Annotated in this window: 117 protein-coding genes and 1 pseudogene (2 of these 118 running past the window's edge); 60 read left to right on the forward strand and 58 right to left on the reverse strand. The window is 73.4% G+C overall.

Annotated elements, in window-relative coordinates; all coding sequences use genetic code 11:
• Both HDA43_RS18860 and HDA43_RS18865 read right to left on the reverse strand, forming a co-directional pair.
• Positions 1–568 carry the beginning of a cytochrome P450 gene (locus HDA43_RS18860; RefSeq protein WP_179823535.1) on the reverse strand. Its footprint begins 572 nt before the window's first position, so the window shows 568 of its 1,140 coding nt (coding positions 1–568); its start codon is at positions 566–568; its stop codon lies off the left edge, out of view.
• 112 nt (positions 569–680) lie between these two features.
• Positions 681–1,742 carry a methyltransferase gene (locus HDA43_RS18865; RefSeq protein ID WP_179823537.1) on the reverse strand — a complete coding sequence of 354 codons (1,062 nt, stop codon included), beginning with the start codon at positions 1,740–1,742 and terminating at the stop codon, positions 681–683.
• 172 nt (positions 1,743–1,914) lie between these two features.
• Here HDA43_RS18865 and HDA43_RS18870 point away from each other — a divergent pair, with 172 nt between their 5' ends.
• From HDA43_RS18870 to HDA43_RS18885, 4 genes are all read left to right on the forward strand, one after another.
• Positions 1,915–2,370: an anthrone oxygenase family protein gene (locus HDA43_RS18870; protein WP_179823539.1), complete on the forward strand. Its 456-nt coding sequence runs from the start codon at positions 1,915–1,917 to the stop codon at positions 2,368–2,370.
• Positions 2,371–2,400: 30 nt separating this feature from the next.
• On the forward strand, positions 2,401–3,435 hold the full coding sequence (locus tag HDA43_RS18875; RefSeq protein WP_179823541.1) for a methyltransferase: 1,035 nt from the start codon (positions 2,401–2,403) through the stop codon (positions 3,433–3,435).
• A gap of 119 nt (positions 3,436–3,554) precedes the next feature.
• Positions 3,555–4,379, forward strand: coding sequence for a tyrosine-protein phosphatase (locus HDA43_RS18880; protein ID WP_179823543.1), 825 nt, complete (start codon positions 3,555–3,557; stop codon positions 4,377–4,379).
• Between the two features lie 220 nt (positions 4,380–4,599).
• Positions 4,600–6,057, forward strand: coding sequence for an acyl-CoA carboxylase subunit beta (locus HDA43_RS18885; RefSeq protein WP_246424536.1), 1,458 nt, complete (start codon positions 4,600–4,602; stop codon positions 6,055–6,057).
• Positions 6,058–6,178: 121 nt separating this feature from the next.
• On the opposite strand, the gene HDA43_RS18890 is transcribed toward HDA43_RS18885, so the two are convergent.
• Positions 6,179–6,952, reverse strand: a complete 774-nt coding sequence (locus tag HDA43_RS18890) for a hypothetical protein (RefSeq protein WP_179823547.1) — start codon at positions 6,950–6,952, stop codon at positions 6,179–6,181.
• A gap of 292 nt (positions 6,953–7,244) precedes the next feature.
• Positions 7,245–8,474, reverse strand: coding sequence for a serine hydrolase domain-containing protein (locus HDA43_RS18895; protein WP_179823549.1), 1,230 nt, complete (start codon positions 8,472–8,474; stop codon positions 7,245–7,247).
• A 380-nt stretch (positions 8,475–8,854) separates the two neighbouring features.
• Between HDA43_RS18895 and HDA43_RS18900 the strand changes: the two genes are divergently transcribed.
• Positions 8,855–9,574 carry a GbsR/MarR family transcriptional regulator gene (locus HDA43_RS18900; RefSeq protein ID WP_179823551.1) on the forward strand — a complete coding sequence of 240 codons (720 nt, stop codon included), beginning with the start codon at positions 8,855–8,857 and terminating at the stop codon, positions 9,572–9,574.
• A 425-nt stretch (positions 9,575–9,999) separates the two neighbouring features.
• Positions 10,000–10,431: an enediyne antibiotic chromoprotein gene (locus HDA43_RS18905; RefSeq protein ID WP_179823553.1), complete on the forward strand. Its 432-nt coding sequence runs from the start codon at positions 10,000–10,002 to the stop codon at positions 10,429–10,431.
• A 288-nt stretch (positions 10,432–10,719) separates the two neighbouring features.
• Here the strand turns inward: HDA43_RS18905 and HDA43_RS18910 are convergent, their stop codons facing one another.
• On the reverse strand, positions 10,720–11,793 hold the full coding sequence (locus HDA43_RS18910) for an FAD-dependent monooxygenase (protein WP_179823555.1): 1,074 nt from the start codon (positions 11,791–11,793) through the stop codon (positions 10,720–10,722).
• An 84-nt stretch (positions 11,794–11,877) separates the two neighbouring features.
• Here HDA43_RS18910 and HDA43_RS18915 point away from each other — a divergent pair, with 84 nt between their 5' ends.
• Complete coding sequence (locus tag HDA43_RS18915) at positions 11,878–12,369, forward strand: TetR/AcrR family transcriptional regulator (RefSeq protein ID WP_179823557.1); 492 nt, start codon at positions 11,878–11,880, stop codon at positions 12,367–12,369.
• Here the strand turns inward: HDA43_RS18915 and HDA43_RS18920 are convergent.
• The 4 genes from HDA43_RS18920 to HDA43_RS18935 form a co-directional block, all read right to left on the reverse strand.
• Positions 12,349–12,609 carry an alcohol dehydrogenase catalytic domain-containing protein gene (locus HDA43_RS18920; protein WP_179823559.1) on the reverse strand — a complete coding sequence of 87 codons (261 nt, stop codon included), beginning with the start codon at positions 12,607–12,609 and terminating at the stop codon, positions 12,349–12,351. The genes HDA43_RS18915 and HDA43_RS18920 overlap by 21 nt on opposite strands.
• A gap of 133 nt (positions 12,610–12,742) precedes the next feature.
• Positions 12,743–13,006, reverse strand: a complete 264-nt coding sequence (locus HDA43_RS18925; RefSeq protein WP_179823561.1) for a hypothetical protein — start codon at positions 13,004–13,006, stop codon at positions 12,743–12,745.
• A 243-nt stretch (positions 13,007–13,249) separates the two neighbouring features.
• Complete coding sequence (locus HDA43_RS35175) at positions 13,250–14,017, reverse strand: NUDIX domain-containing protein (RefSeq protein ID WP_179823563.1); 768 nt, start codon at positions 14,015–14,017, stop codon at positions 13,250–13,252.
• Positions 14,018–14,206: 189 nt separating this feature from the next.
• Positions 14,207–15,565 (reverse strand): serine hydrolase domain-containing protein, encoded by a 1,359-nt coding sequence (locus HDA43_RS18935; protein WP_179823565.1) that lies wholly within the window; start codon positions 15,563–15,565, stop codon positions 14,207–14,209.
• Between the two features lie 303 nt (positions 15,566–15,868).
• Here HDA43_RS18935 and HDA43_RS18940 point away from each other — a divergent pair, with 303 nt between their 5' ends.
• Positions 15,869–16,291: a VOC family protein gene (locus HDA43_RS18940; RefSeq protein ID WP_179823567.1), complete on the forward strand. Its 423-nt coding sequence runs from the start codon at positions 15,869–15,871 to the stop codon at positions 16,289–16,291.
• Between the two features lie 121 nt (positions 16,292–16,412).
• Here HDA43_RS18940 and HDA43_RS18945 read toward each other — a convergent pair whose 3' ends face one another.
• A complete protein-coding gene (locus HDA43_RS18945; RefSeq protein ID WP_179823569.1) occupies positions 16,413–18,710 on the reverse strand; it encodes a HelD family protein in 2,298 nt (765 codons plus the stop codon).
• A gap of 386 nt (positions 18,711–19,096) precedes the next feature.
• Here HDA43_RS18945 and HDA43_RS18950 point away from each other — a divergent pair, with 386 nt between their 5' ends.
• Positions 19,097–19,504, forward strand: coding sequence for a PPOX class F420-dependent oxidoreductase (locus HDA43_RS18950; protein WP_179823571.1), 408 nt, complete (start codon positions 19,097–19,099; stop codon positions 19,502–19,504).
• Between the two features lie 123 nt (positions 19,505–19,627).
• Here the strand turns inward: HDA43_RS18950 and HDA43_RS18955 are convergent, their stop codons facing one another.
• The 3 genes from HDA43_RS18955 to HDA43_RS18965 are packed head-to-tail and all read right to left on the reverse strand — an operon-like array spanning position 19,628 to position 21,194.
• Positions 19,628–19,978 carry a DUF3703 domain-containing protein gene (locus HDA43_RS18955; RefSeq protein ID WP_179823573.1) on the reverse strand — a complete coding sequence of 117 codons (351 nt, stop codon included), beginning with the start codon at positions 19,976–19,978 and terminating at the stop codon, positions 19,628–19,630.
• Positions 19,975–20,721, reverse strand: a complete 747-nt coding sequence (locus HDA43_RS18960; protein ID WP_179823575.1) for a cation efflux transmembrane domain-containing protein — start codon at positions 20,719–20,721, stop codon at positions 19,975–19,977. Before HDA43_RS18960 ends, HDA43_RS18955 begins: the two co-directional genes overlap by 4 nt.
• Positions 20,718–21,194: an ArsR/SmtB family transcription factor gene (locus HDA43_RS18965; RefSeq protein WP_246424455.1), complete on the reverse strand. Its 477-nt coding sequence runs from the start codon at positions 21,192–21,194 to the stop codon at positions 20,718–20,720. The genes HDA43_RS18960 and HDA43_RS18965 overlap by 4 nt, the downstream gene beginning before the upstream one ends.
• A 114-nt stretch (positions 21,195–21,308) precedes the next feature.
• On the opposite strand from HDA43_RS18965, the gene HDA43_RS18970 reads away from it, so the two are divergent.
• From HDA43_RS18970 to HDA43_RS18985, 4 genes are all read left to right on the forward strand, one after another.
• Positions 21,309–21,722: an ArsR/SmtB family transcription factor gene (locus tag HDA43_RS18970; protein WP_179823577.1), complete on the forward strand. Its 414-nt coding sequence runs from the start codon at positions 21,309–21,311 to the stop codon at positions 21,720–21,722.
• A complete protein-coding gene (locus HDA43_RS18975) occupies positions 21,722–22,633 on the forward strand; it encodes a cation diffusion facilitator family transporter (protein WP_179823580.1) in 912 nt (303 codons plus the stop codon). Before HDA43_RS18970 ends, HDA43_RS18975 begins: the two co-directional genes overlap by 1 nt.
• Before the next feature lie 263 nt (positions 22,634–22,896).
• Positions 22,897–23,742: an aldo/keto reductase gene (locus HDA43_RS18980; RefSeq protein WP_179823582.1), complete on the forward strand. Its 846-nt coding sequence runs from the start codon at positions 22,897–22,899 to the stop codon at positions 23,740–23,742.
• Positions 23,743–23,996: 254 nt separating this feature from the next.
• Positions 23,997–24,917 carry an aldo/keto reductase gene (locus HDA43_RS18985; RefSeq protein ID WP_179823584.1) on the forward strand — a complete coding sequence of 307 codons (921 nt, stop codon included), beginning with the start codon at positions 23,997–23,999 and terminating at the stop codon, positions 24,915–24,917.
• Positions 24,918–25,098: 181 nt separating this feature from the next.
• Here HDA43_RS18985 and HDA43_RS18990 read toward each other — a convergent pair whose 3' ends face one another.
• Together HDA43_RS18990 and HDA43_RS18995 are read right to left on the reverse strand one after the other, a co-directional pair.
• Positions 25,099–26,211 carry a Vgb family protein gene (locus HDA43_RS18990; protein WP_179823586.1) on the reverse strand — a complete coding sequence of 371 codons (1,113 nt, stop codon included), beginning with the start codon at positions 26,209–26,211 and terminating at the stop codon, positions 25,099–25,101.
• A gap of 326 nt (positions 26,212–26,537) precedes the next feature.
• A complete protein-coding gene (locus HDA43_RS18995; protein WP_179823588.1) occupies positions 26,538–27,119 on the reverse strand; it encodes a hypothetical protein in 582 nt (193 codons plus the stop codon).
• Positions 27,120–27,544: 425 nt separating this feature from the next.
• Between HDA43_RS18995 and HDA43_RS19000 the strand changes: the two genes are divergently transcribed.
• The 6 genes from HDA43_RS19000 (at position 27,545) to HDA43_RS19025 (ending at position 31,813) form a co-directional block, all read left to right on the forward strand.
• Positions 27,545–28,126 (forward strand): hypothetical protein, encoded by a 582-nt coding sequence (locus tag HDA43_RS19000; RefSeq protein WP_179823590.1) that lies wholly within the window; start codon positions 27,545–27,547, stop codon positions 28,124–28,126.
• Between the two features lie 13 nt (positions 28,127–28,139).
• On the forward strand, positions 28,140–29,132 hold the full coding sequence (locus tag HDA43_RS19005; RefSeq protein WP_179823591.1) for a lamin tail domain-containing protein: 993 nt from the start codon (positions 28,140–28,142) through the stop codon (positions 29,130–29,132).
• 139 nt (positions 29,133–29,271) lie between these two features.
• On the forward strand, positions 29,272–29,874 hold the full coding sequence (locus tag HDA43_RS19010; protein WP_179823594.1) for a TetR/AcrR family transcriptional regulator: 603 nt from the start codon (positions 29,272–29,274) through the stop codon (positions 29,872–29,874).
• Complete coding sequence (locus HDA43_RS19015) at positions 29,867–31,153, forward strand: glycosyltransferase (protein WP_179823596.1); 1,287 nt, start codon at positions 29,867–29,869, stop codon at positions 31,151–31,153. Before HDA43_RS19010 ends, HDA43_RS19015 begins: the two co-directional genes overlap by 8 nt.
• A 127-nt stretch (positions 31,154–31,280) precedes the next feature.
• Positions 31,281–31,577, forward strand: a complete 297-nt coding sequence (locus HDA43_RS19020) for a type II toxin-antitoxin system prevent-host-death family antitoxin (RefSeq protein WP_179823597.1) — start codon at positions 31,281–31,283, stop codon at positions 31,575–31,577.
• On the forward strand, positions 31,574–31,813 hold the full coding sequence (locus HDA43_RS19025; RefSeq protein WP_179823599.1) for a type II toxin-antitoxin system RelE family toxin: 240 nt from the start codon (positions 31,574–31,576) through the stop codon (positions 31,811–31,813). The genes HDA43_RS19020 and HDA43_RS19025 overlap by 4 nt, the downstream gene beginning before the upstream one ends.
• A 148-nt stretch (positions 31,814–31,961) precedes the next feature.
• Here HDA43_RS19025 and HDA43_RS19030 read toward each other — a convergent pair whose 3' ends face one another.
• Positions 31,962–32,747 (reverse strand): SAM-dependent methyltransferase, encoded by a 786-nt coding sequence (locus HDA43_RS19030; RefSeq protein WP_179823601.1) that lies wholly within the window; start codon positions 32,745–32,747, stop codon positions 31,962–31,964.
• Positions 32,748–32,959: 212 nt separating this feature from the next.
• Here HDA43_RS19030 and HDA43_RS19035 point away from each other — a divergent pair, with 212 nt between their 5' ends.
• Positions 32,960–33,421, forward strand: a complete 462-nt coding sequence (locus HDA43_RS19035) for a YkvA family protein (RefSeq protein WP_179823603.1) — start codon at positions 32,960–32,962, stop codon at positions 33,419–33,421.
• A gap of 219 nt (positions 33,422–33,640) precedes the next feature.
• On the opposite strand, the gene HDA43_RS19040 is transcribed toward HDA43_RS19035, so the two are convergent.
• Both HDA43_RS19040 and HDA43_RS19045 read right to left on the reverse strand, forming a co-directional pair.
• Positions 33,641–33,973, reverse strand: a complete 333-nt coding sequence (locus HDA43_RS19040; RefSeq protein WP_179823605.1) for a DMT family transporter — start codon at positions 33,971–33,973, stop codon at positions 33,641–33,643.
• 336 nt (positions 33,974–34,309) lie between these two features.
• Entirely contained in the window at positions 34,310–35,008 is a 699-nt protein-coding gene (locus tag HDA43_RS19045; protein WP_179823607.1) for an FMN-dependent NADH-azoreductase, read from the reverse strand.
• Between the two features lie 88 nt (positions 35,009–35,096).
• Here HDA43_RS19045 and HDA43_RS19050 point away from each other — a divergent pair, with 88 nt between their 5' ends.
• Complete coding sequence (locus HDA43_RS19050; RefSeq protein WP_179823610.1) at positions 35,097–35,732, forward strand: TetR/AcrR family transcriptional regulator; 636 nt, start codon at positions 35,097–35,099, stop codon at positions 35,730–35,732.
• 84 nt (positions 35,733–35,816) lie between these two features.
• Here HDA43_RS19050 and HDA43_RS19055 read toward each other — a convergent pair whose 3' ends face one another.
• Positions 35,817–37,250, reverse strand: a complete 1,434-nt coding sequence (locus tag HDA43_RS19055; protein ID WP_179823612.1) for an MFS transporter — start codon at positions 37,248–37,250, stop codon at positions 35,817–35,819.
• Positions 37,247–38,005 (reverse strand): TetR/AcrR family transcriptional regulator, encoded by a 759-nt coding sequence (locus HDA43_RS19060; RefSeq protein ID WP_179823613.1) that lies wholly within the window; start codon positions 38,003–38,005, stop codon positions 37,247–37,249. The genes HDA43_RS19055 and HDA43_RS19060 overlap by 4 nt, the downstream gene beginning before the upstream one ends.
• A 356-nt stretch (positions 38,006–38,361) precedes the next feature.
• On the opposite strand from HDA43_RS19060, the pseudogene HDA43_RS19065 reads away from it, so the two are divergent.
• Positions 38,362–39,150 (forward strand): annotated as a pseudogene (locus HDA43_RS19065) (manganese catalase); the annotation flags it as partial.
• Positions 39,151–39,301: 151 nt separating this feature from the next.
• The gene (locus HDA43_RS19070; protein ID WP_179823616.1) at positions 39,302–40,651 is read left to right on the forward strand and encodes an Nramp family divalent metal transporter; all 1,350 of its coding nucleotides are present in this window, start codon (positions 39,302–39,304) and stop codon (positions 40,649–40,651) included.
• Between the two features lie 102 nt (positions 40,652–40,753).
• On the opposite strand, the gene HDA43_RS19075 is transcribed toward HDA43_RS19070, so the two are convergent.
• A complete protein-coding gene (locus HDA43_RS19075; protein WP_179823618.1) occupies positions 40,754–41,560 on the reverse strand; it encodes an SDR family NAD(P)-dependent oxidoreductase in 807 nt (268 codons plus the stop codon).
• Positions 41,561–41,992: 432 nt separating this feature from the next.
• Between HDA43_RS19075 and HDA43_RS19080 the strand changes: the two genes are divergently transcribed.
• Positions 41,993–42,532, forward strand: coding sequence for a dihydrofolate reductase family protein (locus HDA43_RS19080; protein WP_179823619.1), 540 nt, complete (start codon positions 41,993–41,995; stop codon positions 42,530–42,532).
• Between the two features lie 22 nt (positions 42,533–42,554).
• Here HDA43_RS19080 and HDA43_RS19085 read toward each other — a convergent pair whose 3' ends face one another.
• Entirely contained in the window at positions 42,555–42,863 is a 309-nt protein-coding gene (locus HDA43_RS19085; RefSeq protein WP_179823621.1) for a branched-chain amino acid transport AzlD family protein, read from the reverse strand.
• A gap of 96 nt (positions 42,864–42,959) precedes the next feature.
• Positions 42,960–43,664: an AzlC family ABC transporter permease gene (locus HDA43_RS19090; RefSeq protein ID WP_179823623.1), complete on the reverse strand. Its 705-nt coding sequence runs from the start codon at positions 43,662–43,664 to the stop codon at positions 42,960–42,962.
• 68 nt (positions 43,665–43,732) lie between these two features.
• Between HDA43_RS19090 and HDA43_RS19095 the strand changes: the two genes are divergently transcribed.
• The 4 genes from HDA43_RS19095 to HDA43_RS19110 all read left to right on the forward strand — a co-directional run bounded on the left by HDA43_RS19095 (position 43,733) and on the right by HDA43_RS19110 (position 46,893).
• Positions 43,733–44,317, forward strand: a complete 585-nt coding sequence (locus tag HDA43_RS19095; RefSeq protein WP_179823625.1) for a helix-turn-helix domain-containing protein — start codon at positions 43,733–43,735, stop codon at positions 44,315–44,317.
• 60 nt (positions 44,318–44,377) lie between these two features.
• A complete protein-coding gene (locus HDA43_RS19100) occupies positions 44,378–44,866 on the forward strand; it encodes a hypothetical protein (protein ID WP_179823627.1) in 489 nt (162 codons plus the stop codon).
• Entirely contained in the window at positions 44,841–45,692 is an 852-nt protein-coding gene (locus HDA43_RS19105; RefSeq protein ID WP_179823629.1) for an alpha/beta fold hydrolase, read from the forward strand. The genes HDA43_RS19100 and HDA43_RS19105 overlap by 26 nt, the downstream gene beginning before the upstream one ends.
• Before the next feature lie 460 nt (positions 45,693–46,152).
• Positions 46,153–46,893 carry a hypothetical protein gene (locus HDA43_RS19110; protein ID WP_179823631.1) on the forward strand — a complete coding sequence of 247 codons (741 nt, stop codon included), beginning with the start codon at positions 46,153–46,155 and terminating at the stop codon, positions 46,891–46,893.
• Positions 46,894–46,999: 106 nt separating this feature from the next.
• Here HDA43_RS19110 and HDA43_RS19115 read toward each other — a convergent pair whose 3' ends face one another.
• Both HDA43_RS19115 and HDA43_RS19120 read right to left on the reverse strand, forming a co-directional pair.
• Complete coding sequence (locus tag HDA43_RS19115; RefSeq protein WP_179823633.1) at positions 47,000–48,304, reverse strand: erythromycin esterase family protein; 1,305 nt, start codon at positions 48,302–48,304, stop codon at positions 47,000–47,002.
• A 160-nt stretch (positions 48,305–48,464) separates the two neighbouring features.
• Entirely contained in the window at positions 48,465–48,947 is a 483-nt protein-coding gene (locus HDA43_RS19120) for a CatB-related O-acetyltransferase (RefSeq protein ID WP_312873431.1), read from the reverse strand.
• A 131-nt stretch (positions 48,948–49,078) separates the two neighbouring features.
• On the opposite strand from HDA43_RS19120, the gene HDA43_RS19125 reads away from it, so the two are divergent.
• Positions 49,079–49,636: a TetR/AcrR family transcriptional regulator gene (locus HDA43_RS19125; RefSeq protein WP_312873432.1), complete on the forward strand. Its 558-nt coding sequence runs from the start codon at positions 49,079–49,081 to the stop codon at positions 49,634–49,636.
• A 92-nt stretch (positions 49,637–49,728) separates the two neighbouring features.
• Entirely contained in the window at positions 49,729–50,907 is a 1,179-nt protein-coding gene (locus HDA43_RS19130; RefSeq protein WP_179823635.1) for a BUD32 family EKC/KEOPS complex subunit, read from the forward strand.
• Between the two features lie 93 nt (positions 50,908–51,000).
• Here the strand turns inward: HDA43_RS19130 and HDA43_RS19135 are convergent, their stop codons facing one another.
• A complete protein-coding gene (locus HDA43_RS19135) occupies positions 51,001–51,153 on the reverse strand; it encodes a hypothetical protein (RefSeq protein WP_179823636.1) in 153 nt (50 codons plus the stop codon).
• A 229-nt stretch (positions 51,154–51,382) separates the two neighbouring features.
• Here HDA43_RS19135 and recD2 point away from each other — a divergent pair, with 229 nt between their 5' ends.
• Complete coding sequence (gene recD2 / locus HDA43_RS19140) at positions 51,383–53,602, forward strand: SF1B family DNA helicase RecD2 (RefSeq protein WP_179823638.1); 2,220 nt, start codon at positions 51,383–51,385, stop codon at positions 53,600–53,602.
• A gap of 3 nt (positions 53,603–53,605) precedes the next feature.
• Here recD2 and HDA43_RS19145 read toward each other — a convergent pair whose 3' ends face one another.
• The 3 genes from HDA43_RS19145 to HDA43_RS19155 all read right to left on the reverse strand — a co-directional run bounded on the left by HDA43_RS19145 (position 53,606) and on the right by HDA43_RS19155 (position 55,879).
• The gene (locus HDA43_RS19145) at positions 53,606–53,989 is read right to left on the reverse strand and encodes a nuclear transport factor 2 family protein (protein ID WP_179823640.1); all 384 of its coding nucleotides are present in this window, start codon (positions 53,987–53,989) and stop codon (positions 53,606–53,608) included.
• 75 nt (positions 53,990–54,064) lie between these two features.
• Positions 54,065–54,943 carry a LysR family transcriptional regulator gene (locus HDA43_RS19150; protein WP_179823642.1) on the reverse strand — a complete coding sequence of 293 codons (879 nt, stop codon included), beginning with the start codon at positions 54,941–54,943 and terminating at the stop codon, positions 54,065–54,067.
• Positions 54,944–55,249: 306 nt separating this feature from the next.
• Complete coding sequence (locus tag HDA43_RS19155; protein WP_179823643.1) at positions 55,250–55,879, reverse strand: helix-turn-helix domain-containing protein; 630 nt, start codon at positions 55,877–55,879, stop codon at positions 55,250–55,252.
• 97 nt (positions 55,880–55,976) lie between these two features.
• Here HDA43_RS19155 and HDA43_RS19160 point away from each other — a divergent pair, with 97 nt between their 5' ends.
• The gene (locus HDA43_RS19160) at positions 55,977–56,984 is read left to right on the forward strand and encodes an NAD(P)/FAD-dependent oxidoreductase (protein WP_179823644.1); all 1,008 of its coding nucleotides are present in this window, start codon (positions 55,977–55,979) and stop codon (positions 56,982–56,984) included.
• Between the two features lie 110 nt (positions 56,985–57,094).
• Here HDA43_RS19160 and HDA43_RS19165 read toward each other — a convergent pair whose 3' ends face one another.
• Both HDA43_RS19165 and HDA43_RS19170 read right to left on the reverse strand, forming a co-directional pair.
• Positions 57,095–57,838 (reverse strand): ArsR/SmtB family transcription factor, encoded by a 744-nt coding sequence (locus tag HDA43_RS19165; RefSeq protein WP_218912316.1) that lies wholly within the window; start codon positions 57,836–57,838, stop codon positions 57,095–57,097.
• A 206-nt stretch (positions 57,839–58,044) separates the two neighbouring features.
• Positions 58,045–58,791 carry a GNAT family N-acetyltransferase gene (locus HDA43_RS19170; RefSeq protein WP_179823646.1) on the reverse strand — a complete coding sequence of 249 codons (747 nt, stop codon included), beginning with the start codon at positions 58,789–58,791 and terminating at the stop codon, positions 58,045–58,047.
• A 222-nt stretch (positions 58,792–59,013) separates the two neighbouring features.
• Here HDA43_RS19170 and HDA43_RS19175 point away from each other — a divergent pair, with 222 nt between their 5' ends.
• On the forward strand, positions 59,014–59,739 hold the full coding sequence (locus HDA43_RS19175) for a proline iminopeptidase-family hydrolase (RefSeq protein WP_246424546.1): 726 nt from the start codon (positions 59,014–59,016) through the stop codon (positions 59,737–59,739).
• A 303-nt stretch (positions 59,740–60,042) separates the two neighbouring features.
• Here the strand turns inward: HDA43_RS19175 and HDA43_RS19180 are convergent, their stop codons facing one another.
• On the reverse strand, positions 60,043–60,540 hold the full coding sequence (locus tag HDA43_RS19180; protein WP_179823648.1) for a DUF6194 family protein: 498 nt from the start codon (positions 60,538–60,540) through the stop codon (positions 60,043–60,045).
• An 86-nt stretch (positions 60,541–60,626) separates the two neighbouring features.
• Here HDA43_RS19180 and HDA43_RS19185 point away from each other — a divergent pair, with 86 nt between their 5' ends.
• Positions 60,627–61,400, forward strand: a complete 774-nt coding sequence (locus HDA43_RS19185; RefSeq protein ID WP_179823649.1) for a MerR family transcriptional regulator — start codon at positions 60,627–60,629, stop codon at positions 61,398–61,400.
• Between the two features lie 150 nt (positions 61,401–61,550).
• Here HDA43_RS19185 and HDA43_RS19190 read toward each other — a convergent pair whose 3' ends face one another.
• The 3 genes from HDA43_RS19190 to HDA43_RS19200 are packed head-to-tail and all read right to left on the reverse strand — an operon-like array spanning position 61,551 to position 64,675.
• Complete coding sequence (locus HDA43_RS19190) at positions 61,551–61,877, reverse strand: STAS domain-containing protein (protein WP_179823651.1); 327 nt, start codon at positions 61,875–61,877, stop codon at positions 61,551–61,553.
• A gap of 6 nt (positions 61,878–61,883) precedes the next feature.
• The gene (locus tag HDA43_RS19195) at positions 61,884–62,939 is read right to left on the reverse strand and encodes a cobalamin B12-binding domain-containing protein (protein WP_179823653.1); all 1,056 of its coding nucleotides are present in this window, start codon (positions 62,937–62,939) and stop codon (positions 61,884–61,886) included.
• Entirely contained in the window at positions 62,936–64,675 is a 1,740-nt protein-coding gene (locus tag HDA43_RS19200) for a PP2C family protein-serine/threonine phosphatase (protein ID WP_218912317.1), read from the reverse strand. The genes HDA43_RS19195 and HDA43_RS19200 overlap by 4 nt, the downstream gene beginning before the upstream one ends.
• Positions 64,676–64,980: 305 nt before the next feature.
• On the opposite strand from HDA43_RS19200, the gene HDA43_RS19205 reads away from it, so the two are divergent.
• Positions 64,981–66,153 (forward strand): L,D-transpeptidase, encoded by a 1,173-nt coding sequence (locus tag HDA43_RS19205; RefSeq protein ID WP_246424456.1) that lies wholly within the window; start codon positions 64,981–64,983, stop codon positions 66,151–66,153.
• A gap of 295 nt (positions 66,154–66,448) precedes the next feature.
• Here the strand turns inward: HDA43_RS19205 and HDA43_RS19210 are convergent, their stop codons facing one another.
• On the reverse strand, positions 66,449–67,300 hold the full coding sequence (locus HDA43_RS19210; protein WP_312873433.1) for a radical SAM protein: 852 nt from the start codon (positions 67,298–67,300) through the stop codon (positions 66,449–66,451).
• Positions 67,301–67,518: 218 nt separating this feature from the next.
• On the opposite strand from HDA43_RS19210, the gene HDA43_RS36445 reads away from it, so the two are divergent.
• The 4 genes from HDA43_RS36445 (at position 67,519) to HDA43_RS19225 (ending at position 68,837) form a co-directional block, all read left to right on the forward strand.
• The gene (locus HDA43_RS36445; RefSeq protein WP_312873434.1) at positions 67,519–67,698 is read left to right on the forward strand and encodes an MmyB family transcriptional regulator; all 180 of its coding nucleotides are present in this window, start codon (positions 67,519–67,521) and stop codon (positions 67,696–67,698) included.
• Positions 67,620–67,859 (forward strand): MmyB family transcriptional regulator, encoded by a 240-nt coding sequence (locus tag HDA43_RS34425; RefSeq protein WP_312873435.1) that lies wholly within the window; start codon positions 67,620–67,622, stop codon positions 67,857–67,859. Before HDA43_RS36445 ends, HDA43_RS34425 begins: the two co-directional genes overlap by 79 nt.
• A gap of 85 nt (positions 67,860–67,944) precedes the next feature.
• Positions 67,945–68,523: a GNAT family N-acetyltransferase gene (locus tag HDA43_RS19220; RefSeq protein WP_179823665.1), complete on the forward strand. Its 579-nt coding sequence runs from the start codon at positions 67,945–67,947 to the stop codon at positions 68,521–68,523.
• Positions 68,520–68,837: a DUF952 domain-containing protein gene (locus HDA43_RS19225; protein ID WP_179823667.1), complete on the forward strand. Its 318-nt coding sequence runs from the start codon at positions 68,520–68,522 to the stop codon at positions 68,835–68,837. Before HDA43_RS19220 ends, HDA43_RS19225 begins: the two co-directional genes overlap by 4 nt.
• Positions 68,838–68,968: 131 nt before the next feature.
• Here HDA43_RS19225 and HDA43_RS19230 read toward each other — a convergent pair whose 3' ends face one another.
• Genes HDA43_RS19230 through HDA43_RS19240 form a run of 3 tightly spaced genes read right to left on the reverse strand, consistent with a single transcriptional unit; the run spans position 68,969 to position 71,476 of the window.
• Positions 68,969–69,772: an ABC transporter permease gene (locus HDA43_RS19230; RefSeq protein WP_179823669.1), complete on the reverse strand. Its 804-nt coding sequence runs from the start codon at positions 69,770–69,772 to the stop codon at positions 68,969–68,971.
• Positions 69,773–69,793: 21 nt separating this feature from the next.
• Positions 69,794–70,549 (reverse strand): ABC transporter permease, encoded by a 756-nt coding sequence (locus HDA43_RS19235; RefSeq protein ID WP_179823670.1) that lies wholly within the window; start codon positions 70,547–70,549, stop codon positions 69,794–69,796.
• 6 nt (positions 70,550–70,555) lie between these two features.
• A complete protein-coding gene (locus HDA43_RS19240) occupies positions 70,556–71,476 on the reverse strand; it encodes an ABC transporter ATP-binding protein (protein ID WP_312873436.1) in 921 nt (306 codons plus the stop codon).
• A 133-nt stretch (positions 71,477–71,609) separates the two neighbouring features.
• Between HDA43_RS19240 and HDA43_RS19245 the strand changes: the two genes are divergently transcribed.
• A complete protein-coding gene (locus HDA43_RS19245) occupies positions 71,610–71,891 on the forward strand; it encodes a hypothetical protein (RefSeq protein WP_179823672.1) in 282 nt (93 codons plus the stop codon).
• A gap of 155 nt (positions 71,892–72,046) precedes the next feature.
• Here the strand turns inward: HDA43_RS19245 and HDA43_RS19250 are convergent, their stop codons facing one another.
• Positions 72,047–73,066 carry a tyrosine-type recombinase/integrase gene (locus HDA43_RS19250; protein WP_179823674.1) on the reverse strand — a complete coding sequence of 340 codons (1,020 nt, stop codon included), beginning with the start codon at positions 73,064–73,066 and terminating at the stop codon, positions 72,047–72,049.
• 1,241 nt (positions 73,067–74,307) lie between these two features.
• On the opposite strand from HDA43_RS19250, the gene HDA43_RS19255 reads away from it, so the two are divergent.
• The 3 genes from HDA43_RS19255 to HDA43_RS19265 are packed head-to-tail and all read left to right on the forward strand — an operon-like array spanning position 74,308 to position 76,971.
• Positions 74,308–74,982, forward strand: a complete 675-nt coding sequence (locus HDA43_RS19255; RefSeq protein WP_179823676.1) for a response regulator — start codon at positions 74,308–74,310, stop codon at positions 74,980–74,982.
• A 7-nt stretch (positions 74,983–74,989) separates the two neighbouring features.
• Entirely contained in the window at positions 74,990–76,480 is a 1,491-nt protein-coding gene (locus HDA43_RS19260) for an ATP-binding protein (RefSeq protein ID WP_179823678.1), read from the forward strand.
• Positions 76,477–76,971 carry a GerMN domain-containing protein gene (locus tag HDA43_RS19265; protein ID WP_179823680.1) on the forward strand — a complete coding sequence of 165 codons (495 nt, stop codon included), beginning with the start codon at positions 76,477–76,479 and terminating at the stop codon, positions 76,969–76,971. The genes HDA43_RS19260 and HDA43_RS19265 overlap by 4 nt, the downstream gene beginning before the upstream one ends.
• A gap of 96 nt (positions 76,972–77,067) precedes the next feature.
• Here HDA43_RS19265 and HDA43_RS19270 read toward each other — a convergent pair whose 3' ends face one another.
• From HDA43_RS19270 to HDA43_RS19280, 3 genes are all read right to left on the reverse strand, one after another.
• A complete protein-coding gene (locus HDA43_RS19270; RefSeq protein WP_179823682.1) occupies positions 77,068–77,760 on the reverse strand; it encodes an aspartate/glutamate racemase family protein in 693 nt (230 codons plus the stop codon).
• 133 nt (positions 77,761–77,893) lie between these two features.
• Complete coding sequence (locus tag HDA43_RS19275; RefSeq protein WP_179823685.1) at positions 77,894–79,273, reverse strand: UDP-N-acetylmuramoyl-tripeptide--D-alanyl-D-alanine ligase; 1,380 nt, start codon at positions 79,271–79,273, stop codon at positions 77,894–77,896.
• Positions 79,270–80,226 carry a D-alanine--D-alanine ligase family protein gene (locus HDA43_RS19280; protein WP_179823687.1) on the reverse strand — a complete coding sequence of 319 codons (957 nt, stop codon included), beginning with the start codon at positions 80,224–80,226 and terminating at the stop codon, positions 79,270–79,272. Before HDA43_RS19280 ends, HDA43_RS19275 begins: the two co-directional genes overlap by 4 nt.
• A gap of 385 nt (positions 80,227–80,611) precedes the next feature.
• On the opposite strand from HDA43_RS19280, the gene HDA43_RS19285 reads away from it, so the two are divergent.
• Positions 80,612–81,085 carry a hypothetical protein gene (locus tag HDA43_RS19285; protein WP_179823689.1) on the forward strand — a complete coding sequence of 158 codons (474 nt, stop codon included), beginning with the start codon at positions 80,612–80,614 and terminating at the stop codon, positions 81,083–81,085.
• A gap of 72 nt (positions 81,086–81,157) precedes the next feature.
• On the opposite strand, the gene HDA43_RS19290 is transcribed toward HDA43_RS19285, so the two are convergent.
• Positions 81,158–81,625 (reverse strand): hypothetical protein, encoded by a 468-nt coding sequence (locus tag HDA43_RS19290; RefSeq protein ID WP_179823691.1) that lies wholly within the window; start codon positions 81,623–81,625, stop codon positions 81,158–81,160.
• Between the two features lie 330 nt (positions 81,626–81,955).
• Between HDA43_RS19290 and HDA43_RS19295 the strand changes: the two genes are divergently transcribed.
• The gene (locus HDA43_RS19295) at positions 81,956–83,056 is read left to right on the forward strand and encodes a tyrosine-type recombinase/integrase (RefSeq protein ID WP_312873438.1); all 1,101 of its coding nucleotides are present in this window, start codon (positions 81,956–81,958) and stop codon (positions 83,054–83,056) included.
• Here the strand turns inward: HDA43_RS19295 and HDA43_RS19300 are convergent.
• The 5 genes from HDA43_RS19300 to HDA43_RS19320 all read right to left on the reverse strand — a co-directional run bounded on the left by HDA43_RS19300 (position 83,021) and on the right by HDA43_RS19320 (position 90,339).
• Positions 83,021–83,371: a hypothetical protein gene (locus HDA43_RS19300; RefSeq protein WP_179823693.1), complete on the reverse strand. Its 351-nt coding sequence runs from the start codon at positions 83,369–83,371 to the stop codon at positions 83,021–83,023. The two genes, HDA43_RS19295 and HDA43_RS19300, sit on opposite strands and share 36 nt — an antisense overlap.
• 201 nt (positions 83,372–83,572) lie before the next feature.
• A complete protein-coding gene (locus HDA43_RS19305) occupies positions 83,573–84,598 on the reverse strand; it encodes a DUF4037 domain-containing protein (RefSeq protein WP_246424458.1) in 1,026 nt (341 codons plus the stop codon).
• Between the two features lie 66 nt (positions 84,599–84,664).
• Positions 84,665–85,468 (reverse strand): GNAT family N-acetyltransferase, encoded by an 804-nt coding sequence (locus HDA43_RS36450; RefSeq protein ID WP_218912318.1) that lies wholly within the window; start codon positions 85,466–85,468, stop codon positions 84,665–84,667.
• The gene (gene purB / locus HDA43_RS19315; protein WP_179823695.1) at positions 85,465–86,895 is read right to left on the reverse strand and encodes an adenylosuccinate lyase; all 1,431 of its coding nucleotides are present in this window, start codon (positions 86,893–86,895) and stop codon (positions 85,465–85,467) included. The genes HDA43_RS36450 and purB overlap by 4 nt, the downstream gene beginning before the upstream one ends.
• Positions 86,896–87,075: 180 nt before the next feature.
• A complete protein-coding gene (locus tag HDA43_RS19320; RefSeq protein ID WP_179823696.1) occupies positions 87,076–90,339 on the reverse strand; it encodes an efflux RND transporter permease subunit in 3,264 nt (1,087 codons plus the stop codon).
• Positions 90,340–90,453: 114 nt separating this feature from the next.
• Between HDA43_RS19320 and HDA43_RS19325 the strand changes: the two genes are divergently transcribed.
• From HDA43_RS19325 to HDA43_RS19335, 3 genes are all read left to right on the forward strand, one after another.
• A complete protein-coding gene (locus tag HDA43_RS19325) occupies positions 90,454–90,912 on the forward strand; it encodes a MarR family winged helix-turn-helix transcriptional regulator (RefSeq protein WP_179823698.1) in 459 nt (152 codons plus the stop codon).
• 92 nt (positions 90,913–91,004) lie between these two features.
• On the forward strand, positions 91,005–91,778 hold the full coding sequence (locus tag HDA43_RS19330; protein ID WP_179823700.1) for an SDR family NAD(P)-dependent oxidoreductase: 774 nt from the start codon (positions 91,005–91,007) through the stop codon (positions 91,776–91,778).
• Positions 91,779–92,226: 448 nt separating this feature from the next.
• On the forward strand, positions 92,227–93,405 hold the full coding sequence (locus HDA43_RS19335) for a carboxylate-amine ligase (RefSeq protein WP_179823702.1): 1,179 nt from the start codon (positions 92,227–92,229) through the stop codon (positions 93,403–93,405).
• Between the two features lie 191 nt (positions 93,406–93,596).
• On the opposite strand, the gene HDA43_RS19340 is transcribed toward HDA43_RS19335, so the two are convergent.
• Entirely contained in the window at positions 93,597–94,112 is a 516-nt protein-coding gene (locus tag HDA43_RS19340) for a polysaccharide deacetylase family protein (protein WP_218912319.1), read from the reverse strand.
• 111 nt (positions 94,113–94,223) lie between these two features.
• On the opposite strand from HDA43_RS19340, the gene HDA43_RS19345 reads away from it, so the two are divergent.
• The 4 genes from HDA43_RS19345 (at position 94,224) to HDA43_RS19360 (ending at position 96,125) form a co-directional block, all read left to right on the forward strand.
• On the forward strand, positions 94,224–94,607 hold the full coding sequence (locus HDA43_RS19345; RefSeq protein WP_281395510.1) for a TetR-like C-terminal domain-containing protein: 384 nt from the start codon (positions 94,224–94,226) through the stop codon (positions 94,605–94,607).
• Positions 94,608–94,741: 134 nt separating this feature from the next.
• Positions 94,742–95,008 (forward strand): hypothetical protein, encoded by a 267-nt coding sequence (locus tag HDA43_RS19350; protein WP_179823706.1) that lies wholly within the window; start codon positions 94,742–94,744, stop codon positions 95,006–95,008.
• A complete protein-coding gene (locus tag HDA43_RS19355) occupies positions 95,005–95,451 on the forward strand; it encodes a hypothetical protein (RefSeq protein ID WP_179823708.1) in 447 nt (148 codons plus the stop codon). The genes HDA43_RS19350 and HDA43_RS19355 overlap by 4 nt, the downstream gene beginning before the upstream one ends.
• 200 nt (positions 95,452–95,651) lie before the next feature.
• Positions 95,652–96,125 carry a MarR family winged helix-turn-helix transcriptional regulator gene (locus tag HDA43_RS19360; protein ID WP_179823709.1) on the forward strand — a complete coding sequence of 158 codons (474 nt, stop codon included), beginning with the start codon at positions 95,652–95,654 and terminating at the stop codon, positions 96,123–96,125.
• A gap of 61 nt (positions 96,126–96,186) precedes the next feature.
• Here the strand turns inward: HDA43_RS19360 and HDA43_RS19365 are convergent, their stop codons facing one another.
• Complete coding sequence (locus tag HDA43_RS19365) at positions 96,187–96,855, reverse strand: LysE family translocator (RefSeq protein WP_179823710.1); 669 nt, start codon at positions 96,853–96,855, stop codon at positions 96,187–96,189.
• Positions 96,856–97,148: 293 nt separating this feature from the next.
• On the opposite strand from HDA43_RS19365, the gene HDA43_RS19370 reads away from it, so the two are divergent.
• Entirely contained in the window at positions 97,149–97,664 is a 516-nt protein-coding gene (locus tag HDA43_RS19370; protein ID WP_179823711.1) for a Tn3 family transposase, read from the forward strand.
• Positions 97,665–97,732: 68 nt separating this feature from the next.
• On the opposite strand, the gene HDA43_RS19375 is transcribed toward HDA43_RS19370, so the two are convergent.
• The 3 genes from HDA43_RS19375 to HDA43_RS19385 are packed head-to-tail and all read right to left on the reverse strand — an operon-like array spanning position 97,733 to position 99,758.
• Complete coding sequence (locus HDA43_RS19375; RefSeq protein WP_179823712.1) at positions 97,733–98,527, reverse strand: ABC transporter permease; 795 nt, start codon at positions 98,525–98,527, stop codon at positions 97,733–97,735.
• Entirely contained in the window at positions 98,524–99,405 is an 882-nt protein-coding gene (locus HDA43_RS19380) for an ABC transporter ATP-binding protein (RefSeq protein ID WP_179823713.1), read from the reverse strand. Before HDA43_RS19380 ends, HDA43_RS19375 begins: the two co-directional genes overlap by 4 nt.
• Entirely contained in the window at positions 99,402–99,758 is a 357-nt protein-coding gene (locus HDA43_RS19385) for a hypothetical protein (RefSeq protein ID WP_179823714.1), read from the reverse strand. The genes HDA43_RS19380 and HDA43_RS19385 overlap by 4 nt, the downstream gene beginning before the upstream one ends.
• 57 nt (positions 99,759–99,815) lie before the next feature.
• On the opposite strand from HDA43_RS19385, the gene HDA43_RS19390 reads away from it, so the two are divergent.
• The 3 genes from HDA43_RS19390 to HDA43_RS19400 all read left to right on the forward strand — a co-directional run bounded on the left by HDA43_RS19390 (position 99,816) and on the right by HDA43_RS19400 (position 102,672).
• Positions 99,816–100,205: a GntR family transcriptional regulator gene (locus HDA43_RS19390; protein ID WP_179823715.1), complete on the forward strand. Its 390-nt coding sequence runs from the start codon at positions 99,816–99,818 to the stop codon at positions 100,203–100,205.
• Positions 100,202–101,347: a DUF1648 domain-containing protein gene (locus tag HDA43_RS19395; protein WP_179823717.1), complete on the forward strand. Its 1,146-nt coding sequence runs from the start codon at positions 100,202–100,204 to the stop codon at positions 101,345–101,347. The genes HDA43_RS19390 and HDA43_RS19395 overlap by 4 nt, the downstream gene beginning before the upstream one ends.
• 155 nt (positions 101,348–101,502) lie before the next feature.
• On the forward strand, positions 101,503–102,672 hold the full coding sequence (locus HDA43_RS19400; RefSeq protein WP_246424459.1) for an NAD(P)/FAD-dependent oxidoreductase: 1,170 nt from the start codon (positions 101,503–101,505) through the stop codon (positions 102,670–102,672).
• Between the two features lie 75 nt (positions 102,673–102,747).
• On the opposite strand, the gene HDA43_RS19405 is transcribed toward HDA43_RS19400, so the two are convergent.
• From HDA43_RS19405 to HDA43_RS19415, 3 genes are all read right to left on the reverse strand, one after another.
• Positions 102,748–103,842: a winged helix DNA-binding domain-containing protein gene (locus HDA43_RS19405; protein WP_179823721.1), complete on the reverse strand. Its 1,095-nt coding sequence runs from the start codon at positions 103,840–103,842 to the stop codon at positions 102,748–102,750.
• A 71-nt stretch (positions 103,843–103,913) separates the two neighbouring features.
• On the reverse strand, positions 103,914–104,498 hold the full coding sequence (locus HDA43_RS19410) for an MOSC domain-containing protein (RefSeq protein ID WP_179823723.1): 585 nt from the start codon (positions 104,496–104,498) through the stop codon (positions 103,914–103,916).
• Positions 104,499–104,532: 34 nt separating this feature from the next.
• Positions 104,533–105,066: a GNAT family N-acetyltransferase gene (locus HDA43_RS19415; RefSeq protein WP_312873440.1), complete on the reverse strand. Its 534-nt coding sequence runs from the start codon at positions 105,064–105,066 to the stop codon at positions 104,533–104,535.
• Positions 105,067–105,589: 523 nt separating this feature from the next.
• On the opposite strand from HDA43_RS19415, the gene HDA43_RS19420 reads away from it, so the two are divergent.
• The 4 genes from HDA43_RS19420 to HDA43_RS19435 all read left to right on the forward strand — a co-directional run bounded on the left by HDA43_RS19420 (position 105,590) and on the right by HDA43_RS19435 (position 109,541).
• A complete protein-coding gene (locus HDA43_RS19420) occupies positions 105,590–106,171 on the forward strand; it encodes a hypothetical protein (protein WP_179826224.1) in 582 nt (193 codons plus the stop codon).
• Between the two features lie 114 nt (positions 106,172–106,285).
• Positions 106,286–106,810, forward strand: a complete 525-nt coding sequence (locus tag HDA43_RS19425; protein ID WP_246424460.1) for a GNAT family N-acetyltransferase — start codon at positions 106,286–106,288, stop codon at positions 106,808–106,810.
• 273 nt (positions 106,811–107,083) lie between these two features.
• On the forward strand, positions 107,084–107,731 hold the full coding sequence (locus HDA43_RS19430) for a lysophospholipid acyltransferase family protein (protein WP_179823725.1): 648 nt from the start codon (positions 107,084–107,086) through the stop codon (positions 107,729–107,731).
• Positions 107,732–107,909: 178 nt separating this feature from the next.
• Entirely contained in the window at positions 107,910–109,541 is a 1,632-nt protein-coding gene (locus HDA43_RS19435) for a penicillin-binding transpeptidase domain-containing protein (protein ID WP_179823727.1), read from the forward strand.
• A gap of 232 nt (positions 109,542–109,773) precedes the next feature.
• Here HDA43_RS19435 and HDA43_RS19440 read toward each other — a convergent pair whose 3' ends face one another.
• Positions 109,774–109,934, reverse strand: the end of a protein-coding gene (locus HDA43_RS19440) for a methyltransferase domain-containing protein (RefSeq protein ID WP_246424461.1). It continues 556 nt past the right edge of the window; the window shows 161 of its 717 coding nt (coding positions 557–717); its start codon lies beyond the right edge, outside the window — the gene reads right to left on this strand; its stop codon occupies positions 109,774–109,776.

Here is a 109,934-nt window from a genome sequence, read left to right on the forward strand (position 1 = left end):
GCGCGCTGATCAGCTCGTCGTCGGGGTTCTCGCGCTTGCGGGCGATCAGGTCGCGCATGTACCCCCACGGCGGGGAGCTGGTGTCGCCGAAGTTCGCGCGCTCCTCCTCGGGGACGCCGAGCAGCTCGCAGATGATCCGGATCGTCAGCGGGTAGGAGAAGGCGCGGTTGAGGTCCACCGGGCCGCCGGCGCGCTCCAGCTCGTCCAGCAGCTCCTCGACGATCTCGGTGATGCGCGGGCGCAGCCGTTCGACGCGGTGGGCGGTGAACGCCTTGCCGATCAGGCGGCGCATCCGGGTGTGGCCGGGCGGGTCCATGTCGACCTGCCGCTGGAAGACCTTGACCTTCTTGGCGGTCATCCGGGCCACGTCGGGCCGGTTGCGGTTCTTGCTCACCCGGGGGTCGGCGAGCACCTGGCGGATGTCGTCGTAGCGGGTGATCAGCAGCGCGGTGTCGCCGCTGGGCAGCGTGACCGGCACGATCGGCTCGGCGTGCAGGTCCGCCAGCTCCTTGGGCTGGTCGACGGGGGACGGCCAGCCGAAGGGGTAGGAGTGCGACGGCGTCGTCATGGGGCCTTCCTCGGGGACGGCGATGGTCGGGCGGCGGGCGTCCGCGGGGCGGCTGGGCGCGGTCACGGGCGCCCGGAGAGCAGAGGCCGGGAGCGGGGGAGCGGCGGGCCGGTCAGACCGGACGCGCCTCGATGATCCAGTGCGGCGGCATGGTCTTGGTGGTGCCGACCAGCTCGAAGCCGGACGCCGAAAGGAGGCCGCTCCAGTCGCGCAGGTTGCGCTCCTTGCTGCCGAGGCTGACCGCCATCGCGATGTCCATGGCCTTGCTGAAGTGCCAGTCGTTGCCGTCGGGGACGACGGCCTCGACGATGAACACCCGCCCGTCCTTCTTGTCGCCCAGCGCGGCGCGGATGTTGCGCAGGATGGCGACGCTGTCGTCGTCGTTCCAGTCGTGCAGGATCGCCTTGAGCAGGTAGGCGTCCGGGCCGGGGGTGACCGACTCGAAGAAGTCGCCGACCACGCACTCGGTGCGGTCGGCCACGCCGTACTGCTCCAGCACCTCCGCGGCGCCGGTGATCGCCGATGCCTGGTCGAACAGCAGGCCCCTGGCGTCGGGGTTCTTGCTGAGGATCGCCGCCAGCAGCCGGCCCTGGCCGCCGCCGACGTCGGCGATGTGACCGAACCGGCTGAAGTCGTAGGAGTCGGCGACCTGGGCGGCCATGTTGCTGGTGCCGGTCATGGCCCTGTGGAACACCTCGGCGTACTCCGGGTGCTCCTCCATGTACTCGAACCAGCCCTTGCCGCCGCGCACCTTCGGCCCGGTGGACTCGCCGGTGCGCAGCGTCTCCACCGCGTACCCGAAGCAGTTCCAGATGCTCTCCTCGCCGTACAGCCAGGCCAGGTAGCGCAGCGAGCCGGGCACGTCGCTGCGCAGGTACTCGCCGGTCCCGGTCAGCTCGAAACGGCCGTCGGGCAGCTCGGCGAAGATGCCGACCGAGGCGGCGGCGCGCAGGAACCGGTACAGCATGCCCGGGTCGGTCCCGGTCGCCCGGGCGAGGTGCTCGACCGTCCGCGGCCCGTCGGCCATGTGGTCGGCCACGCCGACCTGGGCCAGGACGCAGACCGTCGAAGAGATCATCTTTCCGGCCAGCACCGTCAGCAGGTGGTGCTGCGGGCCGCCCGACCCGAAGGTGGGTCCGGCCGGCTGCTGGTCGACCACGAGGCTCGACGTCATGGGTCCTCCGATTCTCAGGCCGCGGCCGACGGGCGCGTCGGCGGGGGCGGGTCACAGCGCCGACGTTCCCGCCGCCCGCTAGAGCCGCGCTCCAGCGCGCGTCGAAGGCCGGGCCGGGCCGCGCCAGCCCGCGTCGAGCGCCGCTTCAGCCCGGGGCCGGATCGTGCCTGCCATGACCGTTGTCCTGAGTGTGTTCGTCGTCGTCGGCGGCGGCCTGCTGGCGGGTGTGCTGTTCGCGGTGGCCCTCAGCGTGGTCCCGGCGTTCCTGGCGATGGCCCCGGCGGAGTACGTCCGCGTCCACCAGCTGGTGGGCCGTCACTTCGACAAGGTGATGCCGCCGCTGGTGCTCGCCTGCACCGCCGCCGACCTGGTGCTGTTCGCCGCCGCGCCGGCCTCGCCGTACCGGCCGCTGTTCGCGGCGGCGGCGGCGCTGCAGCTGGGGGTCTCGGCGGTCTCGCAGTTCGGCAACGTGCCGATCAACCGGGCGGTCAAGCGGCTGTCGCCGACGGCGATGCCCGCCGGCTGGCGGGACCCGCGGCCGCGCTGGCGCGCCTGGCACCTGACGCGCACCGCCATGGCCGTCCTGGCCGGCCTCGCCAACGTCTGTGCCGTCGTCCTGGCCGGCTAGTGCCCGGGCCCAACCGAAAAGGAGCTCCTCATGAGTCAGTCCTCCGGCGCCGTCCTGGGGCCCTCGGCGATCGACGTCAAGCGGCTCAGCAACGCGTTCTGCCATGCCAAACTGCTGCTGACCGCCGGCGAGCTCGGGGTGTTCGCCGACCTGGAGGAGCACGGCCCCTCCACCCGCGACGAGCTCGGCGCCCGCGTCGGGCTGCACCCGCGGGCCGCCCGCGACTTCCTGCACGGCCTGGTCCTGCTCGGCCTGCTGGAGCTGGACGGCGACCGCTACCGCAACAGCGCCACCGCCTCGGCCACGCTGGTGCCCGGCCGCCCCGACTACATCGGCGGTTTCCTCTACCGCGCCAACCACATGCTCTATCCGGCCTGGGGCCGGCTGACCGAGGCCCTGACCACCGGCCGGCCGCAGACCGCCGGGGCCACCGACGACGGGGCGTTCCTGCGCATGCTGTCCGACCCCGCCCAGCGCGAGCAGTACCTGCGGATGATGGACTCGGCCAACAGCCTGGTCGCGCCGTACCTGATCGAGCGGTTCGACTGGCCGGCCCACCGCCGGGTGCTGGACGTGGGCGGCTGCCGGGGCAACCTGGGCGCCCGGCTCATGCTGGCCCACCCGCACCTGACGGCCGGGGTGTTCGACCTGCCGCCGCTGGCCGGCCCGCACGCCGAGCACGCCGAACGGCTCGGCGTGGCCGACCGGGCCTGGTTCCGCGCCGGTGACTTCTTCGCCGACGAGCTGCCCTCCAGCGAGGTCGTCATCCTCGGCCACGTGCTGCACAACTGGTCGCCCGAGCAGCGCGCCTACCTGATCGACAAGGCCTACCGCGCGGTGACCCCCGGCGGCGCCCTGCTGATCTACGACGCGATGCTCCCGCAGGAGCCCGCCGACCTCGCCCGGATCCTGGTCAGCCTCAACATGCTGCTGGTCACCGAGGGCGGCTCGGAGTACACCGCCCAGGAGTGCCTGGGCTGGCTGGTCGCCGCCGGGTGCACCGACACCGAGGTCCGGCCGCTGGGCGGCACCGACACCCTCGTGATCGGCCGCAAACCGGTCTGACGCCGGGCACGCGGCACCTCGTCGCCCCGCGCCCCACTCGACCGGCCGCCCGCCGCGCGTCCCCTTCCCCGCGACACCGCGCACCCCCCCTTCTCGCACCACCTGAAAGGCACCCCCCGATGACCGCTGCCGACCTCATCACCCCGCCCGGCTCCCGGCTCGGCCGCCGCCGGTTCCTGACCGTCACCGGGACCGGCCTCGCGGGCGCGCTGCTGCTGCCGTCCGCCCCCGCCCGCGCCGCCACCACCGGCACCGAGGACCCGCGCACCCACTTCTTCGACGTGGAGGGCTCCTTCAACATCCGCGACATCGGCTGGTACTCCAACCGGCTGGGCCGTCGCGTCAAGCGCGGCGTGGTCTGGCGCGGCGCCGGGCTGGGCCGGGTGACCGACCTGGGCCTGACCCAGCTGGCCACCCTCGGCCTCACCTGGGACATCAACCTGCTCAGCAACCGCGAGCTGGCAGCCGGCCGGCCCGACCGGCTGCCCGAGGGCGTCCAGCTGTTCAGCGCCCCCGTCGGTGACGACTCCGCCAACCCCATGCCGCCGACGATCGACACCACCAAGCCGGACGCCTACGTGCTGCAGGAGTTCCGCGAGTACGTCACCAGCCCGCAGTCCCAGGCGTCCTTCGGCGCGGCCATCCGCAAGATCGCCGGAAACGGCGGCAGGCCGGTCTACATCCACTGCAACTCCGGCACCTACCGCACCGGCTGGACCGTCGCGCTGCTGATGAGCCTCCTGGGCGTCGACCGCGCGCAGATCGACACCGAGTTCCTGCTCAGCAACCTGACCTTCGGTGTGAACTACGCCTGGCCGGAGTACCTGGATGCCGGCATCGACCAGGCCAGGACCACCTTCGGCTCGCTGGCCGGCTACCTGGCCCGCGGCCTGGGCGTCGACGCCGCCACCGTCTACAACCTGCGCAGGACCCTGCTGGCCTGACCCGCCGGGTCCGCCCGCGCGGCGGACCGGGTACGGCGGGCCGCCCGTCCCATCCGGTCCGTCGCTCACCCCGCCCCGTCGCTCACTCCGTCCGGTCCGCCGCGCGGCCCGCCGTACCCGGTCCGACCCACCGACGCCGTCCGCCGCCCGCGGCGGACGGCTCCGCCCCCGCCAAAAGCAGGTGAACCCCGTGACCATCACCGCTGATCCCGGTACGGCGCTGCTCACGCCGCCCACCCCGGCCCCCGCCTCCGTCCCCGTCACCTCGGCCGTTCCCGTCACCTCGGCCGTCTCCGCCACCGACCGCCGTGATCCCCTCGTACGGCTCGGCGCCGTGGTCGACCCCGGCTCGCTGCGCGTCGTTCCGGCGGACGCCGGCTCGGGCGCGCTGTGGGGCCGCGGCACCGTCGAGGGCCGCCCGGTCGTCGTGTACGCCACCGACGCCCGGGTCATGGGCGGCGCCATGGGCGAGGACGGCTGCCGGCAGATCGTCGACGCCATCGACGCCGCGGTACGCGGCCAGGTCCCCGTGATCGGCGTCTGGCACTCCGGCGGCGCCCGCCTGGCCGAGGGCGTGGCGGCGCTGGACGCCGTCGGCCGGGTCTTCGCCGCGATGGTGCGCGCCTCGGGGAAGGTGCCGCAGATCTCGGTGGTCCTCGGCCCGGCCGCCGGCGGCGCCGCCTACGGCCCGGCGCTCACCGACATCGTCATCATGAGCGACGCCGGACGCGTCTTCGTCACCGGTCCCGACATCGTGCGCAGCGTCACCGGCGAGGACGTCGACATGGAGAGCCTCGGCGGCCCCGACGCCCACGGCCGTCGCTCCGGGGTCGCACACGTCACGGCGGGCGACGAGGAGGAGGCCGTCGCCGTCGCGCGCCGCCTGGCCGCCCTGCTGGGCGGCCAGGGGATCCCGGAGCCGGACGGCATCGGCCGCCAGCCGGAGCTGGCCGGCGTGCTGCCCGAGCGGGCCAACCGCGCCTACGACGTCAAGCCACTGGTGGGCAAGGTCCTCGACGCCGGCTCGTTCGTGGAGCTGCACGCCAGGTGGGCGCCCAACGTCGTCGTCGGCCTGGGCCGGCTCGCGGGCCGTACCGTCGGCGTCGTCGCCAACAACCCGCTGCGGCTGGCGGGCTGCCTGGACTCCGCCTCCGCCGAGAAGGCCGCCCGGTTCGTGCGCATGTGCGATGCCTTCGGGGTGCCGCTGGTGGTGCTCGTCGACGTCCCCGGCTACCTGCCCGGCGTCAGCCAGGAGTGGAACGGCGTGGTCCGCCGCGGCGCCAAGCTGCTGCACGCCTTCGCCGAGGCCAGCGTGCCCCGCGTCACGCTGGTCGTCCGCAAGTCCTACGGCGGCGCCTACATCGCGATGAACTCCCGCGCCCTGGGTGCCACCGCCGTCTACGCCTGGCCGTCGGCGGAGGTGGCGGTGATGGGCGCCGAGGCCGCGGTCAACCTGCTGCACCGGCGGGCGCTGGCCGCGGCATCCGACGACGAGCGCGACGCGCTGCGCGCCCGCCTGGTGGCCGAGCACGTCGCGCTGGCCGGCGGTGTCGGCCGGGCCCGCGACATCGGCGTGGTCGACGAGATCATCGATCCGGCCGACACCCGCCGTCGCCTGGCCGAGGCGCTGGCCGCCGCACCCGCCGCCCGGGGCCGCCACGGCAACATCCCGCTCTGAACCGTCCTTACCGGTGGTCCGCTCCTCCCGGTGGCCTGGTCCGGCGATCCGGCGGCGTCGTGCCGGGTGCCTCCCTGAGGACCGCCCGGCACGCGTCGCGCCGGGCGCGCGGCGCCCCGTTTCAGGCCGGGCCGACTCCCGGGAGGACCGCCCGCGCCGGACCGCCCATCGGGCCGTGCCCTGTCAGCCGCGCCGCGCCGGCGGCGTTCAGGCTCACCGCCCAGACCGTCAGGACGACGAGCCACTGCGCCCACATGAGCGCGCTCATCGGGCCGGAGAGCAGGTTGTGGGCGGAGGCGAAGGGGGCGAGCCACGCCTGGGCGGGACGCAGGGGGCCCACCGCGCCCAGCAGGGCCCACAGACCCAGCGGCAACACGATCGTGCCCAGGCACGCGAGGACGGGCCGCCGTACCAGCACGCCCAGCGCGGTGCCGATCAGCTGGGCGACGACCTGCACCAGAACGGCGCCCGCCGCGACGGCCCCGGCGTACCGCCAGGCGTCCGGGGCGGCGCCGGACGGGGCGGCCACCAGCGCGACGGCGCAGACGAGGTTCCCGAAGACGCCGACCGCGGCAGCGAACAGCGCCGCCGCGAGCAGGGCCGGGGCGAACCGGGCCGTCCGGGGCTTCCGCCGCAGGTCACCGGCCAGCAGGGCGCCGAGGAACGGCACCGTGACCGACATCAGGATCTGCACCGGCTCGGCGAGCACGGCGAACGTCAGATCGGCGGGCCGTACCACCGCGGTCACCGCCGCGGCGATCACCGGGCCCAGCAGCAGGGTGACCGCGATCAGCCGCCGCCGGGCCCGCGTCCCGGCCAGGCGCCGGAACGCGGCGGGAACCGTCTCACCCGGACCGGTGGGCACCCCGCCGGCCTCCACCACGCTTTGTCCCAAAACTCGCCTCCTCGCCCGCTCTTTTCGTTTGATGATCCCTTCTACGGGCCGGGGTGTCACGGGCCGGGCGTTCACGGCCTGAAACCTCACGTACGGCGGCCGGCCGGAACTCCGGCGGCCACGCCCACCGCCGGGGTCAGGCGGCGTCCGAGGGGTCCCTTCGAGGGGTCCGGGTGCGGGTGCGGGTGCGGGGATCGGGGTGGGTGGGCCGGTGTGGCCGCCCTGACGGGGTCCGCCGCCGGACGCCGGGCCGGACCTCGCCCCCGGGAGACACCCGCCCGCATCACCACGATCAGTCGTCGATGGCCTGGTAGAGCGTGGTCCAGAAGTCGTGGACGAGCCGCATCGAGTCCGGGGTGGACGCCCCGACCTGGGTGAGCAGGATTCCGGTGAGCCGGTTGGCCGGGTCGGCGTAACTCGCGGTGCCGCTTCCGCCGTCCCAGCCGAACTGGCCGATGGGCGCGTAGTCGCCGCGGTAGGTGCGCACCGCCATCCCGAAGCCCCAGCCGCCGTGCTGGCCCTGGCCGTGCGAGATGTGGACGTTCTCGGTGGCCATGGCCTTGCGGGCGGCGTTCTGCTCGGGCGTGAGACGGTCGGTGGTCATCAGCTCGACGGCGGGCCGGGACAGGATCCGCTCGCCGCCGTGCATCCCGCCGTTCAGCAGCATCCGGAAGTAGGCGTGGTAGTCGTCGGCGGTGGAGACCAGCCCGCCGCCGCCGCCCGCGAACGCCGGAGGCCGGCTCCACCGTCCCCCCTCGGCCTCGTCCCACACGAGGAACTCCCCGGTCTGCGGGTCGGGGGCGTAGAGGGTCGGCAACCGGTCGATCTGATCGGCGGGCACGTGGAAACCGGTGTCCTTCATGCCCAGCGGGTCGAAGATGCGCTCGCGCAGGAACGTCTCGAACGGCCGGCCCGTGACCCTGGCGACGAGCACGCCGAGGAGGTCGTTGCTGATGTGGTACTGCCAGCGCTCCCCGGGCTGGTGCATCAGCGGAAGCTCGCCCAGGCGGCGCATCCACTCGTCCGGCTCGGGCACCGGCACCGGCAGGTTGGGCGTGAGCCCCTGCTCGAAGACCGCGTTCATGATCGGCGTGCCCAGCGACGTCATGTCCATGCCGAGCCCGAAGGTGGAGGTCAGCAGGTCCCGGACGGTGATCGGCCGCCGCGCCGGAACGGTGTCGTCCAGCGGGCCGTCGAATCGCTTGAGCACCCGCCGGTCGGCGAGTTCCGGCAGCCACTCCTGCACCGGATCGTCCAGCCGCAGCCTGCACTCGTCCAGCAGCACCATCGCCGCCGCGACCGAGACCGGCTTGGACGTCGAGGCCATCCGGAAGATCGTGTCCCGGCTCATCGGCGCGCCACCGTCGTGACGCATCGTCCCGATCGCTTCGACGTGCGTCTCCTCGCCCCGGCTGAACAGGGCGACGAGCCCGGGGATCCTCCCCGACTCGACATGCCGGGTCAGTACGTCACGCAGCCTGCACAGCCCTGCTTCGGAGAAGCCGCCGTTGCCCTGTTCCATCATGAATCTCCTTGCGTACAGCGTTCGATCCGCCGGACCCGCCCCGGTCCGGCGCTCGTGGGTTCGACGGGCGACGCGCGGGGCGGGAGGTGAGTTCGGTCATGGGGACTCCCTCCGCGGCGTCACGGGTGCCCGCCTACGTTCGGGAATCTCTGAACGAAGGCGACATTACATTGCGTTTACGAGTCTATCAACATGATGGATGAGCCATTTTCGCCTGATAGATAGAGATCGGTGAGTCGTTCATTGCAATGGACATGAAGCCGAACGCAACGGAACGCCGAGCGCGCATTGCAATGACCTACGAGTGAATGCATACTGTGCAGCGAGCGCGGGGGCGCCGAGCCCCACGCGTGCCGGCAGATGGGAGACGACCACCGATGCCCGGAGGCAGACTCACCGATGAGGACCGCCGGCGCATCGCCGCGGGACTGGCCGAGGGACTCGGATACGCGGAGATCGGCCGGCGCCTGGGACGGCCCGCCTCGACCGTCATGCGGGAGGTCACCCGCAACGGCGGCCCCGACGGCTACGGGGCGGACCAGGCGCACGAGGCCACCCGGCACCGCGCGCGCCGCCACAGGCAGGCCCGGCCTCCGGCCCCGCCGGTCCCCGACGACGGCCACGGGCGCGACCCCCGGGAGGTGAGGGACTTCACGGAGTCCTTCACCGCCCTCCTCGTCCAGCAGGGGCTGCCCCGGATGGAGGCCAGGGTGCTGGCCTGCCTGTACATCACCGACTCCGGCGCTCTCACCGCCGCCGACCTGGTCCAGCGACTTCAGGTCAGCCCGGCGTCGGTCTCGCACGCCGTCGCCTTCCTCGAACAGCAGGGCATGCTCAGCAGGGAACGGGTTCCCGGCACACGGCGCGAACGCTACGTCATCGGCGACGAGATCTGGCTCCGGACCATGCTCGCCTCTCTGCAGATGAACGAAGCCCTGGTGGCCGCGTCGCGGCGCGGAGCCGAGATCCTCGGGGCCGCGACCCCGGCGGGTGCCCGCTTCGAGTCCTCCGCCGAGCTCCTCCTCCTCGTGAGCGAGGCGTTCCAGCAGGTCGTGGAGCGATGGCGGCAGAACCAGGCCGCCCGGAACGCCCGGTGACCGGGCACCCGGACCGGACGGGACGAACCCGCCCGCCCGGCCGGGAAGACGAACGGGTGGCCGACGGGCGACCGGCGACACGCTGACGGGCCGGCCTCGTCAGGAAGCCCGGGTCGGCCTCGCCGTGAAGCCCGGGCCCTCCTCGGCCGCCCCCGAGGAGGGCCCGGGCGGTGCCGTCCCGACGGCACACCGTCGGCGCTCGGCCGCGCTGTACGGCCCGTAACCCGGTTGCACCCCTTACTTCGCTTTCGCCCGCAACACAACTTCGACGTTGACAGGAAGTTGATATCGGCGGGCAACTTGCTGAAACGGCTTTTTCTGGAATGTACCCCGCGAATGGCGCAAAGTTGTTCTTGCAAGGGCGAGCGATCGCCGGAGAAAAACAGGGAAAAGCCAGAGAAGGCAAGAGAGAGAAGGAGCAAGGAATGCAGAAGAAGACCGGTCTTTTCGCCAAGCTGGGTGTCGCCGCCGCAGTCGCGGTCGGTGGTATGGCCCTGGTGTCGCAGCCGTCGGCCTTCGCCGCCGCCTCCGGTTTCTCGGTGACGCCGGCCACCGGCCTGTCGGACGGCGCCTCGGTCACCGCCTCGGTCACCGGCGCCGCGGCCGGGGACCAGGTCACCATCCTCCAGTGCGCCACCGTGAACGACCAGCTGGCCTGCAACCCGGCGACGGTGAAGACGGTGACCGTGGACGGTGCCGGCTCGGCGAGCGTCCCGTTCGTGGTCCGCAAGAGCTTCCAGGCCTCCACGCCCGAGGGGGCGGCGGTCGGCTCCGTGGACTGCTCGGTCACCGCCTGCTACGTCAGTGCCGGAAACCCCAAGGGCCTCCTGGGATCCACGCAGCTGTCCTTCCGCTAGTCTCCGCCCGCCCGGCGTTTCCCGCCTGAGGGGAAACGGCCCGGCGGAAAAGAACCAGCGACCGGAAGAACATTTCACTGAATAACTTCACTATTGCCGGTAAATGAGTCAGAAAGGAGTCCGGACGCGAAAACGAAGGCCGCCGGGAGTGCCCCCGGCGGCCTTCGCGCTCACGCCGCGCCTCCCCTTCCCCCGCCATGGCCGGTCCTGTCGTCACCGGCCGTTCCGACGCGGGCGGCCGGACCCGTAGGACCGGTGGTCCCAGGTACGCGCGACCACCGGAACCCCCTATGAGCCGGCCAGGTCGGCGTGGCCGCCGAACATCGTTGCGGCCTGGCGGCCCGCGGCCTGGTTCCGCGTGACGTAGGGCCGCAGCTCCTCTTCGTAGGCGGCGAAGGCGGCCATGTGGTCTCCGGCCGCCGAGGCCAGGTTTCGGGCGAGGCTCCGGGCGCCGATCAGCGCCTGTGAGGTGCCCATGCCGCTGGTCGGGGCGGCGCAGTAGCCCGCGTCGCCGACCAGGGCGATCCGGCCGCGCGACCAGTGGTCCAGGTGGATCTGGCAGGCCGAGGAGAAGTAGAAGTCGTCCGCTTCGCTCATCGCCTCCAGCAACCGGGGCGCCTCCCCGCCGAAGCCGGAGAAAGCCGTCCGCACCGCGTTCTCCTGCTCGTCTCGGCTGCGTCGGTCCAGTGCGGGAGAGACTGTGGCGAAGGAGAAGCTGACCGTAAGGCGGTTCGGCGCGCCGGAACCGAACAGATAGAGCGCCGCGCCGGGGCCCTGCTGCAGCAGGCCGCTGCGCTCCAGGCCGAGGTGGTCGGGGGTGCTGAAACCGACTCCGGAGAGGCCCAGGTGGCGCAGCGTGCCGGTGTGCGGGCCGAAGGCCAGTTGCCGCACCTTGGAATAGACGCCGTCGGCTCCGATCACCAGGTCGAACTCGCGGGCGGCGCCGCGCTCGAACTCCACTGCGATGCCCGAACCGTGCTGGGTCAGCGCGCTGATCGAATCGTCGAACACATAGGTCACGTCGTCGGCGGTGATGCGGTGAAGGGCCCGGGTCAGCTCCTGCTTCGGCACCTCCAGTTCGCCGGCGAACGCCTCGGCGGGCAGCCGTCCGGTCTCCACACCCTTGTCGTCCAGCAAGGTGGTGCCGCGCATCTTCGTGTCGTGCCCGCGCATCTCGGCGAGAACGCCCAGTTCCTCCAGCACATCGAACGCCTCGCCACGGAAGTCCACCGCGTAGCCGCTGTCGCGAGGCTCGGGCGCGCGCTCGACCACGCTCACCTCGTACCCGTCGCGGTTCAGGAAGAAGGCGAGGGCGGGTCCGGCCACGCTCGCGCCTGAGATCAGAACTTTCGCCTTGGTCATGGGCATGACGGTAAGCCGATTTGCCCAAATGGTCAAACCATATGGATAGACCGGATGGTCAAGTCATCGGCTATGCTGCACGGCATGGGAAACCGAGAGGATCTGCTGGCCGGGGCCAAGCGGTGCCTGATCGAACGCGGCTGGGCTCGAACGACCGTCCGGGACATCGCCTCGGCCGCCGGAGTGAGCCATGCCGCCATCGGCTACCACTTCGGCTCCAAAGACGCCCTGCTCACCCAGGCCCTGGTGGAGGCGGTCGACGAGCTCGGCGACGAACTCGCCCGCCGCACCCCCTCGGACGAGCCGGAGCAACGCTGGCAGGCGCTGATCGACAGCTTCACCACCCACCGCGCGTTGTGGGTGGCGCAGCTTGAGGCCGCGGTGCAGGCCGAGCGGTCACCGGAGGTGCGCGAACACCTCGCCAGAGGGCAGCGCGAGGGACGGGAGGGACTCGGCGGCTCAGTGCCGCTCGCCCTGCTGACCGGCCTGATGATGCAGTGGCTGCTCGACCCGGAGCACGCGCCCGCCGGCGCGGACGTGATCGCGGAACTCCGGTCACTCGCCACCCAGGTCTGACAAGGCCGCGGCCGGGCTAGAGACGCAGGAGGGCTTTGACGGCTCGACCACGCCGACGTACTCGTGCCCCATCGGCATGGGCTCGTCGACGGCCTCGACGCCGCGGTAGGGCCACAGGTCCGAGCCGCACACGCAGGTCGCCGTCAGCCGGATGATCGCATCGGTCGGCTCGATGGTCCTCAGGTCCTCGATGTTCTCCACCCGCACGTCCCCCGGAGCGTGCAGAACGGTAGCGCGCATGACGGTCTTTCTTCCTGTCGGACTCTCAAATCCGCCGGTCTTCCGACCGGCCGGCCGCCCGTGGGAGGGCCCGGTTCCCGGGCGCACCCGGCCACGGCCGGTCAGGACAGGAACCACCAATCGAACGCGCCGGTCAAATTGAGGGGAAGGCGATCACGATGTCCCTGCCGTTGGCGTAGCTGACCACGGGCCTTCCCAGCGTGTCGCCCACCCTGCGGGCCACACGCTGGAACAGCTCCACCATGTCCGGGGTCTCGGCGGTCACCCGGAACCGCCCGCTCGCCAGGAGGTGCTCGGTGACGAGGGGGGAGAAGGCCAGCTCGCTCCGGGCCATCTCGTCCGCGTCGAGCGGGGTGTGCCGGGTGGCGGACCGGGGGGCGGGGGAGTGGGTGGTCATCGTTTCTCTCCTCGTGATCGACGTCGCCCCAGGATGCCACCCGCGTCGCGGTCCCGGGCCGCCGCCGGAGAATCGGCGACCGCCCGGGAACCGCCGGCCGGGCCGCGATGCCCGCCGGTCGCGTCCGCCCGGACGGACACGACGCCGTCTGGTGCCGTGACCGGAAAGGTTCACCGGGTCTGCCCGGTCGGACACCGGGCTTCGAAGGCGGCGCCGACCCGGCAAGGGTTTCCGGTCACGGCACTAGGCGGGGCCGACGTCGCTCCGGGGCGCCGATCCCGCGTATCGGCGGACGATCGGCTCCAGGTAGTCCACCTGCGTCCCACCGAGCCGGGCCAGCTCGGCAGGGGAGCGGACCAGGGCGATCCGGTCCAGTTCCGGCTCCCGGCCCAGCGCCGTCTCCGACGCCACCAGGGCCGCGAACCGCTCACGCAGCAGCGGCTCCGGCCGGGGCGGCGCGAGGAACAGGACGCCGACGTCGCCCTCCTCGCCGTGGACGATGGACCGCAGGGTCATCTCGTCCGGCGCCGTGTCCAGGCCCGTCTCCTCGGCCAGTTCCCGGGCGGCGTGCCGGGCGAGCGCGGCCGTGTCGAGGGACCCGGAATCCTCGGGCGGCTCGGCCGACCCGCCCGGCGGCTGCCAGCGGCCGGGAGCGGCGGTCGACGACGACATCCGTCCCACCAGCAGCCGCCCGTCGTCCGTCGGCTGCGCGATGCTGACGAAGAGGGGCGGCAGCCGCGCGGTGGCGCCCGGGACCATGCGCAGGGCGTAGCGCCGATAGGTGATCCTCGCCCAGGTCAGGACCGCGCTGCGCGGTCCCTCCCACTCCAGTCCCGCCGAGGCGGCCACCGGCCCGTCGAAGAAGCTCGGGTTGGCCCGGACCGCCTCGTCCCACGCGCGGTCCATGGCCGCCCGCTCCCCGGGCGGCACCGGGGGCGCGGGGATCTCGACCAGACGAAGACGGTGCACGTCCAGGAGTGCGACGCCGCGCCGCGGCGATGGCTCGGTCACCCGCACAATGCTGGCACACGAGGTTCCGTCCCTCCGGCGGTTTCCCCGGAGGGCGACGACGGGCGGCGGGCGCGGTGGCCCGGCCGCGCCTCCCCGGCCCGGGTGCCCCGGCGAGGGGAGACCCGGGCAGGGCTCCGCGCCGGAAGCCCTGCCGTACGGCCCGGTCCGCGCCGTGTCCCGCGCCCCGTCTCAGGCGCGCCAGCCGCCCTCGTCCACCCCGCCCGGCACCTCGGCCGCCGGGTCGTAGGGGGTGCGGGTGAAGACGAAGGTGTTGAGATCGAGGTGGCTGACCGAGCCGTCCGCGCGGCGCACCAGCCGCAGCGTCTCCCCGGTGTAGTAGCCGTCCAGGCCGATCCAGGTGCCGTCGGCGCGGGCGGTGAACCGCGAGGCCCGGCCGGTGCCGCCGATCGGTGACAGCGACAGGTCCCGGCCGCCCAGCAGGCGCAGCGCGTAGGCGGCCGGCCCCCAGTACCACGGACCGGTCAGCTCCAGCAGGGCGGGATCGACGGCGGCCGGCTCCCACTCGGCGGGCAGGCGCGGCTCGTGCTCGTCGAGGATGGCCAGCAGGTCCGTCGTCAGGGCCCGGCTGGCCCCGGAGGTGGCGTTGGTCAGGAACAGCACGCCGGTCGCGTCGCCGGGATCGGCCCACACCGAGGCCAGGAAACCCGGCATGGAGCCGCCGTGACCGGCCAGGCGGCGGCCTCCCACGCGGGCCAGCTGCAGGCCCAGGCCGAAGCCGCTGGTCCAGGCTTCGCCGTCGTCGACGGTCGCCGGCTCGCGCATCTCGGCCAGGGTGTCGGCGCTCAGCACATCACCGGTGTCACCGGCCAGGAACGCCGCCCACCGGGCGAGGTCGGCGGGGGTGGACCACATCTGCCCGGCCGGGGCCAGGGCCCCCGCGTCGTGCTCGGGCTCGGGCAGCAGCACGTCGGCCCACGGGTGGACGGCGTAGCCGGTCGCGTGCGGGGCGCGGGGCCGGGGCGTGGTGTCGCGCATGCCCAGCGGCTCCAGGACCTCGTCCCGTACGGCCCGCGCCCAGTCCGTCCCCCGGTGCCGGGCGACCATCTCGCCCAGCAGGGCGAAGCCGAGGTTGGAGTAGTGGAAGAGGCGGCCGGGGCGGTGCCGGGCGGTCTCCGGGCCGAGCAGGGCCAGCAGCTCCTCCACCGGCATGCCGGGAGTGCGCTCCCACCACTGGCCGGGCGGCTCGGCGGTCAGCCCGGCGGTGTGCGACAGCAGCTGGGCGATGCTCACCTCGCCCACCGAGGTGCCGGGGACGTGCTTGCCGATCGGGTCGAGCAGGGCGATCCGGCCCTCGTCGCGCAGCCGCATGACGACGACGGCGACCATGCTCTTGGTGATGGAGCCGATGCGGTACTGGGTGGCCTCGGTGGGCGCGGCGCCGTCCACCCGGCCGCGGGAGCCGAACCAGACCGGGCGCCCGTCGCGCACCACGACCGCCGCCAGCGACGGCAGCCGCGAGCCGGCCTGCTCCTGCGCGATCCTGCGCAGCAGGGCGCGGGCCGTACCCTCCAGAACCGGTGCCACCATCTGCTCCTTTCCATGGCCTGATTGAGAGGTCCCAGGCTAGGCCATGCGCGCCCATCCGAGCCGCCGGGACGGCCGGGCCGGGGCTCCGGCCGCTCGGCGGCGGTGACCCGGAGGGCGTCGAGGCGGTGGCGCGGCCGCGCCGAGGTTTTCGGCATGTCATCCGTCCCGCCGGAAGAAGAGGACACGACCCGGCCGCTTCCCCTGCGACCGTCGTTCCCGGCCGCGCAGGTTCGGCGGCCGGTGGTGCGGGCCGGGCATGCCTCGTGGTGCCCGGAGACAACGAACAGAGATCAGGAGTCGAACATGTCCGTCAAGTCCGTGGCGCATCTGAACTTCCGGGGCGACGCCCGTGCGGCGCTGGAGTTCTACCGGTCCGTGTTCGGCGGCGACCTCGCCGTCGTCACGTACAAGGACTCGGGAGACGTGCGGGAGCCCGCCGAGGCTGACCAGGTGATGTGGGGCCAGGTGACCGCCGGGAACGGCTTCCACGTCATGGCGTACGACGTGCCCTCGCGGCTGCCGTGGGACCGGGGCGAGAACTCGTTCTTCCTCTCCGTGCGTGGTGAGACCGCGGAGGAGATCACCGAGTATTGGCAGAGGCTGTCCGTCGGGTCGGCCGTCATACAGCCGCTGGGGCCCGCGCAGTGGGCTCCGCTGTACGGGATGCTCAAGGACCGCTTCGGCGTCGTCTGGGTCCTGGACGTGGTGAGCCCGCACAACGGCTGATCACGGGGGCACAGGCCGCCCCCGCCCTCACCGGCGGGTTCCCTGACGGCGCCCCCGTCCAGAAGAGGACGGGGCCGGCCACCCCCGGGGAACGCGGATGTCCCGCCGCCGGAACCCGGCGTCAAAGGCGCAGACGCGACAGCATCGGCGGCGCTTCGCCGCGGCAGGTGACGGTCAGACGCCGGGTCGCCCGGGTGATCGCCACGTACAGGTCGTTGCCGCCCAGCGGGGACTGGGTGAGGATCTCGCCGGGCTCGACGACCACCACGGCGTCGAACTCCAGCCCCTTGGCGGCGGTGACGGTCAGGACCGCGACGGGGGAGTCCAGGACGTCGCCGTCGCGGGGGAAGAGCGCGGTGAGCGCCTCGTGGCGGGCGTCGGGGACGATGACGGCCAGGCGGCCCTCACCGATCGCGGCGAGCTCGTCGCGCACCAGGTCGGTCAGGGCGGCCCGGCCTCCGGGGAGGCCGGGGTCGAGGCGTACGGCGCGCGGGGGAGCGCCGCCGTCGCGCACCGACTCCGGCGGCTGCGAGCCGGGGGCGACCGCCGCGAGGACGTCGGCGGCCACCTCCATGATCTCCGCCGGGGTGCGGTAGTTGACCAGCAGGTGCTCGGTGCGCAGGCGGCCTTCGAGGTAGGGGTCGAGCATCTCGCCCCACGAGCGGGCCCCGGCCGGCGAGCCGGTCTGGGCGAGGTCGCCCACGATGGTCAGCGAGCGGGCCGGGACGCGGCGCATCACGGTGCGCCAGGCCATGGCCGACAGTTCCTGCGCCTCGTCCACGATGACGTGGCCGTAGGCCCAGCGGCGGTCGGCGGCGGCCCGCTCGGCGGTGGTGGTCTCCGGGGCCGGCGCGCGGTGGCGGTCAGCCAGCGCGGCGGCCTCCATCATGTCGTCCTCGAACAGGCCGGTGTACTCCAGCACGCCCAGCGCGTACCGCTCGTCGGCCTCGCGTTCGGCCCGCTCACGCTCGGCGCGGGAGAACGTCCCGGCGGCCTCGGCGTCGCCGATGTCCTCGCCCAGCAGCTCGGCCGCCTCGTCCAGCAGCGGGACGTCGCCCGTCGTCCACGGCGCGCCGTACGGCCGCAGCAGCGCGGCGCGCTCGGCCGGGGTCAGGCCGGGCGCGGCCGACTCCAGCGCGGCCGGGTCGGACAGCAGGCCGGCGACCAGCTCCTCGGGGGTCAGCGGCGGCCACAGCGCGTCCAGCGCCCGGCGGACCTGCTCATGGGCCCACAGCGCCCGGCGGGCGTGGCGCAGGTCCTCCTCCGTGTCCGGGGCGTCCAGTCGCCGGGCCTCGTCCAGGGTCAGCGCCCTGAGCATGTCCATCACGAACAGCTTGCGGGCGGCGTTGTGCGGCAGGCGGGCGTGGGCGGCCCGGTCGCGGGCGCGCACGCAGTCGTCGTGGCCGGCCCGCAACGTCATCCACCGCACGACCACCTCCACGCCGTCGCGCAGCGAGGTGCGCACCGGGACGTCCACCTCCAGGTCGCCGTCGGGGACGCGCCGGCGGTCGCGCAGCGCCGCGGCGAGCACCCGCACCATGTCCAGGTCGCCCTTGAGGGCGGCGGCGACAGGGGAGTCGGCGGCGACGGCGTGCACGCCCGGGTACAGCTGCCCGACCGACGACAGCACCACGTCGGTCTCGCCCAGCGACGGCAGCACCCGGCCGATGTAGCGGGAGAAGGTGGCGTTGGGGCCCACGATGAGGACGCCGCGGCGTTCCAGCACGTCGCGGTGGGTGTAGAGCAGGAAGGCCGCCCGGTGCAGGGCGGCGACGGTCTTGCCGGTGCCGGGCCCGCCCTGCACCACCAGCGCGCCCGCCAGTCCGGAGCGGATCACCCGGTCCTGCTCGCGCTGGATGGTGGCCACCACCTCGCCCATCCGCCCGGTACGGCCGCGCCGCAGGGCCGCCAGCAGCGCCGCCTCGCCGACGAGCGCGCGGCGCTCGCCCTCGGCCAGGCGTTCCAGGTCGAACACCTCGTCGTCGAGGCCGACCACGACGCGGTCGCGGGTGTGCAGGTGCCGGCGGCGCACGAGCGTGCCGGGGTCGCCGGGGGTGGCGGTGTAGAAGGGGCGGGCGGCCGGGGCCCGCCAGTCGGTCAGGACGATCTCGCCGTCGGCGTCGCGCAGTCCGGCGCGGCCGATGTAGCGGGTGTCACCGTCGGCGTCGTCGATCCGGCCGAAGCACAGGCCGTGCTCGACGGCCTCCAGGCGGGCCAGGCGGCGGGCGTACTCGCCCGCGGTGACCTCCCGCTCGTAGCGGGCCTGGTGCAGGCCGCCGGTCTCGCGCCCGTATGCCTTCTCCAGCGCGGCGCGGGTGTGCCGCCGGACGGCGTCGAGCCGCTCGTAGGTCCGGGTGACGTGGGCCTGCTCGGCGCGCAGCGCGGCGGTGAGCGCGGATTCGTGTTGACGGATCTCCATCTCTCTGATAAACTCCTAACGAGGAACTCTGAGCTTTTTGAGAGAGGGATTGAGCATAGCGCTCTCCCTTCTCTTGCGCCATCCCGGCCGACCGGCTGCCCACCCACGAGTTCGGTCCCAGCGGCGGCCTGGTCTCCACTCCCGAAGACCTCAACCGGTTCTGGCGTAAGGCCCCGCTGAGCCCGGGCGGCCGGGCGGACCGCTTCGGCGCGGCGGTTTCTCCGGAGCCGGAAGGGCCCGGCCGGAACGCGGGACCGACACCCGCTTCGTCCCTGACCTCGGCCATGGGAGTTCCGGCGCTGCTCGGCGATCTGCTCGCCGAGCAAGGCGCGTCAGGTACGCGGATACCAGGCCGTCGGAACATTCCGGGGCGTAGGCTGCCGATCATGAGCGTTACCCTCAGCGACTCCGCCCGGCAGATCCTCGACGCCCCCAACATCGGCATCCTCGCCACCCTCAACCCTGACGGCAGCCCTCAGACCTCGGTCGTCTGGGTCGGCACCGACGGTGACGACGTGGTGATCTCCTCCCAGGCCGGAAGGCGCAAGGTCCTGAATCTGGAGCGGGATCCGCGCGCCAGCCTCAGCGTGTTCGACCTTTCGGATCCCGAGAGGTACATCGAGGTCCGCGGGCTCGCGACGGTCACCGAGGACGAGGGAAGGCGACTGGCGGTGGAGCTGGCGGAGAAGTACGAGGGCGTCGGCGGCGGAGAGGAGTACCTCCGGCTTCCTCCGGAGAACGTGCGCGTGGTGATCCGGATCACGCCGCGACGCATGCTGGGCTACGCGGCGTGACGGGACCGCAGGACCGAGGTCGGACAGGGGGAAAGCGAGGCGGAACCGGTGTGGCCGCAGGGTCGCGTCCCTTTCATGGCGGCGTCGCCGGGAGCGGGCGGACACCGCCGCCGGGGAGCCGGTTCAGGCGGTTTGCAGCAGCGCGGCCAGATCGTCGGGCAGGGGCATCGGCTGGGTGAGGCTCACGGTGGCGCGGCCGGTGTTGCCCTCGGGGTAGCGGCCCAGGGCGCTGCCGGGCGCGGCGACGATGATCCGGACGACCTGGCCGAACGCCTCACGCCGGTCGCGCTGGGCGATCGCGAGGGCGAACATGGCGATGTGGTTGCGGGTGTGGGGCCAGGGCCACGGCTGGGAGATGATGTGCGCGCGCTCCAGGTGCCGCCAGCGCGCCCCGGGCTCGGTGGCGGTGCGGGCGGCGCGCATCTCGGCGCGGTAGGCGCCCCGCACCCGCTCGGACATCGGACGGCCGATCATCGCTGGTCCTCCTGCGTGTTCTTCTGGATGGGTGAGCAGCAGCCGTCCGCGCAGCCGTCCGCCCCGGACACGGTGGCGGACGCGGGGACGGACGCGGTGTCGTCGGCGGAGAGGGAGGTGGGGACGGCGCAGCAGGCGTCCCCGCGCCAGGCTTCGCGGCCTTCCTTGACCGCGACGGCGGCGATGACCAGGGCGGCGATCGGGTCGGCCCAGGACCAGCCGAACAGGCTGTTGAGCGCCAGCCCGACGAGCAGCACCGCCGACAGGTAGGTGCACAGCAGGGTCTGCTTGGAGTCGGCGACCGCGGAGGCGGAGCCGAGCTCGCGGCCGGCGCGGCGCTGGGCGTACGACAGGAACGGCATGATCACCAGGCTGAGGGCGGCCAGGATCAGCCCGGGGGTGGAGTGCTCGGCCTCGCCGACGCCCAGCAGGGCGCGCACGGCGTCGAAGGTGACGTAGGCGGCCAGCGCGAAGAACGACATCGCGATGATCCGCAGCGCGGTCTTCTCCCGCTTCTCGTGGTCGGTGGCGGAGAACTGCCAGGCCACGGCGGCGGCGGAGGCGACCTCCACGATGGAGTCCAGGCCGAAGCCGATCAGGGCGGCCGACGAGGCGACGGTGCCGGCGGTGATGGCCACCGCCGCCTCGATCACGTTGTAGGTGATGGTGGCCGCGACCAGCAGCCGGATGCGGCGCCGCAGCAAGGTGCGCCGGTCCGGGGCGGGCAGGTTGCGCGTGGTCACGACACCGTCTTCCCTTCGATCTCGCCTGCCCGCTGGTCGAGGTGTTCCAGGTCGTGGTCGAGTTCGGCCCGCAGCGCGCCGCGCGCGTCGGCTGCGCCGTGAGCGGTGCCGTGCCGGGTGCCGTGAATGGGGGAGAGCACCACGGCGTGGCCGGTGGCGGCCAGCAGATGCTCGGCCGAGGCGAGCAGATCCATCAGCTCGGGGCGGGTCAGGGAGTAGAAGGACTGGCGGCCTTCGGCGCGGTAGTCGACCAGGTCGCAGTCGCGCAGGCAGGCCAGGTGCTTGGAGACCGTGGACTGCGCCAGGCCGAGCTCGCCGACCAGGTCGACCACCCGGGCCTCGCCGCGCGCGAGCCGGGCCACGATGCGCAGCCGGTTCTCATCGGCCAGGGAGTGGAACAGGGCCGCCGCCGGAGAGATGCCGGCGGCGATGTCGGCGCTGACGCAGCGGCCGGCATCATCATCAATCGCCATATGGCGATGATAGCCCGATTCGGGAATGTCATGGCAAGGGGACGGTGAAGCGGGCGTCGAGCCCCGGAGCGTCGATCTTGACAGATATTCCCGATCTTCCCCTATATTGCTCATATGAATAAGTATTCAGATAATGGTGTCGTGGCGGTGGACGGCTGCACCGTCAAAGTGGTCGACGCCGACCGGGTCGTCGCCGTACGCGAGCGCATGCCCGCGGCCGAGGACCTGGCCGACGCCGCCGACGTCTTCGGTCTGCTGTCGGACCCGAACCGGCTGCGGCTGCTGGTCGCGCTGCTGGACGGTGAGCTGTGCGTGTGCGACCTGGCCGCGGTGACCGGCCAGAGCGAGTCGGCCGCCTCCCACGCGCTGCGGCTGCTGCGCGCGCACCGCATCGTCACCGCGCGCCGCGCCGGCCGGATGGCCTACTACCGGCTGGCCGACCCGCACGTGCGGATGCTGCTCGATGTGGCGCTGGCCCACATCGAGCACACCGAGCTCCTCCACCCCGAGCGCGACGGAACCGCCTGATGGGCACCGGACACGGACACGGGCACGGACAGGGGCACGCGGGCGGCCGGCACCGGTGGCGGCTGGCGGTCTCCTTCGTCCTGATCGGCGGCTTCTTCGTGGTCGAACTGGTCTTCGGCCTGCTGTCGGGCTCGCTGGCACTGCTGTCGGACGCCGGGCACATGGCCGCCGACGTGGTCACCCTCGGCGCGGCGCTGGTCGCCACCAGGATCGCCACCCGCCCCGACACCACCGGCCGCCGCAGTTACGGCTCCTACCGGGCCGAGATCTTCGCCTCTCTGCTGGCCGTCGTGCTGATGCTGGGCGTCGCGGTCTACGTCGTGACCGAGGCGATCGGCCGCATCGGCCAGAACGCCGAGGTCTCCACCGGGCCGATGCTGATCGTCGGCGCTCTCGGCCTGGCCGTCAACCTGGTCGCGCTGCTCCTGCTGCGTTCCGGCGCCAGCGAAAGCCTCAACGTCAAGGGCGCCTACCTGGAGGTCGTGGCCGACACGGCCGGCTCGGTCGGCGTCATCGCCGCCGGTTGGCTGGTGGCCGCGACCGGGCAGGCGTACTGGGACACCGTCATCGCCCTGGCCATCGGCGCGTTCGTCGCCGTACGGGCGATCTCGCTCGGCCGTCAGGTCTTCGCCGTGCTCGGCCAGCACGTGCCAGAGGGCATCGACGCCTCCGCCGTCGCCGCCGACCTGGCCGCCATCGACGGCGTACGCGACGTGCACGACCTGCACCTGTGGACCCTCACCTCCGGCATGAACGTGGCCACCGCCCACCTGGTCACCGCCGACCAGAAAGACCACCACGCCGTCCTCGACCAGGCCCGCGACCTGCTGCGCCTTCGTCATGGCGTGGCCCACGCCACGCTGCAGGTGGAACCGGCCGACCACCGAGGCTGCGACGAACTGAACTGGTGAGCCGCCTCCAGGCCCACGCCCGGTCACCGCGGTTCCCTGTTCCTGTGAGGACCGCGCCGGCGGCAGGCCGTCCTTCGTCGGAAGGCCTCCCGGACCTGCCGTCGGCCCCGGCCGTCAGCTCTGGCCGTCCTCACCCGGCACGCGGTGGACGCCGGCCGGGGAGGGGCTGCGGCCCTCGGCCCGCGACACGGTCTCCGGCCTCCGTGGGTGGCGGCAACACCGGCACCCCCGTTTACCTGGGGTTTCGTGGGTACGTTGAAGGCATGGTTCCCATGATCACCCTCAACGACAAGACACAGATCCCGCAGCTGGGTTTCGGCACCTATCTCATCCCGCCCGAGCAGACCGCCGACATCGTCGGCCAGGCCCTGCAGGTCGGCTACCGGCATGTCGACACCGCCCAGATGTACGGCAACGAAGAGGGCGTCGGCCGGGCCATCGCGGCCTCCGGCATCCCCCGCGAGGAGCTGTACGTCACCAGCAAGCTCGCCAACGACAAGCACCGTCCCGACGACGTGCGGCGTTCCTTCGACGAGACGATGGCCAGGCTCGGCCTGGAGCGGCTGGACCTGTTCCTGATGCACTGGCCGCTGCCGACCCTGTACGACGGTGACTACGTCTCGACCTGGAAGGCCATCACCGACCTGGTCGCCGACGGCCGGCTGCGTACCGCGGGCGTGTCGAACTTCCAGCCTGACCACCTCGACCGGATCATCGCCGAGACCGGGGTGGTGCCCGCGGTGAACCAGATCGAGGCGCACCCCTACTTCGCCAACGGCACCGCGCGCGAGGCCTCCCACCGCCACGGCGTCGCCGTCGAGGCGTGGAGCCCGCTCGGGCAGGGCGGCGCCGTCCTGGAGGACGAGAAGATCACCGAGATCGCCGCCGCCCACGGCAGGACCACCTCGCAGGTCATCCTGCGCTGGCACATCCAGCGCGGCGACGTCATCTTCCCCAAGACGACGCGGCGCGAGCGGATGACGGAGAACTTCGCCCTGTTCGACTTCTCCCTCACCCCGCAGGAGGTCGACGCGATCAGCTCGCTCGACAAGGGTGAGCGGGGGCGGGTCGGACCGAATCCGGACACCTTCGACTACCTGCCGGACTGACCTCGCCCGGCGGCCGGGGCCCGGTCACCGCCACCGCGCCGGCCGCCGCCGGGAGGGGGCGGGCCCGGGTCCGCGATATGATCTCCACTGACACCTGAGCCTCCCCGGTACGGACCCCGTCCACCGAGGAGGCTCTTTTTCATGCCCGGGGCAGCCGTTCCCGGTACGGCCGGGCCCCTCGCGCCTGAGCCGCTTCCCGGGCGGCGGGCCGGGCATCCGGCTCCCGCCGTTCACCGTTCTCACCAAGGAGATCCATGTCAGATCTGTATGTGCCCACCACCGCGGCGGCCGCGGGCACCTGGAAGCTCGGCGACCTGACGGTCAACCGCGTCGGGCTCGGCGCGATGCGCCTCACCGGCAGCGCCGCCTTCGACCTGGGCGTGCCCAGCGACCGGGAACGGTCGATCACCGTACTGCGGCGCGCGGTCGAGCTGGGGGTGAACCACATCGACACCGCCGCGTTCTACTTCTCCTCGCTGCGCTCGGCCAACGAACTGATCAACCGGGCGCTGGCCCCGTACCCGGACGACCTGGTCATCACCACCAAGGTCTGGCCGGGCCGGAACCCGTCGGGGGAGTGGTGGTGGGCCGCTCCGGAGCAGCTTCGCGGCCAGGTCGAGGAGAACCTGCGCCAGCTCGGCCGCGACCACCTGGACGTGGTGAACCTCCGCGTCCCGCCGAGCCACGGGTCGGGCTCGATCGCCGAGCACTTCGGCGCGCTGGCCGGCCTGCGCGACGCCGGGCTCATCCGCCACCTGGGCGTCTCCAACGTCACGCCCGGCCAGCTGGCCGAGGCCCAGGCCATCGCGCCGGTGGTGTGCGTGCAGAACTCCTACGGTCTCGGCGCGCCGGCCGCCGAACGGGAGTTCCTGCGGGCCTGCGGCGCCCAGGGCGTCGCGTTCGTGCCGTTCTTCGCGATCGCCGGCGCCGGGCGCGAGGCGGGCGCGCGCGGGACCGACGACGAGACGGTGCTCGCCGTGGCGCGCGCGCACGGCGCGACGCCCGCGCAGGTCCGGCTGGCGTGGACCCTCCATCAGGGACCGCACGTGCTGGCCATCCCGGGAACCGGCGACCCCGCTCACCTGGCCGCCAACGTGGCCGCCGGCGCGCTGCGCCTCTCCGGCGAGGAGATGGCGGCCCTTTCGGCCGTCGGCGGCGAGCACGGGGCCGGGTAGCGGCGGCACGGGGAACCGGACGGCCTCCGGCGGCGCGTCAACCGGGTGACGGCGGCGCAGGGAGCCCGACGGCCTCCGGCGGCACTTCAACGGGGGCGCGGACGAGAGGGCCCGCGGCACGGCCGGCCCGGCGGCCTTCCCACCGGGGGAGGGCCGCCGGGCCGGCCGGTCCGGCACGGGGTCAGGGAGTGATGACGGCGAGCTGGTCGACGTAGTCCTCGGTGGCCCAGAGGTTGTCGTCCGGCCCCAGGACGATGTCGAACGGCCCGGCCAGGTTCGTGGGCAGCGGGTATTCATTGATCGTCCCCGCCGTGGTGACGCTGGCGACGTTGCCGCCGACCTGCTCGACGAACCACAGGTTGCCGTCCGGGCCGGCGGTGATGCCCCACGGGAAACTGTTGGGATCACTCACCGGGTACTCGGTGAAGACGCCCGAGGTGGTGACGTTGCTGACCTTCCCGTTCCCGTCGGTGTACCACAGGTTGCCGTCGGGCCCGGTGGTGATACCGATGGGCATCGCCCCGGTGGACGGGATCGTGTACTCGGTGATGGTCCCCGAGGTGGTGATGCGCCCGATCTTCCCGGCGAGGGCCTCGGTGAACCAGATGGCGCCGTCCGGTCCCGTGGTGATGCGCATCGGATACGAATCGGCGGCCGGCAGGCTGTATTCGGTGATGGTCCCCGAGGTGGTGATCCGCCCGATCTTGTTGCCGTTGGACTCGGTGAACCACAGGGCGCCGTCGGGGCCGGCGGTGATGGCCCAGACGAAGGCGCCGGGGGTGGACAGGCTGTATTCGGTGATGGTCCCCGAGGTGGTGATCCGCCCGATCTTGTCGCTGTTGGACTCGGTGAACCACAGGGCGCCGTCGGAACCGGTGGTGATGTGGGCCGGTTCGGCGTCGAAGGTGGGGAGGGAGTACTCGGTGAACGCGCCGCCGGTGGTCACGCGGCCGATCTTGTTGGCGTAGTTCTCGGTGAACCAGATCGCGTCGTCCGGCCCGGTGGTGAGCCCCACCGGCGTCGACGGCCTCGTGGGGATCTGCAGTTCGTCGATCGCCGGAGCGCGCAGCGCCTCGGCCATGCGCCGGGGAGCGGGCCGCGGCGCGGGCGGGTAGTGGCAGCGGATCCCGCGATGCTCCGGCATCCGCTTGAGCGTGAGGCAGAGCTTCACCCAGGGCCGCAGCGGAGACGGCCCCGGCGGGGCGGAGACCGCCGCGGACGCGGGCGCGATCGCCGTCATGGCCAAGGCCAGGGCGACCAGCGGATACCCGAGGCGTCGAGTGCGATGACGCATGACATCCCTTTCAGCAGACGTTCGGCACGGGCGCGGGCCGGCCGCCGGGTCACGCCCAGCGGTCCGTGACACCCCGCGACACCCCGCGGCGGAGCGCCGGGACGTCGAGCGCCGTGGCGCTGTGGCGCTGTGGAACCGGGGAATGATGGGTGCCACGCCGTCGGCGCGACCTCGTCCCGGGCGGCGCTCCGGGCGCCGTCGTCGGCCCGTGTCCGGCCCGGCGAACCCAATCTGGCAGGGTCCCCGGCCGCCTTCGATCGCGCACGGTCCGTGGCCGGTCAGGAAAGCCCCAACTTATCGCGGACCCGATCTCCCGGCGGGACCGCTCAGGCGACGGAGTGGGTGACGACCCCGGTGTAGACGCCGGGGGCGGCGGTGGAGGGGACGGTGACGACGAGCGTCGGCGCCCAGCTCGTGGAGGTGGGGATCCCCACCAGCTTGCGCGAGGTGAACGCGGTCACCGGCGAGGACAGGGCGACCTGCTGGTCGGCCGTCGGCTGCCCGGCGCTCCGGGCGGCGCTGCCGGAGAAGGTGGTGACCGGGCCGGACCAGTAGGCGACGTTGCCTTTCGTGATCGTCTGCGCGGGCGTCCCGGACCCGGTGGTGAAGTTCGTGGCCGCCGCGGTCGCCGTCCACGACGGGGTTCCCCCCCGGTTGTCGGCCACGGTCACCGTGCCCATGGACGCGCTGATCGAGCCGCCGGCCGGGCCGCTGCCCAGGTCCACCGATCCGGGCACGGTGATCGTCAGGGTATCGGCGCGCAGGGCGACCGTGGCGATGCGGACGGCCGGCGAGCCCGGGACGGGGCCGGCGGCGGCCGGTGCGGCCAGGACGAGCAGCATCCCGGCCAGGCACGGCGGCACCAGCGGAGCTCTCGCGGAAAAGACGCCGGTACGGGCCTTGCTCATGCCGACTCCTCACAGATGTCTTGGCGACGTGCCCAGGCACCGGTTCGCCGTCGGCGGGAGGACCGATCGACAGCCTAGATCATCGAGGTACGGCCTCCTTCCCCTTCGCCGCCCGGGACAGGTAATCCCCTGGCAATGACCGGGTTGGAAGTCCTGCTCCGGGGCCGCGGGCAGGTGCGGCGGCGGGCGCGGAGCAGGCGGGGGCGGGCGGCGGCGCCGCCCGCCGAAGGCGCGGCCGTCCGATCGGCCGCCCTGCGGCATGGACGGGGTCTGGTGATCCCGCATGACCGCCAAGACTGTACAGGTGGTGATGAAGAGTCGGCAGACACCACATCCAACGGTTCTCCTCGTTGATCTCCCTGCTCAGGATGGGCCGCGTACACAGGTCCTGACGTGGGCCTGGACGGGATGAAAAAGGAGCGGCCATGTCCGCACGCCGTCTCGGCACAGTCTGTTGGGGAGTCACGGGCCTGGTGGCGGCCCTGACGGCCGCGCTGCCCGCCACGGCGGGCACCTGTCCCGCCTCGACCACCTGTTCCACCACGGTGACCTTCACCGTCACCGCCCCCGACGGGCTGACGATCACCGTGCCCAGCGGGCCGGTCAACATCGGCAGCGGAGCCCCGGGCGGGCAGATCAGCGGCCAGCTCGGCTCGATCACGGTGTCGGACCAGCGGGCCACGCTGGCCGCCACCTGGACCGCGTCGGTCGTCGCGGCCACCGGCGGGTTCACCACGGGCGGCGGCACCGCACCGGAGACCATCCCCAACACCGCCGTCCTGTACTGGTCGGGGGCCGCGACCGGCACCACCGGCAGCGGCACCTTCGTGCCCGGCCAGGCCAACGCCGCGGCCGCGCAGTCGCTCGACCTCTCACGCACGGCCTTCAGCAAGACGACCGGCTCCGGCGCGAACTCCGCCACCTGGAACCCGACCGTCGTGATCAACGTCCCCGCCGGCGCGGTCGCCGGCGTCTACACCGGGACGGTGAACCACTCTGTCGCCTGACATCCTCCCGCGGGTGAGCCTGCCGGCCGCGCTGCTCGCGTTCGCGGTGTCCGGCGGGCTCGGCGCGGCGGTCGCGGCCGCCGACCCGCCGCGCCCCCAGGCGAAGGGCGCCATCGGGATCGTCCTGCTGGAGGCGCCGGAGAACCGGATGGACGACCCCCGCGCGCGCATCTTCATCGTCGACCACGTCAACCCGGGAACCACCTTCAGCCGGCGCCTGCAGATCACCAACAGCTCCCCGCGGCGGCAGCACGTGAAGCTGTACGCGGCCGCCGCGGACATCAGACAGGGCAGGTTCACCTTCGCGCCGGGCCGCACCCAGAACGAGCTGACCTCGTGGATCAAGCTCAACCGTCCCGCCGTCGATGTGCCGCCGCACGGCAGCTCGCAGGTGACGGCCACCGTCCGCGTCCCGGAGCCGGCGACCAAGGGCGAGCAGTACGGCGTCATCTGGGCGCAGGTGTCCACCGGGCGGCCGAACGCCAGGCGGAACATCGCGCTGGTCAACCGCGTGGGGATCCGTGTCTATCTCGACGTCGGCCCCGAGGGCGAGCCGCCGTCGCAGTTCCGTATCGGCGAGGTGGTGCCCCATCGCCTGGACGACGGCCGGCCGTCGATCGCGGCGACCGTACGCAATACGGGCGAGCGGGCCATCGACCTGTCCGGGCAGCTCACGCTGTCGGACGGTCCCAGCGGAATACGGGCGGGCCCCTACCAGGTCCCTCCCGGCACGACCCTGGCCCCCGACCAGACGGGCAGGGTGACCATCCCGCTGGGCGACCGGCTTCCGGACGGGCCGTGGAAGTTCCAGCTCACGTTGCGAAGCGGGCGCATCACGCACACCGTCTCGGGCAGCCTGGCCTTCCCGGCCAACCGCGGCCGGGGAAGGCCGGCCGCGCTCGACTCCTCGATGACGACGCTGCTCGCCCTGACCGCGCTGATGGCGCTCGCCGGCGCGGGGACGCTCTTCGTCGTCGCCCGCCGCCAGCGCCCGGCGGCACGCTGACGGGGCGGAGCCGGAGGCGGCGAGCCGGCACGCCCGATCGTCCGGGGTCTCAGGCCGCCGTCACCGTGGACCCCGGCCTGGTCCAGGGCGAGCCGATTTTCGGTTGACCCTTCCCTCAATTGAATATAAACATGACTCCATGGAAAGTGGGGCCAGGCGCCCGTACCGCATGGGCGCCCGCGCCGCGGCCGTGGAGGCCACGCGTGCGCGCGTGCTGGAGGCGGCGGCCGCGCTGTGGACGCGGCGCTGGTACGACGACGTCACGCTGCAGCACATCGCCGACGAGGCGGGAGTGTCGGTGCAGACGATCGTCAACCACTTCGGCGGCAAGGACGGACTGGCCGACGCCGTCGCCGACCAGGTGGCGTCGCAGGCGGAGGTCGTCCGCCAGGCGCCGGTCGGCGATGTGGCGGCGATCGTGGCGACGCTCTTCGCGGACTACGAGCACCGCGGCGACGCCGGCGTGCTCTGGATCGCGCAGATGGACCGTGTCCCGGCGGCCGCCCGGGCGGCCGCCCACGCGCGCGCCCAGCATCGGGCGTGGCTGGAACGGGTCTTCGCCGACCGCCTCCCGGCCCCGGGCCCGGCCCGCGAGCACACGCTGAACCTGCACTACGCCGCCACGGACGTCTACCTGTGGAAACTGTGGCGGCGCGACCTCGGCCTGTCGCGCGAGGACGCCGAACGTGCCATGCGCGACCTGCTGACCTCCATCGACCCCCGAAAGAGACGCGATGCGTAAGGACTTCCTGTTCGCCACCTGGTCCGGTGGCGGAGCCGTGCCGCCCGTCCTGTCGATCGCCCGCGCGCTGCACGAACGCGGCCACGGCGTCCGGGTGCTGGCCGACACGTCACTGCACGAGGAGGTCGCCGCCGCCGGCGTGGAAGCGATCGCCTGGACCACGGCGCCCCAGGGCGACGCCGCCGATCCGGCCAAGGACGTCATCAAGGACTTCGAGGCCCGCACGCCGCTGGGCGCGCTCGCCCGGCTGAGAGACCGCATCGTCTGCGGCCCCGCGGCCCACTACGCCCGGGACACAATGGCCGAGCTGCGGGCCCGCCCGGCCGACGTGCTGGTCGCCGAGCACATGCTGCTCGGCGCGCTCACCGGCGGCGAGGCCACCGGGATCCCGGTGGCCTCGCTGGTGACGACCCTCTATCCGTTCCCCACCCCGGGGGCGCCACCGCCCGGTCTGGGCCTCGCCCCCGCCTCGGGCGCGCTGGGACGTCTGCGCGACCGGGCGCTGGCACGACTGGCCGTCAAACCGTGGGGGAAGGGACTGCCGGCGCTGAACGCCGCCCGTGCCGCACACGGCCTGCCGCCGGTGGCCTCGGTGGTCGAGGCGTTCGACCGCGTCGACCGGCTGCTCGTGCTGTCCCCGCGTGCGCTGGACCACCCCGGCAGGCGCTTCCCCGCGCACCTGCGGCACGTCGGCCCGCGGCTCGACGACCCGGCCTGGGCCGGGAAGCCGGAGCTGCCGGAACTGCCGGAAGGCGACGCGCCCCTGGTCCTGGTCGGCCTGAGCTCATCGTTCATGAACCAGCGCACGCAACTCCAGCGCATCGCCGAGGCCCTCGGCACGCTGCCGGTGCGCGGGCTGCTGACCACCGGCCCGGCCGTGGACCCGGCGACGATCCGCGCGCCCGGCAACGTCCTGGTCACCGCGGCCGCCCCGCACGGCGTCGCGCTGCGCCACGCCGCGGTGACGATCACCCACGCCGGCCACGGGACGGCCGTCAAGTCCCTGGCCGCCGGGGTGCCCCTGGTCTGCGTGCCGCTCGGCCGCGACCAGACGGAGGTGGCGCGGCATGTCGAGCTCGCCGGCGCCGGGATCATCGTGAGCAAGAACGCCTCACCCCGCACGATCGCCCGAGCGGTCGGCCGCGTCCTCCACGAGCCCTCCTACCGTCGCGAGGCGCGACGGCTGGCGGCCGAGATCGCCGCCGAGACGGCCACCGACCGGGCGGTCGCCGAACTGGAGGCCCTCACCGGCCGGAACGGGGGCGCCTCCGGAGGCTGACACGGCCTGACACGGTCGGACCGCCGGGGCCGTCCCGGACGTCGCCGGGCCCGCCCGTCGGCGCCCGGGGGGTGTACATCCTGGGCATCCTGCGCAGGGTGTACACCATGTGCGTATGGTGGAGGGCATGACGAACGACGCACTGGGCATCGTCGAGGCGCGCAACAACCTCGGCGTCCTGGTGGCCCGCGCCGCCCACCGCCACGAGGCCACCCGCATCCGCCGCTCCGCCGGCGAGCGCGCCGTCCTCATCTCCGAAGAGGAGTACGAGGAACTGCTGCGCCTGCGCCGGGAACGGGAGATCGCCGGCGTCACCGCGGCGATCGCCGCCCACGACCGCGGCGAGACGGACATGGCGGCCTACGACAGCGCGGCCGACCTGTACGCCGACCTCGACCTGCCCGCCCCGGGCGGGCGCTCTTGAAGCACCGCCTCCTGCTCACCCCCGCCGTACGGGAACTCCTGCGCGCGGCCGCGCCCGGCCTGCGCGCCACGATCGCCGACACCCTGCTCGACCTCACCGCCGACCCCGAGCCCATCGGGGCCCGGCCGTACGGCGGCATCCCGGACGCCTTCGAGTTCCGCGCCGAGACGTTCCGCCTGGTCTACACCCGGGGCGGCGACCACGTGTCGGTGTGGGTCCTGCAGGTCAACACCTGACCCACGCGGGTCCGTCCGTACCCGCCGTCGCCGAGACGCCGGGCGAGGTGGAACACGCCGGGAAGGCCGTTCACGGCGCCGCCCTCGGATGCGCCGAGGGCGGACCCGGTGAGAACGGCCACCCCCGCCGGGCCCGGCCGGAAGGGGGTCAGCGGCTCAGCGCGCCGACGGCCGCCAGCATCTCATGCGACCGCTCGGGGTAGGGCTCGAGTTCGGGGGCGACCGGCCGCCAGTCCGCGGGCGGGACGAGACCCGGGGGCAGGAGGTCGAACCCGTCGAACAGCGCGTTGATCTCGGCGCGGGTGCGGAGGTTGACGGGGCTGCTGGTCCGCTGGTAGATGGTCTCTCCGATCTTGATCTCCTCCTCCGACATGGTCTCGGAGCAGGCGTGGGTGACGACCAGGTGGCTGCCCGGGGCCAGGGCGTCGCGCAGGGAGGAGATGACGGCCTGGGCGTCTCCGGGAACGAAGTGCAGGACCGCGACGGCGATCAGCCCGATCGGCCGGTCGAAGTCGAGGGTGGCGCGCACCCGGGGGTGTTCCAGGATCTTCTCGGGGTCGCGCAGGTCCCCTTCGACGGTGACCACGCCGTCACCGTCGGCGGTCGCCTGGCGGTGCGACACCACGGTGGGGTCGTTGTCGACGTAGACGACGCGGGCGTCCGGGTGGAGGGCGCGGGCGACGTCGTGGACGTTGGGGTGGACCGGGAGCCCCGAACCGAGGTCGAGGAACTGCGTGACGCCGGTCGCGGCGATCTCCCGGACGGCGCGCAGGAGGAACCCGCGGTTGGCGCGGCCGGCGTCGCGGACGCTGGGGAACGCGCCGACGAGCGTGTCGGCGGCTTCGCGGTCCGCCCCGTCGATGTCCGCGCCGCCGAGCAGGTGGGCGTAGATACGGGCGGAGCTGGGCCGTGATCCATCGGTGGGGTGTGCCATCGGGGGCCTTTCGCGTGCGGGGGCCGGCGGTCGGTGCTACGAAGATCGTCGCCGATGCCCCGCCGGGATCGCAGGCTTTTCCAGGGACCGGCGCGACCCGTACAGGCCCTGCGCAGCCGCCGGTGGTACGTTCGCGTCGCCGGACAGCGGCGTCGGACAGAAGTGCCGGATCCGGGGAAGAGACGCCGTGGCGCGGCCGACGAAGGAGTGGCATGACCGGCTCGTGGGAGTGGGACCTGCTACTGGGCGTCGCCGCCGCGCTGGCGCTGACATGGGTGGCGCTGGTGGCCGTACTGATCACGGTACGGCCGCGCGGCGATCTGCTGCGCGAGGCGCTGCGGCTGCTGCCGGACGTGCTGCGCCTTGTGCGCCGGCTGGCCGCCGACCCGGAACTGCCGCGCGGCGTGCGGATCAGGCTCGCCCTGCTCCTGGCCTACCTGGCCTTCCCCCTGGACCTGGTGCCGGACTTCATCCCGGTCCTGGGCTACGCCGACGACGCCATCGTCGTCACCGCGACGCTGCGCTCGGTGGTGCGCCGAGCCGGGCTGTCCGCGGTGCGCCGCCACTGGCCCGGCACCGAGGACGGCTTCGCCGTACTGTGCCGGCTGACCGGGCTGACGGAGGGGCCCGGCCGTGTCCATGGCGACGCCGCGCGTCACGACTCGGAGACCTGAGCCCGGCGTCGTCGACCATCTCAACGCGCGCACCCCTCCGCGCCGCGCGGCCACGACCGTGGCCGGCATCTCGGGACGCCGGCCTCGTTCGCTGCGGGAGTTCCTCGGGTGGACCCGCGGCGCGACGGGAGGGTCCCGGCCTTCAGGCCCGCGCCCCCGGCCCCCGTCCCCGGTCTCCGGGCCCGGGGACGCGGACCCGAACGAGGGCCGTACCGGGTCTCATCCGGCGTCGGGGGAGGTGAGGCGGGCGAGGACGACACCGCCGATGATCAGGGACAACGCGGCCAGACGGCCGGCCGTGACCGGGTCACGGTGGACCACGATGCCGAGGACGATCGCGCCGACCGCGCCGATGCCGGTGAAGACGGCGTAGGCCGTGCCGACGGGCAGCGTCTCCATCGCCCGCGACAACAGGTAGACCGCGACGACGGCCAGCGCCAGGCACAGCAGGGTGGGCAGCGGCCTGGTGAAGTTGTCGGTCGGCTTGATGCTCTGCGACCAGGCGATCTCCACCAGCCCGGCCGCCACCAGCAGAATCCAGCTTGTGTTCATGACGGCCTGTGCTCATTGCGACGCTGCGCGTCGCGGCTCGGGGGCTCAGGCCCGATGTCTTCCCTCGTCACTCCGTCGCTCCGCTCCTGCGTTCCTCGGTCCAGACACCGGCGCCCCCTCGCGGGCTCATGGCGACGCTGCGCGTCGCGGCTCGGGGGCTGAAACCCGGTGTCTTCCCTTGTCGTTCACTCGCTCCGCCCTCGGTCCAGACACCGGCGCCCCCTCGCGGGCTCATTGCGACACTTCGTGTCGCGGCTCGGGGGCTGAAACCCGGTGTCTTCCCTTGTCGTTCACTCGCTCCGCCCTCGGTCCAGACACCGGCGCCCCCTCGCGGGCTCATTGCGACACTTCGTGTCGCGGCTCGGGGGCTGAAACCCGGTGCCTTCCCTCGCGGGTCAGTTCGCGGGCCAGGTGACGTATGGCGACCTCGGCCGCGTCGCGGGAGGCGGTGTGCTCACCGCGCAGGTGGTCCAGCGCCGGATCGACCAGCGAGTTGGTCAGTTCGGTGCTGACGAACACCGCGTCGTCGATGCCGAAGTGCCCGGCGAAGAAGTCGCGCAGGTAGCGCTCCTGGTGGTCGTACGGCTCACGCGGCGCGCCGGGCCCGTAGGCGCCGCCGCGCGCGGAGGCCACGACGAAGCGCCGCCCGGCCAGGGACATGCGGGGGAAGGTGATCTGGTCGATCCACGCCTTGAGCGCGGCGGGGATCGAGAAGTTGTACATCGGGGTGCCGATCAGCACGACGTCGGCGGCGACCACCTCCTCCAGCAGCGGCCGCAGGACGGCCCAGGCGGCGGCCTGCTCGGGGGTGCGGACCGCCTCGCCGTAGCGGCCGATGTCGGTGATGGCGTGGCGCAGGACGTGGTCGCACAGCTCGGTCCACGCCTGGCCGATCGGAGGCACGGGGTCGGCGGCCAGGTCGCGGTAGGTGACCTCACCACCCGCGGCCCGCCACTCCTCGGCGAAGGCGGCGCTCAGCGCTCGGGAGAAGGACGCGCGGCGGGCGCTGGCGTCCAGGTGCAGCAGTCGGGGCATCACGGATTCCTCTCAAACGGACATTCCGTCCGGTTGAGAGGACTGTAGCACAACCGGACATGGTGTCCACTTGGCTAGAATCGGAGGCGTGACGCCACGGACCGATCCGCCGAACGACACCGCCGCGCGACCGCGCGAGCGCACTGACCTGCTGACCGACGCCTCCACGCGACCACGCGAGCGGGCCGACGCCGCACGCAACCGGGAGAAGGTGCTCGCCGCCGCCGAGCGACTGTTCGCCGAGCGCCGCCCGGTGACCATGGAGGAGATCGCCCGGGCCGCCGGGGTGGGGCGGGGCACGCTCTACCGCCGCTACCCCGACCCGGCGTCGATCGCGCTGGCCCTGCTCGACGAGCACGAGCGCGGGCTGCAGGAAAAGCTGCTGCGCGGCGACCCTCCGCTCGGGCCGGGCGCACCGCCGGCCGAGCGGCTGGCCGCGTTCTACGACGCGATGACGGAGCTGCTGGAGCGACACGGGCATCTGGTGCTCGGCGCGGAGACCGGCGCCTCGCGCTTCGCCACCGGAGCCTACGGTTTCTGGCGCGCGCACGTGCGGTCCCTGGTCGTGGCGGCCGGGGTGCCCGGGCCGGACGTGCTCGCCGACACGCTCCTGGCCCCGTTGGGGCCGGAGGTCTACGACCTGCAGCGACGCAACGGCGTGCCGCGCGAGGAGGTCGCGTCCGCCCTGGCCGGGATCGCCCGCGCGGTCCTGGCACCGTCCTGACCGGCGCCGCCGCCCCCACCGTGGTCGCGAGACGCGCGACCGCGGCCTGTGATCGCGGGACCGGACCGGAGCCGGCCACCGCTGTCACCGAGTGGAGACCGTACGGTCACCATGATCACCGAGGTCATCGCGGGCGCCGTGCCCTGTCTTCCGGGCCGCCGGCCGCGAGGCGGGCAGCAGGGCCGCCGGGAGGACGGCGAGGGCGGTGAGCGCCGCCAGCGTGAACATGACGGGGTCCGCGGCCCGGCCGGGGGCCGCCGCGGATGTCCCGGTCGCGACGGCGGGCATGAGGCCCGCGGCCACGGCGGTGCCGAGGGCGGTGCCGATGTTGCCGGCGGTCTGCTTGAGGCCGCCGACGACCCCGGCGTACCCGGCGGGCGCGTCGCCGACGACGGTGCCGGTGGCGGTGACCATCACGGCGGCGAAGCCCGCGCCGAGGACGGCGAAGCCTGCCCCGGCCGTCCACCCGTCGAGCGGGAAGGACAGCGCCGCGATGCCCGACGCCGCCAGGAGCACGCCGGTGACGGCGGTGCGGCGCGCCCCGTGCCGGCCGAGCGCGGCGCCGGCGACGGGGGCGCCGACGACCATGAGCACGGTCAGCGGCAGGGCGCGCAGGCTGCCGGCCAGCGCGTCGAGCCCGAGCAGGTCCTGCATGCGGAACGTGGCCGAGAACAGCGCGCCGAACATGCCGGCCGCGGTGACCAGCAGCATCGCCATCGACGCGGTCACCGGCGTCGACCGGGCCACGGCGCGGGGCACGATCGGGTGGCCGGCCCGGCGTTCGTGCGCGGCGAACGCGACCATGGCCGCCGCGGCCGTGAGGAGCCCGAGCAGCGTCGGCGCGGCGCTCCAGCCGCGGCCCGGCGCCTGCGACAGTGTGCCGGTCAGCACGGCCAGGGCGAGCGCGATCAGCGCCGCGCCGCCGGCGTCCAGCCGTTCCGCCGCCGCACGCGGCGCACGCGGCGTGCGCACCGCCAGGGCGAGCGCGGCGGTGGCGAGTGCGAGGGGGATGTTGATGACGAACACCGAGCGCCAGCCCAGGTGCGCGACGAGGAACCCGCCGAGGACCGGGCCCGCCGCCGAGGCGACGCCGATGGCGGCGGTGCGCAGGGCGACCGGTCTGGCGAGCCGGTCGCCGGGGTAGGTCAGGCGCAGCAGCGCGAGCGTCGCCGGCTGTAGTAGCGCGGCGAACACGCCCTGGACGGCGCGCAGGGCGATCAGCCAGCCGGCGGTGGGTGCGAAGGCGATGGCGGCCGAGGCGGCCCCGAACCCGAGCGTGCCGATGACCAGCAGCCGGACGTGCCCGTGGCGGTCGCCGAGGCGTCCGGCCAGGACCAGCAGCGCGGCCACCGCGACCAGGTAGGCGGTGCCGGCCCACTGCGCCTGCGCCAGGTCGGCGCCCAGTTCGCGGCGCAGGCTGGGTTGCGCGGCCAGCAGCACGGTGCCGTCCAGCGCGACGATGGCCGCGCCGGCCACGCTCGCCGTCAGCGCCAGGCGGCGTCGTACGGCGCCGCTCACCGGGGGGCCGGCCCGAGGTGGGCCTCCAGGGCCGCCTCGACGAGCCGGTCGAGGCGGCCGGTGTCGGCGGGCGCGGCGTCGAGCATCAGCGGCAGGCTTCCCCAGCTCCACAGCTGGGCGAGGCCGTGCAGGTTCGCCCACAGGGCGGCGGCCGTCACCTCCGGCGGCTCGGCGTCCCCTTCCCGGTCCCCGGGGCCGGTCCCTTCGTGCCCCTTCCGCTCAGCCCGGTGCCGGGCGGCGAGTTCGACGAGCTCACGGAACAGGGGCCGCGTCGTCTCCCGCAGCCGCGGCCGCTCCGGCGCGGAACCGCCCGCCTCACCGTTCTCCCGGCCGGGCGCGCGGTCATCCGTACGGTCGCCCGGGTGCCCGCCGGCCCGGTCATCGGCCCCGCCGCCCGGCGGGACGGCGGCCGGGCCGTCGCCGTCGAGCAGGTCGTGGCGGAACATCAGCTCGAACATGCCGCGGTTCTCGACGGCGTAGGCGACGTAGGCCGTACCGATCGCCCGCAGCCGCTCGCGCGGCGTCGCCGTGCCCTCACCGGCGGCGGCGAAGCGGGCGGCGAGGTCGGCGAATCCGCGGTGGGCGATCGCCGACAGCAGCGCGTGGTGGGTGGGGAAGTACCGGCGCGGCGCGCCGTGTGACACCCCGGCCCGGCGGGCGATCTCCCGCAGGCCCACCGAGGCGCTGCCCCCGGCCGTCACGAGTTCCACACCGGCGTCGACCAGCCGCTCCCGCAGGGAGCCCTCAGAATCCATAGACAGTGTCTACCACCCTCTTGTAGACACTGTCTACAAGAGGGTGGGCCCCGGCGGAGACCCCTCGGCGGCGGGAAACCCCACGCGGCGCCGAGTCGCACGGGAGGTCCCCATCGATGGCCGCGACGGAAGGTGATCGTGCATCGCCTTCTGTGGCGCGATATCTCCGAATAAGGGTGTGGCAGGAACTTTGCCCGGCACGGAACGGCGCAGGGTGTGGCGATCCGGCCCGGGTCCGGGGGACCGTGATGGAATTCTCAGGCGCCCCCGCGAGATCCACCGGCAAAGGAGTCCTTGTCCCGGCGGGCGGCGTACGGCTCCGGGCGGCCCTCATCCGGCTGACCCGAGGAGCGAGCATGTTCTTCCACACCAAGCGCCTGCAGCTCGAGGCCAAGCCGGAAAAGCCCGACCCCGTCTACGCCCACAAGCTCCAGGAGCTGCTCGGCGGCGCCTACGGCGAGATGACCGTCACCATGCAGTACCTGATGCAGGGCTGGAACTGCCGGCTCCCCGGCAAGCACAAAGACCTGATCATGGACATCGCGACCGAGGAGATCGGCCACGTCGAGATGATCGCCACGATGATCGCCCGCCTGCTGGAGGGGGCGCCGGCCACCGCGACCACCAAGATGGCCATGGCCGACCCCGTGATCGGCGCGGTGATCGGCGGAATGGACCCCCAGCGGGCCATCGTCTCCGGCGGCGGCCCGCTGCTGGCCGACAGCAACGGCCACCCCTGGAACGGCCGCTACGTCGTAGCCGGCGGCAACCTGCTCGCCGACCTCTACGCCGACGTCGCCGCCGAGGCCCAGGGCCGCATGCAGGCGGCGCGGCTGTACGACATGACCGACGACCCCGACGTCAAGGACATGCTGAAGTTCAACCTGGCCCGCGACACCCTGCACCGGAACATGTGGCTGAAGGCCATCGAGGAGCTGCAGCCCGACGGCCTGGAGCCCCTGCCCATCGCGCCGAACGCGCTCTTCGAGGAGGAGCACGCCGAACACGCCTCGGCGATCTGGAACCTGTCGGAGGGCGACGAGGGCGCGCAGGGCGGCTGGGCGTCGGGCACGCAGCCGGACGGCAGGCACGAGTTCTCCTACTACATGGAGCCCCGCGCGCTGGGCGACGTGGCCATGCCGCCGCCACCCGATCCCAAGCTGTACGACACCTACGACGGCAGCCTGGGCGAGCCGCGCGGCCCGGCCCTGGGCACCGGGACCGGCCCGATAGGCAAGATCAAGGACGCACTGAGCCGACCCGCCCGCGGGCGGCCTCAGACGATGGGAGGCGCGCGTGCTCGATTCCCCCCGCGGCCGGGACGGGACGCCGGCCGGCGGACCGGCGCCCGCCGTCCTCGGCCCGCCGGGCCCGCGCCGGGCGGCGCGCCTCACGGCGCTGGCCCGGTTGTGCGGCCCGGCGTTCGTCGTCTCGGTCGCCTACATCGACCCGGGCAACTTCGCCACCAACATGTCCGGCGGCGCCCGCTACGGCCACATGCTGCTGTGGGTGATCGCCGGCGCCAACGTGATGGCGATGTTCGTCCAGGCCCTGTCGGCCAAGCTCGGCATCGCCACCGGCCGCAGCCTGCCGCAGGTGTGCCGTGACCGGCTGCCGCGCCCGCTGACGCTGCTGCTGTGGGCGCAGGGGGAGCTGGTGGCCGTCGCCACCGACCTGGCGGAGTTCATCGGCGGCGCGCTGGCGCTGAACCTGCTGTTCGGCCTGCCGCTGCTGCCGGCCGCGGCGCTGGTGGCGGCGGTGTCGTTCGCGCTGCTGGGGCTGGCGCCGCGCGGCCGGCACCGTTTCGAGGCGGTCATCGGCGCCATGCTCGCCGTCGTGCTGGTCTGCTTCGCCTACCAGGTGCTGGACTCCGGCTCCCTGTCCGGCGCGGCCGCCGGGCTGGTGCCCCGCCTGGCCGGGCCCGACAGCCTGCTGCTGGCCACCGGGATCATCGGCGCCACCGTCATGCCGCACGTCATCTACCTGCACTCGGCGCTGACCCGCCACCAGGCGGGCCTGCCGGGCGGCGCGTCCGGCGCATCGGGCGCGGTGGGCCCGTCCGGTGCGGTGGACCCGGCCGATCCGGCGGGCCTGGCGGGCCGCCGTACGGCGGTGCGGGCCAGCCGCGCCGACATCACACTCGCCCTGGGCGTGGCCGGTCTGGTCAACATGGCGATGCTGACGGTCGCCGCCGCCACCTTCGACGGCGGCGACCCCGGCAGCCTCACGGCCGTGCACGCCGGCATCGGGGCGGCGCTCGGGCCGGTCGCGGCGCTGGCGTTCGCCCTGGCGCTGCTGGCCTCGGGCCTGGCCTCCTCCAGCGTGGGCACCTACGCCGGTCAGATCATCATGGAGGGTTTCCTGCGCCGCCGCGTGCCGCTGACCGTGCGCCGCCTGGTGACCATCGCGCCGGCCGTGGCGATCCTGGCGGCAGGGGCCGATCCCACCGACGCGCTCGTGCTGAGCCAGGTGGCGCTGTCGTTCGGCATCCCGTTCGCGCTGGTGCCGCTGGTGGCCTTCACCGCCAGCCGCCGCGTCATGGGGCCGCTGGCCAACGGCCGGCTCACCACGGCGCTGGGCGCCGCGGTGACCTGCGCCGTCACCGTCCTGAACGGTGTGCTTCTGACGCAGGTGCTCACCGGCTGAGGCCGGGGGAGAGCCTGCCGCGGTGCTCCCGACCGTGCCCGCCCGCCGTACGGTGGGACGCACCGTACGGCGGGGCGGGCCTTTCCGCCTTCTCCGGGGGCTTCAGACGGCCTTGGAGAAACCGGCGTCCACCGCGAAGTCGGCGCCGGTGGTGCTGGCCGAGCGCGGCGAGGCCAGCAGGGCGATCACGTCGGCGACCTCCTGCGGGTCCACCAGGCGCCCGGTGGTGAGGTTCATCATCTGCGGCGCCACGGTGTCCATCACGCTGTCGCGGTCGGTGCCGGCCTGGGCGGCGATGATGTCGGCCGCGCCGCCCTCCTCGGTCCACCACGCCGTGCGCACCGGGCCCAGGGAGACGGTGTTGACCCGGATGCCCTGCGGCGCGTACTCCTCCGACAGCGTCTGGGTGAGGGTGTTCAGGCCGGCCTTGGCGGCGTTGTAGTCGACGTTCATCGGGGCAGGCTGGCGGGCGACGCCGGAGGAGACGTTGACGATCGAGCCGCCGCCGCGCGCCAGCATCAGCGGGATGGCGGCCCGGACCGCCCGGACGGCGGAGAAGAGGTTGAACTCGAACATCCGCCGCCAGTCGTCGTCGGTGGGCGCCATGAACGAGAAGCGCGGCAGGCTCACCCCCGGCGGGGGGCCGCCGGCGTTGTTGACCAGGATGTCCAGACCGCCGAACTCCGCCTCGGCGCGGGCCACGACCTGCGCGGGGGCGTCGGGGTCCATCAGGTCGGCCGGGACGTGCACGAGGTTGCTCCCGGCCAGGTCGTCGAGGCCGGGGCTGGTCTTGCGGGAGGCGGCCACCACCCGGGCCCCCTCGGCCAGCAGGGTGCGCACGACGGCCAGTCCCACGCCCTTGGAGGCGCCGGTGACGACGGCCACGCGTCCGGACAGCTGCAGATCCATCGAAAGTCTCCGTTCCTTGCGGCGGCCTTCGCCGCCGGCCGCGGTCTGCCGCGGTCTTCCGGTGTGCGGCCCGCCGCGCCTCCCGGGCCGGGCGGCGGGCCGTGATCTCGACAGTAGGCCGGTCGCGAAGAGGGCGTCCGGCGGCGGCCGGACGTGCAATTCCAGCGGTGATCGGACATGCAATCGCCGGTGCTCTCCGGCGCACCCGCACCCGCACCCGTACCCAGGGCCCCGGCGGGCCGCCTCCCGCCTCGCGGGCCCGCCGGGACGGCCCGCCTGATCCGGATCCGCCCGATCCCGGAAGCGCCGGGCGCGCCGGGACGCGGGGCGCTCCGATACGGCTCTTGGGGAGATGGCCCCCGCCCGGCGGGCACGGGAGCATCTCATCAGAGATGATCGCGCCCGGTGCGGGCGAACCACCGAGGAGATGTCATGCGAAAGATCGTCGCCGGTTTCTTCCTGTCCCTGGACGGCGTCATGGAGTCGCCGGAGAAGTGGCACTTCCCCTACTTCAACGAGGAGATGGGCCAGGCCGTGGCGGCGCAGGCGGCCGGCGCCGACGCCATGCTGCTGGGCCGGGCCACCTACCAGGAGTTCGCCGGCTACTGGCCCACCGCGGGCGACGACCCGATGGCGGCGCAGATGAACGAGACGCCCAAGTACGTCGTCTCCTCCACCCTGAAGACGCTGGAGTGGCAGAACTCGACGCTGATCAGCGGGAACGTCACCGAGGAGATCGCCAGGCTCAAGCAGGGGCCGGGCAGGGACATCTCGATCACCGGCAGCGCCACCCTCGTGCGGTCGCTGCTGCGTGAGGGGCTGCTGGACGAGCTGCGGCTGCTGGTCCACCCGATCGTCGTGGGAAGCGGCAGGCGTCTGTTCCCCGAGGGCGGCGAGCAGACGCCCCTGAAGCTGGTGGAGTCGCAGACCTTCGGCACCGGCGTGGTGCACCTGATCTACCACCCGGCCTGAAGGCGCCGGAGCCGCACCCGGCTCAGGGCACCCCGCACAGCCGCAGCGCGGCCGTGACGGCGGTGGCCGCGACGACGACCACCGGGAACGGCGCGCGGCGCAGCGCCAGGACGCCGGCGGCCAGCACGCCGGCCGGTCTGGCCCAGCCGGCGAAGCCGCCGTCCTCGGTGAGCGCGGCGGTGACCGCCAGCGCGGTCAGCAGCACGGCGGTGGCGGCCGGCAGCAGCCGCCGCAGGCGCCCGGGGACCTCCACCCGGTCACGCAGCAGCGGCCCGGCCAGCCGGAACGCGTACGTCCCGGCGGCCAGTACGGCGATGGCGAGCAGGGGCATCGGTCGCACCTCCTTCGTCGGATCCTTCGTCGGGCGGACGGCGGGAACCGCGCCCCGTCCTTGCGTGGCCCGTGCCCGCGAGGGGCGCGGGTCGCCTCACTCCGGCCGTGCGCCGGGTCCCCGCCGCCCGGCCGCCGGGCGGCTGCCGGGCACCGCCAGGCCGCCGAGGGACAGCAGCACCGGCAGGCCGGCGGGCAGGAACGGTGTGGCGGCGAGGGCGGCGGCCGTGCCGTACAGGGCCGCCCGGCGGGTGACGCGCTCGCGCAGCGCGGGCAGCGCCAGGGCCAGCAGCACGGCGGGGAAGGCCGCGTCGAGCCCGAGGGCCGCGACGTCGCCGACGGCCCCGCCGGCCAGCGCGCCGCCCGCCACGGCCAGGTTCCAGGAGGCGAACAGCGCGAGCCCGCAGGTCCAGAAGGTGACGCGGCGCGCCCGCGTTCCGTGCCGGGCCAGCACGAACGCCACCACCTCGTCGGTGATCAGATGGGCGCCCGGCAGCCTGGTGGCGAGCCGCCCGCCGAGGGCGTCGGCGACGGCGAAGCCGAAGGGCAGCAGGCGGGCGTTGAGGACCAGCCCGGAGGCGACGGCGGCGAGCGGGTCGCCGCCGGCCAGCACCACGCCGAGCGCGGCGAACTGGGCGCCGCCGGCGAAGACCAGCAGCGACATGGCGACCGGCGCCCACGGCGGCAGGCCGCCGGAGACGGCGATCGCGCCGAAGGAGGCGCCGACGAGCGCGTCGGCCAGGCAGACCAGGGCGATGTCGCGGAGAGTGCCGCGACCGATTGTTCGCCATAACGAACGCATAGTCGATATACTGAACACTCCACTGCCGGTCCGTCAAACCGAACGAAACGATCCGATGGAGTGAACACATGGCCGACGGCGCCCCGATCCCCGGCGAACCCTCACCCCTCGGCCTGATCGCGTCGATCGCGACGTCGATCCGGCGAGAGCGCGAGCGCGCCGGGCTGTCGCTGAGCGAGCTGGCCCGCCGCTCCGGCCTGGCCAAGTCCACCCTGTCGCAGCTGGAGGCCGGCACCGGCAACCCCAGCGTGGAGACGCTGTGGGCGCTCGGCGTCGCACTGGGCGTGCCGTTCAGCCACCTGGTCGATCCGCCGCGACCGGCCGTACGGGTGGTCCGCGCCGGCGAGGGGGAGGCCACCCGCTCCGAACACGCCGACTACGCCGCCACACTGCTGGCCTCCTGCCCGCCGGGTGCCCGGCGCGACATCTACCGCATCGAGGCCCAGCCGGGCGAGCCGCGCCTGTCGGACGCCCACATGCCCCACACCACCGAGCACCTGGTGATCGGTGCGGGCCGGGCACTGGCCGGCCCGGCCGGCGAGCCGGTCGAGCTCGGCCCGGGCGACTACCTGACCTACCCCGGCGACGCCCCGCACGTCTTCCAGGCCCTTGAGCCCGGCACGAGCGCGGTGATCGTCATGGAGCACCGGTGACCCGGGCGGGAGACCTCACTACTTGACATCATAGAGCAAGTACTTGCTATCGTTCGTCAAGTGAGTACGGCAGAGCACGTCGCGCTGGCCGGTGAGCTGGCCGCGCTGACCGAACGAAGGATCACCGACCCGCTGGAGATCCTGCTCGGCTCCGGCGAGCAGACCGGGCTGGTCAGGGAACGGCTGCGCATCGAGGCCGAGGTGTGGGCCGCGCAGCTGCTGGGAGCCGACGAGCGGCTCGCGGTCCACACCGCGGCGCGGCTCATCGCGGCGCTCTTCCCCGCAGACGGCCCGTTCGACCCGCCCGACGAGTGGTGGCGCACGGCCTTCGGCCGGGCGGTGGCCCGGCGCGCGGGCCACCCGGGCAGGCAGGCGGTGCCGTTCGCCACGGCCGGGGCGATGCTCGGCATCACCCGCCAGGGCGTTCACGACCTCGTCAAACGCGGCAAACTCGACCGCCACCCCGACGGCGGGGTGACCACCGACTCCATCCGCCGACGGCTCGACCAACCCCAGGAGCGCCATGCTGCACGACACGACCGTCACTGACCACGACATCCCCCTGGCCGTGCGCGACTCCGGCGGAGCCGGTGACCCCGTCCTGCTGCTGCACGGCCTCGGCGGCACCCTGGAGGCCTGGGACGCCCTCGGCCTCGAAGGCCACCGCACCGTCGCCATGGACCTGCGCGGCCACGGCCGCTCCGGCGACGGCCCGTGGGACTGGGAGGCGGCCCTGGACGACCTCGAGGCCGTGGTCAGGTGCCTCGGCCTGGGCAACCCCGCCGTCGCCGGCCACTCGCTGGGCGGCATGCTCGCCGTGCAGTGGGCCCTGCGCCACCCCGAGTGTCCCGCCGTCGTCAACCTCGACGGCCTGCGCTCGGCGGAGAGCGACCCGGGCAACTACCCGGGGATGGACCCGGCCGAGCGGGACCGGGCCCTGGCGGACCTCAAAGCCGCCTTCGACGCCCAGGCCGCGAGCATGGGCCGGCCGCTGCCGCCCGAGACCCAGGCGATGTTCCCCTCCAGGGCCCTGACGACAAGGGACGGCCGGACCTACGCCCGGCCCGGCGCCGAACTCCTCGCGGCGGTGCGCCACACCCCGCCGTTCCGCGACACGATCCCGCTGCTGCGCAACCTCACCTGCCCCGCGCTGGTGGTGATCCCGGCCCAGGACCCGCCGGCCATGCCGGGCGGGGAGCTGATGGCGGCGTTCCGCAGGGGAGTGCGCCGCGACCTCGCCGGCCTGCCGTCCAACGTCCGCCTCCGGGAGCTGGACGCCGGCCACGACATGCTCACCGAGCGGCCCGAGGAGGTCGCCGCGCTCATGGCGGCCTTCCTGGCGGCGAACCCGCCGGGCGGCGCGTCACCGGCCTGAGGCCCGGAGGGAACCCGGCCCGGTCCCGGCGCGTCGCCGGTGTGAGCCGGCCCCACCCGGACGGTTCGCCGCGCCGGCCGCCCCAGGGGAGCCACCCGGAAGGCGCGGCCCGCGCCCGGCCCGAGGGGACCGGCTCGCGCCCCCTCTCTCAGGCCGCTCCCCGGTACGCCCCCCTGAGTGCACCCGAAGACGCGGCGGAAGACGTCGATGAAGGCGCTGGCCGAACGAGCTGGGGGGCGGTGGGCGCGGGCCGGTTCCGGGCGGGCGCGGTACGGCGCGGCGACACACCGCGCCGGAAACCACCGCTACCGCCGCACGCCGCTTAACCTGCGGGAAAGGAGCCGTGCCGACCCGGCCCAGCCGCACGGTCCTCCCCGCGCCCGCGCGGGGAGGACCGGCGGGTGCGGACCCGGTGGAAAGCGACCGGACACGGTCCGGGGAAGCGGGGAGAGGAGGGGGCATGACGCGTCACCGCCGCCGCGCCGTCGCGGCCACGCTGTGCCTAGTGCCGGCCGTCGCCTGCGCGGCCTGCGCCGGCGGCCCGGCGGGCACCGCCCCGGCCCCCGTACGCGGCCCGGCCGCCCCGCCCGGAAACCCGGCGGGCACCGCGACCGGCCCGGCATCGGACGGCCCGGCCCCGGACGGCGGCGCCGGGGGAGGCGGCCTGCCGCGGGGCTTCGCGCGGGCCGGCGGGCCGGAGAACGGCCTGACCTTCGGCGTGCCGCGCTCCTGGGTCGCCCTGGACACCACCGGAGGCGGCCTGGAGCGGCGCCTGGACCGGGCGGGCCTGACAGACAAGCAGATCCACCGGGCCCGGGCCGGGCTGGAGCCCGTGGCGGCCCACGACGGGATCTGGGCGTTCGACCCCGCCTCCATGAGCCGCTCCCCGCACCGCTTCGCCACCAACCTCACCGCCCGCTGCCGGCCCGGCACGACCTCCTCCGCGCAGCTGCTCGCCGACGCCGTACGGCGGCTGGCGCCGCTGCGGGGACGCGTCCTGCGGGCCGGCACGGTGCCGGTCGCCGGCGGACGGGCGGCGCGCGTCGGATACGTCTTCACCGTCGGCGGCGTGCGGCTGCACGGCCTGCGCCTCCTGCTGCCCGCGCCCGGCGATCGGACCTGCGTGCTGACGCTGAGCACCGACGACGCCGCCCGCCGGGGGCTGCTGGAGCGGATCGGCGGGACGCTGCGGCCCCTTTGACCGGTCTCTGTGACCGGCCCCGGCGACGAGCCGGGACCGGCGGACCGGACCCGGATCCGGCGTCGGCGGTCGCGGCGTTTCAGCGCGGTGATCCGGCCGTCGCCTCTCAAGGGGCGCCGGCTCCGGCGTCACCGGCCACGGTGGAGACCGGGACGTTGAGGACGCCGTCGAACGCCTCCAGGACGGGGGTGTGCACGTAGGCGCTCCGGATCCGGATGCGGTCGGGGCCGGGGGAGTGGCCGGCGCCGCCGGGGGCCTCCGCGCGCATCCGGCGGAGGTCGGCGACGGCGAGCCCGAGACCGGCGTCGGCGAAGGCGGCTTCGACGCTGCCCGGCTCGGGCGGCTGCAGCGCGGCGTCCTCGACGGCGAAGCCGAAGCGCGCGTTCTCGTCGGGGCGCATGTCGGCGGTGTGCCCGGCGGTGCTGGTCAGGCCGAGGGCGAAGTAGTCGTCGCCGAGGGCCCTGTGCAGGTAGTGACCCATCGGGAACCCGGTTAGCCGGCCGCCGAAGGAGATCGGCTCCTTCTGGATGTGGGCGTTGTGGGCCGCCAGCACGACGCGGGTGCCGGGCGCGAGGCGTTCCAGGTGCCACAGGAGTGATCCGGCCATGTAGGCGTCGCGGGCCGAGGTGTCGGCGGTCAGGCCGTCTCCGGCGTAGAGGCCGGCCATGGCGCGGAAGCCGTAGTCGGCGTGGCAGGCGCCTTCGAGGCGGCGCAGGGCCACGTCGTAGTCGTGCCGGTCGCCGCGGGAGACGTACAGCGGCTCCAGGGAGCGGAACCGGATGAGCAGGCGCGTCAGGGCGGCGCTGAGGGCGTCCTGCTCGGCGGTGGTCAGGCGGGTCCAGGCCGGTGCGGCCGAGGCCGCGGAGGCGCCGGCGAACGATCCGGCGATCCGCATCGCCTCCTGGAGCACCGGCAGGGTCTCCGGGTCGATCCGGCGCAGGTAGTCGGCGACCGGGGCCAGGGCGGGCAGCAGGGACCCGCCGGCCGCCGGGATGTCGATCCCGGCGAAACGCACCGGTTGCGCGGCCGTGGCGTTGTGCCGGCGCATCCAGCGCAGCGGCTCCTCCACTCCCACGGGGATCGTCGCGGCGAGGTGGGCCCGCAGGTCGTCGTCGGTGCCCTGGCCTTGGGCCCAGGCGTCGAGGGGGAAGCCCTCGCTGAAGCCGTACTCGAAGGCCAGGACGGTGAAGCCGCAGCGCTCGGCCAGGAAGCGCAGGATGCGCTGCCGCAGGTGGGAGAACTCGGTGATGAAGTGGGAGTTCTCCCCGATCGCGACGACGCGGGCCGAGCCGATGATGCCGCGCAGCGGCTCCAGGTCGTCGAGCGGCGCCTCGGGGTCGAGGTGGGTGAGCGTTACGGCCCGGCGGCCGAGCCGGTGGGTGAACGGGTCGCGGTGGGCTGAGGCAGGCATGCTGATACTCGATTCGGGTTTTCCGGAAGGGCGGACGAACGGCTCGGCGGGCCGCCGCCCCGCCGCCCCGAGCGGGCGGGGGCCGGTGGACCCGGGGTGTCGTCGCCGGACACGCCGGGATCCGCCGCTCCGCACGGGCGGGGGCCGGGCGCGACCGCGTCTACGCGGGCGCCGCGTTCTCCAGGTCGTCGATGGTGCCGGACATGATCGTGCGGATGTGCCGGGTGATGTGCTCCAGCGGCCAGTCCCACCAGGCCAGGGCCAGCAGGCGATCGATGTCGGCGTCACTGTGGCGACGGCGGATGAGCCTGGCGGGGTTGCCCCCGACGACGCCGTAGTCGGGGACGTCGTCGACGACGACGGAGCCGGAGGCGATGATCGCCCCGTGGCCGATGCGGACGCCGGGCATCACCGTGGAGCGGTAGCCGAACCAGACGTCGCTGCCCACCACGGTGTCGCCCCGTCCGGGCAGGCCGGTGATGAGGTCGAAGTGCTCGGCCCAGGAGCCGCCCATGATCGGGAAGGGGAACGTCGAGGGACCGTCCATGCGGTGGTCGGCGCCGTTCATGATGAACCGCACGCCCTCGCCCAGCGCGCAGAACCTCCCGATGACCAGCTTCTCCGGCCCGTAGTGGTACAGCACGTTACGGGTCTCGAAGGCGGTCGGATCGTCGGGGTCGTCACTCCCAGGACCCGCGGGACCCGCGGGCCGCCGGGGCGGCGCCGGCGGCCCGGCGCCGCCCCGGCGGCCGTACCGCCCGCATCCGCGCGCAGGTGCTCGACGCCGTCCTCACCGAGCTCGCCGAGCACGGCTACGACGGCCTCACCATGGACGCCGTCGCCGCGCGCGCCGGCGCGCACCGCGCGACGGTGTACCGGCGCTGGGGAGACGTCGGCGGCCTGCTCGCCGACGTCCTCGACGCCGCGGGCGAGGACGACTGGCAGCCCCCCGACACCGGCTCGCTGGAAGGCGACCTGGCGGCGCTGAACCACGAGATCCAGGACGCGCTGACCGCGCAGCCGCCGATCATGGCGGCCCTGATCGCCGCCTCGTTCCGCTCGGAGAAGGCCGACCACGCCCAGCGGCGGCTGTGGGAGGACCGCTACGCCCGCTGCGAGGCCGTGGTCGGCCGGGCCGCCGAGCGCGGCGAGCTTCCGCCGCGCACCGACGCCCGGCGGCTGCTCATCGCCGCCACCGCGCCGCTGTACCACCAGCTGGTACTCCTTCGCACGCCGCCCGACCCGGACCTGCCCGGCCAGGCGGCCAGGGCCGCCTCCCTCGCCGCGGCCGCCGGCGCCTTCACCGGACCCCCGCCGGCCGGCGACGCCTGAGGAGCGGGTGCCACCGGGTGGCGGGACCGCGGCCCCGGCGGTAACGTCCTCACCGGCACGGCCAAGATCACATCGACAGGCGGGCGGGCACCATGGAAATCCCGGACCGGAACGCGGACGTCTCCCGCCGCGAGCGGCTGCGCCGCCACCGCGAGGTGACGGCCGCGCTGGAGCCGCTCGACGACCGGCGGCTCGGCGAGCTGCTGGAAGGAGCCCGCCCCCTGGGCTCCGGCGTCGGCGGCGCCTCGCTGCTGCTGGACGTCGGCGGCGCGCCGGTGTTCGTCAAACGCGTCCCCCTGACCGACGCCGAACGCCGGCCCGGTGACGTCGGATCCACCGCCAACCTCTTCGGCCTGCCCGCGTTCTGCCAGTACGGCCTCGGCGCGCCGGGCCTCCCCGGGCCGGGCTTCGGCGCCTGGCGCGAGCTGGCCGCGCACACCATGACGACGGACTGGGTGACCGCCGGCCGCACCGACGCCTTCCCCCTGCTGCACCACTGGCGGGTGCTGCCCGGCGCACCGCCGCCGATCGCCGAGCACGACGACATCGACGCCGTCGTGGCCTACTGGCACGGCTCGCAGGCCGTGCGCGAGCGGCTGGAGGCGCTGAAGCGCGCCTCGGCGAGCCTGGTGCTGTTCACCGAGTTCATCCCGCACGCCCTCGACGGCTGGCTCGCCGAGCAGGTCGCCGCCGGCCCCGAGGCCGCCGCCGCGGCGTGCGCGATGCTGGAGTCGCAGCTGCTCGGCGAGGTGGCGTCCATGAACGCCGGCGGCCTGATGCACTTCGACGCCCACTTCGGCAACATCCTCACCGACGGCCGGCGCCTGTACCTCACCGACTTCGGCCTGGCCACCAGTGCCCGGTTCGAGCTGTCGGAGCAGGAGGCGGCCTTCGTGGAACGCCACCGCACCCACGACCTCGGCTACGTCATGATGCGCCTGGTCAACTGGCTGGTCAGCGACGTGTGCGGGGTGCGGCAGGCGCCGGGCACGCCACCGGCGCGGCGCAACGCCTTCATCCGGGCCTGCGCCGAAGGCGGCGCCCTGCCCGAACTCCCCGCCGGCGCCGCCGAGACGATCCCGGACGGCGTCGCCGACACGATCCTGCGCTACGCGCCCGTCGCCGCCATCATGAACGACCTCTACTGGGAGCTGTTCGGCTCCAGCAGGCACACGCCCTACCCGGCCGAGCAGGTCGAACGCGCGCTGCGCGCCGTCCCCGTACCGGCCGCGACCGGTACGGGAACGGCCCCGGCGCCGCAGGCGGGGTAGGCCGACCGCGGCACGGCACAGGACGACGCCGGGCGCGGCCGGCCGTCGCCGTCGCCGGCGCCGTCGGCGGCGCCGTCGGCGACGGCCTGGTCGCTATGGCGCCTCGACCGAGATGCGCACGGCCGGCGGCCGGGCGAGTACCCAGGCGATGGCGACCTCGGCCACCGTACGGCCAGGGCGGTCGGCGATCGGCCGCAGAGCCTCGGCGAGCCGGAGGCCGGCGGCCAGGAGGACTGCGCCTCCCACACCGCGCTGCGGCTCCTGACCACGTGGGCCGATCAGGAGACGCCCGCCGGCTGACCCCGCCGCGACCCGCACACCTTCACGATCGCGACCGCGGGTTGCGGGCCCACCCCGGCCGCACCCCCGCGAGACGCCGCGAGGCGCCGCACGGGTCCCGCGATCACCTCGGCCGCCGCCCCCGCGGCGCCTGGCCTAAACTTGCGCCCGACGATCCAGCGCTGGAGGTGGTGGCGTGCAGCCGGAGAAGGGCGGTGCCCCCGGTACGTCGATCTCGGCGGTCCTGGAGCGCATCACCTATGCCAACGAGGAGACCGGCTACACCATCGCCCGGGTGGCCACCGAACGCTCCGGCAGCGAACTGCTCACCGTCGTCGGGCCGCTGCTGGGCGCCCAGCCCGGCGAGTCGCTGCGCCTGACCGGCCGCTGGACCTCCCACCCCCGCTACGGCAGGCAGTTCGAGGTGTGGTCGTACGCCACCGTGCTGCCGGCCACCGTCCAGGGCATCCGCCGCTACCTCGGCTCCGGTCTGATCAAGGGCATCGGCCCGAAGATGGCCGAGCGCATCGTCGACCACTTCGGCACCGAGACCCTCACCGTCATCGAGACCACCCCCGAACGCCTGGTGGAGGTCCCGGGCCTGGGCCCCAAGCGCACCAAGATGATCGGCGCCGCCTGGGAGGAACAGAAGATCATCAAAGAGGTGATGATCTTCCTGCAGGGCGTCGGGGTCTCCACCTCCATCGCGGTGCGCATCTTCAAGCAGTACGGCGATGCCTCCATCTCCGTCGTGAGGGGCGAGCCCTACCGGCTGGCCGACGACGTGTGGGGCATCGGCTTCAAGACCGCCGACACCATCGCCCAGGCCGTCGGCATCCCGCACGACAGCCCCGAACGCGTCAAGGCCGGCCTGCGCTACACCCTGTCGCAGGCCGCCGACGACGGCCACTGCTACCTGCCGGCGCCCAACCTCGTCGCCGACGCCGTCAAGATCCTCTCGGTGCCGGCCGAGCTGACCGGCGCCTGCCTGGAGGAACTCGTCGCCGAGGAGGGCGTGGTGCGTGAGGAGGTGCCCGCCGGCGACGGCGCCGTCCCGGCGGTGTACCTGCTGCCGTTCCACCGCGCCGAGCTGTCGCTGGCCTCCTCGCTGCGCTCCCTGCTGCACGCCTCCTCAGACCGGCTCGGCGTCTTCTCCGGCGTCGACTGGGACGTCGCCCTGGACTGGCTGAGGAAACGCACCGGCGCCGACCTGGCCCCCGAGCAGGCCCACGCCGTACGGCTGGCCCTGACGAACAAGGTCGCGGTCCTGACCGGCGGCCCCGGCTGCGGCAAGAGCTTCACGGTGCGCTCCATCGTCACCCTGGCCCGCGCCAAGAAGGCGAAGGTCGTCTTGGCCGCGCCCACCGGCCGGGCCGCCAAACGGCTGTCGGAGCTGACCGGGCACGAGGCCACCACCGTGCACCGGCTGCTGCAGCTGCGCCCCGGCGGGGACGCCACCTTCGACCGCGACAACCCCCTGGACGCCGACCTCGTCGTCGTCGACGAGGCCTCCATGCTGGACCTGCTGCTGGCCAACAAGCTCGTCAAGGCCGTCGCCCCCGGCACCCACCTGCTGTTCGTCGGCGACGTCGACCAGTTGCCCTCCGTCGGCGCCGGCGAGGTGCTGCGCGACCTGCTGGCCGCCGACGAGGACGTCGTGCCGCGGGTGCGGCTGACCCACATCTTCCGCCAGGCCCAGGAGTCGGGCGTGGTCACCAACGCCCACCGGGTCAACTCCGGCCTGATGCCGGCCCTTGAGGGCATGGGCGACTTCTTCCTGTTCCCCTGCGAGGAGGCCGAGGAGATCGCGGCGCTGACCGTGGACGTGGTGGCCAACCGCATCCGGCGCCGCTTCGGCCTGGACCCGCGCCGCGACGTGCAGGTCCTGGCGCCCATGCACCGCGGCGCCGCCGGCGCCGGCAACCTCAACGCCCTCCTGCAGGAGGCCCTGACCCCCTCCCGCGAGGGCCTGCCGGAGCGCCGCTACGGCGGCCGCGTCTTCCGCGTCGGCGACAAGGTCACCCAGCTGCGCAACAACTACGACAAGGGCGCCGCGGGAGTGTTCAACGGCACCGTCGGCACGGTCGTCGACATCCGCCCCGACGACCACAGGATGACCGTGCTGACGGACGAGGACGAGCACGTCGAGTACGCCTTCGACGAGCTCGACGAGCTCGCCCACGCCTACGCCGTCTCCATCCACCGCTCCCAGGGCAGCGAGTACCCGGCCGTGGTCGTCCCGCTGGCCACCAGCGCGTGGATGATGCTGCAGCGCAACCTGCTCTACACCGCCATCACCCGGGCCAAGAGGCTCGTCGTCATCGTCGGCTCGCGCCGCGCGCTGGGCCAGGCGGTGCGCACCCGCGGCGCCGGCCGGCGCCACACCAGCCTCACCCACCGGCTGCGCCCCGCCTGAGCCTCAGTCCGACGCCGCGCCGGCGGGGTCGGCGTCGCCGCCGGGATACGTCCCGTACCCTTCGACCACCAGCGGGCCGTCGAAGATCAGCACCTCGTTGACCAGGCCGCCCTTCTGATTGCGGTAGTTGATGACCAGGCAGCCGACGCCGACGTAGGAATCGATGACCTCGAAGCGCAGGCCGGGGATGCGCCGCAGCCCCTCCGCCCAGTAGGCGCGCAGCGCCGCCTTGCCCCGGATGATCCCGTCGCCGCCGAGGAGCTGCGCCGCGACCGGCGAACGGAACGTCACGTCCTCCGCGAAGTGAGCCAGCAGTGCCTCCAGGTCATGGGCGTTCCACGCCGTCACCCAGCCGTCCACGAACTTCCGTGCCACAACATGATCCATGCGCATGATCATGCCCGGTCCCCTCCGGCGCGGTGACGGCGGCCCCGGGAGGCGGCCGGCGGTCCCACCGCCCGATCAGCCCTCCTCCTCGTCCCCGGCGCCGACCAGCTCCAGGAACGCCGCGGCCGCGGGGGAGGGCCGGTCGCCCCAGATCAGGTGCTCGGCCCGGGTGGGGGCGTCACGGAGCCGGATGACGCCCAGGTCGGGAAAACGCGGCGCGTACGCGGCCGGCAGCATGCCCACCCCCAGGCCCTGCCGTACCAGGTCCACCATGAACTCCGCCGACGACACCTCGAACGGCACCTCGCGCCGCACCCCCGCGGCCGCGAACGCCTCATCCGACTGCACCCGCCCGGCGTGGCCGGCGCGGAAGTCGACGAACGGCTCATCGGCCAGGCCGCGCAGGTCCGCCTCGCCGTGCGCCAGGGGGTGGTCCGGCGCGACCACGGCCACCAGCTCGCCCGTGCCGAGCCTGCGGCTTCGCACCCCCTTCGGCCGCGCGCGGGGCGGCAGACCGAGGAACGCCACATCCAGGCCGCCCCGCCGGACCTGCTCGACGAGGTTCTCGCTGCCCGCCGAGACGAGCGTGATCCGCACCCGCGGGTGGCGCCGCCGGTAGTCCCGCAGCGCGGCCGGCAGGTCGACGGCCGCGACCGTGGGGATGGCGCCGACGGCGAGCCGCCCGCGGATCTCCCCGCTCGCGGCCGCGACGTCGGCCCGCGCCCGCTCGGCGGCCTCCAGGCACGCCCGCGCGCCGGGCAGGAACGCCTCCCCGGCCGGCGTCAGCCGCACGCGCCGGCTGGTCCGCTCGAACAGCCGGACGCCCAGCTCCCGCTCCAGGGCGGCGACCTGGTGGCTGAGCGCCGACTGCACCACATGGCAGCGCTCGGCCGCCCGGGTGAAATTGCCGATCTCGGCGACCGCGACGACATACCTCAGCTGCTGCAGCTCCACCAATCCATCATGTATCACGATCAATCATGATGAAAACCATGTGCTGGACTCATCGATGGGGGTCGGCGCACCCTCGACCCATGACGCAGACTCCGCGGAGCATCCCCGCCGCGCCCGGCGAACGCGGCCGCGTCGTGGGCACGGTCATGACGGGCCTGCCGCCCGGCGGCCTGCCGGCCCGCGCCGCGGCGGGCACGGTGTCCGAGCTCGGCGGCGCCGCCGGCCCGCCCCTGGCCTCGCTCGCCTGGACCCACGCCGGCCGGAGCGGGGCCAGCCTGCTCGGCGGCACCCTGTCGGCCGCGGCCCTCACCCTGTGGACCCTGGAACGCCTCCGGGCCGGGCGCCCGGGTCAGCGCGGCGGGCCGTCCCGGAGGCGTCACGGTCCTGGTGACCGCGGCGGGCGTCACGGTCGAAGATCCCCAGGATCTCGGCCGGGCCGCCGGCGGCGCCGATGGCATGCGGAAGCATCGTGGGGAACTCCGCGGCCTGGTCGGCCTCCACCCGGAAACGGCGCTCGCCCAGGAGCAGGATCACGGCGCCGGACAGCACCACGAACCACTCCCGGCCCGGGTGGGCGCGCAGCCGCGACAGGTCCCGCGGCGGCGGGTCCACCAGACGCTGACGCAGGACGGTGACCCCGGGATCGGCGCGCACCGTCCAGCGCATCAGCCGACGGGCCGCATCACGCACCGGGTTGCTGACGACGTCCTCGCCGGCCGTCTCCACCAGCCGGTCCAGAGAGGTGTCCAGCGCCCGGGCCAGCGTGACGAGCTGGTCCAGGGCGAGGCGCCGCCGCCCGTTCTCGATCCGGCTGATCGTGGAAGGGCTGAGCCGGGCCCGGGCGGCCAGATCGTCCAGGGACCAGCCATGCGACACCCGCAGGGCACGGATCCGTTTGCGCACCAGGCCGTCCAGCCCGTCATCGTCTTGCTCCATAGGCAAAACCCTATGCCTCAGACGCAAATCCCCCCTAGCGTCGTCACCACCGGACCCCGCCCATGAGGTCCGCCGACCACGAGAAAGGGCCACACCTATGACGTCGACGACCACCGAGCACGCAAGCGACGACCTGCCGGACGAGACCGCCGACGCCGTGGTGATCGGCGGCGGCGCCGCCGGACTGAACGGCGCGCTGATGCTCGCCCGCTCCCGCCGCTCGGTCATCGTGATCGACAGCGGCACACCCCGCAACGCGCCCGCCGAGGGCGTGCACGGCCTGCTCGGCCTGGACGGCACCCCGCCGGCGGAGCTGCTGCGCACCGGCCGGGCGGAAGTACGCCGCTACGGCGGACGCGTCGCCACCGGCGAGGTGACCTCCGCCGCCCCCGCCGCCCCCGCCGGGGGCGACCCCCGGTTCAACGTCACCCTGGCCGGCGGCCGCGTCCTGCACGCCCGCCGGCTGCTGATCGCCACCGGCCTGCGGGACCGGCTGCCCGACGTCCCCGGCCTGGCCCGGCACTGGGGCGGCGGCGTGGTGCACTGCCCCTACTGCCACGGCTGGGAGGTCCGCGATGAGCCCATCGGCGTCCTGGCCACCGGCCCGGCCTCCGCCCACCATGCACTGCTGTTCCGGCAGCTGACCGGCGACCTGGTGTACTTCACCCACGGCACCGACCTGGACGAGCAGACCAGGGCGCGCTTCGCCGCCCGCGACATCACCGTCACAGACACCCCCGTCGCGGAGGTCACCTCCACCGAGGACGGCATCACGGGCGTACGGCTCACCGACGGGCGGCTCGTGCCCCGCCGCGTGATCGCGGTGGCCACCACCCTGCTGGCCCGCACCGACGGCCTGGCCGGACTGGGGCTGGCGATGGAGGACCTGCCCCACGGCATGGGCCGCCGCATCGCCACCGGCCCCGCGGGAAGCACCTCCGTGCCGGGCGTGTGGGTGGCGGGCAACGCCACCGACCCGATGGCGCAGGTCGGCGCGTCCGCCGCGGCCGGCGCCCTGGCCGGCGCGCACATCAACGCCGACCTGGCGGCCGCCGACGCCGAAGCGGCCCTGGCCGCCGCCCGCGCCGGCGTCACCGCCGGGTGAGCGCGGCCCCGGCACGCCGTCGCCCGCGGCCGGGCCTCACCCCCCGGGGGGGGCCGGCGCGTTCGCCCTCCCCGGGGAAGTGAGGCGCTCTCCCCGGGCCGCCTCACCGCTCAGGCGCTCATCGCCCGTGCCCGGCCCGGATCCGCGTCCGCGCCCGCGTCCGCGCCCGTGTCCAGCCCCAGCAGCTCCGCCAGCGCCCGCCGCCCGCCGCCGGTGACCCGCAGCGCCCGCCCCGAGCCGATCCGCACGACCCAGCCGCGCTCCAGCAGCGCCGAGCACAACACGGCCCCGGCGGCCCCGGCCAGGTGGTGGCGCCGCTCGGTCCAGTCCAGGCACGGCCGGGCCAGCGGCCGCCGCCCGGGCGCGGGCAGCGGCACCGCCAGACGGGTCGCGAACCACTCCAGCCCCTCCTCACTGAGGGCGAACCCGGCGTCCTGGCGCAGCAGGCCCCGCGCGGTCAGCGCGTCGGTGACCGCCACCCCCAGCCGCCCGGCCAGGTGGTCATAACAGGTGCGCGCCTCGGCCATCGCCCGCGCCGCCGCCGAGGCCCGCAGCGTCACCGGCCGCGACTCACCGCCGGCGTGGGCGGCCAGGTCCTCCACCAGCTGGGCCACCCGCGCATCGGCCAGCCGCAGGTAGCGGTGACGGCCCTGGCGCTCCTCGGTCAGCAGCCCCCCGGTCACCAGCCGCGACAGGTGCTCACCGGCGGTGGAGGCGGCCACCCCGGCGCTTCGGGCCAGCTCCCCGGCGGTCCAGGCCCGCCCGTCCAGCAACGCCAGGCAGAACCTCGCCCGGGTGGGATCGGCGAGCAGAGCGGCCAGCGCGGCCAGCGGAACGGAGTCGGTGACGGTCATGGCCTCCATCATGGCCCCACGACGTTTCGGCCGCCGCCGAAGGATCCCCTCCACCGCAGCCGCGGAACACCCAGGCCCCCGTACCGGCGCCGGCGCCCCGGCCGGCGCCTAGGCCGTGAGATCACCCCGCCCTCCGCCACAGCGACCCCGGCGGCCATCAGGTCACGGCCCACCCGCCGCCCACGGCATCCGGGTGCCGAAGGCCGTCACGGAGTGCGGAACCCCCGGAAGGTCACGGGCCTGCGGGCCTCGAAGCCGAGCCGCTCGTACAGGGCGATCGCGCCGGTGTTCGCCTCGGCCACGTGCAAGAAGGGACGTTCGCCGCGCGCCAGGATCCGCGTGACGAGCGCACCGACCAGGTGGGCGGCGTGTCCTCGCCCGCGCGCCTCGGGGGCGGTGCAGACGGCACTGATCTCGGTCCATCCCGGTGGCCGCAGTCGCTCACCCGCCATCGCCACCAGAGCGCCGTTGTCGCGGACGCCGAGATAGGTGCCCAGTTCGCGGGTGCGCGGCCAGAACGGCCCCGGCCGGGTCCGCGCGACGAGGTCCAGCATCTCGGGCACACTGTCCGCGCCCAGCTCCACCACACCCACCGCCGCACCGGCCCTGGCCCTGGCCCCGGCCCCGGCCCCGGCCCCGGCCCCGGCCGGAAGGCGACCGGGCCGGCCGCCGCCGGGCCAGGTCATCTGGCGGCCTTCGAGGGCGAAGACCGGCTCCCAGTCCGGCGGCGGCGGCGCCGCGCAGCTGAACATGTCGGCGAGCCCGCCCCGGCCGAGCAGCCGGGCGAGGTCGGCCCACTCCTGCGGATCCGGATCGGCGGTCACCGCGGAGAAGGTCGCGACCTCCGGCTGGTAGGTGACGGCCTTACCGAGCCGGCGGGCAAGGTGAGCGTGGTGACCGCGCAGTGATGCGCCCACAGGGTCGTCGAGTACGGTGACGTCCCGGCTCGCCATGGTGCTGTGCCTCTCCGTGTCGTACGGGGTCGACGCCGGCCCGCCGGACGGCGGTCAGGTCCAGCCGGCCATCCTACGGGCACGGGGCTCGTCCTCGGCCAGGCGGGGAGAGCACCCATCGGGCGCCGGAGACGGGGACCGGCCGGTTCTCCGCCCCGGCGGGGTCATGGCTCGCACGGCCCGCCGGGCGAGCCGCTCTGACGCCGCCTCGAACCGCTCGCCCTGGAACGCGAAGTCATCTGGTACGACCAGCTCGGGGTGGGGCGTTCGGATCGGATCGACGACGCCTCGCTGCTGACGGTGGATCGCTTCCTCGACGAACTCGGCGCGGTCATCGGAGGCCTCGGCCTGGAACGACCTCACGTCTACGGCCACTCCTGGGGAGCCATGCTCGGGCTGCAGTACGCCGCCGAGCGCGCACCCGAATGGACGAGTCTGATCTGCGCCAATGGACTGGCCGGCGTCCCCCGGTTCGAACAGGAGGTACGAGATCTACCGGCGAAGCTGCCGGGCGATGTCCTGGACCGCACCTACGGTCGTGAGCTGCGAGGAGAGACGGATGATCCGGATTACCGGGTCGCCCAGGGCGAGTACATGCGCGCGTGCGTCGTGCGCACCTCTTCGGTGAGCCTCGACCCGGATCTCATGATCTTGATCACGTTCCGGGTGATGATCGGCCAGGCCGACTACCACGTGACGGGATCCCTCAAGGACTGGGACATCCTCGACAGGCTCGAACGGATCCGAGTTCCCACGCTGGTCCTCGGCGGAGAGTTCGACGAATGCGTTCCCTCGCATCTCGCGGACATCGCCGGCCGCATCCCGGATTCCGAGCACGTCACGCAGTCCGGTGCCGCCCACATGGGCTATCTCGAGGAGGAACCGCTTCGCCGCGAGTACGTCTCCATCATTCGGGACTACATGGAGCGGATCGAAGCGCGCTCGTAGCGGCGATGCACCGGCCGGCTGACCGCCCCGGTCAGCCGGAGCCTGCGCGAGGCCTGGCCGGTCGCGGGCGGCGCCAGCGATCCCTCATCGACATGGATCCGGTCACCGTCCCGCCGTCAATCAAGATCAACTATTTGGCGGCCGGTGCCACGGTTCCCACCGACACCCCATGTCATCCCGGAGGGCCGGTGGCCGGCCCGGGCCGGCCGTTCCCGCCCGCGGGGGCGACCGGCCTGCGGGCGATCTCGGGCACCGCCCGCGCCCCGGGCACGTCATGCCCGGGGCGCGGGCGGCCATGTCGCCTCACCCCGTCTCGGCGCGCCGCTCATACCGCGCGCGGGCCAGCCGGTGGGCAGCCGTCAGCAGCTCGCGGACCGCCTCCCCGGTACGCGGGCCCGGGTTGACCACCGCCAGCCAGCCCTGGGGGCCGTAGACGGGGTGGGCGATCACGGTGTCGTCGGCGTCGCCCCCGCCGGAGGCCGCCCCCGCCCCGTCCCCGGGCCCGGCGACGGCCGTCTCGCGGGGCGCGTGCCCGGTCCAGCGGGTGAACGCCTCCCGGCCGGCGGCGACGTTCACCCGGAAGGCGCCCGGCCGCTCCAGGCGGGAGGTCCCGTCACCGGGATAGTTCTTCGTCACGATCGTCGCGAACGGCTGGGTCGTCGTCGGCACGACACCGTCGGGGGAGTAGTAGAAGAACGCATCCCCCCAGGCGAGCTCCGGCGTGCCGTCACCGGGCGCCGGGCGCAGGGTCAGCACGCCGTCGAGGCCGCCCGCGAAACCGATGATCTCATCCATGGTCATGCCTCAAGCGTCACATTAAAGTGCTTGTGGAGACCTTCCAGCGAACGATCAGGGGATTCAGGGTGCCAGGTCGCAAATCACCGGGCATGCGCACCGTCGACGTCGCGCGGCGATCCGGCTACTCCGTCCAGCAGGTGCGCAACCTCGAACGCGACGGCGTGCTGCCGCCGGCGCAGCGCTCGGCCACCGGCCACCGCCGCTACACCGACGCCCACCTGCACTGCGCGCTGGCCTACCGGGCCCTGGCCGCGGGGGTGGGCCCCGGCGAGGCCAAAGAGATCCTCCGGGCCGCCCACCGCCTGCCCGCCTCGCACGTGCTGGCCCTGCTGGACGCCGCCCACGCCCGGCTCGACGCCGAACGCACCCGGCTGCGGCAGGCCGAGGAGGCCGCCCGGGCGATCCACGGCGAGCCGATCGGCGACGTGCGCCCCTCCGACGCGATGAGCGTCTCCGAACTGGCCGCCGCCCTCGGCGTGCGCCCCTCGACGCTGCGGCACTGGGACGCCGAAGGCCTCGTCGTGCCCGACCGCGACGGCGTCCGCGGGACCCGGCGGTACACCCCCGCCCAGGTGCGCGACGCCAGGATCGTCCACCAGCTGCGCGCCGCCGGCCACCGCGTCGCACCCCTCCGGGACCTCATGCCGCACCTGCGGCACGCCCGCCGCCGGCACGATGTCGCCGCCGCGCTGGCCGCCAGGGACGCCGCCATCACCGCCCGCTCCCGAGCCCTCCTGGACGGCGCAGCCGCCCTCGGCGCCCTGCTCCCACCGGCCGCCCCGTCCCCGCACGACCCGCACGACCCGCACGGCCCGGCCGGCACCGGCCCCGCCCAGGACCTGCTTCGCCGACCCGCGCCGTAGCCAGGCCATGGCGAGGTCACGGCGAGGCCGCAGCGAAAATCCACGGAACAGGCCTGGACCGCGGGGGCCGGGCCCCGCGGCGGCGGCCCACCGGCCGCCGCACCCACCGACCGCCCGGCCCGGGCGGAACCCCTCAGGAGAAGAGGAGTGTCAGGCGGGCAGCTCGAAGATGTGGTCCAGCGCCGTCACCTGGAACAGATGCCGCAGATACGACGTCAGCGCGACGATCCGCAGGCCCGCCTCCTGCTCGCGGGCGACGTTGTAGACGTTGATCAAAGCGGCCAGGCCGGAGGAGTCGACGAAGTCCAGCCCCGACAGATCCACATCGAGCCGGCTCACCCCGCCGCCCAGCACCTCCTGCGCCGCGGCGACCAGCTCGGCCGCGGTGTCGTAGTCCAGGTCACCGGTGAGCACCAGCAACACGGTGCCCGGTTCGCAGCTTCGCACCTCGGTACGCAGCGGGGTCTTCTCGAGCATCTGGCGTCAGTTCTCCAACTCGCTGTGGCCGCCGTCCGCGGCGGCGATACCGCACTGCAGGATGCGGCGGGCCCGGGGAAAGTCTCGCAGCTCACCATGGAAGAGCCGCAATCCGCCGCTCAGCGCCCGCTGCGGCACCCCCCGCGCCCGCAGCACCCCGGCCGTCCAGGACACGAACTCCGAGAACAGCTCATCATCGTCGACGTACAGGGCCGCACCCAGGAAGTCCAGGATATGACCCAGGTCGTCGGCGGTGGCCTCCAGCTGCGCCGGGCTGTAGGACGCCATCGGGGGGAACGCGGCGCCGAGCGCGCCCATCGCCGTCTGCAGCAGCTGCGCCCGCCGCCGCGTCAGATGCGTGTACTCCTCGTCATCCAGGTGGGCCGGCGCCACGGCGGGGGAAGGGAAGGACGGCAGACCCCCCTCGGCCAGCAGATCGGCGGCGGCGCCGGCGCCGGGAGCCCAGGCGTCGGCGCCCAGCAGCCGCGCGAACCGGCCGTCACCGCCGAACCCCGCCCCACCGGCCAGCACCGGCACCCCCACCGCCTGGCAGGCGCTGATCATGGCGTGGGCCCGCGGCAGCCGCAACGCCAGCGCGCACCCCAGCGCCACCGCGTCCGGCCCCGTCTGGTGCAGATGCGTGATCAGGTGCGGGCCCGGCACCGAGGCTCCCAGGAAGTCGACGTGCCAGCCGCGCAGCCGCAGCACCTCCGCCAGCAGCCGGGTCGGCAACGCGTGGTACTCCCCGTCGGTGCAGGCCACCGTGACGCGCCCCAGGTGGGGGCGGGGCCGCACCCGCGCGACCACGGCCGCCACGGCCCGCTCGCTGACGGCCGTGGCGGCGTGCTCACGCGCCACCGACCAGTCGTTGGCCGCCCACAGCTCACCCACCCGCCGCTGGGCCGGGGCGATGAGGTCCAGCAGCACCCGCTCGGCCGGCACCCCGGCCTCCAGCAGCTCCAGCACCACATCCACCGCGCCGAACTCATCGGCGTGGCCGATGCGGTCGAAATAACGCTCACCCGCGGCCCGCAGACCGGGGGAGAGGGCGGCGACGCTCATCGGATCCCTTTCGCTCGTACGGCCAGCAGGGCCCGGTCGTCCTGGACCCGCCCGGCCAGCCACTCGGTGCTCAGCTGCTCCAGCCGCTCCACCACGGCGGAGGCGGGCATGCCCGCGCATCCGGCCAGCGCCGTCTTCAGCCGGGCTCCGCCGTACATCTCCCGGCCCGACGGGCCGCCGAAGGCCTCGGTGATGCCGTCGCTGTAGAACAGGCACACCTCTCCCGGAGCCAGCTCGACGGTGACCGGCTCCAGCACCACCTCCTTCATCGCCCCCAGCATCGAACCGCGGGAGGCGACCTCCTCGACCGTGCCGTCGGCGCGCAGCACCAGCGGCGGCGGATGCCCGGCCACCGCCAGCTCCAGCCGCGTCCCGCCGCCGGCGGCCGTAAGGGTGCCCAGCACCAGCGTGACGAAGGAGTTGGGCACCGCGGAGGCCAGCAGGCAGCGGTTCAGCAGCGCCACCAGCCGCCCCGGCCGGCGCTCCAGCAGCAGCAGCGCCCGCAGCGACTGGCGCACCTGCCCGGCCAGCACCGCCGCCCGCGCCCCCTTGCCGCACACGTCCCCCAGCACCAGCAGCGCCTCACCGTCCGCCGCACCCGCGGCGGCCTCGCCCGCGGGCAGGCAGACGTCGTAGAAGTCACCGCCGACCAGGCTGGTCTGCTGGGCCGCGCGCAGCGACCCGGCCAGCTCCGCCCCCGCCGGCTGCGGCAGCCGCGGCGGCAGCAGCCCACCGGTCAGGATCGCGTTCGTCTCACCCTGCTCCTGGTACAGCGCCGCCGCCGAGATCGCCGCGCCCGCCCGGGAGGCGAAGACCCGCACCAGCGTCTCGGTCTCCTCATCGAACGGCTCACCGCCGGGGCCGCGGGCCAGCACCAGCGCCCCGGCCGGGACGCCGTTGCCCGGCAGCGGGGTGACCAGCAGGTGGGCGGCGACGCCGAACCCCTCCGGCAGCAGCCACTCCGGCACCTGCGCCGGATCCAGCCAGCGGCTGGGCACCGGCGGGAAACCGGCCAGCGCCTCGGTCAGGCCCGGCACCTGGGCGACCTCGGCCGGGCCGATGACGCCCTCCTGCATGACCGGCCGGCCCGGCACCGACCGCAGCCAGGGCGCCTGGCGCCGCGCGGCGGGAGGAAGCACCACCATGGCGGCATCGGCCAGGAACGGGGAGGCAAGCTCCACCGCGGCGCGGGCGCAGCGGCGCGGGTTGAGAGAGGAGGCCAGGCGCCGCCCGGCCTCCAGCAGGAAGTCGGTGCGCCGCCGCTCGGCCAGCAGCGCCTCGGTGCGGGCGTGCTCGGCGGTGATGTCCCTCAGGTACCAGGCGCGGTGGCGGGTCCCGAACGACTCGCGCCGCACCAGCAGCCGCCGCCCGGCGAAGGCGACCTCGCGGCTCTCACCCTCGGGGTGGCCGGGATCGAACAGCCCCTCCCCGGCGGAGGCGACGTCCGTGCCCGGCCGCGCGGCCGGCAGCATCCGCGCCGCCGCGGCGTTGCGCGCCACCACCACCTGCCGGGCGTCGCACAACACCACCCCCTCGGCGCAGGCGTCCACGACGGCGCGCAGCAGCGCCTCATCCGGCACCCGCGCCGCGTCGTCCTGGAAACCGCCCGGCGGATCATCGAGCAGGCCGGCGCGCAGGCCGCCGAGGGAGCCGCCCCGGACATCACCGTGCAGGCCGGCGGGGGCCTCACCACCTCCGGAGCGGGTGCCCTGGCCGGCGGACCGAGCTGTGGTCATCACCCAGACCTCCGAATCGATCGGTCAAACCACCCTATCCTCCGCACCGGCCCGGCGGGCCCTGCGGCCACCGTCCGTCACCGCCGCGGCCGCCCCGCCGCCGGTTGCGGCGGCCCGCCGACCTCCATGGCTCTCCTGACCTCCTGTCGGCACGACATTGACTCCACAAAGTGACGTAAACGTGACCGAACTCGGTTGAACCAGGCAGCCGGACCGCGCATCACCTATTAAAGTTTTGAACGCACCTTGCTGCTATGGGGGAGAAAGTTGTGCTAGACGTGGAACGCCGTAGCCTCCGGACACCATTGGCCGCCCTGGCCGTGACGACCGCCGCCCTGCTGGCGACCTCCTGCTCCGGTGGACCGGCGGCGAGCGATCCCGCCGCCGAGGGGCAGAAGGCACCCGCCAAGGACGCGCCCTCCGGAGCCACCATAAAGATCAGCCCGCAACAGGGCAGCGACACCGTCGCCCCGAACAAGAAGATCGTTGTCACCGCCGCCGGAGGCCCCCTCGAACAGGTCACCGCCGAAAGCGACGGCGAACCCGTTGAAGGCGCCTTCGACGCCGGACGCACCAAATGGGTGTCGAAGCGGGCACTGAAGCCGTCCACCGCCTACACCGTCTCGGCCCGCGCCGCCGGCGGCACCACCGCGCAAAGCAGCTTCACCACCCGCAAGCCCAAGGTCGAACTGAAGGTCGCCGACGTCACCCCCGCCGTCAAGGGCGAAAAGGTCGGCATCGGCGCCCCCATCATCGTGACCTTCAACAACCCGGTCACCGACAAGGCCGCGGTGGAAAAAGCCCTGCACGTCGAATCCGAGAAACCCTCCCGGGGCGCCTGGCGCTGGACCAGCGACACCACCGTCATCTACCGCACCGCGAAATTCTGGCAACCGCACCAGAAGGTCACCTTCACCGCCAACATCACCGGTGTCCAGAGCGGCAAGGACGCCTACGGCGTCGAAGACCTGACCAAGACCATCCAGATCGGCGCGGCCCAGACCGCCGTCGTCAACACCCGCACCCACAAGATGGTCGTCAAGCGCGACGGCAAGGTCGTCAAGACCATGCTCATCAGCGCCGGCAACGCCAGCACCCGCGAATACACCACCACCAGCGGCGTCCACCTGACCATGGGCAAGGCCAACCCCGAGCGCATGATCTCCCCGGGCCGCAAGAAAGGCGACCCCGGCTACTACGACCTCATGATCAACCACGCGGTGCGGTTCTCCAACAGCGGCGAATACGTCCACGCCCTCAACAACGTCTGGGCCCAGGGCCGCCAGAACGTCAGCCACGGCTGCATCAACGCCCGCCCCGACCAGGCCAAGTGGTTCTACGACCAGGTCCAGCGCGGAGACGTCATCACCATCACCGGCACCAACCGCGCACTCGAATGGAACAACGGCTGGGGCTTCTGGCAGATGCCGTTCAGCCAGTGGAAGAAGGGCAGCGCCCTGACCGGCACCGACAGCTGACCCCCGCCCCTCCCGCCGAAGCACCCCGCACGCCGGAAGCGGGGGAGAAGGACCGCCCATCGGGGCCCCACGCCGCCGCCGCACCGGCGCCCGGGGCCCCGGCCCTTTCCCCCCCTCCCTGGTTTTCCCTTCGCTTTCCCCGGGGATCCACCGGCGGCGACACCCCGGCGACGCCACCCGGGGGCCCACCGGACCTGCCTCTCTCCTCGGCGGCTCACCACCCGGCCCCCACCCCGCGGGCGCCGGCCCCCGGCGAGCCGCCGGAAAGACCACCCCGACCCCGAGGCCCCGCGCCTCACAGCAGCGGCAGCTGCCGATGCCCGGGCAGCGCCAGCGGCAACGGCTGCTCCGGCCGCTCGGCCCCCAGCCCGTACCGGGCCGCCAGCTGCAGCACCTGAGCCGTCACCGCCCGCACATACCCCTCCTCGGCGTCCGCGCCCTGGGCGTACAGCTCGCCGTACCGCTCCACCAGCCGCGGATGACGCTCACCCAGCCACGCCAGATACCACTCCCGCGCCCCCCGCGGCAGCCGCAGCACCCGCGGCTCCACACTCACCGCCCCCGCTCCCGCCACCCGCCGCACCGTCGCCGCCAGCTGATCCGCCGAATCGGTCACCAGCGGCAGCACCGGCGCCATCGCCACCCCGCACGCCACCCCCCGCTCACCCAGCTCCGCCACCAGCTCCAGCCGCTTCTGCGCACTGGGCGCCCCCGGCTCCGCCCACCGCCGCACCTGCTCATCGACGAACGCGATCGACACCACCACCCCCGCCCCCGGCGCCCCCGCCAGGAGATCGGCGTCCCGCAGCACCAACGGGCTCTTGGTGAACACCGTGAACGGCGCCCCCGCCTCCCGCAACGCCGCCACCACCTGCGGCATCAGCCGGTAGACCTCCTCGGCCCGCTGGTAGCAGTCACCGCCCAGCCCCACACTCACATGCTCGCCGTCCCACCGCGACGCCAGCTCCGCCCGCAGCCGCCGCCCGATGTCCGGCCGCACCACCACCGCCGAGTCGAACCCCGCCCCCGCGTCCAGCCCCAGCCGCCGATGCGCGCCCCGCGCCGCGCAGTACCGGCACCCCAGCTCACACCCCCGATACGGGCTCAGCGACCACGCGCCGCCCGAACGCTCCAGCGCGCTGCGCACCGGAGCCTCATAACACGTCAGATCCCCAAGGACACGCCGGACGGCGGTGCGCTCGATCCGCGGCCCGCCCCGCGGCGGCTCCTCCAGCAACGCGGGCGCCTCCCATCGCATCCGATCAGTGGAACACGCATTCGACGCCACCCGCAAGTCACCCCGGATCGCCCGCCCGCGCCCGCCCCGCAGGGGCACGATCCCGTCCTCAGGGAAGGAACGGGACCGTGCCCGGAAGATCAGGGCCTGACGAGGATCTTGAGGCTCCTGCGGTCGGCCATGTCCCGGTAGGCGAACTGTCCACCCTCAGCCCCGAATTCCGCAGCCAGTGGGCCGCCCACAACGTGCGCATCCACCACGACGGCACCAAGCGGCTGCGGCACCCCAGGTCGGCGGCCTGGAGCTGACCTACCAGTCCCTCGACCTGCCCATGACCAACCGGAACGTGTACGACCTCACCATCTACACCGCCGAACCGGGCACCGCCTCCGAAGACCGGCTCAAACTCCTGGCCAGCCTGGCCGCCACCCGCCCCCGCGAAACACACCCCACCGACCGGCCCCGCTGAAGCACACCGGCCCCCACCGGACAGGCCCCGCCGCGCGACGATAATCGGCTGGCCCATCCCACCGGCCGCCCCCTACGCTGAGCGGATGCTCAACCCCTCCTACCCCCTGCGCACCGATCGCCTCACTCTGCGGCCCTTCACCGAAGACGACCTGCACCCCCTGCACGCCATCCACCGCCTGCCAGAAGTCGCCCGCTACCTGTACGGGGAGCCCCACGACCTGGAACAGACCCGCGCCTCCCTGGCCAAGAAGGCCACCTCCGCCGCACTGACCGACGAAGGCCAGGCCCTCTCCCTGGCGGTGCAGCTGACCGCCACCGGTGAACTCATCGGCGACGCCACCCTGTTCTGGCACAGCCGCACCCACCGAAGCGGCGAGATCGGCTACAGCTTCCACCCCGGCCACCACGGCAACGGCTACGCCACCGAAACCGCCCGCGTGCTCCTGCGCCTGGGCTTCGAAGAGCTGGGCCTGCACCGCATCACCGGCCGCCTCGACGGCCGCAACCACGCCTCGGCCCGCGTGCTGGAACGCCTGGGCATGCGCCGCGAAGCCCACCTGGTGGAAAACGAGTTCGTCAAAGGCGAATGGACCGACGAGGTGATCTACGCGATGCTGCGCCGCGAGTGGGACGCCCACCCCCTGACGAAGGAATCACCATGACCATCCTGCACCTGGCCCTGGCCGCCGACTGGGACGCCGCCCGCGAAGCGGGGGAGTACCGCGTCTCCACCCTCGGCCGCACCCTGGAGGAGGAAGGCTTCATCCACGCCTGCGCCGACCACGCCCAGCTGCACGCCGTCGCCCGCCGCTACTACGGCGACATCGCCGACCCCCTGGTGCTGCTGACCATCGACCCCACCGGCCTGGACGTCCGCCTGGAGGTCCCCGCCGGCGCGCAGGAGGCCTTCCCCCACCTGTACGGGCCGCTGCCGCTCACCGCGGTCGTCTCCGCCACCCCCTACACCCGGCCCTGACCCCGCCTGCGGCGCCGGTACCCACCCGCCGCAGGCCAGGGGCACGACAGGGGAGCACATCGGACGGCCCCCGCCCGAGAGGACCGCGACCCCGCCGCACACCCGAGACGCCCACCGCATCCCGGTGCGCCTCACGCGCACAGCGTCCGCTGGATGCGCCGCGCCGCGAACGCCAGGCCCGCCACCGCCATCACCACCAGATACCCCGCATGCCCCACAAGGCCCCAGCCCACCTGCCCGATCGCCAGGCCCCGCACCAGCTCCACCGCGTGGAACAGCGGCGTCGCCACCACCACGGCCTCCATCACCGCCGGATAGTCCGAGACCGGGGAGAACGTCCCGGAGAACAAGAACAGCGCGAACTGCCCCGTGCCGAGCAGATCGAAATCCTGCCAGCCCCGCATCAGCGTGCTGAGCGCCATCCCGACGCCGCCGAACGCCAGGGCCACCAGCATCGCCGCCGGGAACGCCGCCAGCGCCCACCACCCGCCGGTCAGCCCCATCGCCACCATCACCACCAAGAACGCCCCCGTGTAGACGGCACTGCGCACCAGCGCCCACGCCAGCTCACCCACCGCGATCTCCACCGGCCGCACCGGCGTCGCCAGGATCGCCTCGAACGTCTTGGCGTACTTCATCTTGAAGAAGAAGTTGAACGTGGTCTCCGCCAGCGCCCCCGACATCGCCGAGACCGCCAGCATCGCCGGGGCGACGAACGCCGCGTAGTCCACCACGCGCCCGCCGCCCACCTCCAGCCGCCCCACCAGGGCGCCCACCCCCACGCCGATCGACAGCAGATACAGCACCGGCTCGAAGAACCCGGAGACCACGACCAGCCAGTACGCCGGACCCGAGCGCAGCGCCCCGACGTTGCGGCCCATCACCGCCCCGACCCGGACCGGGGACAGCCGCGCCGCCACCATCGCAGAAACCATGACGTCCTTCCAGGCCCCTCGTCAGTCCCGCAGCCGCCGGCCGAACGCCGACACCGCCCACGCCGTACCCGCCGCGGCCCACACCAGCAGACACGCCACATGCGCCCATACCGGCCACGCCGGAAAGACCCCCAGCGTCGCCGCCCGGCTCAGCTCCACCCCGTGCCACAGCGGCGAAAGACACGCCAGGACCCGCGCCGGCCCCGGCAGCTGCTCGACGGGGAAGAACACCCCCGAGAACAGCGCCGAGGGGATCATCACGAACCGGAACAGCAACGCGAAGTAGCTGTCGTGCTCCACCGTCGCGGCGAACGCCGTCACCGGCGCCGCAGCCGCCAGCCCCACCAGCGCCACCACCGCCAGGCTCAGCGGCGCCCACGGCGAGCGCAACGCGCCGAACAGCGCCGTCACCCCCAGGAACACCGCCGCCGCGACCACCACCCGCAGCAGGATGTACACAAGACGCCCGGCCACCATCTCACCGACCCGCACCGGCGCGGCGTACATCGCGTGGTAGGAACGCACCCACTTGAAGTCGCCCATCACCGAGTACGTCGACTCACCGATCGCCGTCTGGAACGCCGTCGAGGCCAGCACCCCCGGCGTGATCCACGCCAGATACCCCACCCCGCCGATCTCACCGACGTATCCGCCCACGCCCAGCCCGATACCGGCCAGAAACAGCACCGGCAGCACGAAGGAGGAGAACACCGACCCCCGCCACAGCCGCCGGTACATCACCAGGTGCCGCTCCAGCACCGCCGCCGTCGCACCCATCGCCCCTCACTCCACCAGCGTCCGGCCGGTCAGCTGCAGGAACACATCCTCCAGCGTCGAGCGCCGCACCAGCACCCCCGACGGCGCAAGACCCCGCCGGTGCACCTCCGCCACCGCGTCGTCCCCGTCGTCGACGTACAGAAGCACCCGGTCGGGCAGCGCCTCGGCGCGGCCCACCCCGGCCAGCTTCCCGGCGTGGTCGCCCTCCTCGGCGAAGCGCAGCTCCACCACCTCCGGCGTGCAGTGCGCCGCGATCAGCGACCGGGGCGAACCCTCGGCGACGATCCGTCCGCCGTCCATCACCACCAGCCGGTCGCACAACTGCTCGGCCTCGTCCATGTAGTGCGTCGTCAGCACCAGCGTCACCCCGCGCCGCCGCAGCTGGAACAGCCGCTCCCACAGCAGGTGACGCGCCTGCGGGTCCAGCCCGGTCGTCGGCTCGTCCAGCAGCACCAGCGCGGGATCGCCCACCATCGCCCGCGCGATCGTCAGGCGCCGCTTCATACCGCCCGACAACGGCTCGACCTGGCTTGCGGCCCGGTCCCGCAACTGGGCGAAGTCCAGCAGCTCATCGGCGCGGAGACGCGCCTCCGCCCGCGACAAACCGAAATAACGGGCATAAGTCGTCAAGTTCTCACGCACCGTCAAATCCGGATCCAAATTGTCCAGCTGAGGACACACCCCCAACCGCCCCCGGATCCGCACCCCGTCCCGCACCGGATCCATCCCGAAAATCCGCAGCTCACCCGACGACGGCATCGACACACACCCGATCATCCGCATCGTCGACGACTTCCCCGCCCCGTTGGGACCCAGGAAACCGAACGCCTCACCCGGCGCCACATCCAGATCGATCCCATCGACCGCGGTGAAATCCCCGAAACGTTTGACCAGCCCGCGCGCGTGAATAAGAGACTGCACAGCCACAAACCCGGACCGTAACAGAGCCCCCCGACAAACCCGAAAGGATTAAACCCCCACCCCGGCCACCCACCTACAAAACCGACCCCCGCCCCCTTGAAACCCCCGCCCCCAGCCGACCCACCCGCAAAGGACACCCATGTCGGATCCGCTGCTCATCCTGGCCGTCACGATCCTGGCCGCCATCATCGCCATCGCCCTCATCATCTGGGCCGTCCGCATCGCCCAGCGCCCCCGCAACGCCCTGCTGCACGGCGGCCTCAGCCCCGAACTCCTCACCCGAGCCCTCGAACTCAAAGCCACCGACCAGTTCGACCAGGCCGTCTTCCTCGTCCGCGGCGAAACCGGCCTCAGCCACCGCGCCGCCACCCGCCTGGTCAGGAAACTCCGCCCCGCACCCCCCGCACCCCCCGCCCTCTGACGCACCCGCCACACCCCGGCAGGACAGGACACAGGCCAGAGGCGGGGGAGCGGAACACCGCACCCCGGCCCGGCTCGCCCCCGCCGCCCACCCCACAAGGCAGGACGCGGGGGAGGGGACAGCCCCGCGCCCCTCCACCGCCGCCCCCGGCCGCCCTACGACTCCCGCCGCTCCCCATCGGCATCGGCCAGCCGCTCCAGCACCCCGTACGCCGGATTGCCCCGCGCCGCCCGCCGCACCTCACGCGCCGTGGAAGCCACATACGCCTGACCCGTCACGATCGAGGCATGCCCCAGCAACTCCATCAACTCATGCGCCGAAGCCCCCCGCTCGGCCAGCCGCGTGGCGAACTCATGCCGCAGCGCATGCACCAGCGTCCCCCGCTGCACCCGATCATGCACCCCCGCATACCGGTAGCACTGCCGCACCAGATACTGCAGCCCGCCCCGCCGCAACGCCTCGTTGCGATTGTCCACCAGCAACGGCGCCGACCGGGGGAGCGCGGCCAGCCCGAAACGCCGCATCCGGCTGTCCAGGTACCGCTCGATCAGCAACTCCACCGGCGCCTCGATCGGCAGCGAACGCGTCCGCCCACCCTTGCCCACCACCTGCACCCGCCGATCCCCGGCCGAACCACCCACCGACCCCAGCGTCAACCCCAAAAGCTCCGCCGACCGCATCCCCGTCACCAGCGCCAGCGCCAGCACCACCAGATCCCGCTCCACCCACGGATCCCGGGCCTTACGCGCCCCCGCCGCGATCCGCTCCAGCAGCATCCCCGACGCATCCCCATCACCCAGCAACGGCTTGGGCGCCTTGGCCGGCTGCCGCGGCCGGGGGACCGCCGCCATCGGATTGCCCTCCACCAGCCCCTCGGCCACGCAGAACGTCAGAAACTGGTTCCAGGCGCTCCAGGCCCGGTTCACACTCGCCGCCGACCGCGGCCCGGCGAACTCGGCGAACGCCGTCCGCACCAGCCGCCCCGACAGACCACCCACCTCGAGCTCACCCGGCGCGCACCCCGCCTGAGCGGCCGCCAGCTCCGCCACCGCACGCAGATCCCGGGCGTACCCGGCGACCGTGTGCGCCGACAGCTTCTTGACCCGCAACGCGAACAAGAACTCCTCGGCCGCCTCACGCACGCTCATCGGCCCGCCCGCCTCACCGCCGCCCATCACGCACCTCCCGCCCCACGACAGGGGACCACCCGCAAATGATGCATAAGTGCGATTATGCATCAAACACACCGGCAACCACAGCCGACACCCCGGAACAGGCCCACCACGAACACCCACCGACGCACCACGCACCATCCACCCGGCACCGCACACCCGCCCGCATCCGTAGCGAAACCCGCGGCGAACGCCGATGCCGATGCCGACGTCGAGACCGAGACTGAGACCGAGAAGAACACGACACGCGAGGCCGAGGCACGACGACCGGAGCGGCGACCGTACAAAAGACGCATCGCACGGAAGACCCGTCCCGCGCCTTCGCACCGCCGCACCGGGCGGGACCGAACGCCGCCGGGCGCCGGGAACGGTCGGGCGCGCCGACACCCGATCCCGGACGGGACCCGTACCGGCCACCGCGCGGACCGCACCCGCCGCCGACCCCGCGTCGCCATCCGCCCGGCCGCTGATCCCACCGGTGTCGGGGCCGGGCGCACCCGGCCTCAGGCGCCCGGTCTGACCGCCAGGCGCGAAACGATCATCGGGCGCGGGACGAGCGCCTCCCGTCACGAACCCGTTCCCGCCGGCCGCCGCCGGGCTGCCCGACGGCAGGCGTGCCACCACGGCCGGGACGATCATGACAGGCGGGACGGCGAGCAGGCGGGTCCGGCGAACCTGACAGCCGGCATGCCGATAAGGGCGGCCGCTCCAAGAGAGCCCCGCCGCGAGCCCCGCCGCACCCTCCGGTCCCCTCACCGCCGCGGCCGGTTTTCCGGCACCCGGCACACCATCAAAGCGGACATAAGATCTTATACCGCACAGAAGCTGAATTCTGTCCGGTATGAGATCCACCGTTCTGCCCATGTTCGTGATCACTGCCATTGGCCCCCCGTCCCCATCGGGCCGACACGGTCCCAGCAGACCTGGCGCTAGACCTAGCGCGTCCGGTGGTTTTCCCAGCAGGCCTGACACAAGATCGGCAGCCCTCCCCTGCCGATCTTTGCGTGATGTCCCGGTCCCGCCGAATCCGAGGCAGCCCCATCGATCATGAGGCATCCTGTCGGACGGTGCCGGATGTCGCGCCTTGTCGGCCGTATGTCACGGTTTATCGACGGCGGCCACCGTCAGCGCGACCGTGACACGACCATGACACGGCGCGGACGAGGCGGGGACACGGCCGGCCGACAGTGGATGGGTTCGACCGGCGAGCGAGTTACGGGGGGCGTGCAGTGAAACTCGGCGGCGTGTCGCGAGTGTTGTTGATCGAGGATGACCCGGCCGTGCGTGAGGGCCTTGAGCTGGCCCTGAGTCGGCATGGGCACCGGGTGCGCGCGGTGGAGTCCGGTGAGCAGGGGCTGGAGCGGCTGCGTGCGGACCTTCCCGATGTCGTCGTGCTCGATCTGATGTTGCCTGGCATGGACGGGTTCGAGGTCTGCCGCCGTATCCGGGCCGCCGGTGAGGTACCGATCATCATGCTGACCGCGCGCGGTGACGACATGGACGTGGTGGCCGGGTTGGAGGCGGGCGCCGACGACTACGTGGTCAAGCCGGTGCAGCCCAGGGTGCTCGAGGCGCGCATCCGCGCGGTGCTCCGGCGGATCGGCCGGGACCAGGCCGAGCTGGAGCGGCACGGGGACCTGACCATCGACCGGGCCGCGCTGACGGTCTCCCGCCGCGGCGTGCCGGTGGGCCTCGCCCCGACCGAGCTGCGCCTGCTGCTCGAGCTGTCCGGCACGCCGGGCCGGGTGCACAGTCGCCAGCAGCTGCTGGAGTCGGTGTGGGAGCACGACTACTTCGGTGACTCGCGTCTGGTGGACGCGTGCGTGCAGCGGTTGCGCGCGAAGATCGAGGACGACTCGGCGGCGCCCGTCTACGTGCAGACGGTGCGTGGGTTCGGGTACCGGTTCGGGCCGGTGTGAACCGCCGGTGACGCCTCAGCCGAGCCTGGGGCTGCGTGCCCGGCTGCTGTCCGCCTTCGCGCTGCTGTGTGTGGTCACCGCGGCGGCGGTGGCCGGCGGCATCTACGTCCAGGCTCGCAGCGCCATCCTGCAGCGGACCCAGGACGCCGCGGTGAAGGCGACGACCAGCCGTCTGCAGGCGCTCTACCCGCTGCGGAGCGCGACGCCGGGCCCGGAGGAGCTCGGTGGGATCGCCGCGGCCGCGGCCGCGGCCGACCAGGGCATGCTCGCGGTCGCCGTCTACCGCGGGACGCACTCGCCGTTCCCGCCGAGCCCGCCCCCGCCTCCGAGACGGGGGGATCCGGGCCTGAACACGGCGGTCCTGAACCTTGAGGTGATTCCCGGGCAGCTGCGGCGGGTGGTGGCCGGCGGCGACACCGCGTGGCAACGCGTGGTGTGGCAGGACACCCCCTTCCTGCTCATCGGCATGCCGCTGCTGATCACCGAGAGGGGCCGGACGACGCGGATGTCCGGCATCGAGGTCTACGTCGCGCGCAACCTGCTTCCCGAGCAGCAGAGCATCGACGAGCTCGCCATACGTGCCTGGCTCATCGGCGGGGCGGCCCTGGCGTTCGCGGTCATCCTGGCGTCGCTGGCCGCCCGTGGCGTGCTGCGTCCGGTGCGTGAGCTCGGCCGGGCGGCGCGTCTGCTGGGCGAGGGCGAGCTGCGGGCCAGGGTCGCGGTCCGCGGCTCCGACGAGCTGGCGGAGGTGGCGCGCACGTTCAACGACACCGCCGCGGAGCTGGAACGGCACGTCAGGCAGCTGCGCGAGATGGAGGCCGAGGCCCGCCGGTTCGTGGCCGACGTGTCCCACGAGCTGCGCACCCCGCTGGCCGCGCTCACCGCGGTCGCCGACGTCCTGGACGAGGAGGCGGCCCGGCTGCCCGAGCCCGCCGGCCGGGCCGCCAGGCTGGTCAGCCAGGAGACGCTCAACCTCACCGTTCTGGTGAACGATCTCATCGAGATCAGCAGGTTCGACTCCGGTGTCGCGGCCCTCGCGTTGAACGAGGTCGACGTGGCCGAGCTGGTACGCGCGACCCTGCGCGTCCGGGGCTGGTCGCAGCAGGTGAGCGCCGACCTTCCCGTCGCGGTGACGGCGCGGCTGGACCCGCGCCGGGTGGACGTCGTCCTCGCCAACCTCGTCGGCAACGCCCTGCGGCACGGTGAGCCACCGGTGTCGATACGGCTCCGCGCCGACCCGCACCGGATCTTCCTGGAGGTCCGCGACCACGGGCCGGGGCTGGACGAGGCGGTGCTGCCGCATGTGTTCGACCGGTTCTACAAGGCCAGCGCGGCAAGGGCCAGGTCCGAGGGCAGCGGCCTGGGCCTGGCCATAGCGCGGGAGAACGCGCGCCTGCATCGCGGCGACCTCACCGTCGCCAACGCCCCGGACGGCGGCGCCGTCTTCACGTTGCATCTGCCGCGCCGGGCACACGAACCGGACGGAGGCTCCGAGTGAGGACCGGGCCCGCCCGCCGCGTGCTCGCCGCGGGCCTCGTGTCGCTGGTCGCCGTGAGCGGCTGCGGCGTGCAGCCCAGCGATGCCATCCCCGCCGGCGACCCGCCGAGCGGGCCCGTCGCACCGACCATCGCACAGGCCATGAAGTTCACCATCTACCTGGTGAAGGACGGCCGGCTCCGCGCGGTGACGCGGACCGGTCTCCGGCTGCCCCAGGCGGACACGCTCGCGTTGCTGGCCGCCGGACCCACCCCGACGGAACAGACGCGCGGGTTCACCACCGAGGTCCCGCCCGGAGCCGTCCCCTTCTCGGTGACCGTCGGGCCTTCCGGCATCGTGGCGGTGAACCCGTCCACCCCGGCCCGTGAGCTGTCCGCACTGGCCATCGCGCAGATCGTGTGCACGGCCGCCGCCGCGACGCCGGAAGGCTCCGGCCGGGTCACCGTCGTCGGCGCCGGGCGGGGCGCCGGCCCCCGCGACTGCCCGGGGTGACGGCGGCGACCCGTTCTCCGCTCCGGGTGGATCGCCGTGGTGCCGGAAAGGTCGAGCGGAACGTACGGCCGCGGCGGCGACCGCGACGAGGGCGCGTCAGTCGGCCAGCGCGAAACCGGCCGCCGCCTCCGCGTGCAGCCGGGCGCTCGGCAGCAGCGGGACGGCGGCGTCCTTCTCGGTGATCAGGAGTTCGATCTCCGTGCAGCCGAGGATGACGCCTTCGGCCCCGTCGGCTGCGAGATCGGCGACGACCTGGGCGTAGGCGTCCCTGGACGACTCCCGGAGCACCCCGCGCACCAGCTCGTCGAAGATCACGCGATGGACCAGCTCCCGCTGCTCACGCCGCGGGACGACCACGTCGAGGCCGTGGGCGGCCAGCCGGTCCCGGTAGAAGGGCTGTTCCATGGTGAAGCGGGTGCCCAGCAGACCGACCTTGCGCATCCCCCTGGCGCGGACCTCCGTGCCCACGGCGTCGGCGATGTGCAGCACGGGCACGCTCGCGGCCCGCGCCACGTCGTCGCTCACCCGGCTGAAGGTGTTGCTGCAGACGAGCAGGACCTCGGCGCCGAGATCCTCCAGTTTCCGGCCGGCGTCGGTCAGCAGGGTGCTCACCTCGTCCCAGCGGCCGGCGAAGACGAGGTCCTCGACGGTCGTGTAGTCGACCGACCAGATGAGGCTGTTGGCGGAATGGCTGCCGCCGAGTCGTTCGCGTACCCGCCGGTTGATGACCTGGTAGTAGATCACCGTTGATTCCCAGCTCAATCCGCCGATGAGACCGATGGCGCGCATGGAACTCCGTTTTCTGTGGTCTGCGCCGGCACACCGATCGGTGCCGGCCGTGATGACGGTGCCGTCACCGGCCCGGCGGTGCGTCGGCAGGGACTTTCCCGGCCCGCTCGGTCCTTGGGCGGCGCGCCGGCGGTCAGGCGCCGGCCAGTGCGCGGGCGCAGGCACCGAGCCCGATCTCGCTGGAGGCTTTGATGAACACCACGTCTCCCGGTTCGAGAAGCGCGGTGGCCAGCTTGAGGGCCTGGGCCGCGTCTTCGGCGGTGTGGACGGCCACACCCAGGTTCGGGGACTTCGCGGCCTCCGCCATCGCGAGCGGGTCTCCTGTTCCGACCGTGATCAGCGCGTCGAAGCGGAGGTCGGCGACGAGCCGGCCGATCTCGGTGTGCCGGGCGCGGGAGGTGTCCGCCTGCTGCCCCATCGCGCCGAGTACGGCGACGGTACGGCGGGTGCCGGCCAGGGCCTTCGCCGCCCGCAGTCCGGCCCGCATGGATTCGGGGTTGGCGTTGTAGGCGTCGTTGACGATGGTGATGCCGTCAGGGCGTTCGGTGATCTCCAGCCGGCCCGCGGAGCGCCGCCGTGCGGCGTTCAGCCCGTCGGCGATCTCGGTGGCGTCCAGGCCGAGTGCGGTGGCGACGGCGGCGGCGGCCAGGGCGTTGCTCACCTGGTGCTCGCCTATGAGGTCGAGTTCGACCGGGGCGCGGCCGGAGGGCGTCACCAGCTCGAATGCCGTTCGCGCCCGGTCGCCCATCCGCACGTCTTCGGCTCGTACCCGCGCCTGCGGTGACCTGCCGTACAACAGGATCTGGGCTCTGGTGCGACCGGCCATGCCCAGGACGTACGGGTCGTCGGCGTTGAGCAGGGCGAACCCGTCCGCCGGAAGTGCCTCGACCAGCTCGCCCTTGGCCTCGGCGACGTCGGCCGGCCCGGTTCCCATGCGTTCCAGGTGTGCGGTGCCGACGTTGAGCACCAGCCCGACCTGGGGTGGTGCGATCCCGGTCAGATATGTCAGGTCGCCTTTTCGGCCTGCGCCCATTTCCAGCACCAGGTATCGGGTGGCGGCATCGGCGCGCAGCACGGTGAGTGGCAGGCCGAGCTCGTTGTTGAACGACCTGTCGGTGGCGACCGTCGCGGCGTGTCTTTCGAGTATCTGGGCCAGCAGGTCCTTGGTCGTTGTCTTGCCCACGGAGCCGGTCAGGCCGATCACGGTCGGGCTGATGTGTTCGAGCAGGTGCCTGGCCAGCAGGCCGAGCGCGAGCTGGACGTCCTGGACCACGAGGGCGGGCGCGCCGGCGGGCCTCAGGGTCAGCGCGGCGACGGCGCCGGCTGCGATGGCGCCGGCCGCGTAGTCGTGGCCGTCAACGCGGGTGCCGACCGTCGCGGCGAACAGGCCGCCGGGCACCACCTCGCGGGAGTCGACCGCTGCGGGTGCCGTCACCAGCGCCCGCTGGTCGCGCACGTCGTACATGTTTGCGCCGACGACCTGCGCGATCTTGTTCAGCGTCATGGGGATCATGAGCCGCTCCTGGCGAGCGCGAGGTCGATGAGGCGGCGCAGCAGGTCCGGGTACGGGACGCCGCTGGCGGCCCAGGCCTTGGCGTAGACGGAACGGGAGGTGAAGCCGGGCATGGTGTTGATCTCCAGCACGTACAGGCGTCCCGTGTCCTCCTCGTAGAGGAAGTCGACACGGGCCAGGCCGTAGCCACCGATCGTCCGGAAGGCGCGCAGGGCCAGCTCCCGCACGTTTCCGGTCACCCGTTCGGGCAGCGCGGCGGGGATGACGGCGATCTCGGCCGGGCTGAGGTACTTGGCCTCATAGTCGAGCCAGTCACCGGGCGCGGTGAGTTCGCCGGGCACCGAGGCATCGGGGGTGTCATGGCCGCCGAGCACGCCGCAGATGAGCTCGCGTGCGGTCACGCCCTGCTCGACGATGACCACCCGGTCGTAGGCCAGGGCCAGTTCCACGCCCGCGCGCAGCTCATCCATGGAGGTGACACGTGAGATGCCGATGGAGGAGCCCATACTGGCTGGTTTGACGTACATCGGCCAGTCGAGCGGCTTCACCAGCCCCTGGTGGTCGGTGGTGGTGCGCCATTCGTGGCCGGTGAACCACACATGTGGGGTGGTCGGAATGTCCTCTGCCAGGAATGCGCGCCGCATCGCGACCTTGTTCATGGCCACGGCCGATGCCAGGACGCCGCAGCCCACGTACGGGATGCCCAGCGTCTCCAGGTGCCCCTGGACGACGCCGTCCTCGCCGAACGGCCCGTGCAGCACGGGGAAGACCACGTCCGCCAGATCGCGTCGCAGCTGCGTCGGCCACCTGCCCTGCCGGTCGATGATGACGGCGAAGGGCTCGTACAGATCCCTCGGCAGAGCATCGAGCACGGCCTGCGCCGACTGCAGCGACACCTCATGCTCGGCGGACGGTCCGCCCGCCAGCACTGCCACGCGGATGCGTTCGGTCACGGTCGATCAGCCTTTCTTCGGTGGTACGGAGACAGCCGGACCCGCTGCTGGGGAACAGGCGCCGGTCGACCTCGTTCACTGTCGGCCGGCCGTGTCCCCGCCTCGTCCGCGCCGTGTCATGGTCGTGTCACGGTCGCGGCGGCCGTCGTCATCTCGACTCGATGAGCCTGGTGATCTTCAGGGTGCGGTCGGTGAGCCCGGTGAGGTCCTCGGCGGGCAAGGGCGTCCGCTCCCGGGGCCGGGGTGCCGGCTCCCCCGGCCCCGGCTCCCCCGGCCCCGGCTCCCCCGGCCCCGGGTTCTCCGGCGGCGGGGCGGGCGTGGCTCGGCGAGATTGTCGGTGGTGCGCCCTACCATGAGCCGTCTCACGGGAAGGGACGCTGCATCGATGCCGGAGCCGCTGAATTCGCCGACAGTGCCGTTGCTGGTCACCACCGATCTGCCGCCGGATACCGACCTGGCGGAGTTCGGCCGCGTCGTGGCCGACGCGGTGCGCACCCTCACCTGCGAGGAGGGGGTCTCACATGAGGGGTTCCTGCGGGGTGGGGTGTTCTGGCTGGATCCGCCGCGTCCGGGTGGCCCGGGTGCGGCGCCGGTTGCGGCCGGTGAGCTGCGGTTCGCGGCGCTGATCGGTCATCTGTCGGTGCCGGGGATGCGGGCGACGGCGCGGGAGGTGGCCGCCCGCGCCCGGAAGGTGATCACGCGGGCGGTGGCGGCGCGTTACGGTGACCTGGGCAGTCCGGCGGCGGTGCTGGCGATCCGCGCCGAGGATGTGGGTGAGCGCACTCCCCCGTCGGCGGTCGTGGTCGCCACGGGCGGCGCGGCGGCCGAACCGGCCGTGGCCGTTCGGGCCTACGCCTGATGTCTCCCGGAGTCCGGGTGGCCGGGCCGTGCGGGAAAGCACCCGAGACGGTCAGGACGGTGCGGGGCCGAGTCAGTCGAGGGAGTCGACGAAGCGCTCGGCGTCGGCCTCGTCCATGCCGGTCTCTCCCCTGACGAGGAACACCGCCTGCTCGGCGCGGCCGGCGGCCTTGAGGTGGCGGACGCGGGTGGCCAGGTCGGCCGCGGGCTGCGGAGCGGCGACCGGGCCGGGCGCGGCGGGGCCGGGGTGGAGGGGGGCGCGGTACGGCGGGCGCCCCGCGGCGAGGTCGTCGGTGTAGCGTTTGGCGTCGGCCAGGCCGAGACCGGTCTGCTCGCGGACGAGTTTGACGGCCTGGATGGTCTTGCCCGCGGTGATCAGGCTGGTGGCCTGGCGGTGCAGTTCGGCGGGGTCGAGCCGCGGCCGGGGGGCCGATGTGACGGAGCCGCGGTTGGCCCGGCGGATCACCCCGATGAGGAACGCGGCCGGTACCGCGAGCAGCGCGACCAAGATGATCAGTTCGGTGGGCCCGAGGTTCGCCATGGCGTGATCGTACGCCCGGCGCCGGGACGGCGAGGAGGGTACCGGGGCAGGCCGCTCCGATTCCCCCGCCCTCCCCTCCCCGCCTTCCTCCGGGCGGCCAGGAGGGGCGGACTGTGACGGGGACGCCGACGGGGGCCGCCGGGAGGAAGGTGGGTTCTCCTGCCCGTCGGGGCCTTCTCCGGTGAGCCTTCTCCGGTGGGTCTCCGCCGGGGTGCGGCCGCCGGTGGGCGAAGGCGGGGACGGTTGTCGGCGCCGGCCGGTACGGTCAGTGGTGATCGAGGAAGGGTGCCTGCGAAGACCATGCGGCCAGCGGAGCTGAATCGTCTCACCGTGCAAGAGTCGGCCGATCGGTATGTGGAGCTGATCCGGGCCAAGACGTCGACGGGTGCGCTGTCACCGTCGACGGCGGAGGTGTACGCGCGCGACGTCGTCACGTTCGTGCGCCTGGCCGGTGAGGAGGTGGTGCTGGACGACCTGACGGGTGAGGACGTCGACGCGGTGCTTCTGGCCTTCGCCCGCAAGCCCGACGGGCGGCGCGCCGAGCCGGACGGCCGCCTGCAGTCGGCCTCCTCCCAGGCGCGTTTCCGCCGGTCGGTGTCGGCGTTCTTCAAGCACGCGGCGCTGGCGGGCTGGGTGCAGGTCGACCCGATGACGTCGTCGACGGTGACGGCCAGGGAACGCGGGGGGCTTTCGGCGCAGCGGCGGGCGCTGACGCGTGAGCAGGCCCAGGGGCTGGTCGGCGCGGCCCGCCGGCTGGGAACGCCCGGACAGGAGACGGCCGAGCCGGCCGCCGCTCAGGGGGTGCGGCGGGTGCGGCGCGACCAGCGCACCGAGATGCGTGACGCGCTGATCGTGCTGCTTCTGACCGCGGTGGGGCCGCGGGTGTCGGAGCTGGTGCGCGCCAACGTGGAGGACTTCTACACCAACGACGGCGTGCGGTACTGGCGGATCTTCGGCAAGGGCGGCAGGACGCGGGACGTGCCGCTGCCGGCCGATGTGGCGGAGGTGCTGGACGGATACCTGCTGCGGGGCCGTCCCGCGACGCCGGAGAAGGCGCTGCTGCTGTCGTGGCGGGGGCGGCGGCTGGCGCGGGGGGACGTGCAGGCGGTGATCGACCGGGTACAGCGGTGGGTGGAGGCCGACCGGCGCCGGTCGGTGACGCCGCACGGGCTGCGCCACACCACCGCCACGCATCTTCTGGCCGACGCGGTGGACATGGACGCGGTGCGGCGGGTGCTGGGGCACAGCGACCTGGCGACGCTGGGCCGCTACCGCGATGAGCTGCCCGGAGAACTGGAGGTGGCGATGCGGTCCCATCCGCTGCTGCGCCCGGCGCGCCGCGGCGCAACGGAAGTCCCGCCGTCCGCTGTTCCGCTCCCCCCGGAGGTGGGTGGGTCAGGCCAGCAGTTCCCCGACGAGGTCGCGCAGTGAGCGGTCGCGGGCGCCGGTCAGGGCGCCGGCGGCGTCGCTTTCCAGCAGGGCGATGAGGGTGTGGACGATGAAGGCGGCGTCGGTTCCGGGGCGGGCCTGGGCGACGAGGTCGGTGAGGTGGCGCAGCGTCTGGTGGGTGAGCCCGGCGGGGCGGCGCGGATTCCCGGGTGTTCCGGGGTGGTGGGGGCGCGGGTGGGCGCGGTCCAGCAGCAGGGCGGCGATGCGTTCGGCGGGTCCGGCGGCCGGTGCGGCGGGCGCGGGGCCTGGGCGGCCTGGGCCGGGCGGTGGAAGGGATGTGGCGGTGTGGTCGTTCATCGCTTCTCCCCTCTGGGGCGCACCCAGCGGCATAGGCCCATGATTTTACTGTTCTCCCCCGTTTTCGTCGCCGGGGGCGGCCGTGTGACGGGCCCGCCGATGTCACCGGGCGCCGCCCGGGGGCGGTCCGGCGTGGCCGTGCCTCGCGGGGGAAGCCGCCGCGGGCGCCGGGGCGAAAAGCCGTAAGGGGGGTTCGCCGGGTCACAGTCCCAGGGCGGCCCGGGTCAGCGCCCGGCACCGGGCCGGGTCGGTGAGCACCTCGGCCGAGCCGGTGAGCTGGTCGATCGATCCGCCGGGCGGCAGCGCCCGTACCCGCGGGTCGGTGATCGCGGCGGTGAACGTCTCGGCGAGTCCTTCGGCCTCCTCGGCCGGTGAGCGCCGCCCGGCCGTCGTCGCGGTGCCGGTGGCCGTCGCGGTGCCGGGCGGCGCGGCGGGTGAGCGTTCGCGCAGGGCCGCCACCTGACGCCAGGCCCGCCGCAGGTGGTCCCGGCGCAGGGACCGGTCTCCGGTGGCCAGCGCCGCCGCCAGCGCGTCGGCGGTCTCGGCCGCGCCCGGCAGCCGGGCGAACGCGCTGCCCAGCCATCTGTCGTACGGGGGCCAGCGCCGCCGCGTCAGCAGCGCCAGGCGCATCAGGTCGCGGGCCAGGCCCGCGGTGAGCGCCGCCGCTCCCAGCTCGTCGCCGACCTCCGAGCAGCGGGCGGCGTGGCCGTACCCCGCGGCCAGGCGCCGCCACTGGGCGGCCAGCACGTAACGCTCCACGTCGGGCGGATACCGGCGCAGCGCCTGGCGGGCGCGGCCCAGCAGACCGGCGTCGTCGCGGAAGACCTCCCCGCCGCAGGTGCCGGCCAGCCGCTGCCAGGGAACGGCCAGCCAGTCCAGCGGCCCGATCGGCCGCAGCGGGTCGAAGCCGAGCCGCGCCACGAGCCAGGCCCCCGTCTCGGCGACCTCCACGCCGCCGGTGCCGAGGGTGACGGGGCGGCCGCCGTAGGAGGGCGGCAGGGCGTGGCCCAGTGTGGCGCGCACCGCTTCGCTCTGGCCGGGGCCGGTGAGCACCACCAGCCGGACTCCGTGCCGCGGGCCGGCCGAGGCGGGGGTGTCGAAGGACAGGACCTCCGAACCCTCCCCCAGCAGGGCCGCGGCGTGCGGCACGCCCGCCAGCGCGGGGCCGGCGACCTGCTCGTAGAAGCCACGGGAAAGCGGTAACCCGGGAACGAAATCGAACATCATTTCGTCTACTCTGCCGTTTCGCGGTGCCGTCCGCACCGGGTTTTCCCCCGCGCCTCCCCGGGCGGGTCAGCCGCCGGTCAGGGGCGAGGCGGCCACCGTACGGCGTCGCAGGCCGAGCCGCTCGTAGACGCCGATGGCGGTCGGGTTGTCGCTGTCGACCATCAGCGCGCCGCGGCCGCAGGCGGCGACCAGCTCCGCCAGGACGAACCGGCACACCCGTTCGGCGTGGCCGCGGCCGCGGTGCGCCGGGGCGGTGGCCACACCGGCGACGAATCCCACCTGCGGGCAGGACCAGGCGTCGGCGGCGGTGGCGATCAGGCGGCCCGAGCCGTCCCGCAGGCCCGCCCAGCGGCGGACCCCGGCGACGCCGGGCCTGGCCCACGCCGACGGTGAGGCCTCCTGAAGCAGCGCGGCGACCTCGGCGTCGGCGTCGTCCAGCCACCGCACCCCACCGTCACCCTCACCCTCACCGTCGCCGGTGGCGGTGGCGGTGGCGGGCGGGGGCGGCCGGTCGGTGTCCATCCACTCGAAACCCACCGGCTTCACCCCCAAGAGGCGCGCCAGCTCCTCCATCAGCGGCCACTCGCCCAGCAGCCGCCACTGCGGCCCCAGCCGCGGGGCCAGCGACCGCACCAGGGCGGCGACCTGCGGCGCGGGGCCCCGCACCGCCATCCGATCGCGCCGGTTGAGGTCCGGGCAGGCCACCGCCAGCGCCTGGCCGCACGTCCAGGCCCGCACCCCCGGCCGCGCGCCCTGGGCCGCCCACAGCAGCAGCGCGTCGGAGCCGCAGGCGCCGACGACGTCGGCGGCGCGGGTCAGCTCGGTGACGGCGCCGATCGTCTCACCGGTCGCCTCACCGGCCGCGGTCACAGGATCGCGCCGGGCCGGTAGGCGGCGGCCTGCGGGTGACGCGCGACGATCTCCTCGATCCGGCCGACGACCGAGCCGACCTGCTCGGCGGCGGCGCCGGTGAACGCGATCCGCTCGGCCAGCAGCTCCCGCAGCCGCGGCGCGTCCAGCGGGAAACGCTCATCGGCGCCCAGGCGCTCCAGCAGCTCGTTGGCGCCGCCCTGCTCGCGCATGGCCAGCGCCGACGCCACCGCGTGCTCCTTGATCACCTCATGGGCGCTCTCGCGGCCCATCCCGGCCCGCACCGCCGCCATCAGCATCCTGGTCGTCGCCAGGAACGGCAGGTAGCGGTCGAGCTCGGCGGCGATGACCGCCTCGAACGCGCCGAACTCCCCCAGCACCGTCAGCATCGTCTCGGCCAGGCCGTCGAAGGCGAAGAACGCGTCCGGCAGCGCCACCCGCCGCACCACCGAGCAGGACACGTCGCCCTCGTTCCACTGGTCGCCGGCCAGCTCGGCGGCCATGGAGGCGTATCCCCGCAGAACGACGGTCAGGCCGTTGACGCGTTCGCAGGAACGGGTGTTCATCTTGTGCGGCATCGCCGAGGAGCCCACCTGCCCCGGCGCGAAGCCCTCGGTGACCAGCTCGTGCCCGGCCATCAGCCGGATCGTCCTGGCCAGCGAGGACGGCGCGGCGGCCAGCTGCACCAGCGCGGTGAGCACCTCGTAGTCCAGGGAACGCGGATACACCTGCCCCACGCTCGCGAAGCGGCGCGAGAACCCCAGGTGGGAGGCGACGGCCTCCTCCAGCAGCGCCAGCTTCTCCCGGTCGCCGCCCAGAAGGTCCAGCATGTCCTGGGCGGTGCCGACCGGGCCCTTGACGCCCCGCAGCGGGTAGCGGCCGATCAGCTCCTCCAGCCGGTCGAACGCCACCAGCAGCTCCTCGGCCGCCGAGGCGAACCGCTTGCCCAGCGTGGTGGCCTGCGCGGCGACGTTGTGGGAGCGGCCCGCCATCACCGTCTCCGCGTGCTCGGCGGCCCGCGCCGCCAGCGCCGCCAGCAGCGCCACACAGCGGTCACGCACCAGGAGCAGGCTGTCGCGGATCTGCAGCTGCTCGACGTTCTCGGTCAGGTCACGGGAGGTCATGCCCTTGTGGACGTGCTCGTGCCCGGCCAGGGCGTTGAACTCCTCGATACGGGCCTTGACGTCGTGGCGGGTCAGCCGCTCACGGGCGGCGATGGAGTCCAGGTCCACCCGCTCGGCGACCTTCTCGTAGTCGGCCACGACACCGGGCGGCACCGCGACGCCGAGGCGGGCCTGCGCCGACAGCACCGCCAGCCACAGGCGCCGTTCGGCCACCACCTTGTACTCGGGAGACCACAGCCGCACCAACTGCGGCGAGGCGTAACGGGCGGCCAGGACATCGGGAATGGGCGGCTTCGCAGTCACGATGCCTCAGTGTATTGGCCCCCGCCACACCGCCCGGCGGCTCCCCCACCCTTCACGCCCGCCCGCCGCCGCGCCGCCCGCCCACCGCGTGAAACACCGCGCGCCGCCGCACCCCCCTTTCACAAGGGGTGCACGGCGGCGCGCGGCGAGGAGAGCCTCACAAGGGGCCCCTGGGAAAGCTCAGCCCTCCCGGGTGGCCGGCTGCAGATCCGCGGCGTCGTAGACCTTCAGCTCACGGCCGCCGTCACCGCCGCCGCGGCGGCGGCGCAGCCGCTCCTTGGCCCCCTCCAGCATCACGTACAGCGTCGGCACCAGGACCAGCGTCAGGATCGTCGACGACACCAGCCCGCCGATCACGACGATCGCCAGCGGCTGGGAGATGAACCCGCCCGACCCGGTCAGGCCCAGCGCCATCGGCACCAGCGCGAACACCGTCGCCACCGCCGTCATCAGGATCGGCCGCAACCTGCGCCGGCCGCCCTCGACGACCGCCTCGGTGACGCCCATGCCCTGGGCGCGGTACTGGTTGATCAGGTCGATCAGCACGATCGCGTTGGTCACCACGATGCCGATCAGCATCAGCATGCCGATCAGCGCCGGCACCCCCATCGGCGTGCCGGTGGCCACCAGCAGCCCGATCGCGCCGGTCGCGGCGAACGGCACCGACACCAGCAGGATCAGCGGCTGGGCGAAACTCCGGAACGTCGCCACCATGATCATGAAGACGATCGCGATCGCCGCGAGCATCGCCAGGCCCAGCTGCCCGAACGCCTCCTCCTGGTCGGCGCTGACGCCGCCCAGGCTCCACTGCGCGCCCGCCGGCAGCGTCAGCTTCTCCAGCCGCTCGTTCAGCGCCGCCGTCACCGCGCCGACGTCCTGGCCGGCGGCCGTGCCCGACACCGTGGCGCTGCGCTTGGAGTCGATCCGGGTGACCTGCGTCGGCCCGGCGGCCCGCACCACCTCGGCCACGTCCGACAGCTTCACCACACCCGCGGCCGACGGCAGCTTCAGCGCACCGATCTCCTTGAGGTCCTCCGGGGCGTCCCCGGAGCGCAGGATCACATCCTCGCTGCGGCCCTCCACCGTGACCTGGCCCATCGGCGCGCCACGGAACCGCTGCGCCACCAGCTGGCCGATCTGCGTCTCGCTCAGCCCGCGCGCCGCGGCCTTCTTGCGGTCCACCCGCACCTCGACGCGCTCACCGCCGGCCTGCAGGTTGGAGGAGACGTCCCGCAGCTGCGGCAGGTCCGCCATGGCCTTGCGGACCTGCTCGGCCGCGGCCCGCAGCGTCTCGGTGTCGGGCGCCTGCACGATCACCTTCAGCTGGTCCGCCGAGCCGCCCATGCCGCCCTGCGACGCGCCGACCGTGACGTCCCCGACGCCGCCGAGCCCGGCCAGCCGCCGCCGCAGCGTCTCCTGCACCGCCTCGGCGTCGACGTCCTCGCGCAGCGTCACCGAGTAGGAGGCGCTGTCGCCCGAGCCGCCGGAACCGCCCAGGAAACCACCGCCGGCGCCGACCGTCACCTGGTACGACGCCACCTGCGGCAGGGAGGTGATGACCTTCTCCACCTTCTTGGCCGCCGCGTCGGTGGTGGCCAGGTCGGTGCCGGCCGGCATCTTCTGGCTCACCGACACCGCGTCGCCGCCCGAAGCGCTCAGGAAGTTCGTCTCCAGCCGTCCCGCGAGGCCCATCGTGAGGGCGAACACCACCACACCCACCGCCAGGGTGATGAGGCGGTGCCGGGTGGCGAACCGCAGCACCGGCAGGTAGGCCCGCTGCAACGGGCTGCGCAGCTCCTTGGCCTCGGCCTCCTCCCGCAGCTGCCGCATCCGCTGCGGATCGGCCTTCGGCGTCTTGAGGAACCAGTAGGCCAGCACCGGCACCGCCGTCAGCGACACCAGCAGCGACGCCAGCAGCGCCACCGTGACCGTCACCGCGAACGGCGCGAACAGCTGCCCCACCATGCCGCCGACCACCGCGATCGGCACGAACACCGCGACCGTCGTCAGCGTCGAGGCCGTCACCGCGCCGCTGACCTCCCGCACCGCGGCCAGCACCGCCTCACCCTTGGCCTCGCCGTACTCCAGGTGCCGCTTGATGTTCTCCAGCACCACGATCGAGTCGTCCACCACCCGGCCGACCGCGATCGTCAACGCGCCCAGCGTCAGCAGGTTCAGCGAGTAGTCCCCCAGCCACAGCGCGATCAGCGCGATCACCACCGACAGCGGGATCGACACCGCCGTCACCAGCGTCGAGCGCACCGACAGCAGGAACACCAGGATCACCACGACGGCGAACGCCAGGCCCAAAAGGCCCTCGGTCGTCAGGTCCTCGATCGAGCGCTCCACGTAGGGGGCCTGGTCGAACACCACCGTGATCGCCGAGGCGTCACCGACCGCGCGGACCAGCTCCGGGATCCTCTCCCGCACCGCGTGCGAGATCGCCACCGCGTTGCCGTCGGGCGTCATCGTGACCGACACCCCCAGGCTCGGCTCGCCGCCGGTGCGCGTCAGCGACGTCGCCGACGCGAGCGCCGTCTCCACCGTCGCCACATCCCCCAGCCGGACCGGCTGGGGCCGGGGCGGCGCCGCCACCGCACCCCGCGCACCCTGCGCGCCGCTCTGAGCACCCTGGGCGCCCTGGGCGCCCGGGGGGACGGCCGTACGGCCCTGCGGCTGCGCCTGCTGCGGCGCGGCCGCCGCGGCCGGCGCCAGATACAGGTTCCGCAGATCCTCGATCGAGGAGATCCGCCGGCCCACCTGCACCGTCAGCGACCTGCCGTCGGCCACCAGGCTGCCCGCCGGGATCGGCTGGCCGTTGGCCCGCAGCGCGTCGGCGATCGCGGTCACCGCGATCCCCCGCACCGCCAGCTTCACCGGATCGGGGGTGATGACCACCGTCTCCTTGCGCGTGCCGGTCACCGTCGCCTGCCGCACCCCGGCGATGCCCTGCAGCTGCGGCACCATCAGCCGCTCCAGCCTCTCGGCCATCGCCTGCTCGTCCCCGCCGGTGCCCACCGCCAGCGTCATCACCGGGATGTCGTCGGTGCCGCCGGAAAGGACCTGCGGATCGACGCCCTCCGGCAGCCGCGCCGAGATCCGCGACAGCGCCTGCTGCATCTTGGCGACCGAGTCGTCGATGTCGGTGCCGTAGGCGAACGCCACCTGCACCTGCGCCGACCCCTCCCGCGAGGTCGACGTCACCTCCTCCACCCCGGCGAGGCCCTGGAAGGCGTCCTCGATGGGCGCGGTGACCTGCTCCTCCACGATCTCCGGGGACGCCCCCGGATAGGAGGCGAACACGAACGCCCCGGGAAACGACAACGACGGCAGCAACTGCTGCTTCAACGACGGGATCGCGAAAGCGCCGAACGCGCTCAACACGACCGCGATCAGGATCACGAGGCTGCGGTTGGCGAGGCTCAACCTGGCCAGGGCGGTCATGGGGGCCGACTCCTAGGGGACGTCACAGGGAATTCCGCCCCACACTAACACTTAGCCTCAGGCGAATATTCAGCCACATCCGATGTTCCTGATAACCTTCTCAGGAAGCGAGAGGTGCACGTGAACGACGAACGCGACCAGCTGATCGACCGCATCAGCGCCACCCAGCGCGACCTGGGCCGCCTGATCACCCGGCGCCACCACTCCCCCCTGTTCGACTCCAACCTCACCATGCGCCAGCTGAAGGTCGTCCTGCTCCTGTCCTGCCAGGACTCCGCCTCCGGCCAGGACCTCGCCCACCACCTCGGCGTCGGCCTGGCCACCGTCACCGGCATCGTCGACCGCCTCGTCGCCCACGGCCTGGTCACCCGCCGCGAAGACCCCCACGACCGCCGCGTGCGCCGCATCCAGCTCACCCCCCGCGGCCGCGCCCTCACCGAGCAGATCTCCGACGCGGGCCTCGCCGACTTCCGCCGCCTCCTGCAACGCCTGGACACCCCCACCCTCCACGACCTGGCCGCCGTCCTGGCCAAACTCCACACCGCCGCCGGCGCCCTGGCCACCGGCCACTGACCCCCCGCCGCGGCCCGGCCCTTCCGCCGCCTCACCCCCGGTCCCCGCCGTACCGCCGCCGCCCCGCCCAGACCGCCACCCGGAAGACGACCATGCCCGCCTACCTGGAAACCCTCTTCTCCCTCACCGGCCGCACCGCCCTCGTCACCGGCGCCTCCTCCGGCATCGGCCACGCCATCGCCGAAGCCCTCGGCCGCGCCGGCGCCTCCCTCGTCATCACCGCCCGCCGCCCCGGCCCCCTCACCCAGGCCGCCGAACGCCTCACCGCCCTCGGCATCCCCACCACCGCGATCCCCGCCGACCTCGCCGACCCCTCCGCCATCGACGACCTGTGCCGGCAGGCCACCGCCTCCCGCGGCGACATCGACATCCTCGTCAACAACGCGGCCAACAACATCCGCCGCCCCCTCGACGAGCTCACCGCCCACGACTACGACCACACCCTCGCCGTCAACCTCACCGCCCCCTACCTCCTGGGCCGCTTCTTCGGCCCCCGCATGGCCGCCCGCGGCTGGGGCCGCATCCTCAACCTCGGCTCCCAGCAGTCCCTCAGAGCCTTCGGCGACAGCGGCGCCTACGGCATCGCCAAAACCGCCGTCACCGGCCTCACCCGCTCCCAGGCCGAGGCATGGTCCCCGCACGGCGTCTGCGTCAACACCCTCATCCCCGGCTTCACCCTGACCCCCCTCACCCGCCCCGCCCAGGCGATCCCCGGCCGCGTCGAAGCCCTCGCCGCCCGCACCATGAACCGCCGCAACGCCGTCCCGGCCGACTACGCCGGCATCGCCGTCCTCCTCGCCTCCCCCGCCGGCGCCCACATCACCGGCCAGGCCGTCTGCGTCGACGGCGGCTTCTCCGCGCACTGAGCCCGCGAGGGGGCGCCGGTTTCTGGACCGAGGAGTGAGCGAGCGCAGCGAGCGAACGACGAGGGAAGACACCGGGCTTGAGCCCCCGAGCCGCGACGCGCCAGCGTCGCCATGAGCCCGCCCGGGACGCCCTACCTCGTCGTTGTCTGTTTTTGGTGTTTTCTTGGGATTTTCACTGGTCCGGTTGGCTTTACGAAGTAGATCAATAAATGTTCCGGGCCGGGCGGATGCGCCGCCCGGCCGCCGCGAGGTGTGAGACGCCCGCCGGCGGGCAGCGGTCTCCGCGCAGCTCAGCGCCGTAAGGTCCCGCCCGCCCCCACCGCCCCGCGCGGCCCCGGGCCCCGCGGGACCGTACGGCGCCGGGCCCGCCCACGGACCGAACCATCCCCCGGGCGGCCGGGACCCCCGACCCGGCCACCCGGGGAACCGATACCAGAAAAGAGACACGGTGGCCCAGCAAGGAAGCATCGACTCACCCACCGGCCCGGACACGGCGCCCCGGACGCGAACCCCCTCCTCCCCCGCCGTCCTGCCCGTCGGCGTGGAGGAGGAGTTCTTCCTCATGGATCCCGACACCGGGCAGACCGCCCCGCGCGCCTCGGCCGTCCTGGCGACCGTACGGCCCCGCCAGCGCGAGCTCACCCAGCGGGAGTTCACCACCTGCCAGGTCGAGATCGCCTCCAACCCCCACACCGACCTCGGCCTGCTGCGCGCCGAACTGACCGACCTGCGCACCGAACTGGCCCGCGCGGCCCGCGACGCCGGGTGCCGCCTGATCGCCTCCGGCTCGGCGCCGCTGGAGCACTCCGCCAGCGGCGCCCGCCTCACCGACAACCCCCGCTACAAGTGGATGGCCCACGAGTACGGTGCCATGGCCCGCGGCGAGAACTGCTGCGGCTGCCACGTCCACGTCGAGGTGCCCGACCGGGAGGAGGCCGTCCAGGTCTGCAACCACCTGCGGCCCTGGCTGCCCACCCTGCTGACGCTGACCGTCAACTCCCCCTTCACCGGCGGCGCCGACAGCCGCTACGGCAGCTGGCGGGCGATGGCGTTCTCCCGCTGGCCCAGCGCCGAGCTGCCGCCCTACTTCGAGTCGGCCGCCGACTACACCGCCACCCTGCAGGCCCTCATCGGCTCGGGCGCCATCCTGGACGAGGCCATGGTGTACTGGCTGGCCCGCCCCTCCCACCACCTGCCCACCGTCGAGGTGCGGGTGGGCGACGTGTGCCCCACGGTGGAGGAGTCGGTCGCCTTCGCCGCCCTCGTGCGGGCCCTGGTGACGACCGTGCTGGGCGACGTCCGCGCCGGAGTGCCCGCGCCCCGGCCGCACGAGCCGCTCCTGCACGCCGCCTACTGGCGGGCCGCCCGCGACGGCCTGGAGGGTCAGGGCCTGGAGCTGACCTCGGCCACCCTGGTGCCGGCCTGGCGGCTGGCCGAACAGCTCCTGGAGCGCGTCCGCCCCGCCCTGTCGGCCGCGGGCGACACCGACATGGTCGTGGACCGCCTGTCGTGGCTGCGCGAGACGGGCTCGGGGGCCGCCCGGCAGCGGGCCGCCTTCGCCGAGCGCGGCAGCTTCGCCGACGTCGTGACGGCGCTGAGCCGGCAGACCGCGCCGCTGGCCGGCTGACCCCGCTGGCCGGCGCGGCGGCTCTCCCCGGGGCGGCCGGGCCAGGCCACCCCGGGGAGAGCCGGCGGGGCCGGCAGCCGGCCGCCGGGCACCACGCCCCGGCCCGGCCGCCGAACAGCGGCAGCGGCCCCAGCCCGGCGGTTCGACCCCCCACCCGGGCAGACCCGCCCCGCCGGCCTCCGGCGGTCCGGTCAGGCGGCGCCGAGGCCCGCGGTGGTGCGGGCGTAGTGCTCGGCGATGTCGTCGCTGGTCGTGGTCCACACGCCCGGGTGGTTGACGACGTACTCGAGCGCCTGGTCCAGGTACTTCATCCGGAACGCCTGGCCGGTGACGAAGGGGTGCAGGGCCAGCGCCATCACGCGGCCGCTGTGCTCGGAGTCCGCGTGCAGCTGGTCGAGCTGGTCCTTGACGATCTGCACGAAGTCGGGGCCGCTGACGGAGTGGGCGGTGAACAGCCCCAGGTCGTTGAGTTCGAGGGTGTAGGGGACGCTCAGCAGTCCCGGCACGTTCAGCCGGAACGGCTGGTCGTCGGCGGTCCAGTCCAGCACGTAGTGGAGACCGAGTTCGGCCAGCAGCGCCGGGGTCTGGAACGTCTCGCTGAGGGCGGGTCCCATCCAGCCACGGGGACGCTGCCCGGTCGCCTTCTCGATGGTTTCGACGACCTCGGTCAGGTAGGCGCGTTCTTCCGCCTCGACCTCGGCCTGCACGGTGGAGTTGTTCTTGCCGTGTCAATACGAACCGGTTCGTCTCCCCAATGCGATAGCGTGAGCCCGTCAGCACCACGGAGGTGACATGAGCGCGACGGCTTCGAGGCCGACCTGAAGCTGATGCTCAAAGACGCCTGGATCGACACGATCGGCGACACACGCGGCGTGCTCGCCTCGATCGTCGCCGAGTCCCAGCACGACCCCGACCTGGCCGCGGAGTTCCGCAAACGCCTCATCAGCCCCGCCAGCGCACTGGTCGCAGAGCGCATCCGCCGAGCCCAGGCGGACGGACAGGTCGCCGCCGACATCGACCCGCACCGCGTCATCGAGCTGATCTACGCCCAGCTGTACTACCGGCTGCTCATCGCACCCGGACCCCACGACGAGGCGTACGTCGACGACGTCGCCGAACTCGCCATGCGCGGACTCAGGCCCGCCCGCCAGAACGACCGACCGGCCACCCAGGACGACACGGGCACAGAAACCGAACGGTGACACCCTCGGCCCGCGGACCCGGGCGGCGCCACCCCCGAACCCCGTCCCTTTTGCGGCTTTTGACCGAGGATCTCCGTACGGCCGGGACGATCTCCCGGTGGACGAGGAGAGTATGACTGATCTACCCTTCCGGTATGACGAAGCGGATCACCATCTCCCTGCCCGACGACCTCGCCGACGAGGCCCAGGGATCGGGCAACGCCTCCGGCTACATCGCCGGCGCCCTGCGCGAGCAGCGCCGCATCCGCGACGGCATGGCCGCCCTGGAACGCCTCTGGGGCCCCGGCTGGGCCGACGGCATCAGCGACGCCGACCGCACCCGCGCCAGCCGCCTGTTCGACACCCCGCCCGAGCAGGCCCGCCCCGCCGGCACCCGCCGCCCCTCCCAGGACGTGGCGTGAGCACCGGACCCGAAGGACTCACCGGCCACGTCCTCGACTACGACGCCCTCTGCCACCTCCTCGACGGCAAAAGCGACTACGGCCGGGAGATCGTCCGCCAGTCCGTCCTGCGCAACACCACCCTCCTGCTGCCCGCGCTGGCCGCCCAGTGCGCCGCCGCGCTGCGCCCCGCCCAGACCGACGCGCTGCTGGCCGTACCGGTGATCACGATCGGCGCCCTCACCGCCGCCGACGTCGCCGCCACCACCCGCCTCGGCCCCGCCCTGACCGCCCCCTCCCGCAGACGCCCGCCCGGCGGCGAACGCGACGCCGAACTCGTCGCCGCCCTCGCCGCCACCCACGCCGTACTGCTGGCCGAATCCCGCGGCGGATGGCGCATCGTCACCCCCACCCCGCACCTGTACGACGGCGCACCCGGCGTCCGCCTGGAGATCCTCCCCTGAACACCCCCGGCAGAGCCGCGCAGCCCCCCTCCCCTCCTCTGCCGGGCCACCCGCCCCCGCGAGCCCCCCGCGAAGCCCCCGAACGGCCACCCGGCGGCCCACCGGACGCGCCCGGGAAAGAACCGCGGATGACAGGCCCCGCGAGCCACCCCTAAAGTGGAGCGCGTCAGCGCCCCTCCGATCCACGCAGGTCGCCTACCGTGCCCACCGATCCCCCGGGGTTCGAGCTGCCACTGCGGCTCCTCCTCGGCTTCCGCGTCCTCATCGACGACCTGCACGCCGAACTCGCCCGCCAGGGCCACCCCGACATGCGGCCCATGCACGGCTTCGTACTGCAGGCCATCGGCCGCGGCGGCACCACCGCCGCCGACCTCGGCCGCATACTGGGCATCTCCAAGCAGGCCGCCGGCAAGACCATCGACACCCTCCAGAACCTCGGCTACGTCGAACGCGGCCACGACCCCGGCGACGCCCGCCGCAAAGTCGTCCGCCTCACCCCGCGCGGCATCGACAGCCTGATCCGCTCGGCACAGATCTTCGACGAACTACGCGCCCGCTGGGCCGCCGTCATCGGAGCGGAACGGCTACGCGCCCTGGAGGCCGACCTGCGCGCCCTCACCCCCGGCGACCTCTTCCGCCTCGACGTACCAGGCTGGTTCGGCGGCCACCACTGACCACCAGGCCACCGCCGATCACCAGGCCACTACCGAACCCGCAAGCCCGCAAGACGGCCGCTCACCCCGCGACGGCCACCCCACCGGAACGGTCGGCGGCCACCCGGACCGCCACCGCCGCCAGCATCGTCCCCGTCAGATAACGCCACACCCGCGCCCACCCGGGCCGCCGGCCCAGAAACCCCGCCACCGACCCGGCCGACACCACGATCAACGCGTTCACCGACACCGCCACGGTGATCTGCACCAGCCCCAGCACCAGGCTCTGCGCCGCCGCGCCACCCCGCGCCGGATCCACGAACTGCGGCAGCACCGACACGTACAGCACCGCGATCTTCGGGTTGAGGAGATTCGTCACCAACCCTCCCGAGAACAACCGCCCCGCGCCCTCGGCCCGCACCACACCCTCGGCCCGCGCCGCGAACCCGCCCGGAACCACCGCGGCACCCGGCCGCACCGCCTGCCACGCCAGCCACAGCAGATAGGCCGCCCCGGCGAACTTCACCGCGGTGTACAGCCCCGGCACCACCGCGAACACCGCCGCGAGCCCCGCCACCGCCGCCAGCAGATACACCGCGAACCCCGCGGCGACCCCCGCCAGCGCGATCAGACCCGCCCGGCGGCCCTGCCCCACCGACCGCGACACCAGATGAACCATGTTCGGCCCCGGCGTCAGAACCACACCCAGCGCAACCCCCGCGGCCCCGATGACCGCACCCGTGGACACCATGACCGCATCCTCACCCCACCCCGTCACCCCGGGAAACAGCCAATCCCGCCAAGTGGCCCACCCCGGCCCTCCGCTCGGGTCGCCGTCACCAGGGGCGAAGTGGCTCTGGGTGATCGTGATTCGAGTGGCCCGCATGATGAAAGGCATCTTGAGACGAGGGCAATGCAGCTGAGCGTCGCGTTTCAGGTTCGCTACGTCACGATCGCAACTCGAACATACTGGTCCATAGCCGCATGATTACAAACCATGTTCCTCCTGGCGCTCCGCTGGAGATCGGGAGAAAGGGTGCGGGCATGCGACGCGAAGGGCAAGAACGGAATCCTGGTGAAGCTCGCCACGGCGGCGCTGGAGCTGCCGGAGGAGATCTCCGCAAGGCGTTGTATCCCGTGGTCGGCGAGCGGACGCTGGAAGACATCATCGCCGAGGCCAAGGCGAACGAGAAGGAACTGCGCCGCGAAATCCACGAGGGCCTGAACGTGGTGGAGAAATGGGATTCGGCCAACAAGGACGTCTTCTACGGTAAGGCCGGTGATCCGACCGGCGGCGACCGTGAGCATGTCGAGGTCTCCGCGCTGGCCCTTCACCTGGTCCAGGCGGCGGTCGTCTACCTGAACACCAGGATGGTACAGATCGTCCCGGCCGAGCCGAAGTGGCGAAAGAGGCTCACCGACGCCGACCGGCGCGGCCTGTCGGCTCTGTTTTGGAGTCATCTGAACCTGTACGGCAAGTTCGAGCTGGACATGAGCAAACAGCTCGACCTCGGGCCGGGCCTGAGCGCCCAGGTTCAACAGTCAGATGATCCACTCTGAGCCTTGGATCCACGGAGCCGAATATGGGCGCGAATACCCTGAAAGAGGGAGTGGGTCTGTCGGGACGCTCACATGATGTCTCGCCGCAACGGGGCCGCGACGGCGATGGCAACCGCGATCAGGGCATAGCCGACCAAGACGCCACCACCTGCCGGCGCGGACAGGAGCCGGGCTGCGGAGGTACCGGTCTGACCGGCCACGGCGTCCGCCAGATAGGTGAAGCCGGTCAGCGCGGCAGTGGCGCCGCCCGGGAGATACGGATAGAGCACTTTGATCCCCGGGACGAACATCAACACGGTTTCGATCATGTAGAAATAGGCGCCGACGGCGACGAGAGCGGTCACCTGGTTGCGGAGGAGAGCGCCCACGGCGACGCCCAGCAGGGTGTAGACCCCCATGGTCAGGGCGATGCGGGCCAGCAAGGCCGCGACCATGACGGTCGGCAGGCCGAGCGTGATGCCCTTGAGCATGGCCACGCCGAACAGAGCGCCGCCGGCCACAGCCGCGGCTATCGCGCCGTAGGCGAGCCCGGCCCCGGTGTAGATCGCCAGCTTGGCTGCCAGCCAGGTCCAGCGTCTGGGAGCGAACAACGTCGTGGTGGTGATGGTCCTGTGCCGGTACTCCGAGGACACGGCGATGGTGCCGAGCAGAGCGGGGGCGAAGACGGTGAAGCCCAGCAGGCCCAGCAGCATGTGGGTGCCTTGGGCGGTGTCCAGCCCGGGCAGCGGAGGGGTGAAGTTTTCCGGCCCGGCAAGTGCGAGCAGGCCGATGAGCGCTCCGCTGCCCAGCGCGGCCAGCAGACCCCACAGCCAGAGCCTGGTGCCGGCCAGGCGTGTCCATTCCGCGGCAAGGAGTGCGGTCATCGGGAACCTCCGGTGAGGTGCAGGAACGCCTGTTCGAGGGTGGGACGTTCGGGGGTGATCTCGTGCAGCGTGACGCCGTGGGAGGCGGCCGCGGCGGCGACCTGCGCGGTGCTGAGGCCGTGGATGCGAAGGAGGTCCGGTTGCGGATGTTCCACCCGGACTCCGCTCGCCATCAGCCTGGCCGCGAACAGGTCCGCTTGCGGGGCGCGGACCAGCACGGTGGCTGTGCCGTACAGGCCGGTGATGGGCCCGGTGGTGACCAGCCGTCCGTCGCGGATCACCACCACGTGGTCGGCCATGTGCTCGATCTCGCCGAGCACATGGCTGGAGATGAGGATGGTGCGGCCGTCGGCGGCCAGCTCGCGGACGAACTGCCGCAGCCAGGCGATGCCTTCGGGGTCCAGGCCGTTGCTCGGTTCGTCCAGCAGCAGCACCTGGGGGTCGCCGAGCAGCGCGGTGGCCAGGCTGAGGCGTTGCCGCATGCCGGTGGACAGGGTGCGCGTGGGGCGGCCGGCGAAGGCCGACACCCCGGTCAGGTCAGCGACCTGGTTGACCCGGGCCGTGCCGTGCCGGCCCATGCGGGCGTAGACCCGCAGGTGGTCGTGGGCGGTGTGGGCGGGGTGGAAGCCCGCGCCGTCCAGCACGGCTCCGACGGCGGCCGACGGGTGGGGCAGGTCGGCGTAGCGGTGACCGCCGAACGTGGCGGTGCCGGAGGTCGGCGTGACCAGGCCCAACATCATCCGCATGGTGGTGGTCTTGCCGGCGCCGTTCGGCCCCAGGAATCCCGTCACGACGCCCGCTCCGGCCTCGAAACTGAGGTCGGTGACGGCACTGATCGGCCCGAACGCCTTGGTCAGGCCCCGCGCCTCGATGTTCATGCCATCACCGCGATCAGCCGGCGCTGAAGCTGTTCGGCGCCCGGGACACTGAGGATCAGCTCGTCGTGGCCCCGCACCCGGCTCTTCAGGACGATCCGCAGGCCGCTGTCCTCCCGCCGGGCGGCGACCAGACGCTTGACGCCGGTCAGGGACGTCCAGGTGCCGGCCTTGATGACGCCGGAGACGAGCAGGCCGTAGTGCGTGCCCGTGGCAGCTCCAAGCGGCCGGTCGAGCAGGTGCACCTCAGCGATCGCCCTCAGCGGCACGCTCACAGCGCCGGCCCTGGTGAACAACCGTGCCCATGGGGCGAAGCGGACGGTCAGCGTTTCCTGGCGGATCTCTACCTGCAGCATGATGTGCCCTCCGAATGCCATCTGTTCTATTAGTTGTATATCAGATAGAGTTGTGGCGTGCAGCTGACCCTTGACCTCGACAGCGAGGTCCCGATCTACCAGCAGATCCGGGACCGGATCGTGGAGGCGATCGCTAGACGGCAGGCGCGCGAAGGCGACCCGTTACCCTCCACGCGGCAACTCGCCGCGGATTTCGGCATCAACTTTCATACCGTGAACAAGGCCTACGACCTGCTACGACAGCAGGGCGTGATCCGGATCAACCGCAAGAGCGGCGCGGTCGTACGGCGTGATGCCGCCACCGGCCCGCCCGGGGCCCCCTTTATCGACGACTGGGAGGGACACATGCGTGTGCTGCTGGCAGAAGCCACCGTTCATGGCATGGACCGGCAGGATGTGCTGCGCCGATGTGAGGCGCTACTGATCGGTTTCGAGGAGGGCGCATGATCCTGACCCTTTGCGCCAGCGTGATCCTCATCGCGCTGGTCACGTCCCTGATGCTGGCGCTTCCGGCGCTGGCCAGGCCCACCCTGCCGTTCGGAGTGCGCGTGGGCATCCAGCGGGTGGGCGATCCCGTCATCGTCGCGGCGCGTCGGTTCTACGCTCGCCTGACCGTCCTGGTGGCTGTGATCGCTGCGGTGATCTCGATCCTGGCGCTGCTGCTCTCGGGATCTGCCATCACGATCGGCCTCACCACGACGGTGGTGATGACCGTGGACCTGCTGCTGTTCTACCGCGCTCATCGCATGGTCCGCGCCGCCAAGCTCGCCGGCGGGTGGGCGGCCGAGCGTCGTCAGGGCGTCACCGTGGACACCACCTTCCGCACCGACCCGGTCCGCGTGCCGTGGTTGTGGAGCCTTCCCGCCCTGGCCGTGCTGCTGCTCACCGCGGGCATCGGCTGGGCGCGCTACGACGGACTGCCCGCCACGCTACCGCTGTCTCTCGGGTACGGCACAGCCCCCTCACAGCGTGAGCCGACAACGGTGCTGAGCGCCTTCCAGCCGGTGATCTACCAGATCGCCATCACCCTGATCGTTCTCGTCACGGTCCTGGCCGTACTGCGCGCCCGCCCCGACCTCGATGCCGCCAGACCCCAAGGCTCAGCCCGCCGCTACCGCACCTACCTGCGCGGCGTCGCGACGATGTCGCTGCTGTCGGCGGCCTGCCTGAACCTCAGCCTGTTCTTCACAGGTCTACGGCTGTGGGAGATCGTCACTCCTGCGATCGTCTGGGAGGTGGTCATCTTCGCCCCGCTCATCGTGCTGCTGGGCGGCTGGCTGATCTGGGAGATCAAGGTGGGCCAGGCCGGGCACCGGCTCCCCGCCCTGCCAGGCGAGGAACTGGAGGACTCCGGGGTCGGCCCGCGCGAGGACGACCGCCACTGGTTCCTCGCCGGCGCCGTCTACGTCAACCGCCGCGACCCGGCCCTGCTCGTGCACGCCCGTCTCGGCTCCTCCTCGTGGACCCTCAACCTCGGCCATCCGATCGCCTGGCTCCTGCTCGGCGTCCTCGCCGTCGCCTTGATCGTGTTCGCGGGGCTGGCGCTGGCAGACGTCGTCGATCTGCCGGAGAAGCACAACCTCTTCTGAACTTGGATGACCAACCTCGCAACCACGCAGAGCAACGACAATCACTCGGCGCTACATCACCCCTGATGACGGTGACCCGAACGGGGGGGCTACCCCCACCGCACAGACCCGGCACGGCGGTTTCACCCCCACCCCACAGTGGCAGGCTCACAACCATGGACGAGGAATGGGACCTGGTGGTCATCGGAGGCGGCCCCGCCGGATCAGCCGCCGCCCTGCAAGCCAGGCGACTCCGCCCCGACGCACGCATCCTCCTGCTGGACCGCGCGGACTTCCCCCGCGACAAGGCCTGCGGCGACGGCATCGCCGCCCACGCCCGCGACGAACTCGCCCACCTCGGCCTCGACGGCATCATCGACGACTACCGCCCCACCCCCCGACTGGCCGTCATCTCCCCCGGCGGCGCCCGCGTCGAAGCCGCCGTCGCCCGCCCCAACCACGTCGTCCCCCGCACCGTCTTCGACGCCCGCCTCATCGACGCCGCCCGCGCCCACGACATCGAGGTCCGCCGCCACCGCGTCCGCACCCTCACCACCCGCGGCGGACTCCCCCTCATCGACGACACCATCACCGCCCGCACCGTCATCGCCGCCGACGGCGCCAACTCCACCGTCCGCCGCCTCCTCGGCCTGCCCCCCTCCCCCGACCGGCACACCGCCATCGCCGTACGCGGCTACGCCGACGTCCCCGCCGACGACGACACCCAGCTCATCGCCATGCAGAAAGACGGCTGGCCCGCCTACGCCTGGTCCTTCCCCATCGGCGACGGCACCGCCAACGTCGGCTTCGGCATGCTGCTACCCCGCCTGCGCGCCACCGGCCTGCCCGGCCGCCAGGTACTCCACGGCCGCCTGGCCGAACTGCTGCCCCACCTGCCCGCCCGCGACCTGCGCGCCCACCACTTGCCACTGTCCCCCGGCCGCCCCCGCCCCGGAGCCGGCCGCGTACTCCTCGCCGGCGACGCCGCCGGCCTCATCAACCCCCTCACCGGCGAAGGCATCTACTACGCCCTCGTCTCCGGCCGCCTGGCCGGCCAGGCCGCCGCCACCGCCGGCACCGACCCCCTGACCGCCTACCGCCACGCCCTGCGCGCCACCCTCGGACGCCACCTGCGCACCACCGACGCCCTCCACCTGGCCGCCCAGTCACCCGCCTTCATCGACGCCGCCGTCACCACCGCCGCCCACCGCCCCGAGGTCTTCGACCTCCTCGTCGAGGTCGGCCTGGGCGCCGGCACCGTACCGCCGCCACTGGCCTGGGCCGTCGCCCGCCGCTGGCTGACGGCCGCCCTCCCCCTGCCCGGACGGCGCCACCACACCCCCTGAACCCGCCCCGCCCCCGGGTACGGACCTCACACCCCGGGCCGTCCCACACCTCACCGCGCGGACCCGCACCGGACATCAGAGCAGGCGCACCTCACGCACCGCCGCCGCCGGAGCCATGAAGTCCAGCATCCGCATCCCCTCCTCCTCCAGCGCCGCCCGCTCCGCCGCCGCCACCGGCTCGAACAGATCCACCTCCAGCACCGCCTTCCCCCGCGCCGACCGCACCGCCCACAACCCCCGCACGAACCCGTCCACCAGCACCGTCGCCCTGATGATGCCGTTCACGGTGAACACCCGCCCCCGGTAGGCGTCGGCCATCATCCGCACACGGGTCCGCTCGGCGAACGACAGCAACGTGTTGTCGAACTCCGCCAGATAACGCACCGGAGCCGGAACATCGGGATCGGGCCGCGGCGCCTCCGGCAGGTCCACCAGCCGCACCCCGTCCCCGGTCACGAACGACCGCAACCCCATCCCCTCCACCACCTCACCCAGCCGGGTCAACCCCGACCACTGCTGCAGGTCCATCACCGTGGCCGGACCATAAGCGGCGAGATAACGCCGCACCATCTCCGCCGGCCCGCCCCGCCCGTCCAGCGGACGGCCCAGCCACGCCTCGGCGCTGGTGTGCGCAGGCTTGCCGCCCACCCCCCAGATCCCCCGCGGCGGCACCTGCACCAGCGCCACCCTCGCCCGCACCAGATGCACCAGATCAGCCGCGGCCGCCTCCGGCCACCGCTCCTCCAGCAGCCGCCCCAGCTCCGCGAAGGTCAGCGGCCGCTCCTCCACCAGAGCCCGCCCCGCGGCCTCCGCCGCCTCCACATCCACCCCGGCCAGCCTCCTGCCCACCGGCCCACGCAGCACCCGATCCAGCACCGGCCGCAACAGCGGACGCAACACCAGGCAGTCCTCGGCGGCGACCAGATGGATGGTCGAACGCATCAACGCCAGCCGCACCACCCGCCGCTCCCGCAGGAGACCCGACAGCTCCTCATGGGTGAAACCCGCAAGACGCGACCACAACCCGACGTACGGCGGGTCCGGCGCCTGCGCCTGCATGCCGTACAGATGCCGCACCGCCTCCAGCGCCGTCAGCGGCGAACGCCGCAGCAGCAACTGCCGCTCCAGCGTGGCCCGGTTCAAAGCACGGAGGCCGAGCACCTCGGGCATGAGAAGTCCCTTTCCGTCGGGGGGCACGGAATCCGCACCCTATCGAGACGGCGGCCACCCCGCCCCACCCCTCACACCCGCTCCAGCGCCCGGTACGGCGGCGGCGACTCCACCTCCACCCGGTCACCGGCCCGCACCGCGCCACCGGCCACCACCACACCCATCACCCCCGCCCGGCGCACCACCCGGCCCTCCTCGTCCCGCCCCACCACCCGCGCCAGCAACCCCGGCCGGAACGCCTCGATCTGCGCGCACGGATTACGCAACCCCGTCACCCGCACCACCGCCTCCCCGCCCAGCCGCAGCAACGCCCCCGCCGGCAACCCCAGCAGGTCCACCCCGCGCGTGGTGATGTTCTCCCCCAGCTCCCCCGGCCCCACGGAGAACCCCGCCGCCCGCAGCTCCTCGTGCAGCTCGGCGTGGATCAGGTGGGCCTGGCGCAGGTTCGGCTGGGAAGGGTCCCGCGCCACCCGGGAACGATGCCTGACCGTCACCCCCAGGTGCGCGTCCCCCTCCACCCCCAGGCCCGCCAGCAGCCGGATCACCGGCTCGCATCCCTTGCTGAAGGTGTGCCCCGCGCTACGGCTCACCGCCGTCACGTACGCCCCGCCCACCGGCCGCTCCCTCCTCGTCGAGTCCTCTTCTTCCATGATCATTTTTTCACCCCGGCGGTCGCCTTTACGATGTAGATCACAAAGGATCGCGGCCGATCCGGTACAGCACGTGGCGGCGCAGCGGGCTGCCGGCGGGCACCCTCGGATGGTCGAAGTCGTCGGCCGGGTCCCGCCTCATGCCCAGCCGCTCCATCACCGCCCGCGACCGCAGGTTCCCCACCGCCGTCATCGACACGATCTCCCGCCGCCCCGCCGGGCCGAACCCGTACTCCAGCGCCGCCCGCGCCGCCTCGGTGGCGTAGCCGTGCCCCCAGGCCCGGCGGGACAGCCGCCAGCCCACCTCCAGCGCCGGGGTGAAGTGCGCCTCGAACCGCTGCCACGCCAGCCCGGTGAACCCGATGAACTCCCCCGTCGCCCGGACCTCCAGCGCCCACAGGCCGTAGCCGTGCTCGTCGAACGCCGCCTCGATCCGGCCCACCATCGCGTCGGACTCCTCACGCGTCAGCGGCGCGGGAAAGTGCCGCATCACCTCGGGGTCGGCGTTCAGCTCGGCGAACGGCTCCAGGTCCGTCTGCCGCCATCTGCGCATGACCAGCCGCTCCGTCTCCACGATCCCCTCCCCTGCTCCGCGGCGCCGCCCTCCCGGGCTTTTCGCCGGGCGCCGCGCCGCGACCGGACAGGCCACCGGTGGTGCGCTGACCTGCGTGGACACGGCGGACGGCGACCCGGCCCCGACACGCCACCGCATCATGGCGGAATAACCTCCGCCGGACGTCGGTTACAGTAATCGTGCCGATGTGGTTTGTGTCCCCCGGGCCGCAAATTACCGCCTTCACGGAATACCGTTCGGCTGGAGCCGTGTTGTGCCTCTCGCCGAGGAGGCGACCGCCACATCGGCACTAAACGTCCCGCCCCGCGAGCGCTCCGGCGCCGCGGGGCGGTCCTTTTTCCCGGCCCGTTCCCGCTCGCCCCGCGCCTCGGCACGCCCCGGACGCGCCCGAGCGGTCGTCCAGGCATTTCACCCGGGTTCGTGTCATCAGCCACGAAGCGGCCGTGAGTGACGTCGCACCCGCAGCGGAAAGAGCCGGTGAACTTCTGTCCCGTTCGCCGCATCCAATCCGTACGTGAACACAATGACGAAGACGCTCACGACCGCCGCCCTGTCCGTGGTCTCCGCCGCGACGCTGTTCGCCGCACCCGCCGCCCACGCGGCCACCGGAGGCAAGGCCGCCTGCCCCACTCCGAGCAAGGCGGAGATCAAGCGTTCCGATGGCTCCAAGATCGACAAGCCCGCGAGGGGCGCCACCGCCATCAGAGGCGTACGCGTCGGTCACATCCCCAAGGGCTTCACCTACGGCGGGGTGGTGACCGGCAAGCACCACGGCGTCACCGAGTACGGCTACCAGTGGGGGGACGACCGGCCGAACGCCGACCCCCGGCAGCGAAGCCTGTGGGTGCGCGTCCTGTGCTGGCCGGACGCCAGGAGGCTCGCGAACCTCAAGCGCCTCCCCGTGACCTACGGAACCTTCACCGGAGACGTGAGGACCGCGACGATCGGCGGTCGCCGGGTGCTGACGAAGGAGGGCGACGGCGCGCTCGGCGACGGGCGGTACGTCGGCTGGGTCGAGCGGAAAGGGGTCGTCGTCACCGTGATGGCCAGCACGCCGCTCGTCGCCGAACTCGACAGGATCGTCGCCGGCGTCCGTCTGCCCTGAGCGCCCCCGCCCCGTGCCGGCCGCCCGAGGGCCGGCGGATGGACGTCACCGGCAGGGGGCGAGGTGTGAGACCGCGAGGCTCATCCCTCGGCACCACCGCGTAGGGTCTCCTCCATGCAGGGCATGGTCACGATCCGCGAGGCGGGGCCCGGCGACGGGGACGCCCTCGGCGAGATCCACGCGATCTCCTGGGGCGTCTCGCACGGCCCGTTGTGCGCGCCGAAGGTCGCCGCCGCCGGTGTCCAGGAACGGCGCACCAAGTGGAACGCCATCCTGGCCGAGGACAAGGGCAAGGACACGATTCTGCTCGCGCTCCTGGACGATCGCCCCGAAGCCTTCGCCCGCTTCGGGGCCTCCTCCCGCCCCGGCCTCGCGGAGATCCACACCTTCTTCGCCCACCCGGACGTCTGGGGCAGCGGCCTGGCGGCGGCCCTGCTGGCCGCCGCCTTGGGCCGGCTGCGGGAGGCCGGCCATGACCGCGTGCATCTGTGGACGCTTCGGGATTCAGCCCAGGCGCGCCGTTTCTACGCCAAGAACGGCTTCGGCGAGACCGGCAGGCGACACGACCACGACTTCGGCGAGGGCCCCCCGCTCGCCCTCGTGGAGCTGGAGCGAACCGTGCCCGGCCTGGGCCTGTGACGAACGGAGGAGGTCTCCCGCGTCCTCATCGGCGGAACAGGGGCGGTGGGGCTCGGCGGTATCCGGCGGACGGTGCGGGCCGCCGGGAGACGGCGCACGGCCCCGTGCGCGCGCGTCGCGGCCGCCGCGACGCGCGCGGAAGGCGGATGGCTTTGCCTGCGGGCTTGGAGAAGGGCTACAAACGTGGGGACCCCGCTTGTGCGGGTGCGCACAGCCGCCGGCCCCCGGGTCACCGCCTAGGGTGGTGAAACCCGTCCTGCAAGAGGAGAGCCCGTGCTCTACCGCCTGACCAAGATCGTCAGCGCCCCCTTCCTGCACCTGCTGTGGCCGACCACGGTCACCGGGGCCGAGCACGTACCCGCCTCCGGCCCGGCCATCCTGGCCTCCAACCACCTGTCGGTCCTCGACTCCACCTTCCTGCCCCTGGTGCTGCCCCGCCAGGTCCGCTTCGTCGCCAAGGCCGAATACTTCACCGGCAACCCCGTCACCGCGGCGTGGATGCGCGCCACCGGGCAGATCAGCATCGACCGCCAGAGCCCCACCGCCGCCCAGGACATGCTCGACGCCGCCGCCCGGGTGCTGCGCGGCGGCGAGCTGTTCGGCATCTACCCCGAGGGCACCCGCTCGCCCGACGGCCGCCTGTACCGCGGCAAGGTCGGGGTGGCCTGGCTCGCCCTGGAGACCGGCGCGCCGGTGGTGCCGGTGGGGATGATCGGCACCGACAAGGTGCTGCCGATCGGCGCCTCGGTGCCCAAGCTCGGCCGCATCGGGATCCGCATCGGCAAGCCGCTGACGTTCACCGGCTCGGCCGCCAGCGCCCGCGACCGGCGCCGGGTGACCGACGAGATCATGACGGCCGTCCAGGAGTTGTCCGGGCAGGAGTACGCCGGCGGCTACGCGCCCAGCCGCAGCGCCGGCTGACCGGGCCCGCCCACCGTCATCCATCCCCGGCCGCGCCGCGCCGCCGTACCGCCGTCCTGCCCGCGGCGGTCACCGCAGGCGGTGTCCGGGGCGGCCGTTCACGGCGGGACCGGTCGCGCCGGACGGTAGGCTGTCGCCCCCAGGGGAGCCGGATCCGACCGACGGGGGGTGGCCGAAGGTGCCACGCGGCAGGACGATCGCGATCACATCCGCGGCGGTGGTGCTGGTGGCCGCAGGCGGCGGCGCGGGCGCCTGGTGGCTGCTGCACACCCGCGGCACCCCGCAGGAGACCGCCCAGCGCTTCACCCGGGCCTGGCAGGGCGGCGACCTGGCCGCCATGCGCGCCGAGCTCGGCAAGGCCGACCCCGCCTTCGAGGCGACCTACCGCGCCATGGCCGACAAGCTCGGCGCCGAACGCACCGAGGTACGGCTCGGCCAGGTCAGCCGGACCGGCGACGACACCGGCCGGGCCGGCTACACCGCCACCGTCACGCTGAAGAGCGGCGGCCGGTGGAGCTACTCCGGCGCCCTGGAGCTGGCGGTCGTCGACCGCAACTGGCGAGTGGTCTGGTCCCCCGCCGCCGTCCACCCCGACCTGGCCCCGGGCCGGTCGTTCGCGCTCAAGGCCCGCTGGCCGCAGCGGGCCGAAATCGTCGCCGCCGGCGGCGAGCGCATCGACGACGGCTCGGCGGGCGGCTCGGTGCAGCAGCTCGTCGGCTACCTCGACAAGGCCGCCGCCAAGGAGGCCAAGGCCCTCGGCGCGCCGTACGCCACCGGAGACACGGTCGGCAAGGACGGCCTGCAGCTGGCCTTCCAGCGGCGCCTGGCCGGCGTACCCGCCACCGAGATCCGGATCGTCGACTCCGGCGGCAAGACCGTCAAGAAGGCCGGTGAGATCGCCGGCCGCGACGGCGAGCCGCTGCAAACCAGCCTGGACCTGCGCGTGCAGCGCGCCGCGACCGACGCGGTGCGCGACCTGAAGAAGACCGCCTCCCTGGTGGCGGTCAAGCCGTCGTCGGGGGAGATCCTCGCCGTCGCCAACAACCAGGGCGGCTTCAACCGCGCCCTGATGGGCAACTACCCGCCCGGCTCCACCCTCAAGGCGGTCACCGCGGTGGCGCTCCTGGCCGAGGGCATGAAGCCGGGCGACCGCACCACCTGCCCCAAGGACGTCAATGTCGGCGGCCTGCCGATCCGCAACTCCCATCACGCCGGCTACGGCTCGGTGACCCTGTCGGACGCCTTCGCCTACTCCTGCAACACCACCTTCGCCCCGCTGGCCGCCAAGCGGCTGGGCGCGGCCAAGCTGCTGAAGACCGCCGAGCTGTTCGGCTTCAACACCCCGCTCGACATCGGCGTCCCCGCCGCCAAGGGCTCCTTCCCCCCGGCGGCCGGCGACGCCGAGCTGGCCGCCGAGTCCTTCGGCCAGGGCCGCATCATCGCCAGCCCGCTGGTGGTCGCCTCGGTCGCCGCGGCCCTGGCCGACGGGACCTGGCGCCCGCCGACGCTGGTGCCGTCCGTCAAGCAGGACGCCGCGCCGCGCGAGCTGCCCGACGGGGTCGTCCCCGACATGCACCGGATGATGTCGGCGGTGGTCACCAAGGGCACCGCCAAGGACGCCGGGCTGCCCGCCGGCACCCGCGGCAAGACCGGCACCGCCGAGTACGGCCCGCAGGACGACCTGAAGACCCACGCCTGGTTCATGGGATTCCGGGGCGACCTCGCCTTCGCGGTGATCGTCGAGGAGGGCAGCGGCGGCGGAGCCGTCGCCGCCCCGGTGGCGGCCCGCTTCCTGCGCGCGCTGACCTGAGAGGTGAGCCGGAGAGTGGCGATACCTGCGAGGGGGCTCTCGGCTTGACCCGATCGGTCGGCGGACGCAGGTGGCCGCGTGGCGCCGATCCGTTTGAGGGTGCGCATGACCGGGCCGGTCTCGATCGTCTGGACGGCATCCGGAGCGCTTACCCGCTCGGTCGGGTATCGGTAGGGGCCGGCGTCGTCATCGCGTCACGTCCGGTCCGCCGCGCCTCCGGAACACGGAGGGATCAGGGCCGCCGGGCAGAGGCGACGAAGATCGGCAGAGCCAGGAACATGCGGCCGGCCCGGGCGCGCTCGGTCTGCTCAGTAGCCCAGGCCGCCTCCTGTTCGACGGTGATGGCTCCGCCGGCACGGGCGGCCTCGGCGATCCCGGTGAGCATGGGGAGCA

Source organism: Streptosporangium sandarakinum, from assembly GCF_013409935.1.
GTDB lineage: Bacteria > Actinomycetota > Actinomycetes > Streptosporangiales > Streptosporangiaceae > Streptosporangium > Streptosporangium nondiastaticum.

Coding starts and splice junctions, on each gene's coding strand:
- HDA43_RS18865 (WP_179823537.1), bottom strand. CDS start 1,742: ATGACGTCGAGCCTCGTGGTCGACCAGCAGCCGGCCGGACCCACCTTC.
- HDA43_RS18870 (WP_179823539.1), top strand. CDS start 1,915: ATGACCGTTGTCCTGAGTGTGTTCGTCGTCGTCGGCGGCGGCCTGCTG.
- HDA43_RS18875 (WP_179823541.1), top strand. CDS start 2,401: ATGAGTCAGTCCTCCGGCGCCGTCCTGGGGCCCTCGGCGATCGACGTC.
- HDA43_RS18880 (WP_179823543.1), top strand. CDS start 3,555: ATGACCGCTGCCGACCTCATCACCCCGCCCGGCTCCCGGCTCGGCCGC.
- HDA43_RS18895 (WP_179823549.1), bottom strand. CDS start 8,474: ATGGAACAGGGCAACGGCGGCTTCTCCGAAGCAGGGCTGTGCAGGCTG.
- HDA43_RS18900 (WP_179823551.1), top strand. CDS start 8,855: ATGCCCGGAGGCAGACTCACCGATGAGGACCGCCGGCGCATCGCCGCG.
- HDA43_RS18905 (WP_179823553.1), top strand. CDS start 10,000: ATGCAGAAGAAGACCGGTCTTTTCGCCAAGCTGGGTGTCGCCGCCGCA.
- HDA43_RS18910 (WP_179823555.1), bottom strand. CDS start 11,793: ATGACCAAGGCGAAAGTTCTGATCTCAGGCGCGAGCGTGGCCGGACCC.
- HDA43_RS18915 (WP_179823557.1), top strand. CDS start 11,878: ATGGGAAACCGAGAGGATCTGCTGGCCGGGGCCAAGCGGTGCCTGATC.
- HDA43_RS18920 (WP_179823559.1), bottom strand. CDS start 12,609: ATGCGCGCTACCGTTCTGCACGCTCCGGGGGACGTGCGGGTGGAGAAC.
- HDA43_RS18925 (WP_179823561.1), bottom strand. CDS start 13,006: ATGACCACCCACTCCCCCGCCCCCCGGTCCGCCACCCGGCACACCCCG.
- HDA43_RS18935 (WP_179823565.1), bottom strand. CDS start 15,565: ATGGTGGCACCGGTTCTGGAGGGTACGGCCCGCGCCCTGCTGCGCAGG.
- HDA43_RS18940 (WP_179823567.1), top strand. CDS start 15,869: ATGTCCGTCAAGTCCGTGGCGCATCTGAACTTCCGGGGCGACGCCCGT.
- HDA43_RS18945 (WP_179823569.1), bottom strand. CDS start 18,710: ATGGAGATCCGTCAACACGAATCCGCGCTCACCGCCGCGCTGCGCGCC.
- HDA43_RS18950 (WP_179823571.1), top strand. CDS start 19,097: ATGAGCGTTACCCTCAGCGACTCCGCCCGGCAGATCCTCGACGCCCCC.
- HDA43_RS18955 (WP_179823573.1), bottom strand. CDS start 19,978: ATGATCGGCCGTCCGATGTCCGAGCGGGTGCGGGGCGCCTACCGCGCC.
- HDA43_RS18965 (WP_246424455.1), bottom strand. CDS start 21,194: ATGGCGATTGATGATGATGCCGGCCGCTGCGTCAGCGCCGACATCGCC.
- HDA43_RS18970 (WP_179823577.1), top strand. CDS start 21,309: ATGAATAAGTATTCAGATAATGGTGTCGTGGCGGTGGACGGCTGCACC.
- HDA43_RS18975 (WP_179823580.1), top strand. CDS start 21,722: ATGGGCACCGGACACGGACACGGGCACGGACAGGGGCACGCGGGCGGC.
- HDA43_RS18980 (WP_179823582.1), top strand. CDS start 22,897: ATGGTTCCCATGATCACCCTCAACGACAAGACACAGATCCCGCAGCTG.
- HDA43_RS18985 (WP_179823584.1), top strand. CDS start 23,997: ATGTCAGATCTGTATGTGCCCACCACCGCGGCGGCCGCGGGCACCTGG.
- HDA43_RS18990 (WP_179823586.1), bottom strand. CDS start 26,211: ATGCGTCATCGCACTCGACGCCTCGGGTATCCGCTGGTCGCCCTGGCC.
- HDA43_RS18995 (WP_179823588.1), bottom strand. CDS start 27,119: ATGAGCAAGGCCCGTACCGGCGTCTTTTCCGCGAGAGCTCCGCTGGTG.
- HDA43_RS19000 (WP_179823590.1), top strand. CDS start 27,545: ATGTCCGCACGCCGTCTCGGCACAGTCTGTTGGGGAGTCACGGGCCTG.
- HDA43_RS19010 (WP_179823594.1), top strand. CDS start 29,272: ATGGAAAGTGGGGCCAGGCGCCCGTACCGCATGGGCGCCCGCGCCGCG.
- HDA43_RS19015 (WP_179823596.1), top strand. CDS start 29,867: ATGCGTAAGGACTTCCTGTTCGCCACCTGGTCCGGTGGCGGAGCCGTG.
- HDA43_RS19020 (WP_179823597.1), top strand. CDS start 31,281: ATGACGAACGACGCACTGGGCATCGTCGAGGCGCGCAACAACCTCGGC.
- HDA43_RS19030 (WP_179823601.1), bottom strand. CDS start 32,747: ATGGCACACCCCACCGATGGATCACGGCCCAGCTCCGCCCGTATCTAC.
- HDA43_RS19035 (WP_179823603.1), top strand. CDS start 32,960: ATGACCGGCTCGTGGGAGTGGGACCTGCTACTGGGCGTCGCCGCCGCG.
- HDA43_RS19040 (WP_179823605.1), bottom strand. CDS start 33,973: ATGAACACAAGCTGGATTCTGCTGGTGGCGGCCGGGCTGGTGGAGATC.
- HDA43_RS19045 (WP_179823607.1), bottom strand. CDS start 35,008: ATGCCCCGACTGCTGCACCTGGACGCCAGCGCCCGCCGCGCGTCCTTC.
- HDA43_RS19060 (WP_179823613.1), bottom strand. CDS start 38,005: ATGGATTCTGAGGGCTCCCTGCGGGAGCGGCTGGTCGACGCCGGTGTG.
- HDA43_RS19075 (WP_179823618.1), bottom strand. CDS start 41,560: ATGGATCTGCAGCTGTCCGGACGCGTGGCCGTCGTCACCGGCGCCTCC.
- HDA43_RS19080 (WP_179823619.1), top strand. CDS start 41,993: ATGCGAAAGATCGTCGCCGGTTTCTTCCTGTCCCTGGACGGCGTCATG.
- HDA43_RS19085 (WP_179823621.1), bottom strand. CDS start 42,863: ATGCCCCTGCTCGCCATCGCCGTACTGGCCGCCGGGACGTACGCGTTC.
- HDA43_RS19090 (WP_179823623.1), bottom strand. CDS start 43,664: ATGCGTTCGTTATGGCGAACAATCGGTCGCGGCACTCTCCGCGACATC.
- HDA43_RS19095 (WP_179823625.1), top strand. CDS start 43,733: ATGGCCGACGGCGCCCCGATCCCCGGCGAACCCTCACCCCTCGGCCTG.
- HDA43_RS19105 (WP_179823629.1), top strand. CDS start 44,841: ATGCTGCACGACACGACCGTCACTGACCACGACATCCCCCTGGCCGTG.
- HDA43_RS19110 (WP_179823631.1), top strand. CDS start 46,153: ATGACGCGTCACCGCCGCCGCGCCGTCGCGGCCACGCTGTGCCTAGTG.
- HDA43_RS19115 (WP_179823633.1), bottom strand. CDS start 48,304: ATGCCTGCCTCAGCCCACCGCGACCCGTTCACCCACCGGCTCGGCCGC.
- HDA43_RS19130 (WP_179823635.1), top strand. CDS start 49,729: ATGGAAATCCCGGACCGGAACGCGGACGTCTCCCGCCGCGAGCGGCTG.
- HDA43_RS19145 (WP_179823640.1), bottom strand. CDS start 53,989: ATGGATCATGTTGTGGCACGGAAGTTCGTGGACGGCTGGGTGACGGCG.
- HDA43_RS19155 (WP_179823643.1), bottom strand. CDS start 55,879: ATGGAGCAAGACGATGACGGGCTGGACGGCCTGGTGCGCAAACGGATC.
- HDA43_RS19160 (WP_179823644.1), top strand. CDS start 55,977: ATGACGTCGACGACCACCGAGCACGCAAGCGACGACCTGCCGGACGAG.
- HDA43_RS19165 (WP_218912316.1), bottom strand. CDS start 57,838: ATGACCGTCACCGACTCCGTTCCGCTGGCCGCGCTGGCCGCTCTGCTC.
- HDA43_RS19170 (WP_179823646.1), bottom strand. CDS start 58,791: ATGGCGAGCCGGGACGTCACCGTACTCGACGACCCTGTGGGCGCATCA.
- HDA43_RS19180 (WP_179823648.1), bottom strand. CDS start 60,540: ATGACCATGGATGAGATCATCGGTTTCGCGGGCGGCCTCGACGGCGTG.
- HDA43_RS19185 (WP_179823649.1), top strand. CDS start 60,627: ATGCGCACCGTCGACGTCGCGCGGCGATCCGGCTACTCCGTCCAGCAG.
- HDA43_RS19190 (WP_179823651.1), bottom strand. CDS start 61,877: ATGCTCGAGAAGACCCCGCTGCGTACCGAGGTGCGAAGCTGCGAACCG.
- HDA43_RS19195 (WP_179823653.1), bottom strand. CDS start 62,939: ATGAGCGTCGCCGCCCTCTCCCCCGGTCTGCGGGCCGCGGGTGAGCGT.
- HDA43_RS19200 (WP_218912317.1), bottom strand. CDS start 64,675: ATGACCACAGCTCGGTCCGCCGGCCAGGGCACCCGCTCCGGAGGTGGT.
- HDA43_RS19220 (WP_179823665.1), top strand. CDS start 67,945: ATGCTCAACCCCTCCTACCCCCTGCGCACCGATCGCCTCACTCTGCGG.
- HDA43_RS19225 (WP_179823667.1), top strand. CDS start 68,520: ATGACCATCCTGCACCTGGCCCTGGCCGCCGACTGGGACGCCGCCCGC.
- HDA43_RS19230 (WP_179823669.1), bottom strand. CDS start 69,772: ATGGTTTCTGCGATGGTGGCGGCGCGGCTGTCCCCGGTCCGGGTCGGG.
- HDA43_RS19235 (WP_179823670.1), bottom strand. CDS start 70,549: ATGGGTGCGACGGCGGCGGTGCTGGAGCGGCACCTGGTGATGTACCGG.
- HDA43_RS19245 (WP_179823672.1), top strand. CDS start 71,610: ATGTCGGATCCGCTGCTCATCCTGGCCGTCACGATCCTGGCCGCCATC.
- HDA43_RS19250 (WP_179823674.1), bottom strand. CDS start 73,066: ATGGGCGGCGGTGAGGCGGGCGGGCCGATGAGCGTGCGTGAGGCGGCC.
- HDA43_RS19270 (WP_179823682.1), bottom strand. CDS start 77,760: ATGCGCGCCATCGGTCTCATCGGCGGATTGAGCTGGGAATCAACGGTG.
- HDA43_RS19275 (WP_179823685.1), bottom strand. CDS start 79,273: ATGATCCCCATGACGCTGAACAAGATCGCGCAGGTCGTCGGCGCAAAC.
- HDA43_RS19285 (WP_179823689.1), top strand. CDS start 80,612: ATGCCGGAGCCGCTGAATTCGCCGACAGTGCCGTTGCTGGTCACCACC.
- HDA43_RS19290 (WP_179823691.1), bottom strand. CDS start 81,625: ATGGCGAACCTCGGGCCCACCGAACTGATCATCTTGGTCGCGCTGCTC.
- HDA43_RS19300 (WP_179823693.1), bottom strand. CDS start 83,371: ATGAACGACCACACCGCCACATCCCTTCCACCGCCCGGCCCAGGCCGC.
- HDA43_RS19305 (WP_246424458.1), bottom strand. CDS start 84,598: ATGATGTTCGATTTCGTTCCCGGGTTACCGCTTTCCCGTGGCTTCTAC.
- HDA43_RS19320 (WP_179823696.1), bottom strand. CDS start 90,339: ATGACCGCCCTGGCCAGGTTGAGCCTCGCCAACCGCAGCCTCGTGATC.
- HDA43_RS19330 (WP_179823700.1), top strand. CDS start 91,005: ATGCCCGCCTACCTGGAAACCCTCTTCTCCCTCACCGGCCGCACCGCC.
- HDA43_RS19350 (WP_179823706.1), top strand. CDS start 94,742: ATGACGAAGCGGATCACCATCTCCCTGCCCGACGACCTCGCCGACGAG.
- HDA43_RS19365 (WP_179823710.1), bottom strand. CDS start 96,855: ATGGTGTCCACGGGTGCGGTCATCGGGGCCGCGGGGGTTGCGCTGGGT.
- HDA43_RS19370 (WP_179823711.1), top strand. CDS start 97,149: ATGCGACGCGAAGGGCAAGAACGGAATCCTGGTGAAGCTCGCCACGGC.
- HDA43_RS19375 (WP_179823712.1), bottom strand. CDS start 98,527: ATGACCGCACTCCTTGCCGCGGAATGGACACGCCTGGCCGGCACCAGG.
- HDA43_RS19380 (WP_179823713.1), bottom strand. CDS start 99,405: ATGAACATCGAGGCGCGGGGCCTGACCAAGGCGTTCGGGCCGATCAGT.
- HDA43_RS19385 (WP_179823714.1), bottom strand. CDS start 99,758: ATGCTGCAGGTAGAGATCCGCCAGGAAACGCTGACCGTCCGCTTCGCC.
- HDA43_RS19395 (WP_179823717.1), top strand. CDS start 100,202: ATGATCCTGACCCTTTGCGCCAGCGTGATCCTCATCGCGCTGGTCACG.
- HDA43_RS19400 (WP_246424459.1), top strand. CDS start 101,503: ATGGACGAGGAATGGGACCTGGTGGTCATCGGAGGCGGCCCCGCCGGA.
- HDA43_RS19405 (WP_179823721.1), bottom strand. CDS start 103,842: ATGCCCGAGGTGCTCGGCCTCCGTGCTTTGAACCGGGCCACGCTGGAG.
- HDA43_RS19410 (WP_179823723.1), bottom strand. CDS start 104,498: ATGATCATGGAAGAAGAGGACTCGACGAGGAGGGAGCGGCCGGTGGGC.
- HDA43_RS19420 (WP_179826224.1), top strand. CDS start 105,590: ATGACGAAGACGCTCACGACCGCCGCCCTGTCCGTGGTCTCCGCCGCG.
- HDA43_RS19425 (WP_246424460.1), top strand. CDS start 106,286: ATGCAGGGCATGGTCACGATCCGCGAGGCGGGGCCCGGCGACGGGGAC.